Below are 105,195 nucleotides of genomic sequence, written 5' to 3'. Positions count from 1 at the left end.
TGGGTATCTGCGTATCGTAGCTGACATTAATCAGATCAAGCATTTCGGTGTCTCCCTTGAAATTCCTCCAGCCGGACGATCAGACCCGGCGCATGTCGTATTCACCCCGAACACGGTGCCGTAACGCTGCAGGGCACCGTTCTCACCGACCGCATTCGGGCGCTGGAAAATCCAGTTCTGCCAAGCGGTCAGGCGGCCGAAAATCCGGGTCTCCATGGTTTCCGGACCGGCAAATCGCAGATTGGCTTCCATGCCGGTCATCGCATCCGGCGAGAAGCTTGCCCGCTCCTCCAGGAAGATGCGGACCTCGTCTTCCCAGTCGACATCGTCATAGGCGAAGGTCACCAGTCCGAGATCGTTCGCATCGAACGCTTCCAGCGCTTCGCCGATATGCTCACGCGCAGCGTCGACACGCTCCGGCTCACCGAGGAACCGGGTCTCCAGCCGGGACAGATCGTTAGACATCGGATAGGGGCCGAAATTACCTTCCGTCAGCGTGATGGTCGCAACGGGACGATTGTCGCCTTCGAAATCGCCTTCCATCATGTAGCTGCGGTCGCAGGCAAACAGGATTTCTGCCAGGAAACCGGCAAAGCAGAGCCATTTTCGATCATCGCCACGAGCGAGCGCGACGTCAGGTCGATCCGCTTCAGCACGCGCTTCCAGTAAAGCAGGATCTCGCGGGACAGCCAGTCACTGTCCTTGTTGTCGAGCAGGAACTTCTCGTGCTCGACAACCCGTGCCGGATCGCCCTGGGACTTGAACACGACCACGCCGATTCTCAAGTTCGTTGAGACGCAGATGCAGAATGGCATCGTCCAGCTCCCGCGCCAGGCGGAGGATCCAGGCGGACGCGCCTGCTCATGCAGTGCATCGACCGAAGCCGGGGCATCGCCATCCGGGCCGGTGATCATGATCGTGGCAATGCCCTTTTCCCGATCGACATGGACCTCGACCAGCGAATAGTTGACCGAGCCGTCGTCTTCGAAACGGCGATCGAGCGGGGTCAGTTGAATGCCCTTGGCGCCTGCATTGCGAGACTCTTCGCCGGCGATTTCCTTCGCCCGTTCCGCGACTTTTTCGTCGAACTTGGAATTGGGCACGACTTCATCCACCAGGCGCCAGTCGACCGCACGGCGACCCTTCACACCTTCCTCGGTGGAACAGAACACGTCCGCCAGGTCCCGGCGCACCTTGCGCTTGTCGGTCACCCGGGTCAGGCCGCCGGTGCCCGGAAGAACGGCCAGAAGCGGCACTTCCGGCAGAGCCACAGTCGTGGAGCCGTCGTCGGTCATGATGATGCGGTCGCAGGCGAGCGCCAACTCGTAGCCACCGCCGGCGCAGGCACCCTTGACGGCGGCGATATAATGCTGGCCGGATTCGGCACCTGCCGCCTCGAAGGTGTTGGCGTTTCATTGGTGAACTTGCAGAAGTTGACCTTGTGCGCATGGGCGGCACCGCCGAGCATGCGGATGTTCGCGCCGGCGCAGAAGACATTGGGCTTGCCCGAGCGGAGCACCACGGAAGCCACTTCCGGATGCTCGAACCGCATACGCTGAACGACGTCGGCCAGTTCGATATCGACCCCGAGATCGTATGAGTTGAGCTTCAACTCATAGCCGTCGAACAATCCGCCCTTTTCATCGACGTCCATGTAGAGCGTCGCCACCGGACCGTCGTACTCGACACGCCAGTGCCGGTAACGCGAAGGTCTGTTTGAAAATCGATACGTTTGGTCACTTGTTCACTCCCGCTCCGTCCAAGCAATATGCATTATAGTGCTCTTCGATTGAAACGCAACGCCATAATGCGAATTTTAGTGCATATATTACTTGTTTATTTTCAGATACTTATTTACATAACCGGAAATTTTATCCGTTCTGCATTATATTTCATATTCGATTTCAAGGCACGCGAACCCATTGCCATTCGCCAGAGTCGCGGCAGCCCGCAGCGCGCTATCTTTCTCCAACCCCATCAGGCTTGTGCTCCGGCCTTCCGGAAAGGCCTCTTCGAACGCCGCCCGGCACAGATCCGCTATCCGAAGCCGCGCCCTGGGTTGGCCCATGGCGTCCTTCAACCAGCCATTGGCCAGCTGGATAACCGCCTGAACAAGGCACCGTTCCCGGCTGTTGGGCGCCGCATTGAGCCAGACCTGCTCCAGCACCTCATGCGCCTCCCAGAAGTAGCCTTCGTTCAAAAGCCGGCCCCCGTAACGCCATGCCATGTTTTCAGCGGCGTTTGCCGAAGACGTCACCGCAGGCGCGCGCGCCTTGATCGCGTCGAAGGTCCCATCTGCCGGCCGGACGTTCCGGCCTGGAATGTGCCGGTAATCCGGCAGGGGAAACGCCTCCGCCGCCATCGCAGGCTACAGCGCCGCTTCCGCGGCACGCTCCGCAAGAACGCCAAAGGCAGTCGGCGATGCCTGGATCGCGCTGCGCTGCATGTGCAGCCGTAGGCGCGCAGGCCGCCCAGTTCCTCACCGCCACCGGCCCGTCCGGGTCCACCGTGCACACATTGCGGCATGACGATCGAATGGCCGGTGTGATTGCGGCCGGTTTCTTCATCGACCATCATGATCCGCCCGTGCCAGGGGCCAAGCGTTACCGCTGTCTGCATCCGGGCGTCGGTATCGTTGGAGAACAGGCTCAGTGCCAAGGAACCACCACCCTTGGCTGCGATTTTCAACCCGTCCGCAACCCCGTCATAGGGCACGACCGTTGCGCAGGGCCCGAAAACCTCGACCGAATGCACAAGCTCCGCACCGTGCGGATCGGAACACGCGAGCAATGTCGGCGCGACAAAGGCCCCTGCCCCGTCAAGGGCTGCCGGAACGGCACCGCCGGTCAGGACCCGCGCCTCGCTGCCAAGCCGGGCAATTCCGTCCAGCGCGTCCTGCTGCTGCCGCTTGTTGACCAGAGGACCGACGCGAACCGCATCATCGGCCGGATCTCCGACCGGGAAACGGGAAACCGCCGCGACGACCGCTTCGGAAAACGCTTCGAGTTGGTTTTTGGGCACAAGGATGCGGCGGATATTGGTGCACAGCTGACCGGCCTTCACCGACAGCGCCTTGCCACCTCGCGCACCGCAAGGTCGAACAAAGGATCGCCCGGAGCGACATCCGGCCCGAGGATCGTGGCATTGACACTGTCCGCCTCGATCGTCACCCGTGCGCCACTCTTGAGAACGACAGGATGCGAGCGGATCGTGGACCCGGTATCGGCGGAACCCGGTAAAGGCGACGGAATCCATCGCCCCCAGGCATCCAGCAGGCCTTCGCCATTGCCGCAGACCAGACTGAACACGCCTTCCGGAACCACATTGGCCGCATCGACGTCGCGCATCATCTCGTGGACAGCCAGGCTGTCGCCGTTGCCGGCTTGGCCATGCTCGGCACGCCGGCAATCGTCGCAGCCGCAATCTTTTCCCACATGCCCAGGAGGGGAAGTTGAACGCGTTGATCTGCAACGCGACACCCGGCCGCGAGGTCCACAAATGCCGGGAGAAAAACACAGGGTCCTTGGCCAGCTGATCCTGACCGGCCTCGAGGACCATTGTCGCATCGCCAAGGATTTGCCGATGCGGGAATAGTATTTCAGCGTCCCGATACCGCCATCGATATCAATGGAAGCATCAACCTTTGTGTTGCCACTGTTGATCCGGGCGATTTCCTCGTACTTGGCGCGGTTCTCGGTCAGTACATCGGCCACCGCCTTGAGCAACGCACCGCGTTCGGCAAAGCTCATAACCCGCAGGGCACTGCCGCCCCTTTCCCGGGCGAAGTCCATCGCGCCTACCAGGTCCAGCCCGCTCGCATCTGCGTACGCGACCGGTCTCGCCGGTGACCGGATTGACCAGCGGACGCCCGTCCGCAGCTCCTGCAGTCCATTTCCCGGAAATCAGGCTTTCGAGCTTCATGCAATCTCGACCTCCACGGTTTCGATGCGTTCGAGGCGCGCGCAGAATTCGCAGATCGCCGCCAGGGTTTTTTCAGGCTGTTCGAGGAAAGGCGAATGCTTGCAGTCGGCCAGGATTTCGACATCGACCGGCGAATAGATCCGGTCTTCGATTTCCGTAATCTGCGCCAGCGTGCCGTATTGATCGTCGGCGCCCTGGATAGCGAGCACCGGGATGCGCAGATAGTCGATTGCCTCGGCAATGTTCCAGGACTTGAACCCGGGATCGAGCCAGGCATCGTTCCAGCCGCGAAAGGCGTTGTCGACGTCCTTGTGGTACTTCGCGAGCCTGGCGCGCAGATCACCGGTCTCATAGGCGACCTTCGCCTCGGCGATGGATTTCAGACCGCCTTCCTCGGTAAAGAAATGCGGCGCCATCAGCACCAGCCCGCGGACCCGATGATCCTCCACGCTGCCCGCATAGATCGCCGCAATCGACGCACCGTCGCTGTGGCCGACCAGGACACCGTGTTTGAACCCGATGATATCGAGCACCCCCGGCAGAACATCCACGGCCTCACGAGTCATGTAGTCGAGCGGCCGCGGCAGATCGACCGGATCGGATTGCCCGTAACCGCCACGGGACCACGCGAAGACCCCCGAAGCCCGTCGCTTCCGCCAGCTTCTTCGGGAAGTCGCGCCACAGGGCCAGGCAGCCGAGGCCTTCATGAAGCAGGACAATGGTCGGCGCTTCGTCCGGCGACGGACCGTAACAGACCGCCTCCAGCGTTTGACCGTTCACAGCGATCGTGGATGCAACGCCCTCGCGCCATTCGAACTCAGGCATGGTAATCATCCCGCAGCTTGAAGCGCTGGATCTTGCCGGTCGCGGTCTTCGGCAGATCGGGAACGACCTCCACCCAACGGGGATACTTCCATTTACCGATGTGTTCCTTGACGATATCCTTGAGCTCTTCAGGCAAATGATCGCCGGTGAAACCGTTTTTCAGGACGACAAAGGCCTTGGGCTTCTCCAGCCCCTCTTCGTCCCTCGCCGCCACCACAGCCGCTTCCAGAACCGCCGGATGCGAGACCAGCGCCTGTTCGATTTCGAACGGCGCAACCCAGATGCCGCTGACCTTGAACATGTCGTCCGTCCGGCCGCAGTAGACCAGCCGCCCGCTCTCGGTCACCTCGTATTTGTCCCCGGTCCGGGTCCACGCGCCTTCAAAGGTGGACCGGCTTTTTTCCCGCTGGTTCCAGTAGTCGGCGGCCGAAGACGCCCCCTTGACCAGCAACTCGCCGATCCCGCCCGTGCCAACGTCCTCGCCGTTTTCGTCGACAACCCGGATGTCATATCCCGGAACGGCAACGCCGGACGTTCCATAGACGACGTCGCCCGGCCGATTGGACAGGAAAATGTGCAGCATTTCCGTTGAGCCGACGCCGTCGAGGATGTCGCAACCGGTCAGTTCGCGCCAACGGGAGCCGACTTTTTCCGGCAGTGCTTCGCCTGCGGAAATACACCGGCGCAACGGCGCGGTAATGCTCCCCTGGCCGCTGTCGATATGCGCCACCATCGCGGCATAGAGCGTGGGAACGCCGCAGAACACTGTCGGCTGATAGGTGTCCAGGACCTTGCAGACGGAGTCCGGCGTCGGACGCGCATCCAGCAGCACCGTTGTCGCCCCGACGGACATAGGAAACGTCATCGCGTTGCCAAGGCCATAGGCGAAGAACAGCTTGGCGACGGAATAGACAATGTCGTCATGCTCGATGCCGAGCACCTGATTGCCATAGGTGTCCGCGGTGAATTTCAGATTGCCGTGAACGTGGCGCACGCCCTTGGGCTGACCTGTCGACCCGGAGGAATAGAGCCAGAAAGCACATTCATCCGACGAAACATCGATCGGTTCGCGGAACGAACTCGCCGAGAGTTCTTCCCGAAAGGAGAGATGGTCTCCGCCATCTGAACCGCCGATAACGAATACGCGTTCCAGGCAGGGGCAATCGGCCAGAACCGGTTCGATCACCGGCAAGAGCTGGGCGGACACGAACAGCGCCCGCGCCCGGCTGTCTTTCAGGATCGTCTCGTAGACATCCGATCCGAGCAGGGTGTTCAGCGGCACTGGAACGACGCCGGCCTTCAGGCTGCCCCAGAAGATGACCGGAAAGGCAATACAGTCGAGGACCAGCATGGCCACACGCTCTTCCCGGCGGATGCCGTGGCGCTCGTAAAGGTCGGCCATCCGTCCCGTTTCGTGCGCCAGATCCGCGTAGCTGATCTTCACCCCGGTTTCGCTTTCGATGAAGGCCGCCTTGTCGCTATAGGCCTCATCGGCATGCCGGTCCACAAAGTAGACAGCGGCATTCTCGTTCGTGGTCGTCATGGGTCCTCCCTCGCGCGCGTCTCCTCCTGCGCGCTGATGCATCATCGCGCCCGACCGTCCGTCAGGAAGCGGGCAAAATGGATAGCCTATCGGCCGGTAAACTCGATTGCGCCGTCCGGGAGCAGATAGAGGACATAGGCGTCGCCTCCCGTGACAGTGGGATGGTGATCGGACCCCGGTCCGTAGACATACCAGCCCTCGGGAAAGTCATCGAACTTCGGCGAACCGGAAATCGGCATCACAGCCCCGATCTCGCCCGTCGTATGAACATGATGAGGACCCTTGACGTCCTTCATCCGCACCACGTCGACGCTGAAATTCCGGGCTTCCGCACCAGGTTTCACCGCCCGTCCGAACTTGATGCCCCCCGCCTCGCGGGCCATCAGCCAGCCATCCGCCTCACCTTCCGCGCACAGCGATTTCAGCGCGCCGAACGTCTCTCCGTCGGTCGGAAACTCCGAATTGAGATAGGATGCCAACGAGTCATCGAGCGGCCGGTCGCCGATGCTTTCGGCAATCGTCGATATCGTGTCCAGAAACTGCTGCTGAGACATTCCGTCCTCCTCCTTTTGCCGACAGCGCGTCGTGATCCGCCCTCCGCGTATTATGCATAATAATACATAACACGCCAAAATTAAGCAATATATTTCACTTTTTAAAAGCCAAATTTCCTCAAACGCCGAGCCACTGTCGATGCAGTTTCGTCATCCGCCCGAAGCGCTTCACAAGTCCCGCTCCACACGCACATGCCGCGCCCGAAAACACTGGCCGTATCGGCAAGCCTTGTGGCGAAATGGAAATTCTGCTCGACCAGCAGCATGGTCATGCCCTCCCCCTTGAGGTCCTGCAGCTTGTCGAAGATCTGCCGGACGACGATGGGCGCCAGCCCTTCGGTCGGTTCGTCAAGGATGAGCAGTTTCGGGTTCATGACCAGCGCGCGGCCGATGGCCAGCATCTGCTGCTCACCGCCGGACAGCTGATTGCCGCCATTGTCGCGCCGGCTCGCCAGGTTCGGGAAGAAGTCGAACACACGTTCCACCGTCCACTTGCAGTCCGATCCGGCTGCAAGCCGGGCGGCAAGCTTCAGGTTCTCCAGAACCGACAGCGATCCGAACACGTCACGTGTTTCGGGAACATAAGCGATGCCCATGCGGGCGATATCGAATGGACGGCTCCGGGAAACCGACGTGCCGTCAAACAGGACCTCACCACTGAAAGTCGGCAAAAGGCCGACGATGGTTTTCAGCGTTGTCGTCTTGCCGACGCCGTTCCGCCCCAGAATGGCATGAAACCGCCCTTCATCGACGGCAAGATCGACACCGTGAATGACCTGAGTCTCGCCGTAACCGGCGTGAAGATCGCGAACCTCAAGCATCGCCCTGCCAATCGCCGAGATAGATTTCCCTGACCACGTCGCTTCCCTTTGTTTCTTCGGGCGTCCCTTCGAAAACCACCTCGCCGTAGTTCAGGACAGTGATCTGGTCGGCCACATCGAAACCGAGATCGAGATCGTGCTCGATGATGACGATGGTCAGTTCCCGCGGCAGCGTGGCGATCAGCTTGTGAAAGGCGTCGATCATACCGGGGCCGACCCCAGATGTCGGCTCATCCATCAACAGGAGTTTCGGTTTCGTCGCGAGTGCCAATCCGACCTCCAGTTGCCGCCGGTTGCCGTAAGAGGCATGCGCGACACCGAGTTCGAGCCGGTCGCTGAGACCGACCATTTCGGCGACTTCCTCGACCGTTTCCCGGATAGCCCGACTCTCATGGGCACGGGAGAAACAGGAAAAAGTCCGGCCTTCCGCCGTTGCGGCGGCAAGCGCAAGGTTTTCGCCGACGGTCAGCCCTTCGAACAGGTTGTTCTTCTGGTAGCTGCGCGACAGGCCGCGCCGGGCGCGCTGTTCCACATTCAGATTGGTGATGCGGGTGCCGTCGAGCAGGATCTCGCCGGATGTCGGCGGCAGAGTGCCCGCAAGCAGGTTGAACAACGTGGTCTTTCCCGCACCATTGGGTCCAAGAACCACCCGTCGCTCGCCTTTTTCAAGGCGCATGTGGATGTTGCGCGAAACGCGCAGACCGCCGAAGTTCTTGCAAAGATCGCGCACCTCAAGCATTTGCGCTCCTCCGGGACTTCCGCTGGAGAACATGCTCGATCTGACCGTAGACACCGCGCCCGCCGGCCATGACGGCCGCAATCAGGAACAGCCCGATCACCAGATGCCAATGCTCGGTGTATTCGCTCACCTGATGTTTCAGGAAGACCAGCAGCGCAGCACCCGCAATCGGACCGGCAAGCGTTCCCAACCCGCCGAGAATGACAATGATGAGAACTTCGCCCGATACGGTCCACACCAGCAGCTCCGGCGAAACGAACATCGTATGCTGGGCCGCGAGAACACCGGCCACGCCGGCGAGAAGCGAGGAAAAGGCAAATGCTGCCGCCTTGTGCTTCCAGACACTGAGACCGAGGGCCCGCATCCTGTCTTCGTTGGAATGAATACCGATCAGCGTCCGGCCGAAGCTGCTGCGCAGCACATAGGCTGCCACCGCGTAGACGATCAGCACCAGCGACAGGCAGAACAGTGCGAACTGAATGGAACCGTTCATGTTGAGGACCGATCCCGGAGAGGTCGTAGCGCGAGACCCCCGACAGTCCGTCGTCACCCCCAAGCGCCTTCCACTCGAAGACGACCACATAGGCCATCTGTCCAAAGGGCGAGTGTCGCCATGATGAAGAAGATTCCCGAGATGTTGGCGGTCACGGCGCCGACCAGAAGGCCGAATGCCATCGCGATAACAAGCGCGGCGATCGTCGCGGTAAAGCCGTCGAAACCCATCAGCGCCGTAAGGCCTGCAAAGGTGTAGGCGCCGATCCCGGCGGATGGCTCCGTGACAGAGCGAAACCATCCCGCCGTAGCCGGCAACGAAGTCCAGGCTGATGGCAAGGATCGCAAGAACAGCGATCTCCACGACGATTTCACCGGCGAAATAACCACCGAGGATCGCGTACAAAGCCAGCGCGGCAAGGATCACAGATCACCGTGACCGACTTGAGAGGGCGTCTGATAAAACATGCACTAGCTCCTGGGCCGGCAACAGACCGGCCGGCTTGGCAATGAGGACGATTGCGAGCAGCACATAGACGAGTACGGACGCAAATCCTGGCAGAACCACGGCACCAAATGTCTGGATGAAGCCAATGATCAGCGATCCGACGATGGCACCACCCAGGCTGCCGAGCCCGCCGATCACCACCACGATCAGCGTGGGAATGAGAATGTCTGTCGCCATGGAAGGTGTAGCCGAGAAAACCGGCGCGGCCACGGCGCCTGCAAGCCCGGCCAGCGCGCAGCCGACACAGAAGACCGCGAAGAACAGACGTTCGACGTTGATCCCGAGGCAGGACGCCATGGCATCATTTTCGACACCGGCACGAACCATGGCACCGATCTGGGTGCGAGACAGCACAAGACTGAGTGCAACCAGGACCACAAGTCCGACGGCGATGATGAACAGCCGATAAGCCGGGTAAGTAACCCCGAAAATCTCGGCAGGACCGGACAGGATCGCCGGCTGTTCCATACCAAGCGCAATATCGCCCCACAGAATGCGCACAAGATCCACCAGGACAAAGATTAGGCCAAAGGTCACCAGAACCTGGTTCATCGGCCCCGCCCTGCGCATGCGGCGAATGACGGCGACATAAAGAACGATCCCGACAAGCGTGACGGCCAGAGGCGCTGCGATCAGCGCCAGCCAGAAGTTGCCAAGGGAAGCCGCCGCACTGACCCCGACATAGGCGCCCACCATGTAGAGCGCGCCATGGGCCAGATTGACGAAATGCATGAGACCGAAAATGATCGTCAGACCGATCGAAAGCAGAAACAGCAGCATGGACAGCTGCATTCCATTGAGGAACTGCGTCAGCCAGAAGTCGGCATCCGCGACCATAGTCGCCCCTCCCACCGAATATCTTATGGACAGGGTCCGGCGCGGATGACCGCGCCAGACCGGTGTTTGTCTTACTTCAGCGTGCAGCCGTTGGCCGGGTCACGCACCAGACCGATGGTGCCGATCATCTTCTGTGTCAGGCCGTCACCATCGGCGACGGTTTCATAGACGTAGATGTTCTGCACGACATTGTTGGTGGCCGGATCGATGGTCAGCGGACCGCGCGGACCCGAATAGGACACCTTGGACAGCTGTTCCGTGATCGATTCCCGGTCGGTTGCCCCCGCATTGACCGCTTCGACAAGCACGCGGGCCGGCGTCATAGCCCTGGACGGCATATTCGGACGGCGCACGGTCGAACTTGGCTTTGAAGGCTTCGACGAATGCCTTGTTTTCCGGCGTGTTGATGGTCGGAACGTAATGCAGTGCCGTCGTCACACCGATTGCTGCCGGACCTTCGGCCGCAACATAAAGCGGAGACGTCAGGAAGCCGGAGCCGTAAAGCGGAATGTCCTTCTTCAGCCCGAAGGAATCATACTGCTTGACGAAGGTGATCGCTTCCTTGCCGGCATAGAAGACGTAGATCGCGTCCGGAGATGCGGCCTTTGCCTTGGTCAGGTAGGGACCGAAATCCTGGGTCTTGCCGAAAGGCGTATACTCGGAGCCGACGATCTCACCGCCTGCAGCTTTAAAGGCTTCAGAAAAGGTATCGATCATCTGATGACCGGCCGCATAGTCCGGCGCCATCGTATAGACCTTCTTGATACCGATCCGAGCCATCCACTCGCCCATCGGGCGGTTCACCTGACCGTTCGAGAACGATACACGGGTGATATAGCGGCTGCAGTTCTCGCCCGTCGCCTGATCATTACCGGCGTTGGCCACGACCAGCGGCACTTTCGAGCCATCCACGAAGTCGCGGACAGCACCCAGAACAGCCGAGGACACGATGCCAACCATGGCATCCACCTCGTCCTGAAGCACGAGCTTGCGCGCCTTGGCCACGCCGGTTTGCGGCTTGGCTTCACTGTCTTCGGATACGATCTTGAATTCTTCGGACTTCCCACCCTCTTCAAGGGCCATGGTGAAACCGTCTTCAATTTCCTTGCCGAGCGCGGCATATGGGCCGCTCTTCGGCAGAAGCAGGCCGATCTTGATGTCGGCAGCCTGAGCGGTATTCGCGACAAAAGCCGCCGATGCGCACGCCATGAGCGCGGCCATCAGATGGTTCTTCATGTTTTCTCCTCCCAGAAAAAAGCGGCACGCTATTCATCTGTTCGCGGCCGCACCAAATTTTATGTATTATATTTCCTACAGAGCCTTCCCTCTTCCGAATTTTGCAATTTAATACACATCGCACGCGACGATTCAAGCAATATGTTGCATATTTTAGTCATAACGGGAGAAAGACAGGAAGCTGTCTCCGGAGGGGGCAATGAGCCACCTGCCGCAAGCCGCCGAGGACGCTAGCTCAGACATTCGGACGACACGTTGATCCTATCCGTACAGGTCTTTGAAAGTGAAGCGTTTAATCGGCCCTGAATCCGACATCGGCAGCCAATTAAGCCAAGAGCCCCTCGACCGGGTGGGACAGTGCCGTAATGATGCCGCGCAGTTCGGCAAGCCCCTTGAGACGTCCGATTGCCGGATAGCCCGGCTGGGCATGACGTTCGAGGTCATCCAGAATGTCCAGTCCGTGGTCAGGACGCATGGGGATTGACCAGTCCACCCGACCGTCCGCCTTGCGCCTGCGCTCTTCCCGCAGGACTGCAGCAATGACCGCGACCATATCGGTATCCCCATCGAGATGATCTGCCTCATGAAACGAGCCGCGAACGGTTCCTGTTTCCCGTTTCACGTTTCGAAGGTGCAGAAAGTGGATCCTTTCGCCGAGCCGGTCGATCATGCCCGGCAGGTCGTTATCGGGTCTTGCTCCGAGCGAGCCGGTACACAGCGTGATGCCGTTGGCCGGTGACCGCACCGCATCCATGATTGTCCGGTAGTCATTTTCCGTCGACATGACCCGTGGCAAACCCAGCAGACCGAAGGGTGGATCGTCCGGATGGCAGCAAAGCCGGAGACCGAGCTCCTCGGCAAACGGCACCACTTCCCCCAGAAAATCGATGAAATTGGACCTCAGCCGATCCTCGGATACAGCTTCATATTCGGCAAGGTGCATACGGATATCGTCAAGGGAAAAACCCTCCGCCGCACCGGGGAGACCGAAAACCACATTCCTGGCTAGCGCGGCACGTTGATCGTCATTCATCGCACAATGCCGGTCTTTGGCGGCGTCCACTGTCTCTTCGGGATAGTCCTTTTCGGCGCCGGACCTCTTCAGAATGAAAAGATCGAAGGCAGCGAAATCGGCATAATTGAACCGCATGCATGTTGCGCCGGTGGGCAATTTCCAGCGCAGATCCGTTCGCGTCCAGTCAAGGACAGGCATGAAATTGTAGCACACCACGTCTATGCCGGCTTCTGCGATATGCCTGAGGCTGACCTTGTAGTTTTCAAGGTGCTCACGCCAATCGCCCTTCTGCTTCTTGATGTCTTCGGAGACCGGGAGGCTTTCGACCACCTGCCACTTCAGCCCCGATGGATTCCCTGCCCTGGTGAGAGACAACTCTTCCTGTCGCCGGACGATCTCCTGGGCGGTCCACAAGGCGCCGACCGGCGCATGGTGAAGGGCGGTTACCACACCTTCCGCTCCGGCCTGCAACATGTCGTCGATCGTGACCAGATCTTGCGGCCCGAACCAGCGCCAGGTCTGCCTCATAGTTCCGTCTCCCCTGCCGCGCGTGGTTGTTTTTGAGCCGGTTCCGCGGCCCATCGGTTTTTAGCAATGTTTTCACCTGTTGACTAGTATGGAAGTATGGTGATACCAAATCCGTGGAGGAAATATTCGAGATGGCTTTCCAACAACAGTCTCAGCGCATTCTGGATGTCGCGGCCGCAGTCGGCCCGCAGCTCTATCGAATCCTGAGACAACGGATCATTCGCAACGACCTCGAGCCGGGCACCCGGATTTCAGAGTCGGAAATCGCGGCGGAATATGCCGTCAGCCGTCAGCCGGTACGCGAAGCCTTCATCAAACTGGCCGAAGAAGGCCTTGTGGAAGTCCGCCCCCAGCGCGGCACCTTCGTCCGCAAAATCGCAAAGTCTGCCGTGATGGATGCCCGCTTTGTTCGAGAAGCCATTGAGGCGGATATCGCCAAGGAGCTGGCCGCCGGAAAAGTCGCTGGCCTCGACGCGGAACTACGCCGGCAAATGAAAGAGCAGGCCCGCGCCGCCAAGACCGGCGACTCCGTTCGCTTCATCGAATTGGACGAACTGTTTCACCGGACCCTGGCCGAAGCCGCAGGCAAGGTCTACGCGTGGGATGTCATCGAAAGCGTCAAGGCGCAGATGGACCGGGTACGCCACCTGAGTACCCGACGTTTTCCCATGGACAAACTGGTTGAACAGCATGCGGCTATCGCCAGCGCAATCACCGCTGCCGATGCCAATGCTGCCGAACAAGCTGTGCGAACGCATCTTAGAGAAATTCTCAATGATCTGCCGGCCATTGCCGAGAGCAAGCCGGAATTCTTCGAGGATGCGCGACCTGGAAACAAATAAAGCGGGACAGGGGCGTCAATCCGGACAGTCCAAACCCGCCGTGTCTCAGCAAAAGGGAGGAACTCATGCTGAATCGGAAGACGACCCGGAGGTCGACACTCAAAGCGCTTGGCGCGACCGCCATCCTGACCGGCACCGTACTGTTTGCAGGCCAGGCCCTGGCCGCCGACTACACACTGTCCGTCAACACGGCGCTGGCAACCACCGATCCGCTCTATAAGGGCCTTGAGGCCCTGCAGAAAAACGTCGCTGAAGCCTCCGGGGGCCGACTTGAGGTCAAGCTGTTCCCGAATTCGCAACTCGGCCCGGACGAGGATGTGCTGGAACAGGCCCGCGCCGGCGCACCGGTCGCCGTGGTCGTGGACGGCGGGCGCCTCGCCGTTTTCCAACATGAATTCGGCGTCCTGGGGGCCCCGTTCCTGGCATCCGGCTATGACGGCATCCGCAAGGTCGTCACATCGGACATGTTCGAAGACTGGGTGACGAAGCTGCATGACAACGGCAATCTTCAGGTCCTGTCCTTCAACTGGTGGCAAGGTGAGCGTCATCTCCTGACCCAGAAGGAAATCAACACCCCCGCCGATCTCTCCGGCATCCGCATGCGCACGCCGGGCGCGCCGGTCTGGACCGGAACGATCAGCGCCATGGGCGCCACCCCGACGCCGATGCCTTGGGGCGAGGTCTATTCCGCGCTCTCTTCCCATGTGATCGACGGCGCAGAAGCCCAGTTCCCTGCCATCGTCGGCGCCAAACTGGATGAAGTGATCACCCACATCACCAAGACGGGACACATCAACCTGATCACGGGTCTCGTCACATCCGGCCCTTGGTTCGACACCCTGCCTCCGGATCTGCAGAAGATCCTGCGCGAGGAATCCCTGAAGGCCGGCGATGTCGCATCCTACGGTACGCAGGATTCGCTTGCGTCCATCGAGCAGAAACTCAAGGACAAAGGCATTTCCGTCCGCGAAGTAGACGTCACGCCGTTTAAGGAAGCCACCGCAACCGTCTACGATGATCTCGGCTATGGCGAACTTCGCGATACGCTGCGGGCAATGGCTGCGAACTGAATTTTCCTGCACACTATTCCAAACAGGGACGGAGCACGCACACTCCGTCCCCATCACCCGATTTACGCTAACAGCTGCCGGGCTGAGCAACTATGTCCAGAATATTCGCCAAACTCGAAATCATTGCCGGCTGCGTCCTGCTTGCCGTCATCACGGTTCTGGTCTTCATCGCCGCCGTGATGCGCTTTGTCGGATATCCGCTGATCTGGTCGGTGGATCTCGCGCAGCTCCTGTTCATATGGCTCTGCTTTTTCGGTGCCGCCAAGGCTATGCGCGAACGATCTCACCTCGGCGTCGATTTTCTGACCCGGCTCCTGCCGCCCGGAATGCGTCTCGTTCTCGAAACGCTCATGTCGCTGCTGTTCGCCGCGTTCTTCCTGGTTCTCGCCTGGGAAGGCTACAAGCTGACGATGCTAAACAAGGAACGTCTGTTCGGCGATTCAGGCCTCTCCTACGCCTGGGTGACCATCGCGGTTCCCGCCGGCTGCCTCCTCCTCCTCGGCTCGATGATTTCGAACCTGATCGAGGCCTGGCGTGGACGGATCACTGACGGCCGCTACATCTACTCCCGCGCCATGAGCCCGGTCGAAGCCGGTGAGATCGAGGACATCTGAACCATGCTGGCGATCACCCTCGTCTTTTTCGTGCTGCTGATTCTGGGCGCCCCGGTCGCCTTCGCCATAGGCCTGGCCGGTTTCACCTTCTTCCTGACCTCCGACATCATGCCGGTTTCCATCGGCGTTCAGAAGATCGCAACGGTCTCCCAGAGCTTTCCGCTGCTCGCCGTTCCGTTCTTCGTCCTCGCCGGGCACCTGATGAACGAAAGCGGTATCACCGATCGCCTTTTCAAATTCGCGCACGTCGCAGTTGCCTGGATGGCAGGCGGGCTCGCCCAGGTCTCCATCATCCTGTCCACACTGATGGGTGGCGTTTCCGGCTCGGCCGTCGCCGATGCGGCCATGGAGGCCCGCGTCCTCGGGCCTCAGATGATCAGCCAAGGCTATTCCCGCGGCTATTCCAGCGCCGTCATCGCGCTGAGTTCCCTGATCACCTCCACGATCCCACCCAGTATCGGCCTGATCCTTTACGGCTATGTCGGGCAGGTCTCGATCGGCCGCCTGTTCATGGCCGGCATCGTGCCCGGCCTGCTGATGATGGCCTTCTTGATGATTGCCGCCTACGTGGTCGCCCGCAAGCGCAACTACGTGGTCAAGGACAGCGTAAAGCCGACGCCGAAAGCACTCGCCGTTGCCGCCTGGGACGCCAAATGGGCGCTGCTGTTTCCAGTATTGCTGATTGTCTCGATCAGAGGAGGCCTCTTCACACCGTCCGAGGTCGGCGCCTTTGCCGTCGTCTATGCCATTTTCGTCGGCTGGCTTGCCCACAAGGTGCTCGACCTTGCCGCAATCAGGCGTGCCTTCAACCAGGCCCTGTCGGATATCGGCCTGATCATGCTGATTATCCTGATGAGCGGCATGATCGGCTTCGCCATCATCTTCCTTCAGGTACCGCAGCAGATCGCCGGCACCCTTCTCGGGTCTCTGACCAGTCCGGATGTGATCGTCGGGGTCATCCTGATCAGCCTGTTTATTGCAGGGCTGTTTTTCGAAAGCACGATCCTGGTCCTACTGCTGACCCCGATCTTCGTGCCCGTGATCGAGAAAGTGGGCTTCGACCCGGTCCATTTCGGCATCCTGATGATGACCATTGTGACCCTTGGCTCGATGACCCCGCCTGTCGGGGTCGCCATGTACACGGTCTGCGGCATGCTCGATACGCCGCTGGAGGAATACATCAAGGAATCCCTGCCATTTTTCATGGCCATCTTCGCACTGATCGTCCTGTTGCTGTTCGTGCCCGGCCTCGTGCTGTTTTTGCCGAATCTGATGTTCGGATGATCCGCTTCTTCCCGCCGTTCCAGGTCAGGCGCCCATGTCCTTGAACAGTTTCACGACTTCGTCCCGGGCCACACCAATATGATAGCGCAGGGCTTCGCGTAATTTCGCCCGGTCCTTGTTCTTCAGGGCCTCCAGAATAGGCTCGTGGGTCTCGGCTATCTTGTGGGGATCGTCATAGAGCTTGCCGATCAGCGTGATGCCGGCGCGCATTTCGACGGCAAGATCGTCGTAGACCTTCAAAAGCCGGGCATTTCCCCCGAAAGCGCACAGCATGCGATGGAAGGTAAAATCAGCAAAGATCTGCTCCCCGATCGACCCTTCCTCGGCGAGTTCGTAAAGCTTGTCCGCCTGGGCCCTCAGCAATCCGAACTCACGGTCGCTGATCCGCTGCAGCGCCAGATCGGCCGCATGGATTTCCATTCCGATGCGCAATTCATAGATATCCCGGAGGTCATCGGATGTAAGCGTCCGCACGAAAAACCCGCGTCGCGGACTGGAAACGACAAGTCCCTGGCTTTCCAGCAGCCTTAGCGCTTCCCGTACCGGGGCCCGGCTCGTCCCGAATTCCTTGGATAGCCGCAATTCCGTCAGCCGTTCTCCCGGCTTCAGTTGCCCATCCGCGACCGCATTGATGATCTGTCTCGCGATCTGCTGGACGAGATCCGTTGTCTCAAGTGCTGAAAACATCCCCTGTGGACACCTTGTCTCAATCGCACAAAAAGTCCGCGCGACTGGCCTTGTTGTTCGTCAAAGCGGCAGGTCGATAATGATTGCCGCCCTTCTTCTTCACTCCGTATAACCGAACCATCCGACTGGTCCCGATACCACGAAACGCGTCGTTTTCCAGCTATGGCGCTCCGCTCATCCGACCTATTTGGCAAGCATTAGCCTGCCCAATGCGCATGCAATCGCGCCCAAACCGCTGGTTATTTGCCCCTATCCTTGCTCAAAAATTGATTATTGTCGACAATTGACACAAGCACGCTCGCATGTTTGCGTAGCACGTAATTATACGGAAGCGGATTCTATGGTTCGGACCGCTCAACGAACAGGACGCCGCCCAACAGCGGCATCGGGGCAAGAAGGCAATGACTCAGATCTCAGCGATCCCATCGTCCACCGACCAGCCAGTGGAGCGCATCGACCTTGCTGCTGCCTACAGGCTGATCGCCCACTTCAAGATGGACGACAGCATCTTCACCCATATTTCCGCCAAGGCACCAGAGGGCGAAGGCGAGAACGCTTTCCTGATCAACCCTTATGGTCTGCGTTTTGATGAAGTCACTGCCAGTAGCCTGGCAACGGTCGATGTCGACGGCAACATCCTGCGCGATACCCACGGCGCCGGGATCAACAAGGCCGGCTTTACCATCCACAGCGCTGTTCATGCGGCGCGCCCGGAGGTCCACTGCGTCCTGCATACCCATACGGTAGCCGGTGTCGCCATTTCCTCGATGGAAGAAGGCATACTGCCGCTGAACCAGTGGTCCCTGCAGTTTTACAATCGCACCGCATTCCACGACTATGAAGGCATCGCACTTGATCTCGCCGAACGCGAAAGACTGGTCGCCGACCTCGGGGATCGCAATGTCATGGTGCTCCGGAACCACGGATTGCTGACCTGCGGCCGCACCGTCGGCGAAGCCTTTGCGCTGATGTTCAACCTGGAGCGTGCCTGCAAGGCCCAGCTGGCGATCATGTCCTCAGGCGGGACGCCGAAGAAACTCGACGCGGAGCTCGCGGAAAAGACGGCCCAGCAATACGAAGGCTGGGACAAACAGCATTCCGGCAACAAACCGGATCCTCAGTGGGACGCCTTCCAGCGTCTCGCAATCAAGCATTACCCGGACCTGGTGAACTGACCAGCAGGTCCAACACCTCCCAATCCATCAGCAAACGGCGTGATAAGAGACAAGATCCGTGCGCCGGTCAACGAGGGGAAATCGAATATGCTGAAGAAACTGACCAGTTTGGCCGCGACCTTGATCGTGGCCGCCGGTACGGCCCATGCCGAACCGGTTTCAGGCGGACGTGCAAACGTCGTCATCCAGCCGGAACCGCCCAGCCTGATGCTGGGCCTGGTGCAGAACGGTCCGACCCAGATGGTTGCAGGCAACATCTACGAAAGCCTGTTGCGCTACGACGAAAACCTGGAGCCGATGCCGCAGCTGGCAAAGTCCTGGGAAATCTCCGACGACGGCCTGACCTACACCTTCCACCTCTTCGACAACGTGAAATGGCACGACGGCGAGCCCTTCTCCTCAGCTGACGTGGTCTTTTCCGCAGACGTCTTCCTGCGCGAGACCCATGCCCGTCTGCGTACGTCGCTGGAACATGTGGAATCGATCACCGCTCCCGATGAAAACACTGTTGTCTTCAAGTTGAAGAACCCGTTCGGCCCTTTCATCGGAATCTTCGAAGGCGGCACCATGCCGATCGTTCCGAAGCACATCTATGAAGGCACCGACTACAAGGCCAATCCGGCCAACAATCACCCGATCGGGACCGGACCGTTCAAGTTCGTCGAATGGGTCAAGGGCTCTCATATCCTGCTCAAGAAGAACGAAGACTATTACGTCGACGGTCTTCCCTATCTGGACGAGATCTACTGGCACATCATTCCCGACGCATCTTCCCGTGCCGTGGCCTATGAAACCGGCGTTGTTGATGTTCTGCCGGGCGGCTCTGTCGAGAACTTCGACGTCAGCCGTCTCGCCAATCTGGAAAACAGCTGCATCACCGACAAGGGCTGGGAATTCATCGGTCCGCTGTCCTGGCTGTGGCTGAACAACCGGGAAGGTCCGACCGCTGATGTCCGGTTCCGCCAGGCGGTTATGTACGCCATGGATCGCGAATTCGCCAAGGATGCCCTGTGGAACGGCCTCGGCGCCGTTGCCCAGAGCCCGGTATCCTCGTCCACGCGGTTCTACACCGATGACGTGAACCATTACGACTACAATCCGGAAAAGGCCAAGGAACTCCTGAAGGAAATGGGCTACGACGGCACGCCGGTGCGTCTGCTGCCCCTGCCCTACGGAGAGACCTGGCAGCGCTGGGCGGAAGCTATCAAGCAGAACCTGGAAGAAGTCGGCATCAGCGTCGAAATGGTTGCGACCGACGTCGCCGGCTGGAACCAGAAGATCAGTGAATGGGATTACGATCTCGCCTTCACCTATCTCTACCAGTACGGCGATCCGGCTCTCGGCGTCGCCCGGACTTACATCTCCTCCAACATTGGCAAGGGCTCGCCCTGGAACAATGTCGAGGGATATGAGAACCCGAAGATCGACGAACTGTTCGAAAAGGCAGCTGTTGCGGTCACCAAGGAAGAGCGCCAGAAGCTCTACACCGAGGCCCAGCAGATCCTGACCAACGACGTTCCGGTCGCATGGCTTCTGGAACTCGGCTTTCCGACCATCTACCGCTGCAACGTCAAGGACCTCGTGACCACCGCCATCGGTATCAACGACGGCTTCCGCGACGCTTACATCGAAAAGTAAGATCCATCCCGCGCGGGTCCATCCGGTATCCGCGCGGGATTTCCCAACAATAATAATACACCAGAGGCCCGATGCTGCGCTTCATCGCCCTGCGATTGGTCAAGGCGGCGATCATCCTGATAGCCATCGTCACCTTGAACTTTTTCCTGATCCACGCCGCCCCCGGCGATCCCGCCGCCGTAATGGCCGGCGAGGCCGGGGCCGCTGACGAGATCTTCCTCAACCAGCTCAGGGAACAGTTCGGCCTCGACAAACCGCTCCTGACCCAGCTCGGGATTTATCTGAGCGGCGTCGTACAGCTGGACCTGGGCTTTTCCTACCGGCAGCAGATGCCCGTGGCCGATCTGATCCTGGACCGGCTTCCGGCGACGCTACTTCTGACGATCACCGCCTTCGTGATTTCGCTCGTCCTGGGCGTTCTCGCCGGCGTGCTTGCCTCCGCCCGCGTCGGCAAGTGGTCCGATACGATCATCTCCACTATTGCCCTGCTCTTCTACGCCACACCGCTCTACTGGGCGGCACTGATGGCGGTTCTGCTCTTTTCCGTCGAACTGAACTGGCTGCCCGGCTTCGGATACGAAACAGTCGGCGGCGGCTACACCGGCTTTGCCCGTGTCCTCGATATCGGCGAACACCTGATCCTGCCCGCCTTGACCCTCGGCCTGTTCTTCATGGCGGTCTACATGCGCATGACCCGCGCATCGATGCTTGAGGTCTCCACACTCGATTTCGTCAAGACCGCACGCGCCAAGGGCCTGAAGCCCGGCATCATTCAGTGGCGGCACATCTTCCGCAATGCCATGCTTCCCGTGGTCACGCTCGCGGGCCTGCAGGCAGGCCAGCTTGTCGGCGGCGCGGTCCTGACGGAAACGGTGTTCGCCTGGCCCGGGATCGGACGGCTGATGTTCGAAGCCCTCGCCCAGCGCGACTACAACGTCCTGCTCGGCGTCTTCTTCGTTTCCGCCGCCATGGTGCTCCTCTTCAACCTGATCACCGACATCCTCTACCGGGTCGTTGATCCCAGAATCAGGGCATCGTGATGCGGGACTTCTGGAAACGTTTCAAACGCAACCGCGGCGCCGTGGTCGGGCTGGCTATTCTGCTACTGGTGATGGCGATCGCAGTCCTCGCCCCGGTCCTGTTCCCCCAGTCTCCCTGGAAGATGGTGCAGCGTCCGTTCCTGCCGCCACTGACCATGGAAGCCCTGCCGCTCGGCACCGACACGCTTGGACGAAATGTGCTTGCCGGTCTCGCCTATGGCGCCCAGGTCTCCCTGCTCATCGGGCTGGTCTCTACAGTGGTGTCCCTGCTGATCGGCATTCCGATCGGCGCACTGGCCGGCTACTTCGGCGGCATTGTCGATGACGCCCTGATGCGGTTCACCGAATTCTTCCAGACAGTGCCGAATTTTGCGCTGGCAATCGTGCTCGTCGCCATATTCGAACCGAGCGTCCAGTCAATCATCGGGGCGATCGCCATCGTCAGTTGGCCGCCGGTCGCCCGTCTCGTCCGCGGCGAGGTGCTCTCCCTGCGCTCGCGCGAATATGTCGAGGCGGCGATCCTGTCGGGCCAGAAGAACAGCACCATCATCTGGCGCCAGATCCTGCCCAATACGCTGTCTCCCATCATCGTGCTTGCCTCCCTCATGGTGGCGACCGCCATCCTGCTGGAATCCTCCCTCTCCTTCCTCGGATTGGGAGACCCGAACCTCATGTCCTGGGGCTACATGATCGGGGCGGCGCGCACGGTGATCCGCCAGGCCTGGTGGCTTTCCTTCTTCCCCGGGTTCGCAATCCTGATGACGGTGCTTGCGCTCAACCTCATTGGCGAAGGTCTCAATGACGCCCTGAACCCGCGTTTGTCGAGAAAGGGGAAATAGGCCATGACCCAGTCCAAACCGGTCTTGCGCATCAACGGACTTCAGATCGCCCTTCCCGAAGGAGCCGACCGTCCCTTTGCCGTCGACGATGTTTCCCTTGAACTGAATGCAGGCGAGATCCTGTGCATCGTCGGCGAAAGCGGCTCAGGCAAGTCCATGTCCGCCAACGCCATGATGGGGCTCCTCCCCGATCTCGTGCATCCGACCGCGGGCGAGATCCTGTTCGATCACATGGATCTCCTGAAGCTGTCCGAAGACGAACTCCGCGACCTGCGCGGCCGAAAGATCGCCATGATCTTCCAGGAACCCATGTCGGCGCTCAATCCGCTGATGCGGGTCGACGACCAGATCATGGAAGTCTTCGAGGCCCATAACCTGCTGACACCGGCCCAGCGCCGAACCCGGGCCATCGAGCTTCTGACGGAAGTGGGGATTCCCGATCCGGAGAAAGCGGCGCGCGCCTATCCCTTCCAGCTCTCCGGCGGTCAGCGTCAGCGCGTGATGATCGCCATGGCCCTGGCGCTCGAACCGGAAATCCTGATCGCCGACGAACCGACCACGGCGCTCGATGTCACCACCCAGGCACAGATCCTGGAGTTGATCGCCAATCTTCAGGACCGGCACGGCATGGCGGTGATGTTCATCACCCATGATTTCGGCGTCGTGGCGGAGATCGCCGATCGGGTCGCTGTTATGCAATTCGGCAAGATCGTGGAACAGGGCAACGCAGATGATGTGCTCGACAATCCGCAGCATGACTACACCCGCAAACTGATCGCGGCGATCCCGACGCTCCATACCGGCGAAGCCCAGGAGACGGAAAAGACCAAGCCCATCCTGGAAGTGGTTGGTCTGACCAAAACCTATCGATCCGGCGGCGGGTTCTTTGGCGGTCCGGAACGCGTCGTTCATGCGGTCAACAAGATCAGCTTCGAACTGGGTATCGGCGAAACCCTCGGCGTCGTTGGTGAAAGCGGGTCCGGCAAGTCCAGCGTGGGCCGCTGCCTCGTACGCCTGCAGGATCCGGATGAAGGCTCCGTTCTCCTGAACGGAGAGGACATGGCCACGCTGACCGGAGAAAGGCTCCGGACCGCGCGCAAATCGATCCAGATGATCTTCCAGGATCCCTTCGCCTCGCTCAATCCGCGCAGCCGGGTCGGCCGCATTATCGCCGAAGGGCCCATCGCCCATGGCGTCCCTGCAAAGCAAGCCTATGACCGGGCGGCTGAACTGCTGCAGCTGGTAGGGCTCGATCCCTCGGCCATCGATCGCTATCCGCACGAGTTTTCCGGCGGTCAGCGTCAGCGCATCGGCATCGCACGGGCGCTCGCCCTGGAGCCGAAGATCATCATCGCCGATGAAGCCGTCTCCGCCCTGGACGTTTCCATTCAGGCCCAGGTTCTGGATCTCCTGGATGAATTGAAGCAGAGGCTCAATCTGTCTCTCGTGTTCATCACCCACGACCTCAGGGTTGCCGCTCAGATCTGCGACCGGATCGCCGTGATGCAGAAAGGCAATCTGGTCGAATTGGGAACCGCTGATGAGATCTTCAACAATCCCAAGAGCGACTACACCCGCTCCCTGATCGAGGCCATTCCGGGCCGCGAAAAGGAACTGGCAGCAGCCGGCTGAACCACATGACAGGATGCCTTCAACGTGGATGAGACTTTCCGCAAAGCGATACTGGAGTCCGTGGACGCCGGCTTCGAGGATCAGATCGCCTTCACCTCCGACCTGATCCGCTTTCCGTCCTTGCGCGGACAGGAGAAGCCTGCCCAGGAGTTCATTCAAAAGGAACTGGCGGAGCGTGGCTACGAAGTCGAGACCTTCGCCATCGATATCGACAAGATCCACGACCACCCCGGCTTCTCACCGGTGACCGTCGACTACACGGACGCGGTGAATGTCGTCGCGACCCACACACCGAAGGAAACCAAGGGCAAATCTCTGATCCTCAACGGGCATATGGATGTGGTGCCTGAAGGGCCCCATGACATGTGGGAAATCTCCCCGCCCTTTGAACCGAAATGCGTCGGTGACTGGCTCTACGGTCGGGGCGGCGGCGACATGAAGGCAGGGATCGCTGCCAATATCTTTGCGCTCGATGCCTTGAAGCGTCTCGGTTTTCAGCCGGCGGCCAAGGTTCACATCCAGAGCGTGGTCGAAGAAGAATGCACCGGCAACGGCGCCCTTGCCTGTCTGCTGGAAGGCTATACCGCCGATGCCGCGATCATCCCCGAGCCGGAAGACGAAATGCTGGTGCGCGCCAACTGCGGCGTGCTCTGGTTTGAAATCCTTGTCGCCGGCCATCCGGTCCACGTGCGCGAGGCTGGAACCGGCGCCAACGCGATCGAAGCGAGTTACCGGGTCATTGAAAGCCTGAAACGCATGACCGAGGAATGGAATGCGGAGAAGGTCAACTATCCTTATTTCGAAGAGCTCGATCATCCGATCAATTTCAACGTGGGCAAGATCGAAGGCGGAGACTGGGCGTCCACCGTCGCCGCCTGGTGCAAGCTCCATTGCCGGATTGCCATCTATCCGGGCGACGATCCCGCGGACCGAGCCAAACAGATCGAGGACTATCTCGCCGCCGATCTCGGCAACGACAGTTTCCTCGGCAACCGGCCACCGCAGGTGACCTGGAACGGTTTCTTCGCCCGCGGTTACGTTCTGGAAGAAAACACCGACGCGGAAAAGGCGCTCGCCGAAGCTCATAGGCACGCCACCGGCAACACGCTGGAGAGCTTCGTCACGCCCGGCTATCTCGATGCCCGTGTCTTCGTCATCTATGCCGGCATGCCCTGCCTGGTTTATGGCCCGGTGACGGAAAACATTCATGGGTTTGATGAGAGGGTCAGCCTGTCCTCAATCAAGCGCGTCACCGGCGCGATTGCCCTGTTTATCGCCGACTGGTGCGGACTGGAGCGGATCGGCCATGACGCACGCTGATACAACCTCGACGATCGTGGAAGGCGTCTACCTCGGAGAGCGCTATGATCTGGGGCCTTTCTACAGCCGGTTTTTCGAGCCCTATTCAGACCGGATCCGCCTGCGCAGCCCAAAGGACATCGACGACCCGGAAGCCATCCGCTTCGCATTGACCTGGTATCCGGCGGAAGACGCCTTTGTACCCTATCCCAATCTGAAACTGGCCTGCTCCATTGCAGCCGGGGTCGACAGCATTGTCGGCTGCCCGAGCCTGCCGCCGGAGGCGTACGTCACGCGCGTGCAGGACGACAACCAGGCAGACCTGATGGCCGGCTTCGCAGCCTGGCATGTCATCTGGCATCACAGGAACATGGGCTTCTATCTGAAGAACCAGGCGCAGGGGATCTGGAAACATCAGAATTTCGATGTTGCCCCATCCCCGCGCAATTACACGGTGGGTCTGCTTGGCTATGGCCTGATGGGCAAGGCAATGGGCCAGGCAATTGCCGCCATGGGCTTTCCCGTCGTTGCGGCGGTCCGCAACGCACCTGAAGGAGAACAGCATCCGGGCATTCGTTTCGAGGCAGGAGACGGGGCTGTCATGCGTACCGCCGCTCAGTCCCAGGCCCTGATCAACGTGCTCCCGCTGACCCCGGAGACGAAGGGCATTCTGAATGCGAACCTCTTTGCCGCCATGCCGCGCGGCGCGCGCCTGATCCAGCTCGGCCGCGGAGAGCACCTCGTCGATGCAGACCTGGATGCAGCCTTGAACAGCGGCCAGATCGGCGGCGCATCGCTGGATGTCTTTCACACGGAACCCCTGCCCTCCGACCACCCGTGGTGGAAAGACGAGCGCATTCTGATCACGCCGCATCAGGCCAGCGATTCCTCCCGCCGGCTCATGGCGGAACAGGTCGTTCAGGCCGCCTGCGACGTGGCCGCCGGCAGGAAACCACAAAACACGGTCGACCGGACCAGAGGGTATTGAGGCAGTCTCCCCATGAAAGCGATCTTTGACGAACGTCAACTCAAGCACAATCCGGCCCGCTATTTCCGCCGGGGCGCCTATATCCCCCATCCGGAGCAACCGGAGCGCGCGATCCTTATCCGCGACATGCTTTTGAAAAACGGCTTTGAGATCGAACCGCCGCAGGACCACGGCGAAGAAGCGATAAAGGCCGTACATGATCCGGACTACGTCGATTTCTGGAAGGACGCCTACGCGCGTTGGCGGGAAGCCGCAGGCGATGCCGAACCCATTCCGACCTATCACCCCGGACGCCGCGCCGGCCGCCGGTCATCGTCGATCTACGGCCAGCTCGGCTGGTATGCGACCGACACCTCGGTGCCGCTGACGGAAAATACCTGGGAGGCGATCTACTGGTCGGCACAGACGGCAATCGAAGCGGCCAGCAGGGTCATTGCGGGCGACCGGATGATCTACGGTCTGTGCCGCCCCCCTGGACACCATGCCATGTCGAACGGTGCCAACGGTTTCTGCTTCTTCAACAACGCGGCCGTCGCCGCGCAGGTCCTGCGCCAGGACTACGGCAAGGTCGCCGTGTTCGACATCGACACCCACACCGGAAACGGCACGCTCGATATCTTCTATGAGCGCGGCGACGTCTTCCTGTGTTCCCTGCATGTGGATCCGGACGTCTATCCGACCTACTACCTCGGCTACGCCGATGAGACCGGCGAAGGCGAAGGAAAAGGCACAACCTTGAACCTGACGCTCCAGCCGGGCGCAACGGAAGAGGAGATCCTCGGTCGGTTCCGGGAAGGCATCAAGGCCATTCAGGATTTCGGCACCGAAGCGCTGGTCATTTCCCTGGGCTTCGACATGGCCCAGGACGATCCGCTTTCGGAAGTCGGTATGACCGGATCCGGGTTTGAGACCATGGCGCGGGAGATCGTCCGCATGGGCCTGCCCACCGCCCTCATCCAGGAAGGTGGCTATCTTGGCCCCTCCCTGTCGAACAACGCGGAAATCTTCCTGACTGCCAGCCGCGACGAACTGGCGAAGATGCTGTAATCCGGCAAGCAACAATGGCGGAACTCTGGTCCCGCCCCACATCTCCCAGCTTCAGTCCAGTCGCATCAGCAGCCCGGCCATGAGCTTTGCCCGCTCGACCAAGCTGTCGATGAAGATGTGTTCATCAAGAGTGTGCAGGCCGCGACCACGCGCACCGATGGAATCGAGCGTCGGAATACCCATGGCGCCGGTGAAATTGCCGTCGGAACCGCCTCCCGCACTGCCATGCGTCAGGTCGAAGCCGATTTCCTTCGAGATATCGCGAGCGAGTTCGTACATCTTCATCGTTCCCTCGCTCGGCTCCCAGACTGGCCGCGTCACGCCACGTGTGACTTCGAAAACGACACCGCTTTCCTCGCCGTTCAAGGCAAGCATGCGTTCAACGCCGACATCCAGGTCTTCCTGACGCTTCGCCATGCTGAGGACTTCCGCCTCACACAGCGAAGACACGCAGTTGACCCATTGCCCGCCATGGACGACTCCGACACTGTAAGTACAGTCGGGCGTGGTCATTGCCTCGATCTCCAGGATCTTCTTTGCCATGGCGGCAATAGCTGACCGGCCGTCTTCCAGTGCCCAACTGGCATGGCTCGGCTTGCCCTGTGTCTTCAGATTAAAACGGGCAATGGCATAACGCCCGGTCACCGCACCGCCATCGGCACTGGCCGGCTCAGGCACCAGCACATATTTGTTCTTCTTTGCCTCGGCTTCGATCAGATCCCGGGTAGAGGGTGTTCCAACCTCTTCGTCCGGCGTGAACAGGATCGTCACCGGCAAGGGCGTTTCAATGCCCGCCTGTGCCAGTTTCTTGAGCGCCTCGATTGCAAGGTAGTTCCCGCTCTTCATATCCATGACGCCCGGGCCGTAACACTTGCCCTCCGTAATCCGCCAAGGCAGGACATCCAGCGTTCCGATCGGATGAACCGTATCCAGATGGCCTGAAATCAGGATCCCGGGCTTGCCGGCATCCTTGTGCGGAAAGGTCGCCCGGACGGAACCGCCGAACCCCATGCGTCCAGGGATCCGTTCGATGGACGCGCCCGCGGCAACCAGATCGTATGTCGCCAGATCCATCATCCGGTCGACGGCAGCTGCATCATAGGTCGGGCTTTCGCATTCGACCCAGGGCTTGAGCCCTGCCAGAATCCGGTGGGTATCGAAATCGAAACGATCAAAAGACAAGGCAAATCTCCGGGGTTGCTGGGACGGAAGCTTTAGAAATCATGCGGTTCCGCAGCACCGGTTCGCACGAAAACTCCTGGTCCAATTGTTAAAGCATTACAGCGCCTTGGTCCATCAATGCCCGACGAATTGATGATCTGAAACAAGCCACCGCCTGCAGAAAATGACACCCGCTGTCCGACCCCGCTGCCCACTACGCACTCAGCCAATCCAACCAGCTATCCGCCAGATATGTTTTAGATAATCCGGAATTATCAGGGGAGATCCGAAATTATCCTGACTTTATTGGACCTTTAGCGGGGAATTGTTGCCTCTAGAGGCAGGGCTATCCGGCAGCGATATATCGCCCCTAGTATTGCAGCAACCGGCCATATTTTTCCGGCTTTGCGGAAATCGGATAGCTGGCTTCCCAATCTCGGTTTAACTTGCGCCAAGGAGTTGATTCCTTAGAGGCAATTCAGCTGTGCCCGATACCGGGACCACAGAATCCAAGCCTTTTTTTAAAGCGCTGACAGAAAATAATGCATCCATTACTGGTTTTGAGTTCGCAAGACTTCCTCATTCGCCATCAAATGTCATTACCGAGCGCCCGAGCGGTCCGCCGTGCCGCGCTGCTGGCGACGGCCCTGACAGGCTGCCTTTCATTTGTACCGCTGATGATGGCCCCTGCCCTGGCCGATAACATCACAAATACCAATGATAGCGGGGCTGGTTCGTTCCGGGCGGCTGCGGGCTCGAACGCCCTGAATTTCATCGGACTGACCGGAGCCCAGACGATTACACTGACATCGGGGACGGTCACGCTGACCAACCCAGGGACAACAAGTCTTTTACTGACCGGCGGCACGGACGATCTGACCATCGAAGGCAATGACATCGCCCTCGACATCGGTAACAACACTTTAAACATCAGTGGAACCGGGACCCCGCTGTCTCTGACCATCAACTCGAACATTACAGGCAGTGGCGCGCTGCGTATCGGCGATCCCGACTCCGACCTCACGGTCACGCTCGGCGGCACCAACACCATGGTCAAGACAACGGGCGGCGTCGGCAACACCCTGGCGCCGGTATCCATCCGGGTGGAGACGGGTGGTACTGTATCGATTGCCAATAGCGCCGCCCTCAGTAGCGGCAAACTAAGCCTTTCAAACGGCACGCTTGCCGTCACCGGGGCCACCACAATCAGCAATCAACTCTACCTCGACAACAACGGCGGCACGATCAACAACAGTGCCGATGTCACGATCTCGGGTGTCATCTCTGGCTTTGATGGCCTCACCAAATCCGGTGCCGGCATCCTGACCTTGACCGGTAACAACACCTATACCGACGGCACGACTATCACCGGTGGAACCTTGTCTGTCAGTTCCGACAGCAATCTCGGCTCTGGCACTGTTACCTTTAATGGCGGCAACCTTGCCATTACCGGCGCCACGACCATCAACAATGCGATTGCCCTTTCCTCCAACGCCACGATCACAAACAGCGCGGATGCAACCCTTTCGGGCGCGATCTCCGGTTCCGGCAATCTGACCAAGTCCGGCTCAAGCACACTGACGCTGACGGGTAACAACTCGTCTTATAGCGGAACAACGACGATTTCCTCCGGAACGGTATCGATCGACGTTGCACAGAGACTTGGATCCGGCAGCTTGACGCTCGCGGGGGGCACTCTGGCACTGACAGGAACCAGCTCCACGACCATCTCAAACTCGATCTCGACGACGAGCGCGTCAAGCACCATCGACGTTGCCAGCGGGAAAACTGTCGGGGTTGCAAGCAGCATTTCAGGTGCCGGCGGACTGACCAAATCCGGGGCTGGAACGCTGGAGCTGACCAACACAAATTTATATTTGGGCACCACCACCATCAGCGGCGGAACCCTCCTGATTTATAGTGGCAGCATCGACGGGACCAGCGGCCTCACGTTCAATGGCGGTAACCTGGAAATCGGCGGCGCTACAACCATTAACAAGACTTTCGTGCTCAACTCCGACGCCACGGTCACGAACAGCGCGGCTGTTACCCTTTCCAATGTGATCTCCGGCAGCGGCGGACTGACAAAGGCCGGTTCCGGCACGCTGACGCTCTCGGGCAACAATACTTTCAGTGGCACCACAACCATCACTGGCGGCACGCTTTCCGTCAGTTCGGACGGCAATCTGGGGACAGGAGCACTGACCCTGAACGGCGGCAACCTTGCCATCACCGGCGCCACGACCATCGACAACGCCATGGTCCTCAGCGCCAACGGGACGATCACCAACTCGGCGAACGCGGCTATCTCGGGCAATATCTCCGGCACAGGTGGGCTGACCAAGGCCGGCACCGGGATTTTGACCCTTAGCGGCACCAACACGTTTACGGGTGTTGCGACGGTGACGGCGGGGACGCTGAGGATCACCGGCGGCGGCTCGAACAACCTGGGCTTCACGGTCAATGGCGGCACCCTTGACCTGAACAACTCCAATCTCACGGTAGCATCGCTGTCCGGGACAGGGGGCAGCGTTACTCTGGGCAGCGCGGCCATGACCGTCTCGCAGAGCACGGACACAAGCTATGCGGGCGGAATCTCCGGGACCGGCAGCCTGATCAAGTCGGGAACGGGCATGCTCACGCTCACCGGTTCCAACAGCTATTCCGGCGGCACGACGATTTCCGGCGGAACACTGCAAATCGGCAATGGCGGGACAACGGGCAGCATCTCGGGTGACGTCACAAATAATAGCGTTCTCGTTTTCAATCGCTCCGACGCCGCGACTTATGCCGGAGACATTTCCGGCACCGGCAGCCTGACCAAGTCTGGTAGCGGCACGCTCACGCTGACGGGCAGCAGCAGCTATTCCGGCGGCACGACGATCTCCGGCGGAACACTGCAGATCGGCGACGGCGGCACCAGCGGCAGCATCGCCGGCGACATCACCAACAACAGCGCCCTGATCTTCAACCGCTCAGGAACGCTCACCTACGGCGGCGTGATCTCCGGCACCGGCACATTCACCAAATCCGGAGCCGGCAACCTGATCCTGACGGGCGCCAGCACCTATACCGGGACCACGACGGTTTCTGCCGGAACGCTCTCGGTCAACGGCAGCCTTGCCGGCAGCGTCAACCTCCTCTCCGGCGGCACGCTCGGCGGCTCCGGCACGGTCGGCGCGGTGACCACGACTTCCGGCAGCACCATTGCCCCGGGGAATTCCATCGGCACGCTCAACGTCGCCGGCAATGCCGACTTCGCCTCCGGCACCACCTATGCGGTCGAGGTCGACGACGCCGGCAATTCCGACCTGCTTAGCGCAACCGGAGCCGTGACCATCGACAGCGGCGCCACGGTCAGCGTTTCCCCGGAAAACGGTACCGACGACGGCACGACCTATGCTACGTCCACCACCTACACGATCCTCACCGCAGCAGGCGGCTTGACCGGCACTTTCGGCTCGGTCTCCGACAGCTTCGCCTTTCTTGATGCTTCCCTTGGCTATGACGCCAACAACGCCTATCTGACACTCCTGCGCAATGACTACACCTTTACCTCCGTCGCAAGCACTTCGAACCAGAGCGCGATAGCCAGTTCCCTCGACAGCCTCGGCAGTGGCAACAGCCTCTATGATGCCGTCGTCGTGCTCAGCGAGGCCAGCGCACGGGCTGCCTTCGACAGTCTTTCCGGCGAGATCCATTCGTCCGCCAGCGGCCTGCTGCTGCAGGAAAGCCGCTTTGGCCGTGATGCCGTCGGCGCCCGGATCCGCTCGGCCTTCGATGGGCTGGCAGCAAGCGACATGCCGATGGTTGCCTTTCACGGAGACGGCGGCGCGCCAGAGACGGCCAAGGGGGCAGTCGCCTGGGGGCAGGCCTATGGCAACTGGGGCCGGACCGGCAGCGACGCTAATGCAGCAGCTTTGGACTATATCAGCGGCGGCTTCTTCCTCGGCCTGGACGCAGATGTCTTCAACGGCTGGCGCGCCGGTGTCCTTGCAGGCTTCGGCACATCCCAGTTCGACAGCGATGCCCGCGCCTCTTCCGGTGATGCCGATAACTATACGATTGGCGCCTACGCAGGCCGTCAGTCCGGCGCGTTCGGCGTGCACCTTGGCACGTCTTTGACCTGGCACGACGTGTCCACCACGCGCAACGTCACTGCCGGCGCGCTCAACAATACGCTGAAGGCCAGCTATGATGCGGCGACCGCGCAAGCCTTCGGCGAGTTGGGCTATAAAATCGACACGGTCTATGCCCGGTTCGAGCCCTTCGCCGCTGCCGCCCTCATCCATCAGCACAGCGATGGCTTTACCGAGACCGGCAGCGCGGCGGCGCTCACCGTGTCGTCGTCATCGCAGACGCTTGGGGTGACGACCCTGGGGCTGCGGGCGGACCGGCACTTTGCTACCACGGAAAGCCTCTCGGCCTCCTTGCACGGCATGCTTGGCTGGCGTCATGCCATCGGCAATGTCACTCCGGGCATGGAGATGCGCTTTGCCGGCAGCAATGCCTTCACCGTCGCAGGCATCCCGATCGACCGTGACACGGCCCTGATCGAGGCGGGCCTGAAGCTCGATCTGAACGACGGGGCAAGGTTCACCTTCAGCTACCAGGGCGAGCTCGGTTCCAAAACCCAGGACCATGGCGCACGCGCTGCCTTCGCCTTGTCGTTTTAGGACATCCCAGCCGCCCCGGCCCTGGCCGGTGCACTCCACTCAGTTAGCTTTTGCGCCTCTAATGCGGATGGTTACGCCGCTAACGCGTCCTTAATGCTTGCAGAACACAATGAGAACAGGTATGGTACGTTCATGATTTGTACCGGCGCCGGTTCGCACGGGAGACCGACTGATGTTGACGCGCAAGCAATATGAACTTCTGATGTTCATCCACGAAAGGCTGAAGGAAACCGGTGTGCCGCCTTCCTTCGACGAAATGAAGGACGCGCTCGATCTGAGGTCGAAATCCGGTATTCACCGGCTGATTACCGCTCTTGAGGAGCGCGGCTTCATCCGGCGCCTGCCGAACCGTGCTCGCGCCATGGAAGTGATCCGCCTGCCCGATTCCATTGCCCCCGGTCTTGGTGTTCCGCGCGCCCGCGGCAGCTTCTCTCCCGAGGTCATCGAAGGCTCGCTTGGCAAACCATCGGCGCCGGCACAACCGGCTCCCGCGCCGGCCGTCCATGAACAACACTCAGGCATCGAAGTGCCGGTCATGGGCCGGATCGCCGCCGGCGTGCCGATTGAGGCGATCCAGACACACAGTCACTCGATCACCGTTCCCGCCGATCTGCTCGGCAAGGGCGAACACTATGCCCTGGAAGTCCGCGGCGACTCCATGATTGAGGCCGGAATTCTAGACGGTGATACGGTTCTGATCCGCAGGATCGACTCGGCCGACAGCGGAGATATCGTCGTAGCACTGGTGGACGATGAAGAAGCTACGCTGAAGCGATTGCGCAAAAAGGGCGAGTCGATCGCGCTCGAGGCGGCAAACCCCGCCTATGAGACCCGGATTTTCGGGCCCGGACGAGTCCGCGTCCAGGGGCGCCTGGTCGCTCTGTTCCGCCAGTATTGAACCGAAAGCGCTATTTGTGCCACGGGCGTGGCGGCGTCGTTTTCGCCGCCCGCCAATAGGCGATTTGAGTGTGGCCCGGTTTCGGCGACTTCTCCGGCGGCGCCAGCCAGATGGAAATTGCACCAAGGGCATGTCTGTTCCGGCTGTCGATCACCAATCCGGCACGACAGTCATCCGGAACTGTGAGGGCCGTGACAACGACATCCGCGAACCGGCAGTCCAGCTCCAGCGCATCTGCGGTCTTGGGCAGTGCCAGCAGAAGTGGCGGGCTTCCTATGGCCTCTGTGCCCTGTTCTCCGGAATTGAACAAACCGAACAACGTCTGATAAATGGTCTGCGTGCGGTACGGATAGGCCCGATAAAGGCAGCCGGTCCCGTCACAGGCATACTGCCCTTCAGCCATCCTGTGGTCCTGAAAAGCCGTTTCCGTAAGGCCTTCCACCTGGAGCCAGTTGTCCGTCGCAAAACCGGCTCTGCCGGCATGAATGCGCAAGGTGCCGCTGTTATCACGCGCGGCGATCAATCCGCCCTTGTCGGCGATTTGAACGTCCGGCGGCCGCGACAGGGTTCCCGCGATGACGGCTGCGACAAAAGGAATCACGCTGAACCCTTTCAGTTTTCCAGGTAAAAGCAACAGAACAAAGAGCGTTGCTGTCGCGAGGAGTGTCGTGATGGCATCCGGGACCGGTACCGCCCCGCTGTGCGCTCCAAGTCCGGCCGTCCAGTCCGCAATTCTCAAAAGCAAATCGAGGCCGAAGGCCATGATCTGCAACGGCAGGACCGCCAAGCCGAATGGCATCAGGATCAGCGCAAGAACGCCCATGGGCATGACGATCAGTGAGAATACCGGCATGCCGAGCATATTGCCGATGAGGCCGAAGGGAGCGATGCGGCCGAAGTGATAGGCGCCGATCAACCCGGTCGCCGTACCTGCGATCAGCGCCGTCAGAAACAGACCAAACGTCCAGTGAAGAACGAACTTCATTGCCCGCAGAACGGGGGATGCGCTTGGTGTTTTCGGCAAACGCTCCCCCCGCCCATCGCGCAGAGCATCATAAGCCGCCACAAGGCAGATCACCGCGGCAAAGGACATTTGAAAGCCGGGATGGAAAAGCCGCTCCGGCGCCAACATCAAAAGAGCCAGTCCCGCGAGCGCCACACTGCGCAAGGTCAGGCCGCGCCGACCTGTCAGAACCCCGAGAAACACCAGAAAGACCATGATGAAGGAGCGTTGTGTAGCGACCGAGGCTCCCGAAAGCCCGAGATAACAGATCGCTGCCATCAGGGCTGCGACAGCTGCGATGCGGTGGGTCGGATAATGAAGCGCGGCTGTCTGGCTCAATGACAGGAGGATCAGGATGACCGCGTAGGTTCCACCCGCGAAAAGCGCCATATGCAGACCGGAGATCGCAAGAATATGCGCCAGTCCGGCCTGACGCAGCACCTCTTCGCTTTCCGCCGACAGGCCACTCCTGTCCCCGACCAGAAGGGCAGCCGCAAGCGCCGAACCATCGCCAGCTCCCAGGAGCCCGTCGATCCTGTCGGCAATTCCCTGTCGCAAGTCGTCGAGTCGCCGTTTGGTTTTCAAAAGCAGGGTTTCCTCGCCAAGGTCCGCCACTCTTGGCACTCCGTACGAAAACCCGGTCGCTCCGATCCGCTCAAAATAGGCGCGAAAGGAAAAATCGTACCCTCCGGGGCGAACCGGTCCCGACGGCGGAAACAGCCGCGCGCGAACCGAAACCGCATCCCCTGTCCCCGAAGTCGTCGCTTCCGGCACGCTTATCCGGACACGTTGCGGAAATGCGTCCTTTGCCTGATTTCGGGGGAGGTCCGCCACCTCCTCGACATCGATCGTCAGGCGCGGTCCCCTCTGCGTATCCTCACGACTTGTGACCCGGCCGACGACCGTGAACGTACCTGCTTCCTGAAGACGGGGCGCATCTACCGCCGTGGTCCGCAGGTCGGCACAGAGGGCACCGGCGATAACGGCAAACACCAGAACGCCGGCTGATGTCAGGCGAGACTGCCGAAGGGCTCTCAGGACGAACAGGCCGCTTGCGGCGAACAAGACCGATACGGCAAGAAAATTCGGCTCCTCGGGTAGGAGCGCGTACAGGGCGACCCCCGACGCAAAGGCAAATGCGGACCACAGCAGCTTCTGCTCCGCCAGCCTCCGGCGCCATTCAGCATGGGCTTCCCTGCGTTGCGAAAATCCCGATGGACCCGTATCTGCCCGTTTTCTGCGAAACGGAAAACGGCCGGTGGGCCAGCTTAATCGTCTGAAAGCGTGTTTATTAGAAGGACCCTGTGATTGATCCTGCCCCGAAGAGCCAACATCATCGACTAGCGGATTGTTGTCCGCTCCCCCGCTCAAGACCAGCCCCTTTACGCATCACATTCAAGCAGTCTTTGGGCAACGGATCGAACGGAACAGTTTTGCCAGCCGTCCGGCTATGCTAAGACCCGCGCAATCCGGCTTTACGCCACCCCTTATCTCCATATTGGCAGAGACCTTCAAAGAACACCATGGCTCAAGACGTCGTCACCCGTTTCGCTCCCTCCCCGACCGGTTTCCTGCATATCGGCGGCGCCCGCACCGCACTGTTCAACTGGCTGTTCGCCAAGCACCACGGCGGCAAGATGCTGCTGCGCATCGAAGACACGGACCGGGCACGTTCCACCCAGGAGGCGGTCGATGCGATCCTGGACGGCCTGAACTGGCTCGGGCTCAACTGGGACGGTGAGCCGATTTCGCAGTTTTCCCGGGTGGACCGTCATAAGGAAGTCGTCGAGAAGATGATCGCCGATGGCAAGGCCTACCGCTGCTATTCCACTCCGGAAGAGCTCACCGAAATGCGCGAAAAGGCCCGTGCCGAGGGGCGCCCTCCGCGCTATGACGGCACCTGGCGCGATCGCGACCCGTCCGAAGCGCCTGCAGGCGTTGCCCCGGCCATCCGGCTGAAGGCGCCTTTGGAAGGCGAAACCATCGTCGACGATCTGGTTCAGGGCCGGGTCACGTTCCCGAACAAGGATCTCGACGATCTCGTCCTGATGCGCTCCGACGGCACGCCGACCTATATGCTCGCCGTGGTCGTCGATGATCATGACATGGGTGTCACCCACATTATTCGCGGCGACGATCACCTGACCAATGCCGCCCGCCAGACTTTGATCTTCCAGGCCATGGGTTGGTGCGTTCCGGTCATGGCGCATATCCCGCTGATTCACGGACCGGACGGCGCCAAGCTCTCCAAACGCCACGGCGCTCTTGGCGCCGAAGCCTATCGCGCCATGGGCTATCTGCCGGAAGCCATGCGCAATTATCTCGCTCGCCTCGGCTGGAGCCACGGCGACGAGGAAATCATGTCCACCGCAGACATGATCACATGGTTCGGTATGGAGGCCGTCGGCAAGTCACCGGCCCGCTTCGATTTCAAGAAGCTGGAAAATCTCAACGGCCATTACATGCGCGCCACGGCGGATGCCGAATTGCTGCATCACTGGAAAACCTGTCTGAAGCACATCGACGGCGGTGCAGACGTGCTGACCTGGCTCTCGTCGCCGGAACACGAGGCAACCGCCCTCGCCGCTCTGCCGGGCCTCAAGGAACGGGCAAAGACGCTGATCGAACTGACGGATAGCGCCTCCTATCTGTGGCGTCAGCGCCCGCTGGATTGTGATGAAAAAGCAGCGACGATCCTCAACGAGGAAGCCCGCAGTCTGTTGGCCGGCCTGCACGAAACCCTGTCCGCCGTACCGGCATGGGAAGCAGATCCCCTGGAAGTCGCAGTCAAGGCGTTTGCGGAGGAAAAGGAACTCAAGCTCGGTAAGGTGGCACAGCCATTGCGCGCTGCACTCACCGGCCGCGGAACGTCTCCGGGTATCTACGACGTGCTTGTTGCCCTGGGGCGGGAAGAATCCCTGAGCCGGATCAAGGATCAAGCAATTTAGGGCATTATTTCAATTGGTTAAAAACGATCCGGCTAACCGGAAGGTTAATTTTTCGGATTATTTGACCAAAGCGGGAGGACTGCGCCGCTTGCGGCAGTGCGACAAATGGGATACGCAGAACGCGACCATTCCTCCGGTGCCGTCCACCGGCCTTTCCAATGCCTTGAAAACAGGCAGGAAACTGCACGAAAGACGGCACTTAGGGTTCTCAACAAAGGGGGTTTCCTGAATGGCTGAAAACAACGCCAAGCTTAACGTGGGCGGCAACGATTACGCCTTTGACGTTCTTGACGGCTCCATTGGCCCGTCTGTGATGAACATATCCGCGCTCTACAAAGAAACGGGCATGTTCACGTACGATCCGGGCTTCACGTCAACAGCCTCGTGCGAATCCAAGATCACCTATATCGACGGTGACGAAGGAACGTTGCTTTATCGCGGCTACCCGATCGACCAGCTCGCGAACCACGGCGACTTCCTGGAATCCTGCTACCTGCTTCTTTACGGCGAACTGCCGACCAAGGCGCAGAAAGACGATTTCGTGCAGCGTGTGACCTATCACACGATGATCCACGAACAGATGAACCGGTTCTTCTCCGGCTATCGGCGCGACGCGCACCCAATGGCCGTCATGTGCGGCACGGTTGGCGCTCTCGCTGCCTTCTATCACGACTCCACGGACATTTCCGATCCGCACCAGCGCATGGTCGCTTCCCTGCGCATGATCGCGAAAATGCCGACGATCGCTGCCATGGCCTACAAGTACCATGTCGGCCAGCCGTTCGTTTACCCGCGCAACGACCTGGATTACTCCGCCAACTTCCTGCACATGTGCTTCGCGGTGCCGTGCGAGGAATACAAGGTCAATCCAGTTCTGGCGCGCGCCATGGACCGGATTTTCATTCTGCACGCGGACCATGAGCAGAACGCGTCGACGTCGACGGTGCGCCTCGCCGGTTCCTCGGGCGCGAACCCGTTTGCCTGTATCGCTGCCGGTATTGCCTGCCTCTGGGGACCTGCCCACGGCGGCGCAAACGAAGCCGCGCTCAACATGCTGACGGAAATCGGTTCCGTGGACCGTATTCCGGAGTTCATCGAACGCGCCAAGGACAAGAACGATCCGTTCCGTCTGATGGGCTTCGGTCACCGGGTCTACAAGAACTACGACCCGCGCGCCCGGATCATGCAGAAGACCACCCACGAAGTGCTCGGCGAGCTCGGCATCAAGGACGATCCGCTGCTCGACGTTGCGATGGAACTGGAGCGGATCGCCCTTCACGACGAATATTTCATCGAGAAGAAGCTCTATCCGAACATCGACTTCTACTCCGGCATCACCCTGCGTGCGCTCGGTTTCCCGACCACCATGTTCACCGTGCTGTTCGCTCTGGCCCGTACAGTCGGCTGGATCGCCCAGTGGAAGGAAATGGTGGAAGATCCGTCCCAGCGCATTGGCCGCCCGCGCCAGCTCTACACCGGAGCAACCCAGCGCGACTACGTGCCGATCGACCAGCGCTAAGCGCGACGGTTACAGGAACAGAAAAAGGGCGCCCGACGGCGCCCTTTTTTATTCCTGCCGCTCCCCCGGAAGGTCGAACTTAATTCCCGCGGCATCCCCACTCCAGGTCACTGTTTCCCAAAGTCATGCCCCCTAACCCGGCATTTTCGACCGGCAGACCGAACAGGTCAGATCGTCGGTGCAATTCCTAATGCGGATCCTTGGTCAACGGTTTTAGAGAGCCGCATTTCCGGCAAAGATAACGCCCCATGAATAGGCGCAGTCTGTGCTCGTTTTCCGCATCGCCTTTGGATTCCACAAACTGTAGCGCTCGACCGCCAGGCCTCTCATTGGCGATTCCTTCGCATGCTAAAACAAACCCGTCTGCACGGGTTGGCGCGCCTTCTCTGTAATCCAGCATCGCCCTGTCATCTTCCGGGACGCGAGCTTTAGTTCCGCATGGTTCGACTGGAGAGGCATAACACGCCATACGGCGCCCAAATATTATGTACTCATGCTGCCATGCGCAGTTGCCACACTCGAAGCTTCCTTCGTCGCCACTTTCAAGCAGCCGAGCAAGATTTCGATCGCCCATTGCGGCAATGGCACCTGACAAGAAGTACCGCCCCTCGTCAGGGTCTTCTGCGTTTTCATAGGCCTGCCGGCAAAGTTCAGCTATGGCATCCTGTGCCTCCAAGAAAGCACGGCCGATCCGAGCAATTTTCTGAAGGTCTGCCTCGCTTACCGGCGCGCGCGACAACAGCTCGGTGTAGCGATCAAATTCGGTCTGACACGTTTTGCGCCGCTGCATCAACGCTGAACCTTCTGCTTCCCCTTTGACTGCGTTCGGTTCAACTGCCGCTGGGTATTCTGGATCGGCCAGGTCCTTACGCGCGGACTCTCGCAATGACCGATACAGATCGATCTTGCGATCCCATCCATCTTGATCTGACGGCAGTCCTTGCAGCGGGGACGTCCCATCGCTCCAATGGCCATCACCTTCTTGAAAGGCCACCATTGAAACATGTCCCAGGAAATGAGCGATGTCCGCAACAGCTGGCTCCGCTGGGAAACGCTGTGAAATTCGAAGAAGGTAGGGCACTGATGCATAGGTCGCGCCATAGCAGGTATCCTGATGGCACAGGTAATCCCAGAAAAGAGAACTCGCCAACTCCGGATCCCAATCCACCAAAAGGGAATGAAGAATTTCCGGAATGTCCCGGTCACGGTGAGCGTCATCGAGCTTTCGCCACAACGGATCGGAAAGCGGTAACAAAAACATGTGGCGAGCGTACAGTCAGTAAAGTTCCCATTTCAAGGGCACATATAGATTGAATGCCCGGATTTCGAAGCTGATGATGGGAGCCACTCAGCGACTGAAAACTGATGCTGGAGGCTGCACCTCAAGACACCGGTTTGATTTCCCGATCAGATCGAGAAATCAAACGCCGCAGGGTTACCGCCCCCTGGTTTCGCGCCTTTCAAGACACTCCATGACCACATCGGCCGCGGCTGCACTCTGGCAACGGTCATCCGGCAGACGCATCAGATGATCCAGGTCCTTGAACGCCTCGATCTGCTCTTGCCTAGCCTCGCTGTCGGTCAGAAGACCGGCGACCACCGGTTCCAGCCGGTCGGCGTTGACTTCATCGTCCAGGAACTCGGGAACCACATTGCGGCCGAGGATGATGTTCGGCAGGACCATGGATGTGGCGCTGACGATCTGGATGATCTTGTTCAAATCCTTCAGACGGCGATAGAACCAGTCGAGCTTGTAACAGATCGCCATAGGCACACCGGCGAGCGCCAGTTCGAGGGAAACCGTTCCCGACGCCGCCAGGGCCGCATGAGCCCTTCGAAAAGCGGCATGCTTGGCATCCTCGCCGAGGACGATCTCAGGCTTCACCGGCCAGTCGGCCACATCGCGCCTGATCCGTTCGACCATATGGGGGACCGCCGGAAGCAGAACTTCCAGATCGTCAAACCGCGCGGCAAGGCGAGACACGGTGGTTCCGAAATCCGCCAGAAGCCGATCGACCTCACTTCCGCGGCTGCCGGGCAGGACCAGCAAGACCTTTTTCTCTGACGAGACCGGCGTCCGTTCGCCTTCTTTCGGCCGAAAGCGGTCTACCCTCTCGATGATCGGATGGCCGACGTAGTGGGTTCGAGGTCCGCCGAGCCGTTCGTGAACCTCCGGTTCGAAAGGCAGGAGCGCAAGCAACTCATCCACATAGACGCTCATCTTGTGCGCACGACCGGACCGCCAGGCCCAGACAGATGGCGAGACATAACCGATGATCGGAATGTCCGGTGCCCGCTTGCGCACCCGCTTGGCCACGTTATGGGTAAAATCCGGACTGTCGATAATGATCAGAACATCGGGCTTCGCCGCGATCACACCGGCAACCGTCTGATAGACCCTCTTGACGATCAGCGGCAGGCGGGCAAGCACCGCCGTCATTCCCATGACGGCAATGTCCGACATGTCGAAGAAGCTTCTGAAACCGGCAGCCTTCATCCGTTCGCCGCCGACGCCGCAATAGGTCACCTGGTCACCTAGGCGGCCCTTCAACGCAAGAATGAGTTCAGACCCGAGCAAATCGCCGGATTCCTCACCTACAACGATGCAGATGGTTCTGGGACGGAGTGACACGGATGACATCACGACCTGCTCCTCAGTCCTTTTCCGGACGCTCGATGCCGTAGATAAAAAGACCGGCCTCGTCGGCTTTCCTGAAGGTCGCTTCCTGATCGGCGATCAGGGCCCGGCCGGCTTCCACGGCAATACCCGCAAGACCGGCAGCAGACGCCAAATCGATGGTTCTGGGGCCAACGGTCGGCAGGTCCACCCTGAGATCCTGCTTCGGCTTGGCCGCCTTGACCAGCACGCCGGCAGCGCCCTTGGAGCGGATACGGCCGTTCGCCCGCAGGACCGCGCAGCGTTCCAGCATGGCATCGGTGCCTTCGGCCCCTTCCAGCGCGACCACCCGGCCACCGACGGCAACCGCCGCCTGGCCGATATCCAGTTCGCCGAGCCGTTCGGTCGCCTTGAACGCCAGGTCCATGTCTTCCAAAGCGGTTTTGGAAGGAGAAACCTTACCCAGGACACCGGTGCCGGCCAGAAGTTCAGGTGCGATATCCGTCATGCCGACCACCTCAAATCCTTCTGCTTCAAACAGGCCGATCACCTTGGAAAGCAGGCTGTCGTCACCACCCATCAGAGCCCTGGTGATTTTCGGTAGAAGCCTGAGGGTTCCGAAATCCCCGAAGACGGAGGCAAAATCCGGACGCCGGGAAATACCGCCAATGAGCAGCAACCTGGAGCAACCGTGCCGCTTCAAGGTTTTGAGCAGACGGCCGATTTCACCCCAACCCAGTTCGGCCACTGAGCGCACAAGGGTTTCCGGATCCGCTTCGCCCTTGATGGCGACAATCACTGGCGTAATCCCCTTGTTCGCCAGAACATCAGCCACCTGATACGGCAAAGCGCCGTTTCCCGCGACAAGACCGACACGGGCATCAGGTGATGCGGATGCATTGGGAGGCGACGTCATCAGCCGCTCAGTCTCCGCTACGCGGTGTGCAGAACCGGCGGTCTTCCTTTTCCAGAATGAAATCGGTGACGATCTTCACCAGCGGTTCATCGGGATTCGCCTGAGCCACATCCTGGGCCCGTTCCCTCAGCGTGCCTTCCTCGCTTTCGAAAAGCGCCTTGTAGGCCGCCCTGAGCGCATGGATCTGTTCACGCGGGAAATTCTTTCGCTTCAAGCCGATCAGGTTCAGACCCGCCAATCGGGCCCTGTCGCCGATAACCGAGCCGAACGGGATAACGTCGAATTCAACACCGGTCATGCCGCCAACGATCGCCCCGGTGCCGATCCGGCTCCACTGGCGCACGGCACTCAAGCCGCCGAGAATGACGAAATCGGCCAATTCGACGTGCCCGGCAAGGGTCGCGTTGTTCGCCAGGATGGCATGATTGCCCACCATGCAATCGTGGCCCACATGGGACCCCATCATGAAAAGACAATTGTCGCCGACCTTGGTCAGACCACCGCCACCGGCCGTGCCGGGGTTCATGGTGACATGTTCGCGGATCTGGTTGTTCGAACCGATCTCCAGATAGGTTTCTTCGCCCGCGTATTTCAGATCCTGCGGTTTATGTCCGATGCTGGCAAACGGGAAGATCTGCGTGCCCGCGCCGACTTTCGTATGCCCTGCGACAACCACATGGGCTTCCAAGCGTACGCCGTCACCCAACTCCACATGGGGACCAACTATGCAATAGGGTCCGATCTCGACACCGTCGCCCAGTCTGGCGCCGTCTTCAACGATAGCCGTTGGATGTATCTCAGCCATCCGTCCTCACGCGTCCACGAGCATTGCGCTGATTTCGGCCTCTGCGACCTTCGCACCGTCGACCTTGGCGACCGCCTGAAATTTCCAGATGTTCGACCGCTGCTTGATCTTCTGTACGTGAAAGTGAACCTGATCGCCCGGAATGACCGGCTTGCGGAACTTCGCGTTATCGATGGTCATGAAATAGACCAGCTGCGGCGGACTGCCGTCACCGCGGGAATCCACGCAGATCGCACCGGCCGTCTGTGCCATGGCCTCGATCAGCAAGACACCCGGCATGACGGGCTGACCCGGGAAATGGCCGGTAAAATGCGGCTCATTGATGGTGACATTCTTGATGCCGATGGCACTGTTGTCGCCGTCGATCTCGATGATCTTGTCAACCAGCAGAAACGGATAGCGATGCGGCAACATCTCCATGATCCGCATGATGTCGGCACTACCGAGTTCCGTCTTCTCAGTCTGTTCCATTCCTCAGCCCCTTGAGCGACACAGAGCGCCCAGTTTCAATCTCTGTCTAGACAACCCTTTAAGACCCGCTGCCCCGCTCTGCAAGCTTGCGCAAGGCAGCCATCTCCCGGAACCATTGCTTCACAGGCTTTGCAGGCGTCCCTCCGTAGCGCCCGCCGACAGGCACATCCTCGCCGACGACACTGACCGCGGCGATCTGGGCCCCCATCCCGATCCGCACATGCCCGCGAACCCCGGTTTGACCGCCGATCGCGACAAAATCCTCCAGTGTGCAGCTACCGGAAAGACCAACCTGGGACACGAGTACACAGTGCCGGCCGATGATGACATTGTGCCCGATCTGCACCTGGTTATCGATCCTTGTCCCCTCACCCACGATCGTATCCCGGTTGGCGCCCCGGTCGATCGTTGTATTCGCGCCAATCTCCACATTGTCCTGGATCACCACACGACCGACCTGCGGAACCTTCAAATGTCCTCCCGCTCCCATCGCATAACCGAAGCCGTCCTGGCCGATACAAACCCCCGGATGCAGATAGACCCGATCACCCAGAATGGCGTGCTGCAGGGTAGAATTTGCGCCGATAACACAATCCCGGCCGATCGTGCAGCCCGGACCGATGACCGCATTGGGCAGAATGGCAGTCCCCGACCCGATCTGTGCACCGGCACCGATCACCACTCCGGAGCCAACCGCAACGCCGTCTTCCAGCACCGCCGATGGGTCAATGGATGCACGATCCGAAATTCCCTGAAAACCGGCGGGTTTCGGGACCATTGCATCAGGATACAATTTTGCCAGCACCTTGGCCCAGGAGCGATAGGCGTCGTTCGACACCAGAACGGCAACACCTTCCGGCACCTTGTCCACGTGCTTCCGGGCGATGATGCAGGCCCCGGCGCGGGTCTCGCTCAATTTGTCGAGGTAAGCGGTATTGTCGAAGAAGACGAGAACGCCCTCATCGGCATCCTCGATCGGACCGACCCCCGCGATCAACAGCTCAGGCGTTCCGCGAATAAGCTCCGCATCCGCCCATTCGGCGATCTTCTCGAGTGAAACCGGCTCGGCCGGCGGAAAAAAGACGGGATCGGACATGGGTTTTGGCTCCCCCTGAGCATCAGGCACCAATAGCAAACGGCCGCCGGCAATGCGGCGGCCGTAGAGGATTTTTCACGTGGTACGTTAGAAGCGGGTCCCGCCGCTCAGGCGGAACACCTGCGTTCTGTCCACGCTGTTCTTCGCGAGCGGCCATGCGAAGTCGGCCTTCAAAGGACCGAACGGCGAACGCCACCTCAGACCGACACCGACGGATGCCCGAAGATCGAAGTCATTCGAATTCACGGACGATCCATTGTTGTTCACAAGGTTGACCAGTCCGGAGTCCGCGTCCCAAAGCGCACCGGCATCGGAGAAGACCGCGGTGCTCAGGCCGAACTCCTGGGGAACACCCGGGAACGGGAAGGTTGCCTCAGCCGTAGCGGCAAAGAAAACCGTACCGCCGATCGCGTCACCTGTGGCGGAGTCACGCGGACCGATCCCCTGATTTTCAAAACCGCGCACCAGATTTCCGCCGAGCATGAACTGCTCAGGAACCCGCAGACGGTCGCTGCCCAGAGCGGTGATATGACCGCCGGAGACCTTGAGGGCACCAACAATTCCCTGATCCGGCAGGATCTCCTTGAAGTACTTAACGTCGGCCGTGCTCTTGATGTAGAAGGAGTCCCCACCGACACCTGCGAATTCCTGTCCGGCAGCGGCATAAATCCCGTCGGTCGGATCCAGGTTGTTGTCAAGCGTCGTATAGACGAACCGGTAGCCGACAAGAGACGTCAGGTTCTTCCCGAGCGAGTCACAGATCGCGATCGAAAGGCCGCTGCCTGCGCAGTTCGAAATGCCTGTAGCTTTATGGTTGGGGTCTTTCAGCTCGGTCTGGTAGATCTTGTAGAACAACCGCAGCGTCAACTCGTCTTCGCGAAGCGGCAACGAGAACCCGAAACCACCACCCGTGGTCGTTTCGTCATAGGCACGGTAGTCGTTGTTTTCATTGACCACCCTGTAGAGGTCAAGATCGAGGCCGATCCGTCGACCGAGGAAGAACGGTTCCTTGAACGCAAACTCGTAGCTCTGCGTCGAGGAGCCCATCCCGGCACCAAGCTTCACATACTGCCCGCGGCCCAGGAAGTTCTTTTCCGAAATCGAGACATCACCGATGACGCCATCGCTCGTGGAATACCCGACACCGAAGGAAACCTCGCCGGTCGGCTTTTCCTCAACGTTTACGTTGATGACGACACGGTCCGGCGCGCTGCCGGGAGAGGTCGTGATCGCCACCCTCTCGAAGAAGCCGAGGTTCTTCAGACGCCGTTCAGCCTTGTCGATGAGCGCGCGGTTGTAGGCGTCACCTTCCACCAGATCGAACTCCCGGCGAATGACATATTCGCGGGTGCGGTCGTTACCGATCACGTTGATCCGTTCGACATAAGCGCGCGGACCTTCCTCGATATAGTAGGTGAGCGAAATCGTCTTGTTTTCGTAGTCACGAGAGCCGCGAGGACGAACTTCCGCAAACGCATAGCCGTCTTCGGAAATCTTGATCGTAAGATCCTCGACGGTCTGCTCCACACGCAGCGAATTATAGGTATCGCCGGCATGGGTACGCAGCTTCGACCGAAGGGTTTCCGGGTCGACAGCGGAAAGGGATGAAACGACCTCGACGTCAGCAATCTTGTATTTCTCGCCTTCCTCAACGGTGAAGGTCACATGAAACTCATTGTTTTCGCGGTCGAGATCAGCAGTCGCCGAAACGATGTAGAAATCGGCGTAACCCTTCTTGTGGTAGAACTGGCGCAGCAGCTCCTGATCCTGTGCGAGGCGATCGGGATCATAGGTATCCGTGGAACGAAGCCAGCTGAGCAGTCCGCTCTCGCGCGTCCGAATCACGTCACGCAGCTTACCGTCGCTGAATGCATGGTTGCCTATGAACGTGATACGCTCGACGCCGGTCTTCTTGCCTTCGTTGATGTCGAAAACCAGATCGACACGGTTGTTGCCACGATCGATGATTTCCGGATTGACGGATGCGCCATAGCGACCGGACCGGCGATAGGCCTCGAGAATATTCTGAACGTCGGCCTGAACCTTTGCGCGTGTCAGCATCGTACGTTCGGATGAACGGACAGCCGTCTTCAGCGCATCGTCATTGATCTTCTTGTTGCCCTCGAAAGACACCCTGTTGATGATCGGGTTTTCCGTCACGTTGACGACAACGGTACTGCCTTGGGGAACGATCTTAACATCAGCAAACAGACCGGTCGCAAAAAGCGCCTTGAGCGATTCGTCGATATCCGCAGGACCATAGGAGCGTCCGACGGTTATGGTCATGTAGCTCAGAACGGTCTCGTTCTCGATCCGAGTATTGCCACGCACCACAATATTGCGCGCGACTGCCGCTTCCGCGGATGTAACCGAAAGCGGCCCGTATGCATCGGGAAGAACGGAGCCGGTGCAAAATACGGCCGCCGCGAGCAACACGGCACGAGTGAATTTCTGCAATCGCTGCATAAGTGCGCTATGCCTTTGTCTTTTTTGTCCTGTGCGAAAAGCCACAGGCCACCCCAGAATCTCTAGAACCGAAATCGTTTTACAGTCTTTTGCCGATTACGCAACAGTCCCTGACGGGCAAAACAGATTTCAATTGAAGGCGTTGCGTGGATGCCACGGACCGCCGCGCTACAATCGGGTCAGATGAAGCACGTCGTTCCATGTGGCGAAAACCATCAGAAGTAGAACGATGGCTATCCCGATCCGGAACCCGATATCCTGAACGCGCTCGCTAAGCGGCTTCCCCCGGACGGCTTCCGCTGCGTAAAACACCAGATGTCCGCCGTCCAGCATCGGCACAGGCATGAGGTTCAAGAGGCCGATACTGACCGACAACACCGCGGCCAGGGAAAACAGGGGAATGATCCCCTGGGTCGCAACCTGACCCGAGACCTGAGCCACGCGGATCGGCCCGCCGAGTTGGTCCGCCGCCTCGCGTCCGGAGATGACGCCCCAGATATAATCGAGCGTTCGTGAAGCGATGTAATAGGTTTCCTTCGTCCCTTCGAAGACCGCAGAAACCGGCCCGAATTTCTCGTGAATCAGGTCATCTTCCTGCAAGCTGCGCGAAACGCCGAGAAGCCCTATGCGCTGCACGTTGCCGAAACGGTCCTTAAGTTCGCGGTATTGCGGAGTGACCGTCAAGGTCACGGTTTCCTCGCCCCGTTTCACATCGAGGACCAGGGGGACATTCGCACTCACGGACACGATGCGCTGAAGATCGGAGAAGGTTGAAATCTCGTCCCCATCTACGGAAACGATCAGATCGCCCGGTTTCAGGCCACCTACGGCTGCGGCACTGTCAGGCTGAACGACATCCACAACCGGTGCTGTAACAATTCGCCCGAAGAGCATGAAAATCGTAGCGAAAATCGCAATGGACAGAATGAAGTTCGCGATTGGCCCGGCCGCCACCACAGCTGCGCGCTGCCAGACCGGCTTGGCAATGAAGGCCCCGGCGCGCTCTTCTGCGGGCATCGCTGCGATCCTCTCCCAATCCGGAACACTGGCCGCATTTTCATCGCCGGCGAATTTCACATACCCACCGAGCGGAATAAGCGACAAACGCCACCGGGTGCCCTTCTTGTCGGTTCGCCCGAAAAGCTCACGCCCGAACCCGACGGAAAAGGCATCCACCTTCACCCCACACCAGCGGGCGACGAGAAAATGGCCGAGTTCATGAAAGAAAACGACGATCGTCAGAACAAACAGAAACGGCACGATATAGCCAGCCACAAGTCCGAAGGCCGAGGAAAGAAGTTCCATAGAGTGTTCCTGTTTTGATGCGCATTCGCACAGTACGGTGATTTACAGACTACCAGATTACGAGATTACGGCACGTTAATGGTGGGAAACTGAATTTCCCCAGAACGTGATCTTAAGCAATCCAGCCTTATCGCCCGCCGCGTTCGGCAATCCAATCTGCACAAATGACGCGCGCCTCCGCATCCAGTGCCATGACCGTTTCCACATTGTCGGGATGGCCGAGGCACCCGGTGGCTTCCAGCCGGTTGATCGTCGCCTCCACCGCTGCCGGAATATCCAGAAACCGCAGACGTCTGTCTAGAAAGGCGCTGACGGCGATCTCGTCCGCCGCATTCAGGGCGCAGGTTGCGCCGCCGCCGCGCTTGAGGGCCGAAAGAGCCAGTCCGAGCGCGGGAAATCGAACCGGATCCGGCTTCTCGAAGGTAAGCGAACCGATTTCGGCCAGATCAAGCCTTTTGAGTGGCACGGACATCCGCTTTGGCCAGGCAAGACAATGAGCGATCGGGGTGCGCATATCGGGTGACCCCATCTGCGCCAGAAGAGAACCGTCGGCGTACTGCACCAGGCCGTGCACGACCGATTGGGGATGAACGAGAACCCCCAATTGGTCGTCGTCGACCGGGAACAGATGGAAAGCCTCGATCACTTCGAAGCCCTTGTTCATCAAGGTGGCGCTGTCGATGGTGATCCGTTGCCCCATTTCCCAGTTGGGATGCTTGAGGGCCTGTTCCGGCGTGATCGTCGCCATGTCCTCCAGCCGGGTCGTTCGGAAAGGACCGCCGGAGGCCGTCAGGATGATCTTTTCCACTTCGCGCCGGTTTTCCGGCTCGAAGACCTGGAAGATGGCATTGTGTTCGCTATCGACCGGAAGAAGCGTCGCCCCTGTCCGGTGGATCTTTTTCATGAAAAGGTCACCGGCGGAAACAAGGCATTCCTTGTTGGCAAGCGCAATCGCCCTGCCCGGCCTTGATGGCGGCAAGGGTCGGGACCAGTCCGGCTGCGCCCACAATGCCGGCAACGACCATGTCGGCAGGCCGGTCGACGGCGTCCAGAACGGCCTGGTTGCCAACGGCAAACGGCAATCCCGCTTCCAGACAGGGCCTGTGCCAAGGCAGGTCCATGCGCTTCATTGGCCAAAAACGGCCGCATCGGCATTCACCAGACGGGCCAGACGCGCCAGTTCGTCGACATTGTTGTTGGAAACAAGTGCCGTCACCTTGAACCGCTCGGGATTGCGCGCGACGAGGTCAAAGCGTGCTTTTCCCGATCGAGCCGGTCGCCCCCAAGACGATCAGGCGGATCGGCTGTGTCGTACCATCCATGTCCATGTCCATCGGTGAAGACGACGCCGCGTCCATGAAACTATTCCCTTAGCCGAGTGCCAGACCGGAAATCGGATCCGCAACGCTACCGCCGAATAAAACTCCGAGCGCGACCGCTGCAATTGCCGCGGCGACCAGCCCGTCTACGCGATCCATGATGCCGCCATGCCCCGGGATGAGATGACTGGAATCCTTCACGTTGAAACGACGTTTGACGCCGGATTCCAGAAGGTCCCCCAATTGCGAGACGATCGACAAGACTGCCGCCAATAACGCCCAGGCGAAAAGGTCTACTTTTCCGGCAAGTGCTGCCGTAGCGGAGCCGAGCAGGACGGCGCACACCAGTCCGCCAATAGCCCCCGACCAGGTCTTGTTCGGTGATATTTTTCTCCAAAGCTTCGGTCCGCCGAAAGCCCTGCCGGTAAAATAGGCCGCGATATCCGTCGCCCAGACCAGGACAAGCAGGAAAAACAGAAACTCCAGACCTTGCACCCCGCCCCTGATGACGAGCAGCGCATAGAGGGCCAGACCTGCGTAAATCAGGCCTTCGGCCGCCCAACGCCCTGCCCGGCTAAACCCGCTCAGGCCGTAGACGACAAGCGCGCCCCCGACGGGGCAGGCCAAGGATAGTCCGGGATAACCAGAATGATAGGCTACCGCGAGCCCTACAAGCGCCAGATATCCGGCAATCCCGTGCGGTGTCATAAGCCGGGTTCCGGTCATCTCGAACCATTCGTGCAGAAAAAGGATGGCAGCCACCAGCGCAAGCATGCCGAAAGCAGGACCGCCCAACCATGCAAGGCCAAGGACGATCGGCCCGAGTACGGCGGCAGACAGGACCCTCAACTTTAAATCGGACTTGTTCTTCGGGCCCTTGTCCGGTGTATTCCCCTCAAGGCCAGCCATTCTAGAGCGCTTTGGCGGCCAGGCCACCGAACCGGCGCTCGCGCCCCATGAAGTCCGACAGGGCCTGATCGAACGCGGCCTCGTCGAAATCGGGCCAATGGACCGGCGGAAAATGGAACTCCGAATAGGCGGCCTGCCACATCAGGAAATTCGATAGCCTCAGTTCGCCACTGGTGCGGATAATGAGATCCGGATCGGGAATACCCGCGGTATCGAGCCGGCTTGCGATCGCCTTCTCGTCAATATCTTCCGGAGCCAGCCGTCCGGCGGCGACTTCTTCTGCAAGTTGACGGACCGACCTGGTGATTTCGTCGCGCGATCCATAATTGAACGCGACGACAAGGGTCATCCCAGTATTGTTTTTGGTCAGTTCTTCCGCCTCGACCAGCAACGCGCGGATACCGGGTTCCAGCGTAAGCCGGTCGCCGATTACCCTGATCCGGACATTTGCATTATGGATCTCGGTAAGGTCACGCTGAACGAAACGGCGCAGCAGCCCCATCAGGAAGCTGACTTCCGGCTGCGGCCGGCTCCAGTTCTCCGAGGAAAAACTGTAAATCGTCAGATAGCGGATACCGGTTTTGACCGCGTGCCGGATCGTCCGGCGCAACGCTTCCAGTCCATGACGATGACCTTCGGTCCGCGGCAACCCTCTGGCCGTTGCCCAACGGCCGTTCCCGTCCATGATCAAGGCGACATGGCGCGGCAAGGCGCCGGCGGCCGAATCGGGCGCCGTATCCTCGGATTTTCGATCTGGACTGACCGTCATGAGGGACCCTGCTTTCAGCCGAAGCGCTTCAGACCTGGGAGATTTCCTGTTCTTTTTTCTCCAGCATGGCATCGACTTCGCCGATCATGCTGTCCGTCAGCTTCTGAACTTCATCAGACGCGACCCGGCTGTCGTCCTGGCTGATATCGCCGTCCTTTTCCAGCTTTTTGGCCGTGTCCATGCCGTCTCTGCGTACATGCCGGATGGCGACCTTGGCCTGCTCGGCGTATTTGTGCGCAACCTTGATCAGCTCCTGGCGCCGTTCCTGGTTGAGTTCCGGGATCGGCAGGCGCAGCAATTGGCCGTCGACGACCGGATTGAGGCCGAGGTTCGATTCGCGGATCGCCTTCTCCACCGCAGAGACCATACCTTTGTCCCAGACCTGGACCGCGACCATGCGCGGCTCGGGCACGCTGACGGTCGCGACCTGGTTGATCGGCATGGTCTGCCCATAGGCTTCAACGTTGATCGGATCCATCATGCTGGCGGAGGCGCGGCCCGTGCGCAGCCCAGCGAATTCGGTTTTCAGCACCGATAGAGCGCCCTGCATGCGGCGCTGCAAATCGTCCAGGTCAATACCTTCTACGGGCATATTGTCCTCACTTCATTCTAATTTGTTCGTTTTAATAGACTCTCAGCCGGCGCCAAGATGGCACACTCGCGCCGAAACACAAGGGGCAGGCCACGGCAAATAAGGAAAACTGTCAGCCACCGACCACGGTGTAAGTGCCGGTCTCCTGCAAAACGCTGACCAGCGCGCCCGGTGTATGAATGGAAAAGACGATAACGGGAATGGAATTGTCACGCGCAAGGGCGATCGCCGTGGTGTCCATGACCTTCAGATCGCGCTGGATGACTTCCTCATAACCGAGGGTTTCGTAACGCACCGCATCCGGATTGATCTTCGGGTCTTCGGAATAAACGCCATCGACCTGCGTGCCTTTCAAGAAGGCATCGCATTTCATCTCCGCAGCCCGCAGAGCCGCGCCCGAGTCGGTCGTGAAGAACGGATTGCCTGTACCGCCGGCGAAGACAATCACGTCACCGTCTTCCATGTAGCGTTCGGCGACACGCTGGGTGAACGTCTCGCAAATGGAAGGGACCGGAACGGCGGACAGCACCCGTGCCTGAACTTTCAGCCGGCGCAGGGCATCGGCGATGGTCAGGCTGTTCATGATGGTCGCCAGCATGCCCATGTGGTCACCGGTGACCCGGTTGCCGCCCTTGGCGGCGACCGCCACACCCCGGAAGATGTTGCCGCCGCCGACAACGACGCCGACCTGGGCCCCGAGCGCCACCGCATCCGCGATTTCCTTCGCGATCCGCTGCACGATGGCCGGATCGATACCGAAGGATTGGTTCCCCATTAGCGCCTCCCCAGACAGCTTCAGAAGCACGCGTTTCCAGCGGAGCGGATTGGTCATGGCGGAACCCTATTTCTTGTTGTGGCCTCTCAAAAAAAAGCGCCGGTCAATGCCGGCGCTTTTCGAACTTACTGCCCGGTGGCTGCTGCCACCTCTGCGGCGAAGTCTTGCTCTTCCTTCTCGATCCCTTCGCCAAGGGCGAAGCGGACGAAACCGGTCAGCTTGACGGGCGTGCCAAGTTCCTTGGCCATCGCCTCGACTGCCTGTTCGACTGTCTTATCCGGATCGATCACGAAGGCCTGTTTAACCAGCGTGACTTCTTCGTAGAACTTGCGCAGGCGACCTTCCACCATCTTCTCGATGATGTTTTCGGGCTTGCCGGATTCGCGCGCCTGTTCGGAGAACACGCTCTTCTCGCGTTCCACGACAGCCGGGTCGAGCTCATCGGTGCTCAGGGCCAGCGGGCTGGTCGCGGCAACATGCATCGCAATCTGACGGCCGAGACCGTTCAGCTTGTCCTTGTCGCCGGACGATTCCAGGGCGACCAGAACACCGATCTTGCCGAGGCCTTCGGTGACCGCGCCGTGAACGTAGGTCGCGACGACGCCTTCGGAGACGGACAGCATGGCCGTCCGGCGAAGGGTCATGTTCTCGCCAATGGTTGCGATCGCATCGGTGATCGCATCCGCAACGGACTTGCCGCCGATCGTGGCAGCGTTGACCGCGTCCAGCGTACCGTCGGTTGCCACGGCCACAGCGGCCACGTTCTTGACCAGATCCTGGAAGCCTTCGTTACGGGCAACAAAGTCCGTTTCGGAGTTCAGTTCAATGACGGCTGCCTTGCTGCCTTCAGCGGCAACACCGACCAGGCCTTCAGCGGCAACGCGGCCGGCCTTCTTGGCAGCCTTTGCCAGGCCCTTGGTGCGCAGCCAGTCAACAGCAGCTTCCATATCGCCGCCCGACTCGGTCAGGGCGGTTTTGCAGTCCATCATGCCAGCGCCGGATTTCTCGCGGAGCTCTTTTACCATCGCAGCGGTAATGCTCATCGATTGCCTCGTGGATGGGGGTTATTGATAGGACACGGTGTAACGGTAAATCACCCGCGCCTTTATGACGGAGCTGCAACGAATTGCAGCCCCCTCTGCGAATTCAACAGATTTCTGCCGCCACTATTGCAGCGGCAGAACAATTAAGCCTGAGCGGCAGCTTCTTCGGCCGGAGCTTCTTCTGCAGCAACAGCTTCTTCAGCTTCGACCTCAGCCAGAGCTTCTTCGACTGGAGCTTCTTCACCGGCACCGATGTCCATGCCGGAAGCACCCTGGGCGCGGGAAATGCCGTCGATGGCAGAGCGCGCGATCAGATCGCAGTAGAGCGTGATGGCGCGGCCGGCGTCATCGTTGCCCGGTACCGGATAGGTGATTCCTTCCGGATTGGAATTCGAATCGAGGATAGCGGCGACCGGGATACCCAGACGGCGGGCTTCCTGGATGGCAATCGCTTCACGGTTGGTATCGATCACGAAGATCAGGTCCGGGATACCGCCCATGTCCTTGATGCCGCCGAGGTTCCGCTCGAGCTTCTCGCGTTCGCGGTCCATGAACAGGCGCTCTTTCTTCGTCAGCGCGTTGGCGGCATCGGAATTGAGCGTTTCTTCCAGCTTGCGCAGGCGCTGGATCGACTGGGAGATGGTCTTCCAGTTGGTCAGCATGCCGCCGAGCCAGCGGGCGTTGACGAAGTACTGCGCGGAGTTGCGTGCAGCGGTCGCAACGGATTCCTGCGCCTGGCGCTTGGTGCCGACGATCAGAACGCGGCCACCGCCGGCAACCGTGTCGCTGACGGCCTTCAGGGCCTGATGCAGCAGCGGAACGGTCTGGGCAAGATCGATGATGTGAACGTCATTGCGGACGCCGAAGATGTACTGGCCCATGCGCGGGTTCCAGCGGTGCTTCTGGTGGCCGAAGTGAACACCAGCTTCCAAGAGCTGACGCATATTGATATCGGGCAGAGCCATGGCTCTTAAACTCCTGATTTTCCGGTTTGACCTCCGCAAGAGGATTTGGACCGAAGGTGCTTCCAAAGCGAAGCTCCAGACGGTCACCGGATGGAAGGCCGATAAGCTCGGTTTCCGCCCCTTGCGTGTGGAATGGGCGCCTTATAGTTGGACCGCTTTGTGAATTCAAGGCCTGGAGAGCAGTTTTTCGCGCTTAGTTCGTCAACAGAAAGCGCCCCCCTACGGCTGCGTGTGAAACGCCCTTGCCGACAATCCGATCCTCCCCGGTCCTGCCAGACATGATTGCGCCCGACGGACCGCTGGTCTACCAAAACTTCCCGACCTCACGACCTCTTCGCGCAAGGGAGCAGAACTTGACCACCAAAGGTATCAACCACCTCGGCCTGACCGTCCGGGATCTGGACCAGACAACGGCTTTTTTCACCGACCTGCTCGGCTGGACATCACTCGGCCGGGACGACAGCTATCCGCGCACGACCGTAACGGACGGACAGGCCCGCTTCACCCTCTGGCAGGCGGACCGGTCGCAGCCCATGACGGACTTCAACCGCAAGACCAACATCGGCCTCCATCACGTCGCCCTGGAGGTCGCCACGAAAGAAGACTTGTTCGAAATGGCCGACAAGGTACGCGACTGGCCCGGTATCGTCATGGAATTCGAACCCGAACCGCTTGGCGGCGGACCGCGCATGCACATGATGTTCGCCGAACCGGGCGGAATCCGGGTGGAAATCATCTGGCCGGCTGGCCAATAAGAATTGCCTGCAGAAAGATCCGAAAACGATCACGCCATCTGCACGTCGGTCACGCCGGGTACCGCCTTGAGTGCCCCGGCGATTTCCGGCGATAGGCGGAATTTCCCCGGCAACTTGACCTCGACTTCGCGTGTGCCGTTATCGAGAAGCACAACGACGGTCACCTCGCCCTCGCCGCGCACCTGCAGATGCCTGCGGAGACTTTCCACCGGACGCTCGTCCCGCAGAAACACGCGCATGCTTTTCTGCAGCCGCGTGACGACCTTTTCGATCGGGTCAACCTGCTCGATTCGGATGGACGGCTCGTCGTCGCGCATGTCGGCGCCGACCAGCAGAACCACGGACCGGCCGGGCTCAAGCTGATCGCGGAACTGTTCCAGCTTTTCCTTGAAAAGCAGACCTTCATATTGGCCCGTGGCGTCCGACAGGCGCACGATGCCCATCCGGCTCCCGGTGCGGGTCTTGCGTTCCTGCTTGGACAGAACGGTACCGGCCAGCCGTCCCGCGGATGCCCCTTTCTTCACGGCTTCGGCGAATTTCGCCCAGGGCTGTACCCGCATCTTTTCCATGAGCGGTCCGAAGTCGTCGAGCGGATGGGCGGACAGATAGAAACCGATGGCGGCATGTTCGCGCTGGAGCTTTTCCTCACCGGTCCAGGGAGCCGCATCGGGCATCTGCAGCGGCTCCTCGCCGTCGCTGCCGCCGAACAGTTCGTCCTGGCCGAGGCTCTTGTTCTCCTCGGTGCGCTGCGCCAGTCCCATGATCCGGTCGAGCCCTTCCAGCACCCGTGCCCGGTTGGGCTCCAGCTCGTCGAACGCGCCAGCGGCAACCAGGTTCTCCAAGGTCCGCTTGTTGAGGAATTTCGGCGAAATCCGCCGGGCGAAATCGCCCAGGCTCGTGAACGGGGTGTCGCCGCGGACATCGACGATGTGTTCCACCGCCTGTTCTCCGACACCCTTGATGGCGCCCATGGCGTAGATGATCTTGCCGCTATCAACGTCGAAATGGACCATCGAGCGGTTGATCGTCGGCGGCACGATTTCGATCCCCATACGCCGGGCTTCCTGGCGGAAATCGCCGAGCTTGTCGGTATTTCCCAAATCCAGCGTCATGGACGCTGCCATGAATTCGACCGGATAGTTGGCCTTCAGCCAGGCCGTATGATAGGAGACGAGCGCGTAAGCGGCCGCGTGGGACTTGTTGAAGCCGTAGTTGGCGAATTTCGCCACCAGGTCGAAGATCGTTCCGGCCTGCCCCTTGTTGATCCCCCGCTCCACGGCACCGTCAACGAAGCGGGCCCGCTGGATTTCCATCTCCGCGGCAATCTTCTTGCCCATGGCGCGACGCAGAAGGTCGGCTTCGCCGAGCGAGTAGCCCGACAGCACCTGGGCAATCTGCATCACCTGCTCCTGGTAGACGATAATGCCGTTCGTCTCCATCAGGATCGGTTCCAGGAGCGGATGCAGACAGTCTGGGTCCTGCTCGCCGTGCTTCACTGCGTTATAGACCGGGATGCTTTCCATCGGCCCCGGACGGTAGAGCGCCACGAGCGCGATGATGTCCTCGAACCGGTCCGGCTTCATGCCGGCGATGGCGCGGCGCATGCCCTGACTTTCCAGCTGGAACACGCCGAAGGTCTCGCCCTTGGCCAGGAGCTGATAGGTCTTCTCGTCGTCGATCGGCAGAGCCGCGACATCCACCTCGACGCCGCGCCGTTCGATCAGCTTCACCGCCGTGTCGATCACCGTCAGTGTCTTCAGGCCAAGGAAGTCGAACTTCACCAGCCCGGCATCCTCGACCATCTTCATGTTGAACTGGGCGACGGGCATGTCGGAACGCGGGTCGCGGTAGAGCGGGACGAGTTGTTCCAGCGGCCGGTCGCCGATCACCACGCCGGCGGCGTGGGTCGATGCGTGCCGGTAAAGCCCTTCCAGCTTCTGCGCCATCTTCAGAAGCTTGTCGACGATCTCTTCTTCCTGCGCGGCCTCACGCAGCCGCGGCTCGTCGTCAATCGCCTGGGCAAGGGTGACCGGGTTGGCCGGGTTTGCGGGCACCAGCTTGCACAACCGGTCCACCTGACCGTAGGGCATCTGCAGGACCCGGCCGACGTCGCGCAGAACGGCGCGTGCCTGCAGCGAACCGAAGGTAATGATCTGAGCCACCTGCTTGCGGCCGTATTTCTCCTGAACGTAGCGGATCACCTCTTCACGCCGGCTCTGGCAGAAATCGATATCGAAGTCCGGCATCGACACGCGTTCGGGATTGAGGAAACGTTCGAACAGCAGCGAGAACCGCATCGGATCGAGGTCGGTAATGGTCAGCGACCAGGCAACGAGGGAGCCCGCACCCGAACCACGGCCCGGCCCGACCGGAATATCCTGGGCCTTGGCCCATTTGATGAAGTCGGCAACGATCAGGAAGTATCCTGGGAATTTCATCCGCTCGATAATGCCGAGCTCATAGTCCAGACGGTCCCAGTAGTCTTTTTCTTCCAGTTCCGGAGCCAGGCCGTGGGCCTCCAGGCGCGCAATCAGGCCTTCCCGCGCCTGACGCTTGAGTTCTTCCGACTCTGCCTTCTCCGCTTCCTCCGGATCCGCATCCGCGCCGGCGAAACGAGGCAGGATCGGATCACGCCGAAGCGGCCTATAACTGCAGCGCTGCGCGATTTCCACCGTGGAAGCAAGAGCTTCCGGCAGGTCGGAAAAGAGTTCGGTCATTTCCGCACGCGACTTGAAATAATGTTCCGGCGTCAGGCGGCGGCGGTCTTCCTCGATAACGACACGGCCTTCCGCGATGCAGATCAGCGCGTCATGGGCCTCGTAGTCTTCCCGCTTCGGAAAGAAGGCCTCGTTGGTTGCTACCAGCGGCAGATCCAGTTCATAGGCCAGATCGATGAAGGCCGGCTCGGTCCGCCGCTCCTCCTCTGTGCCATGGCGCTGGAGTTCCACGTAGCACCGGCCCTTGAACGCCTCCGAAAGACGGACGAGCCGCGCCCGTGCCAGATCCTTCTGGCCGGAGGTCAGCATCTTGCCGATCGGCCCGAGGCTCCCGCCTGTCAGCAGGATCAATCCACCTGACTTTTCTTCAAGATATTCACCCGTCACGTGGGGAATAAGACCGGTCTCGGTATCGAGGAACGCGCGCGAACTCAGTTCCATCAGGTTGCCGTAGCCGGTCTCGTCCATGGCCAGCAGAATGACATTGGAAAGCGGCGGCTCCCCTCGCCGTCCGCCTTCGGCGCCGTCCTTGAAATCGATGGAAAGCTGGCAGCCGATGATCGGCTGGATGCCCGCCCCCCAGGCCTTGGCGGAAAACTCCTGGGCTCCGAAGAGGTTGCCCGTATCGGTAATGGCAAGCGCCGGCTGCTCATCCGCTTTTGCCAGATCGAGCAGTTTCTTGATCGGTAACGCGCCTTCCAGAAGGGACAGGGCGGAATGAACCCGCAGATGCACGTACCCGACACCACTGTCCTTTTCAGAGGAAGTCTGCTTGGGGGAATCTGGGCTCGTCATCACGCACACCACCGCTCGGTCTGGAATCGCGGTTAAGTGAAACGGTTCGAAGGTCGGCTGTCGAGGCGGGAACGCGGATATTCACCAGTCTTCACTGTTACCGCCGGCAAATTTTCCTGCAGCCAACGCCGCAGTGTCTGCCAAAACGATCCCTCAGCGGAAAACCATAGCCGGTGAACCGCTTAAAAAATGAGGGTCTGATTAGAGCCTTTCTCGGTTAGATTGATCCATTCTGCCGGAGCCGGTTTGGTTCAAGGCCGAGGGATTTGACGAAGACCGTTCTGACCGCACGGTCAAGGCGAAGCCCGACGGCATTGGGCCAAACAGGCCCGGCCCTTTGGGTTTCCGTCCGGCGGACGCCTGCTTTGTCGAGCCGCTTGCCCATAGCCCCGCGATGGGCTGCGCACCTCTCCGCGCACCTCTCCTCGCCGGACGACAAACAGAATGGTTCAATCTAACCGAGAAAGGCTCTAGGCTGTAGTGACAATTTAAGGAATTGGGGATTCCCAAAGGTCGACAAATCAGATTCAACACTGGCTTTTGGAGGCTGGTGTGGAAGGCGAGATACTTCGGGACGATCAATGGGAGCGGCTTCGGGAATTTGTTCCGGGTGGCCGGCAGGGGCGGCGCGGTCCGCGCAGTGACGGACGTCGTTTCTTTAATGCGATCTTATGGCTCGCTCGCTCAGGCGCCCGCTGGAAAGATTTGCCAGAGGACAGGTTCGGTCCCTATCAGACAGCCAAACGGCGTTACTATCGCTGGATTGAAGCTGGTGTCTTTGAGCGCATATTCGAGGCGATCGCCCGTGAGCCGGACATGGAGTGGCTGGCAATCGACGCGACCGTCATAAGAGCACATGCCCAAGCCGCGGGCGGAGCGCGCAAAAGGGGGGATCTGAAGCCCAGGCCCTTGGACGCTCCCGGGGCGGCTTTGGAACGAAGATCCACGCAGTAGTGGACGCACTGGGCTTACCGGTTCGCTTCGATATCGGGCCGGGACAACAAAATGACATGGCTCCCGCGTGCCGTCTCATGAGCGGTCTGCATGCACAGCAGGTTCTTGCGGATCGCGCCTATGACGCTGACAGTCTACATGATCTTATTCTTGAACAAGGCGGCGAGCCCGTCATTCCGCCACGCCGCCATCGCAAGCATCAGCATCACTACGACCAAATCGCATACAAGAACCGGTGGGGAATAGAAGGCTACTTCGCCAAACTCAAGCAATGGCGCCGTATCGCTACGCGATACGATAAGCTCGCTGCAAACTTCATCGGCTTCATCAAGCTCGCAAGCATTATGCTCTGGCTTAAATAATTAAATTGTCACCACAGCCTAGCGCAGAGCCATCAAAACATCGCCCCAAACGGCGAGGGTCGCGCAAAAGCAAACAAGAGAACCGAGTGCGGCAAAATCGCGGGCCATGTAGATCATGTCGTCCTCCAACACGGGAAACTCAACTCGATGGAGAGACTATGTTCCATTTATGTTCTCATTGCAAGCACTTTTTGTTCTCACTATTTGACCTTGGTCATAAAACTTTGCAAAATCTGTGTTCTGGCTTGGTTCTCGTTACCATCCCCTCCGGTCAAAGGGGAACGATCCTGCCCTCTGCCAGGGTGATCGCCCGATCCATCCGGCCCGCGAGTTCCATGTTGTGGGTCGCAAACAAGGTCGCGACCCCGGAAGCCCGGACCAGCGCCTGCAGCGCATCAAAGACATAATGCGCTGTGTGCGGATCGAGATTACCGGTCGGCTCGTCCAGAAGCAGGATCCGCGGCGCATTTGCCACTGCGCGAGCCACAGCGACACGCTGTTGCTCCCCGCCGGAAAGTTCGGAAGGCCGATGCGACGCCCTTGCCCCCATGCGCATGTATTCCAGAAGCTCCTGGGCCCGTTCCGCGGCCACGTCCTTCCTCAAACCCCGGATCATTTGCGGCATCATGATGTTTTCAAGAGCGCTGAATTCGGGAAGTAGATGATGGAACTGATAGACGAAGCCGACATCGTTCCGCCGGATCGCCGTGCGCTGATCGTCGTCGAGCTCGGAACAGTTCCGTCCGCCGATGAAAACATCGCCGCTGTCGGGGTGCTCCAGAAGGCCTGCTATGTGCAGTAGCGTCGACTTGCCCGTGCCGGACGGGGCGACGAGCGCGACCATTTCGCCAACGCCAAGCCGCAAGTTCGCCCCGCTCAGGATCCGCAGCGCATTATCGCCTTCCTGAAAGCATCGCTCGATCTGTTTCAGTTCCAGCGCCGCATGTCTGCTTTGGGCCTGTCTTCCCGGGTCCGTACGCATATCCATCACTCGTACCTCAGCGCTTCAACGGGATCGAGACGCGCCGCGCGCCAGGCGGGATAGAGCGTCGCCAGCAGGGACAACACCAGCGCCATCACCAGCACCATGACCGTTTCACCACTGTCGATATCGGCCGGGAGGCGGGAGAGGAAATAAAGCGTCGGATCGAAGATCTGCGTGCGGGTTACCCAGGAGATGAACTGGCGGATGCTCTCGATATTGAGGCAGACGACAAGGCCAAGCAGAAAACCGGCGATCGTTCCGACACATCCGATACTGGCGCCGGTGATCAGGAAGATCCGCATGACGGACCCCCGAGTTGCCCCCATGGTGCGCAGGATCGCAATGTCCCTGCCCTTGTCTTTCACCAGCATGATCAGCCCGGAAATAATGTTGAGCGCGGCGACCAGCACGATCAGCGTCAAGATGATGAACATCACGTTCCGTTCCACCTCCAGTGCGGAGAAGAAGGTGACGTTGCGCTGGCGCCAGTCGGAGGTATAGGCCGGGCGATTGGCGGCATCCTCGATCGCGGCCTTCATCTCCCCGACCCGGTCCGGGTCGAGCACATAGATCTCGACGCCGGTCACATTTCCGTCCATCCGGAAGAAGCCCTGCGCCTCGGTGATGGGCATGAACACAAAAGTGGAATCATATTCGCTCATACCGATCTCGAAGATCGCCGTTACCGGATAGGCCTTGACCCGCGGCGTCACCCCCATCGGCGTGACGTTGCCCCTCGGCGATATGATGGTGACATTGTCGCCGATGGTAACGCCGAGCTGCTGAGCCATGCGCGAACCGATGGCGACCCCCTTGCCGGAATCGAAATCATCGAGCGTGCCGTGCAGGATATTGCTTGTAACCAGCGGCACCTTGCGCATGTCGCGCTCTTGGAGGCCGCGGACCAGTCCGCCAAGGTTGCCGGCCGGGCCGGATATCAGCGCCTGGCCTTCCACGAACGGAATGGCGCTGATCACATCGGGAACGTTCTCGATCCTTTTCGCCACCTCATCGTAATCTGTCAGGGGCTGGTCGATCGGCTGAAGCAGCATATGACCGTTGATGCCCAGGATCTTGCCGAGCAACTCGCTCCGGAACCCGTTCATGACCGCCATGACGATGATGAGCGTCGCCACGCCCAGCATGATGCCCGCGAAGGAGAACCCGGCAATCACGGAAATGAACGTCTCGCGGCGCCTGGAACGCAGATAGCGTCCGGCGATCATCCATTCGAAAGCCGAGAAGGGCTTTGTGCCGGAAACCGCTTCCACATTGTCGGCGGTCTCTGCTGTTCCTTGCGCTGTCATCACACGTCCACTTGCCGTCAGGCCCCCAGATTCCGTTCACGGAATCACCTCTTCGGAGGATCGGCGAGCAGACTTACGCCGTCAATGCCGCAACGAGCTTGTTCAGCGTTGCTTCTGGGGACAGCATTTCCTTTTCGCCGGTGGCACGGTTCTTCACCTCAAACACGCCATCTTTAAGGCCGCGCGGACCTCCGACCACCTGATAAGGCAGACCGATCAGGTCCATTGTGGCGAATTTCGAGCCGGCGCGGGCATCCGTGTCGTCGTAAAGCACTTCGATGCCGGCCTGTTCCAGCTTGCCGTAAAGGTCCTCGCAAGCGGAATCCGTCAACTCGTCTCCGGCCTTCAGATTGACCAGTCCGACATGGAACGGAGCGACGGACGCCGGCCAGATGATGCCGTCATCGTCATGGCTGGCCTCGATGATCGCGCCGAGGAGGCGCGACACGCCGATCCCGTAGGAGCCCATATGGACCGGAATCTCGGTCCCGTCCGCCGTCGCCACTTTGGCACCCATCGGATCAGAGTACTTGGTACCGAAATAGAAGGTCTGGCCGACTTCGATACCGCGGGCAACAATCCGCTTGTCTTCCGGAACAGAAGCTTCGAATTCGCCCTTGTCGACAACGTCTTCCGTCGCCGCATAATGGGACGTCCAGTCGGCCACGATCGGGCTCAGGTCGCTGTCGAAGTCCACGTCATCGCCAGGAATAGCCTTTTCCAGGTAATCGGCGTGGCAGTAGACCTCGCTCTCGCCGGTGTCGGCCAGAACGATGAATTCGTGGCTCAGGTCGCCGCCGATCGGCCCGGTTTCCGCACGCATAGGGATCGCCGTCAGGCCCATCCGCTTGTAGGTGCGTAGGTAGGCGACGAACATCCGGTTATAGGACTCGACCGCCTTCTCCTGATCAAGATCGAAGGAATAGGCATCCTTCATCAGGAACTCCCGTCCACGCATGATGCCGAACCGAGGACGGACCTCGTCGCGGAACTTCCACTGGATGTGATAGAGGTTCAGCGGCAGGTCCTTGTAAGAACGGACATAGGCACGGAAGATGTCGGTGATCATCTCTTCGTTCGTCGGCCCGTATAGCATGTCCCGTTCGTGCCGGTCGGTGATGCGCAGCATCTCCTTGCCATAAGCGTCGTAGCGTCCGCTTTCCCGCCAAAGGTCGGCGGACTGGATGGTCGGCATCAGAAGCTGAATGGCGCCTGCACGGGCCTGCTCCTCTTCGACGATCCGCTCGATCTTGCGCAACACCCGGTGCCCCAGCGGCAACCAGGAATAGATCCCCGCAGATTGCTGACGAATCATGCCGGCGCGCAGCATGAGACGGTGGGAGACAATTTCCGCCTCCTTGGGCGTTTCCTTCAAAATGGGCAGAAAGAAGCGGGACAGACGCATGAGTTTCACTCTTGGAACGAAGGGTTGATCAATTCGGATCGCAGTCAAAGCGCATGCGCTTGAGAATGACAAGTGCAAAGCTGAGCAACCGGTGTGTTTCTCTCCCCAAATGCCTCAAAATTCGGCACGAAAGACAGTTACTACGCCTGCTAAACTCCTGTGCAAGCAAAAAAAATATGCTTTGCGACACAAATAGGTGACAACCGTCATCTGATCCTATAGTGTCTCTCGTCATAAGAAGAAGGGCGGTCGGCAAATATGCTAACCCCCTTATATAGGCATCGCGGTCTGAGTCTTGGGAGGAAGATCCCTCCGGCGCCCGGTAACGGTCGCAGCCGACCCACTGGAATTCGAATGAATACAGTGAGGCAAGAGGGATATTTAGACGCGGAACTTTTCAGAAGGCAGAGCTTGGCTCTGCCTTTTTTTCTGCCCGTTGGTCAGCCTATATATATATTAGCAGTTTTACTTAAGATTGCAGCGCGACCTTACGCCTCAGTTCGTAGCCGTCTGCGCGGCCCTGCAGTTTGATTCGGCAAACCCGTCAAATCAGAACGGCAGATCATCCAGGCTGAAACCGGATGTTTTCAGAAAATAGAAACCGGCAAAGAGAAGCGAGGTCACGATGGTGGTCAGAATGATCACCCTCAGGAACCTCGGCTTTTCCGGAGCCCCCGGATCCGAACCCGGCACGATCTCGCCTGCTTCCGCCTGGGTCCGGTGAAGTCCGAACGGCAGAAACGCAAACAACAGGATCCACCACATCATGAAATAGACGGCGACGCCGTAGGTCACGCTCATTATGTTCGCTTATGCCTCTTCCGCTTCCGGGCCAGGATTTTCAAAATCTCTTCGCTGATATTGGATATCAGTCAGGCCGACTTGCAGGCCCCGGCATTCGGCCGGTATTTGCCTGCAACACATCCGGTCTCCTAACACAGACGACCGCCTCCGGCCAATTGCTTCCTGCACCGCAGGTTGCCGGACATTGTCGCACCCACGACGTCTTTGGCCGGACGATTTATTCGAAAGGCGGCGACTTGACCGTCCTTACCACCGGTACGGCAATGGCCTCAGGCTGGGCGGGAAATTCGGCCGCCCGGCCTTCTCGCCAGTAAAGCGCAAGAGCCAGCCCCCAGATCGCCACCTCCGCAAGGAATGTCCAGTGCAGGATAAAACTGAACAACCAGTGCGGCTTGGTCGGTCGAATCGTGATGAGCTGGTAAAGCGTGTTGTCCCATGGAGCAAGCCACAGGATGCCGCCGACCACGCTGTCCAGAACCAGATGGAGAAAAGCCGCGGCAATGGCAATGATCACATAAGGGCGAAACCGCGTGCGCCATAAAGCGACGAGGCTCACTGTCCCGACGACGGCCCAGAAGGCCGGAATATGAACCCAATACCGGTGATGATGGATCTGGCGGCCGTCGACCAGGAAAAACCAGATCAGGTCGAAGTCCGGCAGGATTGAAAAAAACAGGGCGACCGGCAGCAGCAGCGGCGGCCGGTCCTTCATCAGTTTTGTCAGGCAATAGCCGGCGGGAAGATGAGCGGTCAGCATAGGATCCGATAATGCAAAGGGTTTCGCCTAATAACGGTTTGACCCAATTGCATAATCGGTTCCGTGGCCCAAAATGGGGCCACAACCTGAAAACAGTATGACCCTTTCAGGGACAACTCCGGACGGCAGATCCTTTTAAGCTTCTTCCAGCTCGGTCAGGGTGCCCAGAAAGTCCTTCGGATGCAGGAACAGCACCGGTTTGCCGTGGGCGCCGATCTTCGGCTCGCCGTCACCGAGCACGCGCGCGCCGTCGGAGAGCAGCTTGTCGCGGGCTGCGATGATGTCATCCACCTCGTAACAGACGTGATGGATGCCGCCGGACGGGTTCTTTTCCAGAAACTTGACGATCGGCGAGTTCTCGCCGAGAGGCTCCAGCAATTCGATCTTGGTGTTGGGCAGGTTGATGAACACCGTCGACACCCCGTGGTCCGGCTGCGCCACTTTTTCAGACACATCCGCACCAAGCGTGTCGCGATAGACCGCTGCCGCAGCCTCGATATCGGAAACCGCAATCGCCACGTGATTTAATCGACCGATCATGAACCTCACTCCCATACCAGTTTCCGGGTTCCATACCCCGGACAGACCTCAAACGCGGGTGACCAGCACCTTGCAGAGCGTCTTCTTGCCCCAAACCTCAAGAACGGCGGATCGCGCTGCCCTGCGGGCGGCCTCACCGATCAGATCCTTGTCCTTGCGCCGGGCCTTCGGAATACTCCGGATCGCACCGATCACCGCCTTCGTGATGATGTCTTCCATGGGCTCGCCTTCATCGTCCGTATCCGGAAGCCCCATCGGCGCGATTTCCGGATCGTCCTGAAGGTCGCCGGCCCGGTCAACCACCAGAGCGACGACTACCGCCCCGGCATAGGACAGTTTGCGACGCTCCTTGACGCCGGTCACTTCCGGATCGTCGAGGATGTTCCCGTCCTTGACCAGGATGCCGGACGGCGCCTCGTCGATGATCCCTGCGGTCCCGGAATTCAACCGCATGATATCGCCATTCTTGCCGCGGACGACTTCCGGCACCTTCTGCGCTGCCGCAAACTCCGCGTGCGCCGCAAGATGCAACGGTTCACCGTGCACGGGAACCACGACTTTCGGCTTGAGCAATTTGTAAAGCTGTTCCAGTTCGCCGCGCCGCGGGTGACCGGAAACATGCACCAGCCCGTCCCGGTCGGTGACGATCTCCACACCGGTCTTGGCGAAATTGTTCAACACCTCACCGACGGCCTTCTCGTTCCCGGGAATCGTGCGCGAGGAAAAGATCACCATGTCGCCCTTCGAAAGGGCGATGTTGCGGTGATCTCCAGACGCGATCCTGGAAAGCGCTGCGCGCGCTTCGCCCTGCGAACCGGTGCAAAGCAGGACCGTCTTGTCGCGGGGCAGATAACCGAAGGCTTCCTCGTCGTGGAAGGACGGCAGTCCCTCCAGATAACCGAGTTCGCCGGCAACATCGATCACGCGGAGCATGGATCGTCCGACAACGACCACATCCCGGCCCGCATCCGCAGCCGCTTCCGCAATCGCCCGGATGCGCGCCACGTTGGAAGCAAAGGTCGTCACGGCCACCCGGTGTTTGGCCGTCTTGAGGATTTTCTTCAACTCGACGGCAACATCCGCCTCGCTCGGGCTTTCGCCGTCCCGGATCGCATTGGTGCTGTCGCAGATAAGCGCCATCACCCCTTCCCGGCCCAGTTCGCCCAGGCGGTCCAGATCGATCGGCCGGCCGATGCCCGGCGTCAGGTCGATTTTCCAGTCGCCGGTGTGAAGAACCAGCCCGGCAGGCGTGCGGATCGCAAGTGCGCAGGGCTCGGGGATGGAATGCGCCATGGCGACGAATTCCACATCGAACGGTCCGATCTTGTGCCGTTCGCCCTGTTCGACGATGGTGACCGGAACCTTTTCCGATCCCGGCTCGCTTTCGTACTTTGCTTCCAGAAGCCCGGCGGTGAAAGCGGTCGCATAGACCGGGACCTTCAGGAACGGCCACAGGTGGATGATCCCGCCGTAGTGATCTTCATGCGCATGGGTGATGACCATGCCGACGATGTTGTTCACTTCCTCTTCGAGGAACTTGATGTCGGGAAGAACGAGGTCGATCCCCGGCAATTCCGGACCGGCAAAGGAAACGCCGCAATCGACGATAAGCCAGGATCTGTCATTTTCAGGCCCATAGCCGTAAAGGCCGAGGTTCATTCCTATTTCGCCTACGCCGCCGAGCGGCAAAAAGACGATATCATTGGCTGCTGCCATTCATAACTCCAAACAGCGGTTGTGTGAGATGCCGAACGAGCCCCGAAAATTCAGGGATCTGAACTCAGAATCCCGAATTCAGGGCTTCAAGCCCGGCAAAAAGACGTCCCCAGCGTAGATGGTCCTTGGTTCACCGCTATCAAGCCTGAGGACCAGATGCCCCTGGGAATTAAGATCCAGGAAGGTTCCCGAAATTTCATCGGATGCGTTGCGCACGGTTATCTTCTGACCGAGATGGGCAGCCCTCGCGAGCCACTCCGCGCGCACCTGTAGAAAACCGTCCGCCTTCTGCCAGTTTTCAAGCCAATGCGCAAGTCGGGCGCTCAGATGGGCCAACAACCCCTCGGCTGTCACCCGGTACCCGAGCGCGGTCAGGTCGATGCTGGGATAAAGCGACAGCTCCGGATGGGAGACGCAATTCACCCCGAAGCCGAGCACGACTGCCAGACGTTTGTCTGCGAGGGTCTCCGCCTCCAGCAGGATCCCGGAAAGCTTGGCACCTTCGATCAGCAGATCGTTCGGCCACTTGAGTTTGGCCAAATGATACGCGCCGGTTTCCTGGTCCACCGCTTCGGCGAGCGCTACGGCCGCCAGCAGTGGCAGTTCGCCGAGACGTTTAACAGGCCCCGGATCGATCAGCAGATGACTGGCAAAGAGATTGCCGCGCGGCGATGCCCAGTCGCGACCGAGGCGCCCCCTGCCCTGCGTCTGCTCTCCGGCCGTAATCCAGAGCCGGCCTGGATCCCCGGACCGGGCTCGTTCAAAAGCAAGTGTGTTGGTCGACCCGACCGTATCGTGATGTTCAAAACGAAGACCCGGCGCGGAGCACGCCGGGTTTCCGGTTTCGTCAGATGAATGACCGCCGGTCAGAAGAGCGATCCCGCGGCCACTGTTGCAGCCTGGACGATCGGACCCGGCAGAACCACGAAGAAGATCACGAACACGCCGGACAGGCCGAGCACGAAACGCAACTCAACCGGCATGGCCTCGAAGGCTTCCGCAGGCTCGTCGAAGAACATCACCTTGATCACCCGCAGGTAATAATAGGCGCCGACGACCGACATCAGGACACCGATCACCGCCAGCGGATAAAGCCCTGCTTCGACCGCTGCGGAGAACACGAACCACTTGCCGAAGAAGCCGACGAACGGCGGAATACCCGCAAGCGACCACATCAGGACTGCGAGCAGGATCGCCATCGGCAGGTTGGTGCGCGACAGGCCGGCAAGCTCGTTGATGTCTTCCACCATGCCGTCCTTGCGGCGCATGGACAGGATGCAGGCGAACACGCCGAGGGTCATGGCCAGGTAGGCGGTCATGTAGAAGATCACGCCGACGACACCGGTCTGCGTGCCGGCCGCAAGCCCGACCAGCGCGTAGCCCATGTGGCCGATCGAGGAATAAGCCATCAGGCGCTTGATGTTGGTCTGGCCGATCGCTGCGAAAGAGCCGAGCGCCATGGAAGCAATCGACACGAACACGATCACCTGCTGCCAATCGGTTGTAACCGGCTGGAAGGCGTCGATGACGATGCGCACCAGCATGCCCATGGCGGCGACCTTCGGCGCGGCTGCCAGGAAGGCGGTCACGGGCGTCGGCGCCCCTTCATAGACGTCCGGCGTCCACATGTGGAACGGCACGGCGGAAATCTTGAAGGCCAGACCGGCGAGAATGAACACCAAGCCGAAGATCAGGCCGATGGATGCCCCCTGATGGGCAAGCACTTCGGAAATCTCGGCAAAGCCGGTGTGGCCGGTGAAGCCGTAGGTCAGCGACATGCCGTAGAGCAGCATGCCGGACGACAACGCCCCGAGGACGAAATACTTCAGGCCAGCTTCCGTCGAGCGTACCGAGTCCCGGTTGATCGCCGCGATCACGTAAAGTGACAGGCTCTGCAGTTCCAGGCCCAGGTAGAGCGAGATCATGTCGTTGGCCGACAGCATCAACAGCATGCCAAGCGTCGCCAGCAGGATCAGGATCGGATACTCGAACCGGTCGAACGACTGGGATTTCGCATAGGCCCAGGACATGGCGATGGCGAAGAACGATCCGATCAGCACCAGGAGCTTCATGAAATAGGCGAAGTCGTCGAGCACGAAGGCGCCGCCGAAGGTTTCGCCCATCTTCGCTCCGAACGGCAGCACGAACAGCGCGGTCGCCGCGATCAGTCCCATGGACATGCCGTTGACCAGGAAGCTGATCCTCGGTCCGCCAAAGGCACCGATCATCAACAAGACCATCGCGCCGATAGCCAGGAAGATCTCCGGCAGGACCGGGAGGAGATCTGGCAAATGGGTCATTTCCGACATGTCTCGTCTCTCGCCTTCGGAACGTTAATGCGCGGCTGCTGCGGCTTGCTGGACCTGGCCAGCCGCCTCAAGCGCTGCGTGATAGGAGTTGATCAAATTGTCGACCGCGCCCTGGGTCACGTCGAGGATCGCCATAGGATAGAACCCGAAGAAAATCGTCAGCACGATCATCGGGACCAGGATGGCCTTTTCCCGAAGGGACAGGTCTAGGATCGATTTCAGGCTTTCCTTCTCCAGCGCGCCGAAGACGACGCGGCGGTAGAGATAAAGCGCATAGGCTGCCGAAAGGATCACGCCGGTGGTCGCGAAGAACGCCACCCAGGTGTTCACCTGGAACGCACCCATCAGCGTCAGGATCTCACCCACGAACCCGGAGGTTCCCGGCAGCCCGACATTGGCCATGGTGAAGATCAGGAACGCGACCGCGTATTTCGGCATCCGGTTGACCAGCCCGCCATAGGCGGAAATCTCGCGGGTATGCATCCGGTCGTAGATCACGCCGACGCACAGGAACAGCGCACCGGAAACGATGCCGTGCGACAGCATCTGGAAGATACCGCCCTGCACGCCCTGGGGCGTCATGGTGAAGATGCCCATGGTGACGTAGCCCATGTGCGCCACGGACGAATAGGCGATCAGTTTCTTGATGTCTTCCTGGGCGAGCGCGACCAGCGATGTGTAGATGATCGCGACCACGGACAGGGTGAAGATGAACGGCGCGAACATGTCGGACGCGACCGGGAACATCGGCAACGAGAACCGCAGGAAGCCATACCCGCCGAGCTTCAGGAGAATACCGGCCAGAATGACCGAGCCCGCGGTCGGCGCTTCCACGTGCGCATCCGGCAACCAGGTATGCACCGGCCACATCGGCATCTTCACTGCGAAGCTGGCGAAGAAGGCGAACCACAGCCAGCCCTGCATTTCCACCGGGAACGGATGGTTCAGGAGCTCGACAATATCCGTCGTGCCTGCCTGCCAGTACATCGCCATGATGGCGATCAGCATGAGAACCGAGCCGAGCAGCGTGTAGAGGAAGAACTTGTAGGACGCATAAACGCGCCGCGCACCGCCCCAGACCCCGATGATCAGGAACATCGGAATGAGGCCCGCTTCGAAGAAGACGTAGAACACCACCAGATCGAGCGAGCAGAACACGCCGATCATCAGGGTTTCCAAGACGAGGAAGGCGATCATGTATTCCTTCACCCGCTTCTGCACACTCTCCCAGGAGGCGAGAATACAGAACGGCATCAGGAACGTGGTCAGGATCACGAACAGGATGGAAATGCCGTCGACACCCATCTTGTAGTTGATCTTGCCGCCGAGCCAGTCGCTGGTTTCCACCATCTGGAAACCGGGATTCTGATAGTCGAAGCTGCCCCAGATGAACAGCGACAGGGCGAAGGTGAACAGCGTCGTGACGAGAGCCACGCCACGGATGTTCTTCTTGCCGCCCTCATCGTCTCCCGGCACCAGGAGAATCGCCAGGACACCTGCCAGAGGCAGAAACGTCGTGGTCGTAAGAATTGGCCAATCGTTCATCAGTGAGCTCCCCCACCGGTGCCCACACCGGTGAACATCGACCAGGTGATCAGGGCAGCCACCCCGATCAGCATCGCAAAGGCATAGTGGTAGAGATATCCGGTCTGCAGCTTGACCACCCAGGTGGTCACGTTCTGGACGCGGGCGGCAACGCCATTGGGACCGAAGCCGTCGATGATCGTCCCGTCACCCTTCTTCCAGAGCTTGCGGCCGATCCACAAGGCAGGCTTCACGAACAGGAAGTCATAGAGTTCGTCGAAGTACCACTTGTTGAGCAGGAACTGGTAGAGGCCGGCATGCCGTTCCGCCAGCCTCTTCGGCGACTCCGGCGAGCGAATGTAGAATTGGTAGGCCACCAGGAACCCGCCAACCATCATGACGAAGGGCGATACCTTCACCCAGGTCGGAACTTCATGCATGGCATGCATGATGTGGTTGTCCGGACCGAGGAAGATAGCGCCTTTCCAGAACTCCTCGAACGCATGACCAATGAACGCCCCCTTGAACACCATGCCGGCAAGAGCGGCCCCGACCGACAGCAGAAGCAGCGGCACCAGCATCACCCAAGGCGATTCATGGACATGGCTCATGACGTCGACCGGCGCGCGCGGCTTGCCGTGGAAGGTCATGAAGGTCAGGCGCCAGGAGTAGAACGACGTCAGCGCGGCGGCTGCGACCGTCAGCCAGAAACCGTAGAGTGCGAAGTCGTTATGCCCTGCATAAGCGGCCTCGATGATCGCGTCCTTGGAGATGAAGCCGGCAAAACCGATCGAGGTGAGCGGCAGGCCAACCCCGGTCAGGGCGAGCGTGCCAATCATCATCGTCCAGTAGGTGAACGGAATGTGCTTCCGGAGGCCACCCATCTTGCGCATGTCCTGTTCGTCGGAAACCGCGTGGATCACCGAACCGGCGCACAGGAACAGCAGCGCCTTGAAGAAGGCGTGAGTGAACAGGTGGAAGATGCCGACACCATAGGCCCCGACGCCGAGCGCCACGAACATGTAACCGAGCTGCGAACAGGTCGAATAGGCGATCACCCGCTTGATGTCGTTCTGGACGAGACCAACCGTTGCCGCGAAGAAGGCGGTGGTGGCGCCGAAGAAGGTCACGACGGTCAGCGCCGTATGGGACAGCTCAAACAGCGGCGACAGGCGCGCAACCATGAACACGCCGGCGGTCACCATGGTCGCTGCGTGAATGAGCGCAGAAACCGGCGTCGGGCCTTCCATGGCGTCCGGCAACCAGGTGTGCAGCAGGAACTGCGCGGACTTGCCCATGGCGCCCATGAAGAGCAGCAGGCAGACAACAGTCAGCGCCCCATGCGGGTCGAGCTGATAGCCGAGGAACGTCATCACCTCGGCGTGTTCGCCCGCCAGGGCGGGCGCATTTGCGAAGACCGTCGACAAGTCGATGCTGTTGAACAGGTAGAAGACACCGAAGATGCCGAGCGCGAAACCGAAATCGCCGACGCGGTTGACGACGAAAGCCTTCATCGCGGCCGCATTGGCCGACGGCTTCTGGTACCAGAAACCGATCAGCAGATAGGAGGCAAGGCCCACGCCTTCCCAGCCGAAGAACATCTGCAGCAGGTTGTCGGAAGTCACCAGCGACAGCATGGCGAAGGTGAACAGCGACAGGTAGGCGAAGAACCGCGGACGGTGTGGATCGTGGTGCATGTAGCCGATGGAATAGACATGCACGAGCGCGGACACCGAGTTCACCACCACCAGCATGACCACGGTCAGCGTGTCGACCCGGATCGACCAGGTCACGTCCAGCGCGCCTGCCGTAATCCAGCGCATGATCTGGATCTGGTAGAGCGCGGTTTCGCCGTATCCGACCGTAAAGAAGGCATACCAGGACATGAGAGCCGATAGGATCACCAGACCGCTGGTGACGTATTCGCTCGCCTTGGCACCGATCGCCTTGCCGAACAGTCCGGCGATCAGGAACCCGATCAGGGGCAGGAAGACAATTGCAGAGTACATTCGCCCCTAGCCTTTCATCACGTTGATGTCTTCCACGGCAATCGAGCCGCGGTTGCGGTGGAACACCACCAGGATGGCCAACCCGATGGCGGCTTCGGCGGCGGCGACCGTCAGAACCAGCATGGTGAAGATCTGCCCCATCATGTCCCCGAGGAAGCTCGAGAAAGCGACGAAGTTGATGTTGACGGCCAGGAGCAGGAGCTCGATGGACATCAAGATGACAATCACGTTCTTCCGGTTCAGGAAGATTCCGAAGATCCCGATCGTGAACAGGATCGCCGCGACCGTGAGATAATGCGACAGACCGATTTCCATGGGCGCCTCGCCGTGCTCCCCCTCGTTTAATCCAACCGGACTGTGGTGCGGAGTGCTTCACCACTGTCCGGATCATCGAATACACGCTGCGAAAGCGCGTTAAATACCCTTGCCGGACTCCACCTTGTGGATCTCGATCGCGGTTGCCTTGTTACGGGCGACCTGCTTGGAGATGTCCTGGCGTTTGACGTTTTCCTTGTGGCGCAGCGTCAGCACGATGGCGCCGATCATGGCCACCAGCAGCACCAGTCCGGCCACCTGGAAGAAGAAGACGTATTTCGTGTAGAGTACATCGCCGATCGCCTGGATGTTCGAGACATCATTGAGCGACGGCATCGGCTCAGCGCCATGGCCGGCGATTTCAGGCGAAATCACCCAGGCGCCGAGACCGAGCAGAAGTTCGATCAGGAGCACCAGTCCGACAAGACCGCCGATCGGCAGGTACTGCAGAAAGCCCTGACGCAATTCGACGAAATCCACATCGAGCATCATCACCACGAACAGGAACAGCACCGCGACCGCGCCGACGTAGACGACGACCAGCAGCATGGCCAGATATTCCGCCCCCAGCATCACGAACAGCCCGGCGGAATTACAGAACGCAAGGATGAGGAACAGCACCGAACTCACCGGATTGCGCGAGGCAATCACCATGAAGGCGGATGCCACCGTCACCCCGGCGAACAAGTAGAAAAAGAGCGCGTTCAGGATCATTTCTAGACCTGCCTGTCCTCTGGCCGGAACCCGGCCCCCTTTTTTGAGGCTTAACCGGCCGGATTGCCGGATAAGCCCCTGATTACGTTCAGCTCCTAACGGTAGGGAGCATCCATATCGATGTTGCGGGCGATCTCCCGCTCCCAGCGGTCCCCGTTCGCGAGCAGCTTCTCTTTCGAGTAGTAGAGCTCCTCACGGGTTTCCGTGGCGAATTCGAAGTTCGGCCCTTCGACGATGGCATCCACCGGGCAGGCTTCCTGGCAGAAGCCGCAGTAGATGCATTTCACCATGTCGATGTCGTAGCGTGTGGTCCGGCGCGTGCCGTCGTTGCGGCGCGGTCCGGCCTCGATCGTGATTGCCTGAGCCGGGCAGATCGCCTCGCACAGCTTGCAGGCAATACACCGCTCCTCGCCGTTCGGATAACGGCGCAGAGCATGCTCGCCACGGAAGCGCGGGCTCACCGGTCCCTTTTCGAAGGGATAGTTCACCGTCGGCTTCGGCTTGAAGAAATAGCGCATGGCGAGAAAAAACGCCGATACGAATTCCTTCAAGAACAGCGATTTGGCGGCCTGATCAAGTCCCATCGCCTGTTGCCTTCCCTTGTGTCTCAGCCGGTCAGTCCTAAACCGGCCCAGTACCCGATTATCGGAAACCCGATCACCGGAACCAAAAATACGATCCAGCTCAGGGGCGTCTTGAACTTCGCGGCGAACCCGCCGTCGCCGCCCCCTTGCCTGTTTTTCATTTCAGCCGCCTGGATCACCCCTTTCAGGATCTTCCAGTCGAGCCAGCCGAGGTAAAGACCAATGGCGGCTCCGATCAGCCCGGCGACCGAAATACTCACCTTACGGCGCCCATCCCATGGCCATCAGCACACCGGCCACGACAACCACCATGAACAGTGACATCGGCAGGAACACTTTCCAGCCGAGACGCATGAGCTGGTCGTAGCGGTAGCGCGGCACCATGGCCTTCACCATGGCGAACATGAAGAAGCCCAGCAGACACTTCAAAATGAACCAGATGATGCCCGGCACCCAGGTGAACGGTGCGAAATCCAAAGGCGGCAGCCATCCGCCCATGAAGAAGATCGTCATCAGGGCGCACATCAGGCAGATGGCGACATATTCGCCGAGCATGAACATCATGTACGGCGTGGAGCCGTATTCCACCATGAAGCCCGCGACCAGTTCCGATTCCGCTTCCGCCAGATCGAACGGCGGCCGGTTCGTTTCCGCAAGCGCGGAGATGAAGAACACCACGAACATCGGGAACAGCGGCAACCAGTACCAGTTCAGGAACGACAGCCACGGCACGCCCAGCATCGTGGCGAGGCCCGTTTGCTGCGACAGGACGATTTCCGTCAGGTTCAGCGACCCCGCGCAAAGCAGAACCGTCACGATCACGAAGCCGATGGAGACCTCGTAGGACACCATCTGGGCCGCGGAGCGCAGGGCCGACAGGAACGGATATTTCGAGTTGGACGCCCAACCGCCCATGATGATGCCGTAAACCTCGAGCGAGGACACCGCGAAGACGAACAGCACGCCCACATTGATGTTGGCGATCACCCAGCCGTCGGCGACCGGGATCACCGCCCAGGCTGCCAGCGCCAGCATCACCGAAATCAGCGGTGCCAGCAGGAACAGGATCTTGTTGGAACCCGACGGAATGACCGGCTCCTTCAGGACGAACTTCAAAAGGTCGGCGAAACTCTGGAACAGCCCCCAGGGCCCGACCACGTTCGGGCCACGGCGGATCTGGACGGCCGCCCAGATCTTGCGGTCCGCGTAAAGGACGTAGGCGACGATCACCAAAAGCACGACAAGCAGCAGCACGCTCTGGAACACCATCCAGAGAAACGGGATGCCGTAGGTCGTCATGAAATCCGACATGTCTGTCCCCTGCCCCTTATTCCGCTGCTTCCGCCGTCCGCGCCTTGGCGAGCGCGGAACATTCCGCCATCACCGCCGAGGCCCGAGCGATCGGGTTTGTCAGGTAAAACTCGGTGACCGCATTGGCAAAGCCGGCGGCCTCCATCTTGCCCGCGCCCTTGGCAAGGGCTGCGACTTCGCCCGCCTCGCCCGGCTTGATGCCGTCGATCTCGAGCATGTGCGGATAGGCTTCGCCGAGAAGCGCACGCAACGCGCCGAGCGTGTCGAACGGCAGCGTCTTGCCGAGAACGGCAGACAGTGCGCGCAGGATCGCCCAGTCCTCACGGGCCTCACCCGGAGGAAAGCCCGCCCGGTCGCCCAGTTGCACCCGGCCTTCCGTGTTGACGTAGATGCCGGACTTTTCCGTATAGGCGGCGCCCGGCAGGATCACGTCGGCGCGATGTGCGCCGCGGTCACCGTGGGTGCCGATATAGACCACGAAGGCGTCACCAAAGGCGGACATGTCCATCTCGTCCGCGCCGAGCAGGAACAGAACGTCCAGCTTGCCCTTCGATGCCGCGTCCTGCATGGCCGTGATGCTCATGCCGCCGTCATTCGGCACGAAGCCAATGTCGAGGCCACCGACGCGGGAGGCTGCGGTGTGGAGAACGCTGAAACCGTTCCAGTCGCCGCTGACCGCACCAACGCTTTCAGCAAGCTTGGCGGCATTGGCCAGAACCGACACGCCATCAACCCGTGCCAGAGCGCCCTGGCCGACGATGATCAACGGCTTTTTGGCAGCCTTCAGCACATCGGCAAAGCTGTTCTTGCCGGCCACCAGATCGGCCAGCGTTTCCGGGCCGGCACCGAGATAGGTGGTCGCATAGGTGAGATCCGCCGCCTCGCCGACAACGCCGACCGGGAGGTCGCCCTGACGCCAGCGCTTGCGGATCCGTGCGTTCAGCACCGGTGCTTCCAGCCGCGGGTTGGCGCCGATGATCAGCACCGCATCCGCATCCTCGATGCCTTCGATGGTGGAATTGAAGATGTAGCTTGCACGACCCTTGGCCGGATCGAGCGCGGCCCCGTCCTGACGGCAGTCGATGTTGGTCGACCCGAGCGAGGACATCAGCTCCTTCAGAGCGAACATTTCCTCGACACTCGCCATGTCGCCGGCAACCGCGCCGATCTTCGCGCCGTCGGAGGCGCTGACCTTGTCGGCAATTGCCTGGAACGCTTCCGACCAGGAAACCGGCTGCAGCTTGCCGTCCTTGCGGGCATAGGGCCGGTCGAGACGCTGGGTCTTGAGGCCATCCCAGATGTAGCGGGTCTTGTCGGAGATCCACTCCTCGTTCACCGCCTCGTTGAGACGTGGCATGATGCGCATGACTTCCTTGCCCCGAGTATCGACCCGGATCGCGGATCCGACCGCATCCATCACGTCGATGCTTTCAGTCTTCACCAGTTCCCAGGGACGGGCGTGGAAGGCATAGGGCTTGGAGGTCAGCGCGCCGACCGGGCAGAGATCAACGACGTTGCCCTGCATTTCCGACGAGAGTGCCGCTTCCAGATACGTGGTGATTTCCGCATCCTCGCCGCGGCCGATCAGGCCCATGTCGGCGACGCCGCAGACTTCGGTGGTGAAGCGGACGCAGCGCGTGCAGTGAATGCAGCGGGTCATGATCGTCTTGACCAGCGGACCGAGGTGCTTGTTTTCGACCGCGCGCTTGTTCTCGTGGAACCGCGAGGAATCGATCCCGTAGGCCATGGCCTGGTCCTGCAGGTCGCACTCGCCACCCTGGTCGCAGATCGGGCAGTCCAGCGGGTGGTTGATGAGCAGGAACTCCATCACCCCTTCGCGGGCCTTCTTGACCATCGGGCTTTTGGTTTCGACGACCGGCGGCTCGCCGTTCGGTCCCGGACGCAGATCCTTGACCGACATGGCGCAGGACGCGGTCGGCTTGGGCGGTCCGCCCTTCACTTCCACCAGGCACATGCGGCAGTTGCCGGCGATCGACAGCCGGTCGTGGTAGCAAAACCGCGGAACCTCGGCCCCGGCCTCTTCACAGGCCTGAAGGAGCGTGTAGTCCGCAGGGACGTCCACTTCATTGCCGTCGATGATCAGTTTTGTCATCACTTCGCCTCTTGTGCCGCGGTATGGGCGGCCAGCAGTTCGGTCACTTCGATGCCATTGATGGTCATGCCATCCAAACGGCTTTGGCTGATGGATGCACCTGCCAGATTGGCGTTGGTGATGTGCATCCCGGCCATGTTCACGTTTTCGTAGCGTCCACCGGAAAGGTTCACGTCATCAAAGCTGCAACCGGACAAATTCACGTCGTGGAACGCGGATCCCGACAAATCCGAGTCAGTGGCTTTCAGACAGTGCTTTTCCTGATGGATGTTCATCGCCTCACTCCGCCGCGACCATTGCCGGGGTTTTTGTCTTGGCGACATAGTCATCGATGCGCTGTTCGATGACCGGACGGAAATTCTTGATGAGCCCCTGGATCGGCCAGGCTGCCGCATCGCCGAGCGCACAGATCGTGTGTCCTTCGACCTGCTTGGTCACATTGAACAGCAGATCGATTTCCTCGCGCGACGCGTTGCCCTTGACCATGCGTTCCATGACCCGCCACATCCAGCCGGTGCCTTCCCGGCACGGCGTGCACTGGCCGCAGCTTTCGTGCTTGTAGAAATAGGACAGACGGGCAATCGCCTTGATGATGTCCGTCGACTTGTCCATCACGATCACCGCCGCCGTACCAAGGCCGGAGCCCAAATTGCGCAGGGTGTCGAAATCCATCGGCGTGTCCTTGCACTGCTCCGCCGTCAGACAGGGCACGGAAGAACCGCCCGGGATCACGGCCAGCAGGTTGTCCCAGCCGCCGCGAATACCGCCGCAATGCTTGTCGATCAACTCACGGAAGGGAATGCCGAGTTCCTCTTCCACCGTGCACGGCTGATTGACGTGGCCGGACACGCAGAACAGCTTGGTGCCGGTGTTGTTCGGATTGCCGAGACCGGCAAACCAGGCCCCGCCCCTGCGCAGGATGGTTGGCGCAACGGCAATGGATTCCACGTTGTTCACGGTGGTCGGGCAGCCGTAGAGACCGACGTTCGCCGGGAACGGCGGCTTCAGGCGCGGCTGGCCCTTCTTGCCTTCCAGGCTCTCCAGCAGGGCCGTTTCCTCGCCGCAGATATAGGCGCCTGCACCGTGGTGAACGTAGATGTCGAAATCGTAGCCGTTCTTGTTGTTCTTGCCGATCAGACCGGCGTCATAGGCCTGGTCGATCGCCGCCTGCAGGCGCTCCCGCTCGCGGATGAACTCGCCGCGCACGTAGATATAGGCAGCAATCGCGCCCATGGCGAAACCGGCGACGAGACAGCCTTCGACCAGCGTATGCGGATCGTGACGCAGGATCTCGCGGTCCTTGCAGGTGCCGGGCTCCGATTCATCGGCGTTGACCACCAGATAGGCCGGACGACCGTCGGATTCCTTGGGCATGAAGGACCACTTCAAGCCGGTCGGGAAACCTGCCCCGCCGCGCCCGCGAAGACCGGAGGTCTTCATTTCGTTGATGATCCAGTCGCGGCCCTTATCGAGCAGGCCCTTGGTGTTGTTCCACTGGCCACGCTTCTTCGCACCTTCAAGACCCCAGTCATGAAGGCCGTAGATATTGGTGAAGATCCGATCCTGATCTTTCAGCATCTCTTCCCCCTACTCTTCGCTTTTGCTCGACGGCACATCGCCGGCGGCCACGCGCTTGGAGAATTCCGTTTCCCCGCCGGATGCGAGGGTCTTGGCCTGTTCGATCCAGCCGTCGCGCTCGATCCGGCCCTTGAACTTCAGCCGGGCGTCGACCCAGGCGATTTCCTCGGGGCCCCAGGCAGCGATCTGGGCGAAATGGTAGATACCCAGTTCGTTGAGCGTGCCTTCCAGCTTCGGGCCGACACCCTTCAGCTGTTTCAGGTCGTCCGCATTGCCGCCCTTCGGGCCTTCCAGCAATTCGGGTTCCTTTTCCGCTGCCAGAAGCGGCAGTTCTGCCGGCTTTTCGAGCGCGGGCACCGCCTTCTTGGCAGCGGCCTTCGGCTTTTCCGCCTTGGCAGGCGCAGCCTTGGGCTTTTCTTCCTTGGCCGGCGCGGGCGCATCGGCCTTCTGCGCGGACTTCGCCGCGAATTCGGCCTTCACCTTGGCAACCGCCAGTTCGGCCGGGACCGGCACGCCATCGAAATCGTTGCCGCCCGCATTGATCGCAGCGCCTGCAAAGGCGTGGGAAGCAGGTTCCGAGCCATCGACCAGATGGGCAACCGGATCGGCGCCCTTGGTGTCGTCCTTGATATCCTTGAGGCTCGTCTGCCCGCCTTCAGGCATGGAAAAGCGGCGGCCTTTCTGCGGCCCTGGCGTTACTTTATTGCCGGCGGCAATGTTGTCGATCAGCTTGTTGAAGCTTTCCGGCGTCAGATCCTCGTAGGTATCCTTGAAGATCTGCACCATCGGCGCATTCACGCAGGCGCCGAGGCATTCGACTTCCTCCCAGGAGAACATGCCGTCCTCGGAGATCTCATGCATGTGCTTGGCAATACGGCTCTGGCAGATCTTGATCAGGTCTTCCGATCCGCGCAACTGGCACGGGGTGGTGCCGCAGACCTGGATATGGGCCTTCTTGCCGACCGGCTGAAGCTGGAACATGGTGTAGAAGGTCGCCACTTCCAGCACGCGGATATGCGGCATTCCGAGCATGTCGGCGATGTAGCGGATCGCCGGCTCGCACACCCAGCCGTCGTGCTGCTCCTGCGCACGCCACAACAGCGGAATGACAGCGGAGGCCTGACGGCCCGCCGGATAGCGATCGATCAGCTTCTGCGCCCACGCGAGGTTCTTCTCGGTGAATGCGAAGCTCTCAGGTTGTTCCGCGGCAAGTCTGCGAACCGCCATGGTGTTATCCCCGTTTCATACGCTTGACCGCAGCCGGAAAGCCGGCTGCTGCGGTCGAAATTGAATGGCTGGCCGTTCCGATCACCGGTCGACCTCGCCGAACACGATGTCAAAGGAGCCGAGGACCGCCGATACGTCGGCCAGCATGTGCCCCCGGCAGATGAAATCCATCGCCTGAAGGTGGGCATAGCCCGGTGCCTTGATCTTGCAGCGGTACGGCTTGTTGGTACCGTCGGCGACCAGGTACACGCCGAACTCGCCCTTGGGCGCTTCGACGGCGGCGTAAACTTCGCCGGCCGGCACGTGGTAGCCCTCGGTGTAAAGCTTGAAGTGATGGATCAGCGCTTCCATGGAGCGCTTCATCTCGCCGCGCTTCGGCGGCACGATCTTGCCGTCGGTCGAAGAGATCGGGCCGGTCTCGATGGTCAGCTTTTCCAGGCACTGCTTCATGATCCGCACCGACTGCCGCATCTCTTCCATGCGGATGAGATAGCGGTCGTAGCAGTCGCCGTTCTTACCGACCGGAATGTCGAAGTCCAGATCGGCGTAGCACTCATAGGGCTGCGACTTGCGCAGATCCCAGGCTGCGCCGGACCCGCGCACCATGACCCCGGAGAAACCCCAGGCCCAGGCATCGTCCAGATCGACCACGCCGATGTCGACGTTGCGCTGCTTGAAGATGCGGTTGTCGGTCAGAAGACCTTCGATATCGTCCAGGGTCTGCAGGAACGGATCGCAGAAGTCCCAGATATCGTCGAGAAGATCGCGCGGCAGATCCTGATGCACACCGCCCGGACGGACGTAGGCTGCGTGCATGCGTGCGCCGCAGGCCCGCTCATAGAACACCATCAGCTCTTCGCGCGGCTCGAAGCCCCACAGCGGCGGCGTCAGCGCGCCGACGTCCATGGCCTGGGTGGTCACGTTCAGAAGATGCGACAGCAGGCGTCCGATTTCGGAGTAGAGCACGCGGATCAGCTGGCCGCGCATCGGCACGGTGATACCGAGAAGGCGTTCGACGCCGAGCGCGAAGGCATGCTCCTGGTTCATCGGCGCCACGTAGTCGAGGCGATCGAAATAAGGCACGGCCTGGAGATAGGTCTTCTGCTCGATCAGCTTTTCGGTGCCGCGGTGCAGCAGGCCGATATGCGGATCCACACGGGTCACCACCTCGCCGTCCAGCTCCAGCACCAGGCGCAACACGCCGTGGGCCGCGGGGTGCTGCGGACCGAAATTGATATTGAAGTTTCGAACCTGCGCTTCGGCCATCGTCGAAAGCCTTAATTCGTGGTTGCTTTTTCATCGCCCGGCAGCACGTAATCCGTGCCTTCCCAGGGCGAGAGAAAATCGAAATTGCGGAATTCCTGGTTCAGGCGAACCGGCTCGTAGACGACGCGCTTCTTCTCGTCGTCGTAGCGGACCTCGACATAACCGGTGACCGGGAAATCCTTGCGAAGCGGATGGCCGTCGAAGCCGTAGTCGGTCAGGATGCGGCGCAGGTCCGGATGACCGGAAAACAGGATGCCGTACATGTCATAGGCTTCCCGCTCGAACCATTCCGCACCCGGAAACAGCGGGGTCAGAGACGCGACCGGTGTTTCCTCGTCGGTTGCCACCTTCACCCGGATGCGCTGGTTCTGCATCGGCGACAGGAAGTGATAGACCACGTCGAACCGCTTTTCGCGGGCCGGATAGTCGACGCCGCAGATATCGGTCAGGTTGACGAACTTGCACGAGCTGTTGTCGCGCAGGAAGCGGCACACATCGATAATGTCCGACGCGCTCACCGTCAGGGTCAGTTCGCCATAAGCGACGTTCCAGGACAAAAGAGACTCGCCAAGACCAAGCTCGATATGCTCGGCAAGTTCCTTCAACGTCTCGTCCATTTTGACCTCACTCCCCCGGGGCTGTGCCGAAGGCGGCAGGCCGCCTTCCGGGAAATTCCAAACTAGCGTTCGATGGTGCCGGTACGGCGGATCTTCTTCTGCAGCATCAGGACGCCGTAAAGAAGGGCTTCGGCCGTCGGCGGGCAACCGGGGACGTAGATGTCCACCGGGACCACGCGGTCACAGCCGCGCACGACCGAATAGGAAAAGTGGTAATAACCGCCCCCATTGGCGCAGGACCCCATCGAGATGACATAACGCGGCTCGGGCATCTGGTCATAGACCTTGCGCAGAGCCGGCGCCATCTTGTTGGTCAGCGTGCCGGCGACGATCATCACGTCCGACTGGCGTGGTGAGGCCCGCGGTGCGAAGCCGAAACGCTCGGCGTCATAGCGCGGCATCGACATCTGCATCATTTCAACGGCGCAACAGGCCAGACCGAAGGTCATCCACATCAGTGATCCGGTGCGCGCCCACTGGATCAGATTATCGGTGGAGGTGACGAGAAAGCCCTTGTCGGCCAGCTCGTCATTGACTTCGAGGAAAAACGGATCGTCGGCGCCGACCGGTTTGCCGGTGTTCGGATCGATGATGCCCTTCGGGCTTTCCGCGATGAGCGGACCGGACGTGGTGGTCAATCCCATTCCAGCGCTCCCTTTTTCCATTCGTAGATAAAGCCGATCGTCAGGACGCCCAGGAAGACCATCATGGACCAGAAGCCGAACCACCCCAGATCACCAAACTTCACCGCCCACGGGAACAGGAAGGCGACTTCCAGATCAAAGATGATGAACAGAATGGAGACCAGATAGAAGCGGACATCGAATTTCATGCGCGCATCGTCAAAAGCGTTGAAGCCGCACTCGTAAGCAGACAGCTTTTCCGGATCCGGATTCTTGTAGGCCAGGAGAAACGGCGAGATCAGCAGCGCCAGTCCTATGACCAGCGAGATCCCAATGAAGACGACGATGGGGATATATTCCCGCAGCAGCTCTTCCATTCTTTCGCGTCCTTAGCATATCGAGGCCGAACCGGAGGAAGGTCCAACTCTCAGGGCCTTGCCGCACTGTTCCTGCCGGGAACAAGCGTCGTAAGGGCCAGTCGGTCAGGTTTTAACCAACATGCGTCCGCACAGGTATCTCACGCTTTGGTGCAACGCAAGACCTCGTGAGGCCAAAGATTTGCCTTCATCTTGCCCGATTACCGGGAACCCTCCGCGATCCGCGCTTTTCAGCGGGGTTCCAGGCAGTCACTCCCTTTTTTCGAACGGAAGAAAAATTCCATCGGAGTTCGCTTGCCACCGACTCAACACGTCAATTCTGCTTAATATTCGATTTTTTGCATATGTTAGAGATGGTTAGCCAGCATCCGGCCACGACTCGTCCCCGCCACACCGAAAACCGCAAAGGGCGTTTAATTGCGGGTCGTTAGCGCTGAAGAGCTTTTACGGCAAACAGCCTCCGGCATGCGGAAACATGTATTTGAATTTCGGGATTGGAAACTTGGAAACCGTAAGTGGCGCGAGTGACGGGGCTCGAACCCGCGACCTCCGGCGTGACAGGCCGGCACTCTAACCAACTGAGCTACACCCGCACACTTAACGGTATTTTGAGGCGCCCTCCCCGAACCAGTCAAAACTGACTTGGGAAGTGGCGCGAGTGACGGGGCTCGAACCCGCGACCTCCGGCGTGACAGGCCGGCACTCTAACCAACTGAGCTACACCCGCTTGGACCGAAACGACATGTCGTCGTTCCAAGGTGGCGCTGATGTACGGTGGCAGCGGATGGAAGTCAAGCACTCTGAAAGCGCTAATATGTCGTTTTTGCGAAACAGATGAAAACCTGGTCCCGACCGGCCTTCCGCTCTGGCCCGGACATGTGGATAAAACACTGGATCCATGAAAGTTTCCACATGCGGAGTGATTTTATCTGCGCCTTACCCAGGCAAAGTGGGTCGCAGCAACACTGACAGTACACGGCTTGACGCAGGTCATACCGCCGACACAGACCATCGCGTTGTAATAGGCCGTAGATCCAGTGACCTATCAAATACGCGGCAGACGGCCTGATGCGGAAATCTCCTGTCTTTTTCGAATCCCCGAAACCCCGACCTCGTCGACTTGCCGGAATTTGGGCGAATTTTCCCCGGTCAACGGCTTGGAAGCGCACTACCGTCGGACTTCTGTCGCTTTTCCTTGGAATCGCATCGGCAACGTCCCCGCTTCGGGCGCAATCGCTATACGATCCGCGGGATACCGAATTCGAAAAGAGAATCCGGGCGATCGAACCGGCCTGCATGCCGGTTCAGCCGCCCCTCATCCTCGACAGCTATGCCTACCGGTTGGGCGCAGAACTGGTTGACGAGTGCGTTTCGCAAAACGTCAACAAGACCCAGGCGGTGAAATATGCGGCCCTCGCGCTGGCCTCCTTCACCCCCCATCCAGCAGCCCCGGCCGCATGGAGCTACGCAGGGGGTGAGGTTTCCTCTGATGCCCTGAAATGCGTCGCAAAGGCGATTGTCGATGCATCGGAAGACCTCACAGCCGCACAGAAGGCCCAACAGAAATCGCTGATTACCGGCGCCTTTGCCCTCAAGGACTGGAATTCCTTTGCAGACAGCCTCAAGGGGATGAGCAGTCCGAAAAAGGTGGAACAGACCAAGGCAATTTTCGAAACGGTCGCGGCGACCTATGAACGCGGCTCTGAATTCGCCGACTTGTTGCAGATGATCAACGACACGATCGAGAGCAACACAAACACTGTCAAGAACTACATATTCGGCGAAGCGGAAACACTCCTGGATGCTTATGACTACGCCAAACGTTCCTGCCGCTATGAAGAGGCCAATCGAAAGTTGGAGGAAGCCCAACTGGCAGCCAAGCGGGAATGCAGAGGCTATGGCGACCGCTACCGGCAGGCAGAACTCAGCCTACGCACGCATATCTATCGATTTCGCCCGGTTCTGACCGATGCCCTCACCGATGCCGTTAAGGCCGTGAATCGCAATGCCGCCGAAGACACTTATGTGAATCTTGCTCAATCCCTGGAGTTCCGCAGGAGGGACCTTGAGAGATTTGTCCCGATCTTCGACCGCCTTAAGAAGGAAAAGCAGAAACTGCGTCGCGAGCGCGCAGATTTCGAGGATCAGCAAAGGGAGTACAAATATCAGGTTCGCCTGATCCGGCGGGTGATGGATACACCCGGCATTTGCGACGACTTCAGCAAGCTCGAAGAACTCGACAAGGCCATCGCACCGGAATGCCGCCCGGCCTTTTTTGCCGGTGCCGGGACAGGCGAGATGTCCTCTGCTGGCGAACTGGGGCTGGAACTTGCCAATGCCTCCAGACTGAAGTCTTCCGCATGGTGGTCCAAGAGCGACGAGATCTACAAGGACTTCCGGGCCTGTCACGTCGATGCGGCCAAGAGCAAGATCGCAGCTCTCAAGGCCGAGATCTCCTCGAACCCGCCAATCATGATCAGCAACGGCGAATGCAAGCCGATCGATCAGCAAGCCCTTCTGACGCGCCTGAACGGCATGAGCGCGCCGTCCTACTGTTTTGAACGGCCTGTCCCCCACATCATCGGGCTCACCTATGACGACGCTGTCGACGACCTCTATGAAGCGGGTTTGCAGCCGGGAGACAAAACCCGCACCGCGGCCGCCAGGGACGGCCAGAAGGCCGGTACGGTCGTCGATGCCGATCCCGCCGAAGGCAGCATGCAGAAGGCCGGCACGAAAGTGATGCTGACCGTTGCCAAGGCGGAACCCGCGGCCGAAACCGCCACCATGCCCGAGGTGATCGGCATTGAAAAAACGGTAGCGGCAGACCGCGTCAGCACAGCGGGTCTCATTCCGGTCGTGGACGACAGCAAGGCTGCAGATAAGCGGGAATATGAACCCGGCAAGGTCTATGCCGCCAGCGCCAAGGAAGGCGATGAGCTTCCGCTCAAGTTCGAGATCACCCTCAGTGCCTATGGCCCGCGCCCCATGGTGGTGATCCCGGGAGTAGCCGGGAAACCGCCGGCAACAGCCAAGAGCCTCCTTGCCGGCAAGGACTTTACGGTCGGCGATCCGGTTCCCGGCGATGCCGCGACCGGAGACCAGGTTCCAGGCGACATTTACGGCACCAACCCGCCCGAAGGCGACGAAGCCGAAATGTTCAGCGAGGTGACGATTCTCGCCTATGGCGAACCGAAGGAAGCGGAAGAAGACCTGCGGGCGATTCCCTCCGTGATCGGACAGACGGTAGGTGCTGCGACAGGAACACTTGCAGGCGAAGACAACTTCTTCTCCGTCGGCGGAGTCTATCTCGGCGAGCCGGCTCCGGCGGACAAGAAACCCGGAACGGTCTCCGAAATGGTGCCGGGCGCCGGAAGCATGGAGTCAAAGGGAACGAAAGTGGACCTCACCCTCTATGGCCCCCATTCGGATCAGCCGGTCATGGATGAACCACCCGCAGAAACTCCGCCAACCGAGGGAGCGGAAGTGTCCGGGGATGACGGCGGATGGCTCGGACGCTGGCGAATTCACGGTGTCGTCGACCGCAAGGGCAAACGCAACGAAATCGACGCGATCATGGACATCGCCAACAGGGAAATCGGATTGACCCTCACCCTTTTCAACCGGAAGAACGGCGAATTGAAAAAAACCATTACCCTGCCGATCCGGGTCGTTGACGGTGTCATCCTGGCCCGCGCCGAATTGCTGAAGCAGGGAACTCCGACGGATGACACGCAAGGCGGCATCGTGGCGGGAACGTTGAAAAAGCCGCTGTCGAAAATCGCAAAGATGCTGCAGCAGCTGTTCGAAACGCTCCGGATCACGCGCGAGGGCGAGCAATGTACCCTCACCTTCCAGGATGACACCGGCCAGCAGGTCATGCCCTTTCAATGCGTCCGCATTGCGGACGGTGGGCAATAACGGGAGCGCCGGCACATGACATTTCCGACACGGCTGGTTTGCCTGCTCCTTTTGTTGACGCCTGTCTTGCTCCAACCGGCATTTGCCGAGATGGAAATACGCGCGGAAATCGTGGACGTCGATCAGGGCGGCGAAGTCAGGCTCTCCCTGTCGCCTGATGCCGTGGTCACCGTCGGCGACCGCGTGCGTATCGAAGGCGAAGTCCCGGGGATCGGCTGGCTGGCAATCCGGACGGAGTGGAAAATTTCCTATGTGTCCGAAAAGGTCGTCTGGGCGGCTCCCGATGGAAAGGTAAGCGGCATGCCCCAGGTCGGCTATCGAGCGACCGTCTATGCTACAGCGCCCCAGGTAAAAGCATCAGAACCGGACAAGCCGGCCCCTGCCCCAACGCCGGAACCGAAGATCTATTCCGGTGTCCACGAATGCGATCGCCTCGCGGCCCAGGAGTATGATGACGAAGCCGTCGCTCCGGGTGTGAGTTACACGGACATCAATGCACAGGCCGTCATCCGCGCCTGTACCGATGCGATCGTGAGTTGGCCCGATACGCCGCGCTTCTACACGCAGGTAGCCCGCGGCTACCACAAGGCCGGAGAAATGCAAAAGGCCTATGAAGCGGCCAAGGCCGGCGCAGATCGCGGCAGCGCCCAGGCCATGGCCTTTCTCGCGATTTTCTACAAGACCGGCGCTTATGTCGCCAAGGATCCTGCCCAGTCGCTCCGCTGGTTCGAAAAGGCCGGCAAAAAGGGAAACATCGCGGCTATGGTCTTTGCCGGCAGCATGTACAACACCGGAGAAGGTGCGCCACCCAACCCGTCCCGGGCCGCCTACTGGTACGGCGAAGCGGCCGGTCGCGGCAACGGCGAAGCCATGGCCAATCTGGCCATGCTCCACGATGCCGGCATCGGCGTGCAGCGCGATCCCGGACTGGCCGCCGGTCTGCTTCTGCAGTCCCTGAAACTCGGCAATGACGCCGGTCGCAGGATCCTGTTTGAAAACGCCCAGACACTCTCCCCCGCAACCCGCCGCTCGATCCAGATGATGCTCAGGTCTTCCGGCTACTACACCGGCGCGATCGACGGCAAATTCGGCCCCGGCACCCGCAGAGCCCTTGAAGCGCTCGCAGGTTCCTGAAGCACGATTGCAGCAGAATAAGTACCTTGGGAAAAACACCCGACCCAGCTGGGGCCGCAAGGCCAAAGGCCGCCCGAGCCCATGCGAGGCCCAGACTGTAGCGAAGCGCCCTTGGCGCGACAGCGTGAAGTCAGAAAACCCTGACCCACAGGGGCCACAAGGCGAACAGCCGCCCGAGCCTTTGCAAGGCCCCGACTGGAGAGAAGCACCCTTGGCGCGACAGCGTGAAGTCAGAAAACCCGGACCCACAGGGTCAGCAAGGCCAACGGCCGCCCGAGCCTATGCGAGGCCCAGACTGGAGCGAAGCGCCTTCGGCGCGGCAGCGTGAAGTCAGAAAATCCGGACCCCCAGGGTACGCAAGGCGAACAGCCGCCCGAGCCTTTGCGAGGCCCCGACTGGAGCGAAGCGCCTTTGGCGCGGCAGCGTGAAGTCAGATAATCATGAAGTCAGAAGAATGGTGGGCGATGAGAGACTCGAACTCCCGACATCCTCGGTGTAAACGAGGCGCTCTACCAACTGAGCTAATCGCCCTGAACCGCAACACTTGCGTTCGGAGAGCTGCCTTTTAGGAGCTTCACGGCGACTTGGCAAGAGGCCCGCCCCCGATTTATCCACCTCTGTGGATGGCGGACGCAGCGCCTCCCCATCTCCTGCTAAACCCGCCCCAAAATGCAAAAAGCCCCACGCACCAGTCCGGCGCGCAGGGCTTTCTGAAGGATTTCAGGATTAGCTGTTCACAGCGTCCTTGAGGCCCTTACCGGCCTTGAACTTCGGCGTCTTGGAAGCCGGGATCTGGATCGTGTCACCCGTGCGCGGGTTACGGCCTTCGGTCGCAGCACGCTCAGAAACGGTGAAATTGCCGAAACCGATGATGCGAACTTCGCCACCGCTCTTGAGCGTCGTGGTGACGGCATCAAACGTTGCGTCAACAGCCTCGCCTGCCTGGGCCTTGGTGAGGCCGGTCTTTTCTGCGACTGCTGCGATCAGATCGTTCTTGTTCATAGTAGTTACCTTTCTAAGAAACGGCGGTAAGCCAACGATTCCCGTCAGCGCCGTTGCCGGAAATTCGGGCGAAACGAGCCCAAACGCAAGCCATTTTTTCGCAGAAAACCGCCATTTTTGATGATTATTCAAAAGAAAAGCCCCGGAGACCCCGGGGCTTTGCATTTTTGCAACGGTTTGGAGTGCGCTCAGTGCGCAAGCACCCCCGCCGAATCATCCTCCGAACGGGCCGCTTTCGCGGCCGCATCGGCGGCGGCTTCATCCCATTCAATGGGCTCCGGCAAGCGCGTGAGGGCGGTTATCAGCACCTCTTCCATGCTCGAGACCGGGATGATTTCCAGCGAATTCTTCACTGAGTCCGGGATATCCGCCAGGTCCTTGGCGTTGTCTTCCGGGATCATCACTGTCTTGATGCCGCCCCTGAGGGCTGCCAGCAGCTTCTCCTTCAGCCCGCCGATCGGCAGGATTCGCCCGCGAAGCGTGATCTCGCCGGTCATGGCCACATCACGGCGCACCGGAATGCCGGTGAGCGTCGAGATGACAGCCGTCGCCATGGCGATACCGGCCGACGGACCGTCCTTCGGGGTTGCCCCTTCGGGAACGTGCACGTGGATGTCGCGCTTCTCGAACATCGGCGGCTCGATGCCGAAGTCGATCGCACGAGAGCGCACATAGGACGCGGCGGCGGAAATGGATTCCTTCATCACGTCCTTCAGGTTGCCCGTCACCGTCATCTTGCCCTTGCCGGGCATCATGACGCCTTCGATGGTGAGCAGCTCGCCGCCGACCTCTGTCCAGGCAAGACCGGTGACCACACCGACCTGATCCTCGAGTTCGGCCTCGCCGTAGCGATAGCGCGGCACGCCGAGATAGGATTCGACGACGTCCGTGGTAACGACGATCTTTTCCTTGTCGCTCATCAGGATGTCCTTGACCGCCTTACGGGCAAGGGTCGCCATTTCGCGTTCAAGGTTACGCACGCCCGCCTCACGGGTGTAGCGGCGCACCACGAAGCGCAGAGCTTCTTCCTCGATCGCGAATTCGCCGTCGCGCAGACCGTGATCCTTTTCCGCCTTCGGCAGCAGGTGCCGGCGGCTGATCTCGATCTTCTCGTCCTCGGTGTAGCCGGCAATACGGATGACTTCCATCCGGTCCATCAACGGCGCCGGAATGTTGAGCGTATTGGCCGTGGTCACGAACATCACGTCCGACAGGTCGTATTCGACCTCGAGGTAATGGTCCATGAACGAGGAGTTCTGTTCCGGATCCAGCACTTCCAGAAGGGCGGACGACGGATCACCGCGGAAATCCATGCCCATCTTGTCGATCTCGTCGAGCAGGAACAGCGGATTGGACTTCTTTGCCTTTTTCATCGACTGGATGACCTTGCCGGGCATGGAGCCGATGTAGGTACGCCGGTGACCGCGGATTTCCGCTTCGTCACGCACACCACCAAGAGACATGCGCACGAACTCGCGGCCCGTCGCCTTGGCGATGGACTTGCCGAGCGAGGTCTTGCCCACGCCGGGAGGTCCGACCAGGCAGAGAATCGGGCCTTTCAGCTTGTTCGCGCGGGCTTGCACCGCCAGATATTCGACGATCCGCTCCTTGACCTTTTCAAGGCCATAGTGGTCGGTGTCGAGCACCTTCTCGGCAAAGGCCAGATCGTGCTTGACCTTGCTCTTCTTGCTCCACGGAATGCCGACAAGCCAATCCAGATAGTTGCGCACCACGGTGGCTTCCGCCGACATCGGGCTCATCTGCTTGAGCTTCTTGATCTCCGCATTGGCCCGTTCGCGCGCTTCCTTGGAGAGCTTGGTCTTCTTGATCTTCTCTTCAAGTTCCGCGATCTCGTCGCGCCCGTCCTCGTTGTCGCCGAGTTCCTTCTGAATGGCCTTCATCTGCTCATTCAGATAGTACTCGCGCTGGGTCTTCTCCATCTGGCGCTTGACCCGCGAGCGGATGCGCTTTTCCACCTGCAGGACGGAGATTTCGCTCTCCATCATGCCAAGGACACGCTCCAGGCGCTCAGAGATGGAATCGACACCGAGGATTTCCTGCTTTTCCGGGATCTTGATCGCCAGATGCGAGGCGATCGTATCGGCAAGCTTGGAATAGTCGTCGATCTGGTTGACCGCACCAAGAACCTCAGGCGATACCTTCTTGTTCAGCTTGACGTAGTTTTCGAACTCCGCCAGCACCGAACGAGCCAGGGCCTCGATTTCAACATCCTCTCCATCCCGTTCAGGCAGGACGGTCGCGGTGGCTTCGTAATAATCCTCGCGATCGGTGTAGCCTTCGATGCGCGCACGCGCGCCGCCCTCAACCAGCACCTTGACGGTGTTGTCGGGCAGTTTCAGCAGCTGCAGCACGGTCGCAAGCGTGCCGACCTCATAGATCTGGTCGGATTCGGGATCGTCATCCGCCGCATTCTTCTGCGTTGCGAGCAGGATATGCTTGTCGGTGGTCATCACCTCTTCAAGCGCGCGAATGGACTTTTCGCGCCCGACGAACAGGGGGACGATCATATGCGGGAAGACGACGATATCCCGCAAGGGGAGCACAGGATAGACGGCGGTTTCCGTCACGTCGAAAGAGCGGGTTTCTTCGTCGCTCATTATCATTCCTTTCTTTGCGCGCCCGCACCCCTTGGATTAAGGCGGTTGCTGGCGCTGGAAGCCGGCATCGGGCGGCATCGCCCGCTAAGGCCGGACCGGTCCGTCCCGATGGGCCCGGACCCGGTCCGCATTGCCGGATTGGATCATCTATTAGGTGGACACCTGTTGCCTAAGTGTCAAGGCAGCGGGAACACTTGTAATCCAATCATTGTTGACGAATCCGCAACCGGTGGAAAACCGGAATACCGCAATGCACCACATTGGTGCCGTCAAGACATTACTGGGCCTGAAACGGAAAATGCCGCCCATTTGGGCGGCATTCCGATTTCATTGGCAAGTCCGGCAGTTTACGCCGGATCAGGCGCTGGTCGCGGAAGTCTCTTCCCGGTCTTCGTAGATGTAGAGCGGGCGAGCCTTGCCTTCCACCACTTCAGGAGAGATCACCACTTCCTTGACGCCCTTCAGGCCGGGCAGTTCGTACATCGTGTCGAGGAGAATCGCCTCAAGAATCGACCGCAGGCCACGAGCACCGGTCTTACGCTCGATCGCCCGGCGCGCAATCGCCTTCAGGGCTTCGTCGTGGAAGGACAGTTCCACGTTCTCCATCTCGAACAGACGCTGATACTGTTTCACCAGAGCGTTCTTCGGCTCGGTGAGGATGGTGACCAGAGCGTCCTCGTCCAGATCTTCCAAGGTCGCGATCACCGGTAGACGGCCGACGAACTCCGGAATGAGACCGAACTTCAGAAGATCTTCCGGCTCCAGCACGGAGAAGAGTTCGCCGATGCGGCGGTCTTCCGGAGCCGTTACCTGCGCCTTGAAGCCGATCGAGGTCTTGGTGCCACGGTCGGAGATGATCTTGTCCAGGCCTGCAAAAGCGCCACCGCAGATGAACAGGATGTTGGTCGTGTCCACCTGGAGGAATTCCTGCTGCGGATGCTTGCGACCGCCCTGCGGCGGAACCGAGGCAACCGTGCCTTCCATGATCTTCAGAAGGGCCTGCTGAACGCCCTCGCCCGACACGTCACGAGTGATCGACGGATTGTCGGCCTTGCGGCTGATCTTGTCGACCTCATCGATGTAGACGATGCCGCGCTGCGCACGTTCCACATTGTAGTCGGCGGACTGCAGCAACTTCAGGATGATGTTTTCGACGTCCTCACCCACGTAGCCTGCTTCGGTCAGCGTGGTGGCATCTGCCATCGTGAACGGCACGTCGAGAATGCGCGCCAGGGTCTGGGCGAGAAGCGTCTTGCCACAGCCGGTCGGTCCGACGAGCAGAATATTCGATTTCGCCAATTCCACGTCATTGTTCTTGGATGCGTGGTTGAGGCGTTTGTAGTGGTTGTGGACCGCGACCGACAGAACCTTCTTCGCGCTGTTCTGTCCGATGACATAGTCATCGAGCACATCGCGAATTTCCTGAGGCGTCGGGATCCCGTCCCGAGATTTGACCAACGAGGACTTGTTCTCCTCGCGGATGATATCCATGCACAGCTCGACACATTCATCGCAAATGAAAACAGTCGGGCCGGCGATCAGCTTGCGAACCTCATGCTGGCTCTTGCCGCAGAAGGAGCAGTAGAGCGTATTCTTGGAATCGCTGCCGCTGGCCTTTGTCATTTATTCAACCCCGCGTCTCATGGGAGGAACCTTCCTCCCCAAACTGCCCAGTTGGCGCCAAATTATGGCGAAACTGGCTCGAAATTACCGCCCGGGAGCGTTTTTGTCCGTTTTTCCAGACTCCGATGTCATCATGCTTCGCCTGCAAAAATCAATATAGGTTTAAGGCGAAGGTAAAAAACGGCCCATTTTTACGTCTTTAGGTTACCGGCCCACCGCCCGGCGATCCGGGCGGAAGGGCCGGAAAACGCGTCTTATTTCTCGTCTTCGCCACCCAGGCTTGTGCGATCGGTGATCACACTATCCACAATGCCGAAGCTCTTTGCGGTTTCCGCCGTCATGAAGTTGTCGCGCTCCAACGCCTCCTCGACAGCGTCCAGGCTCTGACCGGTGTGCTTGACGTAGATGTCATTCAGCCGGCGCTTCATCGCCAGAATTTCCTGGGCATGCAACATGATGTCGGCCGCCTGCCCCCGGAAACCGCCGGACGGCTGGTGCACCATCACCCGCGCGTTCGGCAAGATGAAGCGCATGTCCTTCTCGCCGGCCGCCAGCAGAAGCGAGCCCATGGAGGCCGCCTGACCGATACACAGGGTCGACACCGGCGGGCGGATGAACTGCATGGTATCGTAGATCGCAAGTCCGGAGGTCACCAGACCGCCGGGCGAATTGATGTAGAGGGCGATTTCCTTGGTCGGATTTTCCGCTTCCAGGTAAAGAAGCTGCGCGCAGACCAGCGTTGCCACATGATCCTCGACCGGACCGGTCAGGAAGATAATCCGCTCTTTGAGAAGACGCGAATAGATATCGAAGGCCCGCTCGCCCCGGTTGGTTTGTTCAACCACCATGGGCACGAGAGTGTTCATGTAGATGTCAACAGGATCCTTCATACCTTGTCCATATGCTGTGTGATGGCCCCGGAGACAAGGTCACCGGGCGGATACAGGCCACACCGTACTCAGGCCTGCCTCGAAAAAAGCGACATCCCATACATAGGGGATGCCGCTCCATTCGCAAAGCCATTGCAGATGCGTCATGAAAGCAAAGTTAAAACCCTGCCGCATCCACCGATTTTTGCCTGAGAAGACGCTTATGCGTCTTCTTCGTCCTCGGCCACGAGCTTTTCAAGCTCTTCCTTGGTCACCGTCTTGTCGGAGACCTTGGCGAGTTCGAGCATGAAGTCGACGACTTTTTCCTCGTAGATCGGCGCACGGAGGGATGCGAGAGCCTGCTGGTTGTTCTTGTAGAACTCGAACACCTGCTGCTCCTGACCCGGGAACTGACGCACGCGATCGTACAGAGCGCGCTGCATTTCCTCGTCGGTCACCTGAATGTTGTTCTTCTCGCCGACCTCGGAAAGCACCAGGCCGAGACGGACACGACGTTCGGCGATCTTGCGGTAATCCGCCTTCGCCTCTTCTTCCGTGGTGCCTTCGTCCTCGAAAGTCTTCTCGTTACGCTTCATGTCCTCTTCGACCTGGTTCCAGACCACGTCGAATTCGGAATTCAACAGCGCTTCGGGAAGATCGAAGGAATAATGTTCGTCCAGCTTGTCCAGAAGCTGGCGCTTGACGCGCTGGCGGGTCATGGAACCGAACTGGCTTTCGATCTGGCCGCGGACGATTTCCTTCAGCTTGTCGAGCGATTCGAGACCGAGGCCTTTGGCGAACTCGTCGTCGATCTTGGCTTCGCCCGGAGCTGCGACTTCCTTGACGGTGATGTCGAAGGTCGCGGCCTTGCCTGCCAGATGCGCGGCCGGGTATTCTTCCGGGAAGGTCACTTCGATCACCTTCTCGTCACCGGCCTTCACGCCGATGAGCTGATCCTCGAAGCCCGGAATGAACTGACCGGACCCCAGAACCAGCTGGCCGTTTTCATCCGCACCGCCTTCAAAGGGTTCGCCGTCGATCTTGCCCAGATAGGACATGGTCACCCGGTCACCTTCCTTGGCCTTGCCCTTTTTTTCCTCGAACGGAACGTTGTTCTTGGCAATTTCGGCAATCTGGGTGTCGACTTCCTCGTCGGCAACTTCGACGACCGGGCGTTCGATCGAAATCTTGGAGAAATCCATGATTTCGAAATCCGGCAGCAGATCGTAGCTCATGGTGAAGGAGAGATCCGCGTCACCGGCGAGGATCTTTTCCGCTTCTTCGTCCGGAAGATCGATATTCGGGGTCAGCGCCGGGCGTTCGGAGCGGTCTTCGATGGCCTTCTGGCTGGTTTCCTGAATGGTGTTACTCAGGATCTCGGCCATGGCCTGACGGCCGTACATCTTCTTCAGATGTGCTACCGGCACCTTGCCCGGACGAAAGCCTTTGATTTGCGCCTTGGACTTCAAATCTTCCATATAGGCGTCGAGCTTTTCAGCCAGATCGCCGGCCGGAATGTCGATTTTCAGCTCTCGCTTGAGGCCCTCGGCGAGGGTTTCGGTTACCTGCATTGGTTCGTGCTTCGTCCTTGGTATGGAACGACCAGTTCCATTGTCGTGTTTGAAATTCCTGTCCGGCGTCATCAGGAAAGCCCTGTAACGGGCGCCTCACTGAAACGCTCTCGCCCTTGGACATGGTGCGGGCGGAGGGACTTGAACCCCCACGGCTTGCGCCACCAGAACCTAAATCTGGCGTGTCTACCAGTTCCACCACGCCCGCAACGGCCGGTCCAGCCCGAAGCCAGGGCGCGGCCTCTATAGCACCGGGAATTTCCGCATCAAAGGAAAAATGACGTTTTTGCATCATCCCCGGGCATGGTTTTTTCCACAAGACGGCCAATCACCGGCTTCAGCGAAGGGATAAGGTCCTCTGCGGTCAGCCCTGCACCGGCCTCATTGCCCGCCTCGGAATGCAGCCAGACGCCCATGGCGGCGGCCTCGAAGGCTGGAACCGACTGGGCCAGACAGGCGCAGACGATCCCGGACAAAACATCGCCGGATCCGGCAGTCGCCAGCCAGGGCGAGGCGTTGGCATTGATCGCGGCCCGGCCGTCGGGCGCAGCGATCACTGTATCCGCCCCTTTCAGCACGATGACCGCCTGGCTTCTTGCCGCCGCAAGCCTGGCCGCCGTCAGCCTGTCCGCGTCCGCAAGGTCAGGAAAAAGCCGCGCGAACTCTCCGGCGTGCGGCGTCATGACGACCGGCCGCTCCCTTTCGCCAATCAGGAGAAACAGGTCCTGCGGCTCCTTTTCAAAGCTGGTCAGCGCGTCCGCGTCGAGAACCACGGCGCAACCGGGTTTCAGAATCTCCGCAACGTCCTCCCGCGTCCCGGAACCGACACCGTATCCCGGCCCGATCAGCACCGCATTCAGACGCTTGTCCGAAAGGAGTTCCCCGATCTCCTCGCCCCCACTGACCTGCCGGGTCATGACCGCTGTCAGATGAGACGCATAGACCAATAAGGCAGACGGCGGACAGGCAACCGACACGAGCCCCGCTCCGGCGCGAAGCGCGGCACCGGCCGAAAGCCTGGCTGCCCCCGTTGCGCGAACCGGCCCGCCGAAAACCACCGCATGGCCACGGCTGTATTTGTGACCGTCCGCCCTTGGCGGCTGCCATGCGGAACGCCAAAGGGACGGACAGTTCAAGGTTGTATCGGGCCTTACCGTATCCAGGACATCGGCAGTGATGCCGATATCTCCACAATGAAGGTCCCCGCAATAGCCACGTCCAGGATAAAGAAGATGGCCGGGCTTCAGCCGGAAAAATGTCACGGAGCAAGCAGCCCTGACTGCCGTGCCCATGACTGCGCCGGTTGCTCCGTTGATCCCGGTCGGCAAGTCGACACTGAGAACCTTGCACCCGGAATCATTGATTTCATTGACGATGTTGGCCAACGGCCCGGAAAGAGCCCGGTCCAGCCCCGCGCCCAGCATGGCATCGATAACGAGATCGGCCGATGCCAGCTGCGAGCCCAGTTCCCCTTCGCCGATCCGCGCGGGGACAAGCCCGCCTTGCCGGGAGGTCATATCCTGAAACGCCAGAAGGGCGTCTCCGGCGAGCCCGCCTGGGTCCTTCAACAACGCGACGTCGACGGCATATCCGGCCTGTTTCAACAACCGCGCGGCAACAAAGCCATCTCCGCCGTTGTTCCCCGGCCCGCAGAGGACCAGCACGCGGCCGCCCTCCCCCACCATCTCGGCGGCGGCGTCGGCGACATGTCTCCCGGCATTTTCCATAAGAGTGCGGCCGGGTGTGCCGGAGGCGATCGTCAGCCGATCCGCCTCTCCCATTTGAACAGGCGTCAGCAACTCCGGAAAATCGGCGGGTCTCATATCTTTCAAGGCGGCAAGCTCTCCGTTTTCACGTCCAGCCGGAAGCTGGTAAACCTTATGACCGGCACTTTAGACAATCCAAGCTGTTCCTTGGCAACAATGAAGACAGACGGAATTGAAATCCGGCCCATTTGCGGAGAAGCCGCATTCATTGCGTGGACCGTCACTTCAACCGAAAAATGTGATTTGGAACATTTATTAGGCATCTTGATTACTTTTTATGCATATTCACAATGCGGTGCCGGACGCAAATCGAAGCGAGTGATAAAATATGCTCGCTTTTTTGGCGATTTCCGGTCCGGGACACTTTTGAATTCAAAGGGACGAAAACTGGCACACATCGTGCTTTTAGCGCTATGCAACGGCCCATCGGCGTACGTCGGAGGCCTGCGCGTCACGGTCCAGCACAAGGATCGCGCCAGATTTTCCGGCCAATAATTTTGGAGAGAGACAGAAGCTGATGAAAAAGATCGAGGCAATCATCAAGCCCTTCAAATTGGACGAGGTGAAGGAAGCTCTCCAGGAGGTCGGCCTCCAGGGCATCACCGTTACCGAAGCCAAGGGCTTTGGTCGTCAGAAAGGCCACACCGAGCTCTATCGGGGTGCTGAATATGTCGTCGATTTTTTGCCCAAGGTGAAAGTCGAGATTGTACTTCCCTCCGATATGGTGGAAAAAGCCGTTGAAGCCATTCGCTCTGCGGCCCAGACAGGACGCATCGGCGACGGGAAAATTTTCGTGTCCAACATCGAGGAAGCCGTCCGGATCCGGACTGGCGAATCCGGTGTGGACGCCATCTAACCAACCCAGGCCCCACCCAGGGCCCACCTCTTTCGGTTCCGGCGCTTTTTGAAGTATCGATCATCCAAATCGCCCGGCACCGGGATCAAGCCAACCTGTTCACACAACAAATCAAGGGATGGACATAATGACCACTGCTTCCGAGGTCCTTAAGGAAATCAAAGAAAAGGACGTGAAGTTCGTCGACCTGCGCTTTACCGATCCGCGCGGCAAGATGCAGCACGTCACCATGGATGTGGCCCTCGTCGACGAAGACATGTTCGCTGAAGGCGTTGCCTTCGACGGTTCGTCCATTGCCGGCTGGAAGGCCATCAACGAGTCCGACATGATGCTGATCCTCGATCCGGAATCGGCTCACATGGATCCGTTCTTCGCCCAGTCCACCATGGTTATCATTTGCGACATCGTCGATCCGATCACCGGCGAAGCCTATAACCGCGACCCGCGCATGACCGCCAAGAAGGCAGAAGCATACGTGAAGTCCGGCGGTTTCGGCGACACCATCTTTGTCGGCCCGGAAGCTGAATTCTTCCTCTTTGATGACGTCCGTTTCACGTCTGAGCCCTATGACACCGGCTTCCAGCTGGACAGCGTCGAACTGCCGTCCAACATGGGTTCCGAATACGACACCGGCAACCTCGGCCACCGTCCTCGCACCAAGGGCGGTTACTTCCCGGTTCCGCCGATCGACAGCGCCCAGGACATCCGCTCCGAAATGCTCTCCGTGATGGCCGACATGGGCGTCTCCACGGAAAAGCATCACCACGAAGTGGCTGCTGCCCAGCACGAACTCGGCATGAAGTTCAACAAGCTGACCACCTGCGCCGACCACATGCAGATCTACAAGTACGTGGTCCATCAGGTTGCCCACGCTTACGGCAAGACGGCAACGTTCATGCCGAAGCCGGTCTTCGGCGACAACGGCACCGGCATGCACTGCCACCTGTCGATCTGGAACGAAGGCACACCAGTCTTCGCCGGCAACCAGTATGCGGACCTGTCCGAGACCTGCCTGCATTTCATCGGCGGTATCCTGAAGCACGCCAAGGCGCTGAACGCCTTCACCAACCCGTCGACCAACTCCTACAAGCGTCTGGTCCCGGGCTATGAAGCTCCGGTTCTGCTGGCTTACTCCTCGCGTAACCGGTCTGCGTCCTGCCGTATTCCGTTCTCGTCCAACCCGAAAGCAAAGCGCGTGGAAGTGCGCTTCCCGGATCCGTCCGCGAACCCGTATCTCTGCTTCTCCGCTCTGTTGATGGCCGGTCTTGATGGCATCAAGAACAAGATCCATCCGGGCGATGCGATGGACAAGAACCTCTACGACCTGCCGCCGGAAGAACTGGCAGAGATCCCGACCGTTTGCCGCACGCTGCGCGAGGCTATGGAATCCCTCGACGCCGACCGCGACTTCCTGAAGGCCGGCGGCGTGTTCGACGACGACCAGATCGACGCTTACATCGAACTGAAGATGGAAGAAGTCGAGCGTTACGAAATGACGCCGCATCCGGTCGAATTCGACATGTACTACTCCGTCTGATCCTTCCGACGGATGGAAACGGAAAGGCCGGGCATTTGCCCGGCCTTTTTGTTTTGGGCCTACGGTTCCTCGCCTTTCGGACCCGCCAGCGTTATCCCTTGTGACCGGCCCATGTCTCGAGTTGCCTTGCAGCCGGTTCTGGACCAAACATGAGCCTGTAAAGGTCGAAAAGGTCCGGCCGGAGCGAGGCGAGGAAATAGCAAAAATGCAGCCTGAAAAAGCGGAAGCGCAGATAGCGTAATTTCTCTGCGGGCATTCGGTCCGGGATGCAGACGCTGAACCGCCGCGGCTCCCTGGATATGGAGACCCCGTCTGACTTGGACGCATACCGCGCCACAGGCGAAGTCCGCCCGCCGCACACGATATCCTGAGGTCCGTAGATATCGGTCCAATCCACCCCGGCACGAGCGACTGCGGCCATCGCCTCGCCAAATCCCCGATCCGCACCGAAACCGCCGAGGCATTCGAAGGCCGGGCCAAGGGTGACAAAGGCGAATCCGCCCTTGCGCTGTGCGATATCCGGTTTCCGGCGCAACACCGCGGCAACAATGTAAATCGCCACGAACGTCCCGCAGCTGTGCGAGACTAAGACCAGTTCTTCATCATCATCCGCTTGTTCGCTCAACGAAACAATGGTGTCGGCGAATTCCTCGATTCGCGCCAGCATGTCCGGATGAACGTTTCGCGCGAGCCTGGCCATGAAGTACCAACTGTTCACCAGGTACCAGAAATAGGTCCAGGGTTCGATCAGCCGCGTGAAACCGTAGACGGCAGCAATCCAGAGCCCGCTGCCGACAAGCAGGACAAACCAGGAAAGGGGGCTCCTTAGCCCCGCAGGCGAAATTGCACCGACGTTCTCGAGCACAAACGGTGCCAGCAGGAAAGGCGGAAGAAGACTGATGGCGCAAAAAAGGGCAAGACCGACCGCCGGATAAAGAACGAAGATGCTGTGCGCCCAACTGCTCTTGAGCACCGCGCCATATCCGCCGGCCCGTGCATAATGATAAAAAGACCTAAGCGCGTCGGCCATCAGACGCGACCAGGGCCTTTCAAAGTCGGGCCTGATCACGTCCCGCCAGCCCAGTTGAACCAACCGCGTGTCAACCGTGCCTTCCGGCCATTCTATGTGACCGGCCCAGATCGCATCGCCACGAACGGGATCCGATCCTGCGTCGACAGACGAGATCGCCCCGCGAACCTGTCTTATTTTCAGGAAGTTTTGAAATTCCGAGCTGATGAGCGCAAAGCTCTGGCTTACCGGGCGCAAATCGTATCCTGGACAGTAGACGACAAGGCGTTTCAAGTGACGCTCCGCTGCAATAACACTTCTCCGGATGTGGACGGGTTTTCTTTCCTGCGTGTTTCCGTTGTCGCCGAAATCCTGCGCATAGAAAACAGGTAGCCAAAAAATTTCTCTGCACTCGTGAAATTCAACGCCACTTCCGATATAGGGAGCGCGAGAAAAGAACGGACGGCGCACAAAGCCTCACGCACGACACGGAACCTGAAAATGAGCGAATTCAAGTCGGAGTTTTTGAAGACCCTGTCGGAACGCGGGTTTATCCATCAGATTTCCGATCCGCAAGGCCTTGACGAACTCTGCGCAAAGGAAACGGTCACGGCCTATATCGGCTTCGACTGCACGGCGCCCAGCCTGCATGCTGGCTCGCTCGTGCCGATCATGATGCTCTACTGGTTCCAGCAGACCGGGCACCGTCCGATTGCCCTCATGGGCTCCGGCACCACGCGGGTGGGCGACCCGTCGGGCAAGGACGAAAGCCGCAAGCTTCTGACCGAAGACGACATTGAGGGCGAACAAGGCCGGCATCCGCAAGGTGTTCGAAAAGCTGCTGACCTTCGGCGACGGTCCGACCGATGCCCTGATGATGGACAACGCCGACTGGCTGTTAAAACTCAACTACGTCGAGTTCCTGCGCGACATCGGCCGCCATTTTTCGGTCAACCAGATGATCCAGCGCGACAGCGTCCGCCTGCGCCTGGAGCGCGAGCAGCACCTGTCCTTCCTGGAATTCAACTACATGCTCCTGCAGGGCTACGACTATCTGGAGATCTTCCGGCGCACCGGCTGCCGGCTGCAGATGGGCGGCTCCGACCAGTGGGGCAATATTCTTTCCGGCGTCGACATCACCCGCCGCCTCGAAAGCGTGGAGGTCTTTGCTCTGACCTCTCCGCTGCTGACCACAGCATCCGGCGCCAAGATGGGCAAGACCGCCGCCGGCGCCGTCTGGCTCAATGATGAGCAGCTTTCCTCCTATGATTACTGGCAGTACTGGCGCAATACCGAAGATGCCGATGTGGAACGGTTCCTGAAGCTCTTCACCGTGCTTCCGATGGACGAAATCGCCCGGCTTGCGGCCCTTGAGGGGGCGGAAATCAACGAGGCAAAAAAGGTCCTGGCAACGGAAGCCACCGCCCTCATTCACGGACGGGAAAAGGCCGAGGCCGCCGCGGAGACGGCCCGAAAGGCCTTCGAGGAAGGCGAAATGGCGGAAGGTCTGCCGACCGTCGAAATCCCGAAGGCCGATCTCGAGGCGGGCCTTGGCATCCTGAACGCCTTTGTCACCGCCGGTCTGTGTGCCTCGAACGGCGACGTCCGCCGCAACATCAAGGGGGGCGCGGTCAGGATCAACGACAAGGCAGAACAGAACGACAAGCGCCAACTCGGTTTGAACGATGTGACCGCGGATGGCGTGATCAAGCTCTCGCTCGGCAAGAAGAAACACGTCCTTCTGCAGCCCGTATGAGCCGACCGCAAAACACGTCCTGAGATTAAAGGCCGGACGAAATCCGGCCTTTTCGTTACTGAAACATCTTCCGGAAAATGCCGGGCGCGATCGCGGAAATCGGATTGACCGACAGCTTGGGGTCGGACAATTCACCGGTGACGCGGTAGGTCACGCCGATCAGGCCTTCCCCCGATCCGCCGCCCAAGGCAAACCCGAGGATCGGGATTTTGGAAAAGATGTTGTTGAGTGCAAAAATCGGAACGAATGTCCCGGTCAAATCTATGGCCTGAGACGCCAGGTTGACGGTGCCCGACACGGTCCCTCCGAAAACCGCTCCCTTCAGTCCGCCCTTGTGGATGGTCAGAATGTCGCCGGCACGGGTAAACAGGATATCGAGTGTCTGGAACGACGATTCCCCGTTTCGGGCGGAGGCCGGCAAGCGGAAGCCACCATCATTCCT

Annotated in this window: 85 protein-coding genes, 4 tRNA genes and 4 pseudogenes; 24 read left to right on the top strand and 69 right to left on the bottom strand. The window is 59.8% G+C overall.

Going from position 1 to position 105,195, the window contains the following annotated elements; genetic code table 11:
* Window positions 1–79 precede the first annotated feature (79 nt).
* The 11 genes and pseudogenes from boxC to ABIN98_RS19655 all read right to left on the bottom strand — a co-directional run.
* Window positions 80–1,723 (bottom strand): annotated as a pseudogene (gene boxC / locus ABIN98_RS19705) (2,3-epoxybenzoyl-CoA dihydrolase); the annotation flags it as partial.
* A 162-nt stretch (window positions 1,724–1,885) separates the two neighbouring features.
* Entirely contained in the window at window positions 1,886–2,257 is a 372-nt protein-coding gene (locus ABIN98_RS19700; protein ID WP_346912294.1) for a DUF309 domain-containing protein, read from the bottom strand.
* Complete coding sequence (locus ABIN98_RS19695; RefSeq protein ID WP_346912292.1) at window positions 2,254–3,063, bottom strand: aldehyde dehydrogenase family protein; 810 nt, start codon at window positions 3,061–3,063, stop codon at window positions 2,254–2,256. The genes ABIN98_RS19700 and ABIN98_RS19695 overlap by 4 nt, the downstream gene beginning before the upstream one ends.
* Window positions 3,060–3,791, bottom strand: coding sequence for an aldehyde dehydrogenase family protein (locus ABIN98_RS19690; protein ID WP_346912290.1), 732 nt, complete (start codon window positions 3,789–3,791; stop codon window positions 3,060–3,062). The genes ABIN98_RS19695 and ABIN98_RS19690 overlap by 4 nt, the downstream gene beginning before the upstream one ends.
* Window positions 3,792–3,917: 126 nt before the next feature.
* Window positions 3,918–4,746: pseudogene (locus tag ABIN98_RS19685) on the bottom strand (alpha/beta fold hydrolase).
* On the bottom strand, window positions 4,739–6,289 hold the full coding sequence (locus ABIN98_RS19680) for a benzoate-CoA ligase family protein (protein ID WP_346912288.1): 1,551 nt from the start codon (window positions 6,287–6,289) through the stop codon (window positions 4,739–4,741). Before ABIN98_RS19680 ends, ABIN98_RS19685 begins: the two are co-directional and overlap by 8 nt.
* 86 nt (window positions 6,290–6,375) lie before the next feature.
* A complete protein-coding gene (locus ABIN98_RS19675; protein WP_346912286.1) occupies window positions 6,376–6,843 on the bottom strand; it encodes a DUF4863 family protein in 468 nt (155 codons plus the stop codon).
* A gap of 101 nt (window positions 6,844–6,944) precedes the next feature.
* Window positions 6,945–7,664 carry an ABC transporter ATP-binding protein gene (locus tag ABIN98_RS19670; RefSeq protein WP_346912284.1) on the bottom strand — a complete coding sequence of 240 codons (720 nt, stop codon included), beginning with the start codon at window positions 7,662–7,664 and terminating at the stop codon, window positions 6,945–6,947.
* A complete protein-coding gene (locus ABIN98_RS19665; protein WP_346912282.1) occupies window positions 7,657–8,403 on the bottom strand; it encodes an ABC transporter ATP-binding protein in 747 nt (248 codons plus the stop codon). The genes ABIN98_RS19670 and ABIN98_RS19665 overlap by 8 nt, the downstream gene beginning before the upstream one ends.
* A complete protein-coding gene (locus tag ABIN98_RS19660) occupies window positions 8,396–8,896 on the bottom strand; it encodes a branched-chain amino acid ABC transporter permease (RefSeq protein ID WP_394701565.1) in 501 nt (166 codons plus the stop codon). The genes ABIN98_RS19665 and ABIN98_RS19660 overlap by 8 nt, the downstream gene beginning before the upstream one ends.
* 53 nt (window positions 8,897–8,949) lie before the next feature.
* The gene (locus ABIN98_RS19655; RefSeq protein WP_346912278.1) at window positions 8,950–9,126 is read right to left on the bottom strand and encodes a hypothetical protein; all 177 of its coding nucleotides are present in this window, start codon (window positions 9,124–9,126) and stop codon (window positions 8,950–8,952) included.
* A 52-nt stretch (window positions 9,127–9,178) separates the two neighbouring features.
* Here ABIN98_RS19655 and ABIN98_RS19650 point away from each other — a divergent pair, with 52 nt between their 5' ends.
* Window positions 9,179–9,334 (top strand): hypothetical protein, encoded by a 156-nt coding sequence (locus ABIN98_RS19650; protein WP_346912276.1) that lies wholly within the window; start codon window positions 9,179–9,181, stop codon window positions 9,332–9,334.
* Here ABIN98_RS19650 and ABIN98_RS19645 read toward each other — a convergent pair.
* The 3 genes from ABIN98_RS19645 to uxuA form a co-directional block, all read right to left on the bottom strand.
* Window positions 9,326–10,240 carry a branched-chain amino acid ABC transporter permease gene (locus ABIN98_RS19645; protein ID WP_346912274.1) on the bottom strand — a complete coding sequence of 305 codons (915 nt, stop codon included), beginning with the start codon at window positions 10,238–10,240 and terminating at the stop codon, window positions 9,326–9,328. The genes ABIN98_RS19650 and ABIN98_RS19645 overlap by 9 nt on opposite strands.
* A 162-nt stretch (window positions 10,241–10,402) precedes the next feature.
* Window positions 10,403–11,476, bottom strand: coding sequence for an ABC transporter substrate-binding protein (locus ABIN98_RS19640; RefSeq protein ID WP_346912272.1), 1,074 nt, complete (start codon window positions 11,474–11,476; stop codon window positions 10,403–10,405).
* 325 nt (window positions 11,477–11,801) lie between these two features.
* On the bottom strand, window positions 11,802–13,019 hold the full coding sequence (gene uxuA / locus ABIN98_RS19635; RefSeq protein ID WP_346912270.1) for a mannonate dehydratase: 1,218 nt from the start codon (window positions 13,017–13,019) through the stop codon (window positions 11,802–11,804).
* A 131-nt stretch (window positions 13,020–13,150) separates the two neighbouring features.
* On the opposite strand from uxuA, the gene ABIN98_RS19630 reads away from it, so the two are divergent.
* From ABIN98_RS19630 to ABIN98_RS19615, 4 genes are all read left to right on the top strand, one after another.
* Window positions 13,151–13,861 (top strand): GntR family transcriptional regulator, encoded by a 711-nt coding sequence (locus ABIN98_RS19630; protein WP_346912268.1) that lies wholly within the window; start codon window positions 13,151–13,153, stop codon window positions 13,859–13,861.
* Window positions 13,862–13,926: 65 nt separating this feature from the next.
* Complete coding sequence (locus ABIN98_RS19625) at window positions 13,927–14,931, top strand: C4-dicarboxylate TRAP transporter substrate-binding protein (protein ID WP_346912266.1); 1,005 nt, start codon at window positions 13,927–13,929, stop codon at window positions 14,929–14,931.
* Between the two features lie 92 nt (window positions 14,932–15,023).
* On the top strand, window positions 15,024–15,545 hold the full coding sequence (locus tag ABIN98_RS19620) for a TRAP transporter small permease (RefSeq protein WP_346912264.1): 522 nt from the start codon (window positions 15,024–15,026) through the stop codon (window positions 15,543–15,545).
* A 3-nt stretch (window positions 15,546–15,548) separates the two neighbouring features.
* A complete protein-coding gene (locus ABIN98_RS19615) occupies window positions 15,549–16,829 on the top strand; it encodes a TRAP transporter large permease (RefSeq protein WP_346912262.1) in 1,281 nt (426 codons plus the stop codon).
* A 24-nt stretch (window positions 16,830–16,853) separates the two neighbouring features.
* Here the strand turns inward: ABIN98_RS19615 and ABIN98_RS19610 are convergent, their stop codons facing one another.
* On the bottom strand, window positions 16,854–17,516 hold the full coding sequence (locus tag ABIN98_RS19610; protein WP_346912260.1) for a GntR family transcriptional regulator: 663 nt from the start codon (window positions 17,514–17,516) through the stop codon (window positions 16,854–16,856).
* A gap of 401 nt (window positions 17,517–17,917) precedes the next feature.
* Between ABIN98_RS19610 and ABIN98_RS19605 the strand changes: the two genes are divergently transcribed.
* The 8 genes from ABIN98_RS19605 (at window position 17,918) to ABIN98_RS19570 (ending at window position 27,174) form a co-directional block, all read left to right on the top strand.
* Window positions 17,918–18,691, top strand: coding sequence for a class II aldolase/adducin family protein (locus ABIN98_RS19605; protein ID WP_346912258.1), 774 nt, complete (start codon window positions 17,918–17,920; stop codon window positions 18,689–18,691).
* An 87-nt stretch (window positions 18,692–18,778) separates the two neighbouring features.
* Entirely contained in the window at window positions 18,779–20,329 is a 1,551-nt protein-coding gene (locus ABIN98_RS19600; RefSeq protein ID WP_346912256.1) for an ABC transporter substrate-binding protein, read from the top strand.
* 71 nt (window positions 20,330–20,400) lie between these two features.
* The gene (locus ABIN98_RS19595; RefSeq protein WP_346912254.1) at window positions 20,401–21,369 is read left to right on the top strand and encodes an ABC transporter permease; all 969 of its coding nucleotides are present in this window, start codon (window positions 20,401–20,403) and stop codon (window positions 21,367–21,369) included.
* A complete protein-coding gene (locus tag ABIN98_RS19590; RefSeq protein ID WP_346912252.1) occupies window positions 21,369–22,208 on the top strand; it encodes an ABC transporter permease in 840 nt (279 codons plus the stop codon). Before ABIN98_RS19595 ends, ABIN98_RS19590 begins: the two co-directional genes overlap by 1 nt.
* A gap of 3 nt (window positions 22,209–22,211) precedes the next feature.
* Window positions 22,212–23,840: an ABC transporter ATP-binding protein gene (locus ABIN98_RS19585; RefSeq protein ID WP_346912250.1), complete on the top strand. Its 1,629-nt coding sequence runs from the start codon at window positions 22,212–22,214 to the stop codon at window positions 23,838–23,840.
* A 24-nt stretch (window positions 23,841–23,864) separates the two neighbouring features.
* Window positions 23,865–25,160 (top strand): ArgE/DapE family deacylase, encoded by a 1,296-nt coding sequence (locus tag ABIN98_RS19580; protein ID WP_346912248.1) that lies wholly within the window; start codon window positions 23,865–23,867, stop codon window positions 25,158–25,160.
* Window positions 25,147–26,127 carry an NAD(P)-dependent oxidoreductase gene (locus ABIN98_RS19575; RefSeq protein WP_346912246.1) on the top strand — a complete coding sequence of 327 codons (981 nt, stop codon included), beginning with the start codon at window positions 25,147–25,149 and terminating at the stop codon, window positions 26,125–26,127. The genes ABIN98_RS19580 and ABIN98_RS19575 overlap by 14 nt, the downstream gene beginning before the upstream one ends.
* A gap of 12 nt (window positions 26,128–26,139) precedes the next feature.
* On the top strand, window positions 26,140–27,174 hold the full coding sequence (locus tag ABIN98_RS19570) for a histone deacetylase family protein (protein WP_346912244.1): 1,035 nt from the start codon (window positions 26,140–26,142) through the stop codon (window positions 27,172–27,174).
* Between the two features lie 51 nt (window positions 27,175–27,225).
* Here the strand turns inward: ABIN98_RS19570 and ABIN98_RS19565 are convergent, their stop codons facing one another.
* The gene (locus ABIN98_RS19565) at window positions 27,226–28,356 is read right to left on the bottom strand and encodes a M20/M25/M40 family metallo-hydrolase (protein WP_346912242.1); all 1,131 of its coding nucleotides are present in this window, start codon (window positions 28,354–28,356) and stop codon (window positions 27,226–27,228) included.
* A gap of 572 nt (window positions 28,357–28,928) precedes the next feature.
* Here ABIN98_RS19565 and ABIN98_RS19560 point away from each other — a divergent pair.
* Window positions 28,929–33,011 carry an autotransporter-associated beta strand repeat-containing protein gene (locus ABIN98_RS19560; RefSeq protein WP_346912240.1) on the top strand — a complete coding sequence of 1,361 codons (4,083 nt, stop codon included), beginning with the start codon at window positions 28,929–28,931 and terminating at the stop codon, window positions 33,009–33,011.
* A 172-nt stretch (window positions 33,012–33,183) separates the two neighbouring features.
* Window positions 33,184–33,909 carry a transcriptional repressor LexA gene (gene lexA / locus ABIN98_RS19555; RefSeq protein ID WP_346912238.1) on the top strand — a complete coding sequence of 242 codons (726 nt, stop codon included), beginning with the start codon at window positions 33,184–33,186 and terminating at the stop codon, window positions 33,907–33,909.
* Window positions 33,910–33,919: 10 nt separating this feature from the next.
* On the opposite strand, the gene ABIN98_RS19550 is transcribed toward lexA, so the two are convergent.
* On the bottom strand, window positions 33,920–36,283 hold the full coding sequence (locus ABIN98_RS19550; protein ID WP_346912236.1) for a ComEC/Rec2 family competence protein: 2,364 nt from the start codon (window positions 36,281–36,283) through the stop codon (window positions 33,920–33,922).
* Between the two features lie 152 nt (window positions 36,284–36,435).
* On the opposite strand from ABIN98_RS19550, the gene gltX reads away from it, so the two are divergent.
* Together gltX and gltA are read left to right on the top strand one after the other, a co-directional pair.
* The gene (gene gltX, locus ABIN98_RS19545) at window positions 36,436–37,860 is read left to right on the top strand and encodes a glutamate--tRNA ligase (protein WP_346912234.1); all 1,425 of its coding nucleotides are present in this window, start codon (window positions 36,436–36,438) and stop codon (window positions 37,858–37,860) included.
* A gap of 229 nt (window positions 37,861–38,089) precedes the next feature.
* Window positions 38,090–39,379, top strand: coding sequence for a citrate synthase (gene gltA / locus ABIN98_RS19540; protein ID WP_346912232.1), 1,290 nt, complete (start codon window positions 38,090–38,092; stop codon window positions 39,377–39,379).
* A gap of 187 nt (window positions 39,380–39,566) precedes the next feature.
* Here the strand turns inward: gltA and ABIN98_RS19535 are convergent, their stop codons facing one another.
* The 15 genes and pseudogenes from ABIN98_RS19535 to rpsB form a co-directional block, all read right to left on the bottom strand.
* Window positions 39,567–40,640 carry a hypothetical protein gene (locus tag ABIN98_RS19535; protein ID WP_346912230.1) on the bottom strand — a complete coding sequence of 358 codons (1,074 nt, stop codon included), beginning with the start codon at window positions 40,638–40,640 and terminating at the stop codon, window positions 39,567–39,569.
* 174 nt (window positions 40,641–40,814) lie between these two features.
* Window positions 40,815–42,020: a lipid-A-disaccharide synthase gene (gene lpxB / locus ABIN98_RS19530; protein ID WP_346912228.1), complete on the bottom strand. Its 1,206-nt coding sequence runs from the start codon at window positions 42,018–42,020 to the stop codon at window positions 40,815–40,817.
* Window positions 42,021–42,033: 13 nt separating this feature from the next.
* Window positions 42,034–42,912, bottom strand: coding sequence for a UDP-2,3-diacylglucosamine diphosphatase LpxI domain-containing protein (locus ABIN98_RS19525; protein WP_346912226.1), 879 nt, complete (start codon window positions 42,910–42,912; stop codon window positions 42,034–42,036).
* 7 nt (window positions 42,913–42,919) lie between these two features.
* Window positions 42,920–43,717 (bottom strand): acyl-ACP--UDP-N-acetylglucosamine O-acyltransferase, encoded by a 798-nt coding sequence (gene lpxA / locus ABIN98_RS19520; protein ID WP_346912224.1) that lies wholly within the window; start codon window positions 43,715–43,717, stop codon window positions 42,920–42,922.
* 6 nt (window positions 43,718–43,723) lie between these two features.
* Window positions 43,724–44,188: a 3-hydroxyacyl-ACP dehydratase FabZ gene (gene fabZ, locus ABIN98_RS19515; RefSeq protein ID WP_190293558.1), complete on the bottom strand. Its 465-nt coding sequence runs from the start codon at window positions 44,186–44,188 to the stop codon at window positions 43,724–43,726.
* Between the two features lie 58 nt (window positions 44,189–44,246).
* Complete coding sequence (gene lpxD / locus ABIN98_RS19510; RefSeq protein ID WP_346912222.1) at window positions 44,247–45,284, bottom strand: UDP-3-O-(3-hydroxymyristoyl)glucosamine N-acyltransferase; 1,038 nt, start codon at window positions 45,282–45,284, stop codon at window positions 44,247–44,249.
* Between the two features lie 87 nt (window positions 45,285–45,371).
* Entirely contained in the window at window positions 45,372–47,615 is a 2,244-nt protein-coding gene (bamA, locus tag ABIN98_RS19505) for an outer membrane protein assembly factor BamA (protein ID WP_346912220.1), read from the bottom strand.
* A 303-nt stretch (window positions 47,616–47,918) separates the two neighbouring features.
* Window positions 47,919–49,055, bottom strand: a complete 1,137-nt coding sequence (gene rseP / locus ABIN98_RS19500) for an RIP metalloprotease RseP (protein ID WP_346912218.1) — start codon at window positions 49,053–49,055, stop codon at window positions 47,919–47,921.
* Between the two features lie 127 nt (window positions 49,056–49,182).
* Window positions 49,183–50,389 (bottom strand): annotated as a pseudogene (locus tag ABIN98_RS19495) (1-deoxy-D-xylulose-5-phosphate reductoisomerase).
* A 36-nt stretch (window positions 50,390–50,425) separates the two neighbouring features.
* Window positions 50,426–51,283: a phosphatidate cytidylyltransferase gene (locus tag ABIN98_RS19490; RefSeq protein WP_346912213.1), complete on the bottom strand. Its 858-nt coding sequence runs from the start codon at window positions 51,281–51,283 to the stop codon at window positions 50,426–50,428.
* Window position 51,284: 1 nt separating this feature from the next.
* Complete coding sequence (locus tag ABIN98_RS19485; protein ID WP_346912212.1) at window positions 51,285–52,052, bottom strand: isoprenyl transferase; 768 nt, start codon at window positions 52,050–52,052, stop codon at window positions 51,285–51,287.
* A gap of 28 nt (window positions 52,053–52,080) precedes the next feature.
* On the bottom strand, window positions 52,081–52,644 hold the full coding sequence (gene frr, locus ABIN98_RS19480) for a ribosome recycling factor (protein WP_346912211.1): 564 nt from the start codon (window positions 52,642–52,644) through the stop codon (window positions 52,081–52,083).
* 112 nt (window positions 52,645–52,756) lie between these two features.
* Window positions 52,757–53,476, bottom strand: a complete 720-nt coding sequence (gene pyrH / locus ABIN98_RS19475; protein ID WP_346912210.1) for a UMP kinase — start codon at window positions 53,474–53,476, stop codon at window positions 52,757–52,759.
* Window positions 53,477–53,544: 68 nt separating this feature from the next.
* The gene (gene tsf / locus ABIN98_RS19470) at window positions 53,545–54,462 is read right to left on the bottom strand and encodes a translation elongation factor Ts (protein ID WP_346912209.1); all 918 of its coding nucleotides are present in this window, start codon (window positions 54,460–54,462) and stop codon (window positions 53,545–53,547) included.
* Between the two features lie 143 nt (window positions 54,463–54,605).
* Window positions 54,606–55,427: a 30S ribosomal protein S2 gene (gene rpsB / locus ABIN98_RS19465; RefSeq protein ID WP_346912208.1), complete on the bottom strand. Its 822-nt coding sequence runs from the start codon at window positions 55,425–55,427 to the stop codon at window positions 54,606–54,608.
* A 353-nt stretch (window positions 55,428–55,780) separates the two neighbouring features.
* Between rpsB and ABIN98_RS19460 the strand changes: the two genes are divergently transcribed.
* Entirely contained in the window at window positions 55,781–56,182 is a 402-nt protein-coding gene (locus tag ABIN98_RS19460) for a VOC family protein (protein WP_346912207.1), read from the top strand.
* Between the two features lie 29 nt (window positions 56,183–56,211).
* On the opposite strand, the gene dnaE is transcribed toward ABIN98_RS19460, so the two are convergent.
* The gene (dnaE, locus tag ABIN98_RS19455) at window positions 56,212–59,694 is read right to left on the bottom strand and encodes a DNA polymerase III subunit alpha (RefSeq protein WP_346912206.1); all 3,483 of its coding nucleotides are present in this window, start codon (window positions 59,692–59,694) and stop codon (window positions 56,212–56,214) included.
* Window positions 59,695–60,246: 552 nt separating this feature from the next.
* Between dnaE and ABIN98_RS19450 the strand changes: the two genes are divergently transcribed.
* Window positions 60,247–61,010, top strand: a protein-coding gene (locus ABIN98_RS19450; RefSeq protein WP_346909186.1) for an IS5 family transposase whose coding sequence is annotated in 2 segments (ribosomal slippage) — window positions 60,247–60,577 and window positions 60,577–61,010 — 765 coding nt in all. Because the reading frame shifts where the segments join, the coding sequence is not laid out codon by codon here.
* Between the two features lie 271 nt (window positions 61,011–61,281).
* On the opposite strand, the gene ABIN98_RS19445 is transcribed toward ABIN98_RS19450, so the two are convergent.
* From ABIN98_RS19445 to ABIN98_RS19320, 26 genes are all read right to left on the bottom strand, one after another.
* Window positions 61,282–61,998: an ABC transporter ATP-binding protein gene (locus ABIN98_RS19445; RefSeq protein WP_346912205.1), complete on the bottom strand. Its 717-nt coding sequence runs from the start codon at window positions 61,996–61,998 to the stop codon at window positions 61,282–61,284.
* Window positions 61,998–63,302 carry a lipoprotein-releasing ABC transporter permease subunit gene (locus ABIN98_RS19440; protein WP_394701563.1) on the bottom strand — a complete coding sequence of 435 codons (1,305 nt, stop codon included), beginning with the start codon at window positions 63,300–63,302 and terminating at the stop codon, window positions 61,998–62,000. The genes ABIN98_RS19445 and ABIN98_RS19440 overlap by 1 nt, the downstream gene beginning before the upstream one ends.
* A 73-nt stretch (window positions 63,303–63,375) precedes the next feature.
* The gene (gene proS / locus ABIN98_RS19435) at window positions 63,376–64,707 is read right to left on the bottom strand and encodes a proline--tRNA ligase (RefSeq protein ID WP_346912204.1); all 1,332 of its coding nucleotides are present in this window, start codon (window positions 64,705–64,707) and stop codon (window positions 63,376–63,378) included.
* Between the two features lie 549 nt (window positions 64,708–65,256).
* Window positions 65,257–65,508: a DUF1467 family protein gene (locus ABIN98_RS19430; RefSeq protein WP_346912203.1), complete on the bottom strand. Its 252-nt coding sequence runs from the start codon at window positions 65,506–65,508 to the stop codon at window positions 65,257–65,259.
* A 220-nt stretch (window positions 65,509–65,728) separates the two neighbouring features.
* Window positions 65,729–66,268, bottom strand: a complete 540-nt coding sequence (locus ABIN98_RS19425; protein WP_346912202.1) for a metal-dependent hydrolase — start codon at window positions 66,266–66,268, stop codon at window positions 65,729–65,731.
* A 135-nt stretch (window positions 66,269–66,403) separates the two neighbouring features.
* Complete coding sequence (gene mce / locus ABIN98_RS19420; protein WP_346912201.1) at window positions 66,404–66,808, bottom strand: methylmalonyl-CoA epimerase; 405 nt, start codon at window positions 66,806–66,808, stop codon at window positions 66,404–66,406.
* A gap of 48 nt (window positions 66,809–66,856) precedes the next feature.
* Complete coding sequence (locus tag ABIN98_RS19415) at window positions 66,857–68,524, bottom strand: ribonuclease J (RefSeq protein ID WP_346912200.1); 1,668 nt, start codon at window positions 68,522–68,524, stop codon at window positions 66,857–66,859.
* Between the two features lie 78 nt (window positions 68,525–68,602).
* Complete coding sequence (locus ABIN98_RS19410) at window positions 68,603–69,394, bottom strand: biotin--[acetyl-CoA-carboxylase] ligase (protein WP_346912298.1); 792 nt, start codon at window positions 69,392–69,394, stop codon at window positions 68,603–68,605.
* Window positions 69,391–70,833, bottom strand: a complete 1,443-nt coding sequence (nuoN, locus tag ABIN98_RS19405) for an NADH-quinone oxidoreductase subunit NuoN (RefSeq protein ID WP_346912199.1) — start codon at window positions 70,831–70,833, stop codon at window positions 69,391–69,393. The genes ABIN98_RS19410 and nuoN overlap by 4 nt, the downstream gene beginning before the upstream one ends.
* 24 nt (window positions 70,834–70,857) lie before the next feature.
* The gene (locus ABIN98_RS19400) at window positions 70,858–72,378 is read right to left on the bottom strand and encodes an NADH-quinone oxidoreductase subunit M (RefSeq protein ID WP_346912198.1); all 1,521 of its coding nucleotides are present in this window, start codon (window positions 72,376–72,378) and stop codon (window positions 70,858–70,860) included.
* Window positions 72,378–74,366, bottom strand: a complete 1,989-nt coding sequence (gene nuoL / locus ABIN98_RS19395) for an NADH-quinone oxidoreductase subunit L (protein ID WP_346912197.1) — start codon at window positions 74,364–74,366, stop codon at window positions 72,378–72,380. Before nuoL ends, ABIN98_RS19400 begins: the two co-directional genes overlap by 1 nt.
* Before the next feature lie 6 nt (window positions 74,367–74,372).
* Window positions 74,373–74,681, bottom strand: a complete 309-nt coding sequence (gene nuoK, locus ABIN98_RS19390) for an NADH-quinone oxidoreductase subunit NuoK (protein ID WP_346896509.1) — start codon at window positions 74,679–74,681, stop codon at window positions 74,373–74,375.
* A gap of 99 nt (window positions 74,682–74,780) precedes the next feature.
* Complete coding sequence (locus tag ABIN98_RS19385) at window positions 74,781–75,395, bottom strand: NADH-quinone oxidoreductase subunit J (protein ID WP_346912196.1); 615 nt, start codon at window positions 75,393–75,395, stop codon at window positions 74,781–74,783.
* Window positions 75,396–75,490: 95 nt separating this feature from the next.
* The gene (gene nuoI, locus ABIN98_RS19380) at window positions 75,491–75,979 is read right to left on the bottom strand and encodes an NADH-quinone oxidoreductase subunit NuoI (RefSeq protein WP_346912195.1); all 489 of its coding nucleotides are present in this window, start codon (window positions 75,977–75,979) and stop codon (window positions 75,491–75,493) included.
* Window positions 75,980–76,002: 23 nt separating this feature from the next.
* Window positions 76,003–76,239: a hypothetical protein gene (locus ABIN98_RS19375; RefSeq protein WP_346912194.1), complete on the bottom strand. Its 237-nt coding sequence runs from the start codon at window positions 76,237–76,239 to the stop codon at window positions 76,003–76,005.
* A 1-nt stretch (window position 76,240) separates the two neighbouring features.
* A complete protein-coding gene (gene nuoH / locus ABIN98_RS19370; RefSeq protein ID WP_346912193.1) occupies window positions 76,241–77,290 on the bottom strand; it encodes an NADH-quinone oxidoreductase subunit NuoH in 1,050 nt (349 codons plus the stop codon).
* A 16-nt stretch (window positions 77,291–77,306) separates the two neighbouring features.
* Window positions 77,307–79,403, bottom strand: a complete 2,097-nt coding sequence (gene nuoG / locus ABIN98_RS19365) for an NADH-quinone oxidoreductase subunit NuoG (RefSeq protein WP_346912192.1) — start codon at window positions 79,401–79,403, stop codon at window positions 77,307–77,309.
* Window positions 79,403–79,678, bottom strand: a complete 276-nt coding sequence (locus ABIN98_RS19360; protein ID WP_346912191.1) for a pentapeptide repeat-containing protein — start codon at window positions 79,676–79,678, stop codon at window positions 79,403–79,405. The genes nuoG and ABIN98_RS19360 overlap by 1 nt, the downstream gene beginning before the upstream one ends.
* 4 nt (window positions 79,679–79,682) lie before the next feature.
* Entirely contained in the window at window positions 79,683–80,981 is a 1,299-nt protein-coding gene (gene nuoF, locus ABIN98_RS19355; RefSeq protein WP_346912190.1) for an NADH-quinone oxidoreductase subunit NuoF, read from the bottom strand.
* 9 nt (window positions 80,982–80,990) lie between these two features.
* Entirely contained in the window at window positions 80,991–82,208 is a 1,218-nt protein-coding gene (locus ABIN98_RS19350) for an NADH-quinone oxidoreductase subunit E (RefSeq protein ID WP_346912189.1), read from the bottom strand.
* An 81-nt stretch (window positions 82,209–82,289) separates the two neighbouring features.
* Window positions 82,290–83,474 (bottom strand): NADH-quinone oxidoreductase subunit D, encoded by a 1,185-nt coding sequence (locus tag ABIN98_RS19345; RefSeq protein WP_346912188.1) that lies wholly within the window; start codon window positions 83,472–83,474, stop codon window positions 82,290–82,292.
* Between the two features lie 11 nt (window positions 83,475–83,485).
* Window positions 83,486–84,091, bottom strand: a complete 606-nt coding sequence (locus ABIN98_RS19340) for an NADH-quinone oxidoreductase subunit C (RefSeq protein ID WP_346912187.1) — start codon at window positions 84,089–84,091, stop codon at window positions 83,486–83,488.
* Between the two features lie 62 nt (window positions 84,092–84,153).
* Entirely contained in the window at window positions 84,154–84,735 is a 582-nt protein-coding gene (locus tag ABIN98_RS19335) for an NADH-quinone oxidoreductase subunit B family protein (RefSeq protein WP_190293591.1), read from the bottom strand.
* Window positions 84,726–85,091, bottom strand: a complete 366-nt coding sequence (locus ABIN98_RS19330) for an NADH-quinone oxidoreductase subunit A (protein WP_190293592.1) — start codon at window positions 85,089–85,091, stop codon at window positions 84,726–84,728. The genes ABIN98_RS19335 and ABIN98_RS19330 overlap by 10 nt, the downstream gene beginning before the upstream one ends.
* A 516-nt stretch (window positions 85,092–85,607) precedes the next feature.
* Window positions 85,608–85,684 (bottom strand) — tRNA-Asp (locus ABIN98_RS19325).
* Between the two features lie 57 nt (window positions 85,685–85,741).
* Window positions 85,742–85,818, bottom strand: a tRNA-Asp gene (locus tag ABIN98_RS19320).
* Between the two features lie 569 nt (window positions 85,819–86,387).
* Here ABIN98_RS19320 and ABIN98_RS19315 point away from each other — a divergent pair.
* Together ABIN98_RS19315 and ABIN98_RS19310 are read left to right on the top strand one after the other, a co-directional pair.
* Window positions 86,388–89,012 carry a PASTA domain-containing protein gene (locus tag ABIN98_RS19315; protein ID WP_346912186.1) on the top strand — a complete coding sequence of 875 codons (2,625 nt, stop codon included), beginning with the start codon at window positions 86,388–86,390 and terminating at the stop codon, window positions 89,010–89,012.
* A 15-nt stretch (window positions 89,013–89,027) separates the two neighbouring features.
* A complete protein-coding gene (locus tag ABIN98_RS19310; protein WP_346912185.1) occupies window positions 89,028–90,146 on the top strand; it encodes a peptidoglycan-binding protein in 1,119 nt (372 codons plus the stop codon).
* Window positions 90,147–90,601: 455 nt separating this feature from the next.
* Here the strand turns inward: ABIN98_RS19310 and ABIN98_RS19305 are convergent.
* The 8 genes from ABIN98_RS19305 to ABIN98_RS19270 form a co-directional block, all read right to left on the bottom strand.
* Window positions 90,602–90,677 (bottom strand) — tRNA-Val (locus ABIN98_RS19305).
* Between the two features lie 195 nt (window positions 90,678–90,872).
* Window positions 90,873–91,148 (bottom strand): HU family DNA-binding protein, encoded by a 276-nt coding sequence (locus ABIN98_RS19300; RefSeq protein ID WP_190293593.1) that lies wholly within the window; start codon window positions 91,146–91,148, stop codon window positions 90,873–90,875.
* Between the two features lie 188 nt (window positions 91,149–91,336).
* Complete coding sequence (gene lon, locus ABIN98_RS19295) at window positions 91,337–93,766, bottom strand: endopeptidase La (protein WP_346912184.1); 2,430 nt, start codon at window positions 93,764–93,766, stop codon at window positions 91,337–91,339.
* Window positions 93,767–94,123: 357 nt separating this feature from the next.
* Window positions 94,124–95,389 (bottom strand): ATP-dependent Clp protease ATP-binding subunit ClpX, encoded by a 1,266-nt coding sequence (gene clpX / locus ABIN98_RS19290; RefSeq protein ID WP_346912183.1) that lies wholly within the window; start codon window positions 95,387–95,389, stop codon window positions 94,124–94,126.
* 254 nt (window positions 95,390–95,643) lie between these two features.
* The gene (locus ABIN98_RS19285) at window positions 95,644–96,279 is read right to left on the bottom strand and encodes an ATP-dependent Clp protease proteolytic subunit (RefSeq protein ID WP_346912182.1); all 636 of its coding nucleotides are present in this window, start codon (window positions 96,277–96,279) and stop codon (window positions 95,644–95,646) included.
* Between the two features lie 200 nt (window positions 96,280–96,479).
* The gene (gene tig / locus ABIN98_RS19280) at window positions 96,480–97,829 is read right to left on the bottom strand and encodes a trigger factor (protein ID WP_346912181.1); all 1,350 of its coding nucleotides are present in this window, start codon (window positions 97,827–97,829) and stop codon (window positions 96,480–96,482) included.
* Window positions 97,830–97,952: 123 nt separating this feature from the next.
* A tRNA-Leu gene (locus tag ABIN98_RS19275) sits at window positions 97,953–98,037 on the bottom strand.
* Between the two features lie 58 nt (window positions 98,038–98,095).
* Complete coding sequence (locus tag ABIN98_RS19270) at window positions 98,096–99,652, bottom strand: NAD(P)H-hydrate dehydratase (RefSeq protein WP_346912296.1); 1,557 nt, start codon at window positions 99,650–99,652, stop codon at window positions 98,096–98,098.
* Window positions 99,653–100,112: 460 nt separating this feature from the next.
* Between ABIN98_RS19270 and ABIN98_RS19265 the strand changes: the two genes are divergently transcribed.
* Window positions 100,113–100,451: a P-II family nitrogen regulator gene (locus tag ABIN98_RS19265; protein ID WP_190293598.1), complete on the top strand. Its 339-nt coding sequence runs from the start codon at window positions 100,113–100,115 to the stop codon at window positions 100,449–100,451.
* A gap of 127 nt (window positions 100,452–100,578) precedes the next feature.
* Window positions 100,579–101,988: a type I glutamate--ammonia ligase gene (glnA, locus tag ABIN98_RS19260; RefSeq protein WP_346912180.1), complete on the top strand. Its 1,410-nt coding sequence runs from the start codon at window positions 100,579–100,581 to the stop codon at window positions 101,986–101,988.
* A 91-nt stretch (window positions 101,989–102,079) separates the two neighbouring features.
* Here the strand turns inward: glnA and ABIN98_RS19255 are convergent, their stop codons facing one another.
* Complete coding sequence (locus ABIN98_RS19255; RefSeq protein WP_346912179.1) at window positions 102,080–103,468, bottom strand: hypothetical protein; 1,389 nt, start codon at window positions 103,466–103,468, stop codon at window positions 102,080–102,082.
* A 30-nt stretch (window positions 103,469–103,498) separates the two neighbouring features.
* On the opposite strand from ABIN98_RS19255, the pseudogene tyrS reads away from it, so the two are divergent.
* Window positions 103,499–104,753, top strand: a pseudogene (gene tyrS / locus ABIN98_RS19250) (tyrosine--tRNA ligase).
* A gap of 55 nt (window positions 104,754–104,808) precedes the next feature.
* Here tyrS and ABIN98_RS19245 read toward each other — a convergent pair.
* The coding region (locus tag ABIN98_RS19245) for an AsmA-like C-terminal domain-containing protein (protein ID WP_346912178.1) at window positions 104,809–105,195 on the bottom strand (387 nt) is incomplete at its 5' end.

Source organism: uncultured Roseibium sp. (assembly GCF_963675095.2).
GTDB lineage: Bacteria > Pseudomonadota > Alphaproteobacteria > Rhizobiales > Stappiaceae > Roseibium.
This window is presented reverse-complemented; position numbering and strand designations above follow the sequence as displayed.

Coding starts and splice junctions, on each gene's coding strand:
- ABIN98_RS19690 (WP_346912290.1), bottom strand. CDS start 3,791: ATGGACTTCGCCCGGGAAAGGGGCGGCAGTGCCCTGCGGGTTATGAGC.
- ABIN98_RS19680 (WP_346912288.1), bottom strand. CDS start 6,289: ATGACGACCACGAACGAGAATGCCGCTGTCTACTTTGTGGACCGGCAT.
- ABIN98_RS19675 (WP_346912286.1), bottom strand. CDS start 6,843: ATGTCTCAGCAGCAGTTTCTGGACACGATATCGACGATTGCCGAAAGC.
- ABIN98_RS19670 (WP_346912284.1), bottom strand. CDS start 7,664: ATGCTTGAGGTTCGCGATCTTCACGCCGGTTACGGCGAGACTCAGGTC.
- ABIN98_RS19665 (WP_346912282.1), bottom strand. CDS start 8,403: ATGCTTGAGGTGCGCGATCTTTGCAAGAACTTCGGCGGTCTGCGCGTT.
- ABIN98_RS19660 (WP_394701565.1), bottom strand. CDS start 8,896: ATGAACGGTTCCATTCAGTTCGCACTGTTCTGCCTGTCGCTGGTGCTG.
- ABIN98_RS19655 (WP_346912278.1), bottom strand. CDS start 9,126: ATGGGTTTCGACGGCTTTACCGCGACGATCGCCGCGCTTGTTATCGCG.
- ABIN98_RS19645 (WP_346912274.1), bottom strand. CDS start 10,240: ATGGTCGCGGATGCCGACTTCTGGCTGACGCAGTTCCTCAATGGAATG.
- ABIN98_RS19640 (WP_346912272.1), bottom strand. CDS start 11,476: ATGAAGAACCATCTGATGGCCGCGCTCATGGCGTGCGCATCGGCGGCT.
- uxuA (WP_346912270.1), bottom strand. CDS start 13,019: ATGAGGCAGACCTGGCGCTGGTTCGGGCCGCAAGATCTGGTCACGATC.
- ABIN98_RS19630 (WP_346912268.1), top strand. CDS start 13,151: ATGGCTTTCCAACAACAGTCTCAGCGCATTCTGGATGTCGCGGCCGCA.
- ABIN98_RS19625 (WP_346912266.1), top strand. CDS start 13,927: ATGCTGAATCGGAAGACGACCCGGAGGTCGACACTCAAAGCGCTTGGC.
- ABIN98_RS19620 (WP_346912264.1), top strand. CDS start 15,024: ATGTCCAGAATATTCGCCAAACTCGAAATCATTGCCGGCTGCGTCCTG.
- ABIN98_RS19615 (WP_346912262.1), top strand. CDS start 15,549: ATGCTGGCGATCACCCTCGTCTTTTTCGTGCTGCTGATTCTGGGCGCC.
- ABIN98_RS19610 (WP_346912260.1), bottom strand. CDS start 17,516: ATGTTTTCAGCACTTGAGACAACGGATCTCGTCCAGCAGATCGCGAGA.
- ABIN98_RS19605 (WP_346912258.1), top strand. CDS start 17,918: ATGACTCAGATCTCAGCGATCCCATCGTCCACCGACCAGCCAGTGGAG.
- ABIN98_RS19600 (WP_346912256.1), top strand. CDS start 18,779: ATGCTGAAGAAACTGACCAGTTTGGCCGCGACCTTGATCGTGGCCGCC.
- ABIN98_RS19595 (WP_346912254.1), top strand. CDS start 20,401: ATGCTGCGCTTCATCGCCCTGCGATTGGTCAAGGCGGCGATCATCCTG.
- ABIN98_RS19590 (WP_346912252.1), top strand. CDS start 21,369: ATGCGGGACTTCTGGAAACGTTTCAAACGCAACCGCGGCGCCGTGGTC.
- ABIN98_RS19585 (WP_346912250.1), top strand. CDS start 22,212: ATGACCCAGTCCAAACCGGTCTTGCGCATCAACGGACTTCAGATCGCC.
- ABIN98_RS19575 (WP_346912246.1), top strand. CDS start 25,147: ATGACGCACGCTGATACAACCTCGACGATCGTGGAAGGCGTCTACCTC.
- ABIN98_RS19570 (WP_346912244.1), top strand. CDS start 26,140: ATGAAAGCGATCTTTGACGAACGTCAACTCAAGCACAATCCGGCCCGC.
- ABIN98_RS19560 (WP_346912240.1), top strand. CDS start 28,929: ATGTCATTACCGAGCGCCCGAGCGGTCCGCCGTGCCGCGCTGCTGGCG.
- lexA (WP_346912238.1), top strand. CDS start 33,184: ATGTTGACGCGCAAGCAATATGAACTTCTGATGTTCATCCACGAAAGG.
- gltX (WP_346912234.1), top strand. CDS start 36,436: ATGGCTCAAGACGTCGTCACCCGTTTCGCTCCCTCCCCGACCGGTTTC.
- gltA (WP_346912232.1), top strand. CDS start 38,090: ATGGCTGAAAACAACGCCAAGCTTAACGTGGGCGGCAACGATTACGCC.
- ABIN98_RS19535 (WP_346912230.1), bottom strand. CDS start 40,640: ATGTTTTTGTTACCGCTTTCCGATCCGTTGTGGCGAAAGCTCGATGAC.
- lpxB (WP_346912228.1), bottom strand. CDS start 42,020: ATGTCATCCGTGTCACTCCGTCCCAGAACCATCTGCATCGTTGTAGGT.
- ABIN98_RS19525 (WP_346912226.1), bottom strand. CDS start 42,912: ATGACGTCGCCTCCCAATGCATCCGCATCACCTGATGCCCGTGTCGGT.
- lpxA (WP_346912224.1), bottom strand. CDS start 43,717: ATGGCTGAGATACATCCAACGGCTATCGTTGAAGACGGCGCCAGACTG.
- fabZ (WP_190293558.1), bottom strand. CDS start 44,188: ATGGAACAGACTGAGAAGACGGAACTCGGTAGTGCCGACATCATGCGG.
- lpxD (WP_346912222.1), bottom strand. CDS start 45,284: ATGTCCGATCCCGTCTTTTTTCCGCCGGCCGAGCCGGTTTCACTCGAG.
- rseP (WP_346912218.1), bottom strand. CDS start 49,055: ATGGAACTTCTTTCCTCGGCCTTCGGACTTGTGGCTGGCTATATCGTG.
- ABIN98_RS19490 (WP_346912213.1), bottom strand. CDS start 51,283: ATGGCTGGCCTTGAGGGGAATACACCGGACAAGGGCCCGAAGAACAAG.
- ABIN98_RS19485 (WP_346912212.1), bottom strand. CDS start 52,052: ATGACGGTCAGTCCAGATCGAAAATCCGAGGATACGGCGCCCGATTCG.
- frr (WP_346912211.1), bottom strand. CDS start 52,644: ATGCCCGTAGAAGGTATTGACCTGGACGATTTGCAGCGCCGCATGCAG.
- pyrH (WP_346912210.1), bottom strand. CDS start 53,476: ATGACCAATCCGCTCCGCTGGAAACGCGTGCTTCTGAAGCTGTCTGGG.
- tsf (WP_346912209.1), bottom strand. CDS start 54,462: ATGAGCATTACCGCTGCGATGGTAAAAGAGCTCCGCGAGAAATCCGGC.
- rpsB (WP_346912208.1), bottom strand. CDS start 55,427: ATGGCTCTGCCCGATATCAATATGCGTCAGCTCTTGGAAGCTGGTGTT.
- dnaE (WP_346912206.1), bottom strand. CDS start 59,694: ATGACGAGCCCAGATTCCCCCAAGCAGACTTCCTCTGAAAAGGACAGT.
- ABIN98_RS19445 (WP_346912205.1), bottom strand. CDS start 61,998: ATGGATATGCGTACGGACCCGGGAAGACAGGCCCAAAGCAGACATGCG.
- ABIN98_RS19440 (WP_394701563.1), bottom strand. CDS start 63,302: ATGACAGCGCAAGGAACAGCAGAGACCGCCGACAATGTGGAAGCGGTT.
- proS (WP_346912204.1), bottom strand. CDS start 64,707: ATGCGTCTGTCCCGCTTCTTTCTGCCCATTTTGAAGGAAACGCCCAAG.
- ABIN98_RS19430 (WP_346912203.1), bottom strand. CDS start 65,508: ATGAGCGTGACCTACGGCGTCGCCGTCTATTTCATGATGTGGTGGATC.
- ABIN98_RS19425 (WP_346912202.1), bottom strand. CDS start 66,268: ATGCTGACCGCTCATCTTCCCGCCGGCTATTGCCTGACAAAACTGATG.
- mce (WP_346912201.1), bottom strand. CDS start 66,808: ATGATCGGTCGATTAAATCACGTGGCGATTGCGGTTTCCGATATCGAG.
- ABIN98_RS19415 (WP_346912200.1), bottom strand. CDS start 68,524: ATGGCAGCAGCCAATGATATCGTCTTTTTGCCGCTCGGCGGCGTAGGC.
- nuoN (WP_346912199.1), bottom strand. CDS start 70,833: ATGTCGGAAATGACCCATTTGCCAGATCTCCTCCCGGTCCTGCCGGAG.
- ABIN98_RS19400 (WP_346912198.1), bottom strand. CDS start 72,378: ATGAACGATTGGCCAATTCTTACGACCACGACGTTTCTGCCTCTGGCA.
- nuoL (WP_346912197.1), bottom strand. CDS start 74,366: ATGTACTCTGCAATTGTCTTCCTGCCCCTGATCGGGTTCCTGATCGCC.
- nuoK (WP_346896509.1), bottom strand. CDS start 74,681: ATGGAAATCGGTCTGTCGCATTATCTCACGGTCGCGGCGATCCTGTTC.
- ABIN98_RS19385 (WP_346912196.1), bottom strand. CDS start 75,395: ATGATCCTGAACGCGCTCTTTTTCTACTTGTTCGCCGGGGTGACGGTG.
- nuoI (WP_346912195.1), bottom strand. CDS start 75,979: ATGGGACTTGATCAGGCCGCCAAATCGCTGTTCTTGAAGGAATTCGTA.
- nuoH (WP_346912193.1), bottom strand. CDS start 77,290: ATGTCGGATTTCATGACGACCTACGGCATCCCGTTTCTCTGGATGGTG.
- nuoG (WP_346912192.1), bottom strand. CDS start 79,403: ATGACAAAACTGATCATCGACGGCAATGAAGTGGACGTCCCTGCGGAC.
- ABIN98_RS19360 (WP_346912191.1), bottom strand. CDS start 79,678: ATGAACATCCATCAGGAAAAGCACTGTCTGAAAGCCACTGACTCGGAT.
- nuoF (WP_346912190.1), bottom strand. CDS start 80,981: ATGCTGAAAGATCAGGATCGGATCTTCACCAATATCTACGGCCTTCAT.
- ABIN98_RS19350 (WP_346912189.1), bottom strand. CDS start 82,208: ATGGCGGTTCGCAGACTTGCCGCGGAACAACCTGAGAGCTTCGCATTC.
- ABIN98_RS19345 (WP_346912188.1), bottom strand. CDS start 83,474: ATGGCCGAAGCGCAGGTTCGAAACTTCAATATCAATTTCGGTCCGCAG.
- ABIN98_RS19340 (WP_346912187.1), bottom strand. CDS start 84,091: ATGGACGAGACGTTGAAGGAACTTGCCGAGCATATCGAGCTTGGTCTT.
- ABIN98_RS19335 (WP_190293591.1), bottom strand. CDS start 84,735: ATGGGATTGACCACCACGTCCGGTCCGCTCATCGCGGAAAGCCCGAAG.
- ABIN98_RS19330 (WP_190293592.1), bottom strand. CDS start 85,091: ATGGAAGAGCTGCTGCGGGAATATATCCCCATCGTCGTCTTCATTGGG.
- ABIN98_RS19315 (WP_346912186.1), top strand. CDS start 86,388: ATGCCGGTTCAGCCGCCCCTCATCCTCGACAGCTATGCCTACCGGTTG.
- ABIN98_RS19310 (WP_346912185.1), top strand. CDS start 89,028: ATGACATTTCCGACACGGCTGGTTTGCCTGCTCCTTTTGTTGACGCCT.
- ABIN98_RS19300 (WP_190293593.1), bottom strand. CDS start 91,148: ATGAACAAGAACGATCTGATCGCAGCAGTCGCAGAAAAGACCGGCCTC.
- lon (WP_346912184.1), bottom strand. CDS start 93,766: ATGAGCGACGAAGAAACCCGCTCTTTCGACGTGACGGAAACCGCCGTC.
- clpX (WP_346912183.1), bottom strand. CDS start 95,389: ATGACAAAGGCCAGCGGCAGCGATTCCAAGAATACGCTCTACTGCTCC.
- ABIN98_RS19285 (WP_346912182.1), bottom strand. CDS start 96,279: ATGAAGGATCCTGTTGACATCTACATGAACACTCTCGTGCCCATGGTG.
- tig (WP_346912181.1), bottom strand. CDS start 97,829: ATGCAGGTAACCGAAACCCTCGCCGAGGGCCTCAAGCGAGAGCTGAAA.
- ABIN98_RS19270 (WP_346912296.1), bottom strand. CDS start 99,652: ATGAGACCCGCCGATTTTCCGGAGTTGCTGACGCCTGTTCAAATGGGA.
- ABIN98_RS19265 (WP_190293598.1), top strand. CDS start 100,113: ATGAAAAAGATCGAGGCAATCATCAAGCCCTTCAAATTGGACGAGGTG.
- glnA (WP_346912180.1), top strand. CDS start 100,579: ATGACCACTGCTTCCGAGGTCCTTAAGGAAATCAAAGAAAAGGACGTG.